This is a genomic window from Rhodovibrio sodomensis, assembly GCF_016583645.1.
Lineage (GTDB): Bacteria > Pseudomonadota > Alphaproteobacteria > Kiloniellales > Rhodovibrionaceae > Rhodovibrio > Rhodovibrio sodomensis.
Map to the genome: position 1 here is coordinate 1 of NZ_NRRL01000001.1, position 109,817 is coordinate 109,817.

General features: G+C 67.8%; 119 protein-coding genes (1 of these 119 running past the window's edge). 99 read left to right on the plus strand and 20 right to left on the minus strand.

Annotated features, from left to right (window positions below; genetic code table 11):
- The coding region (locus CKO28_RS00005; protein WP_274610873.1) for a Calx-beta domain-containing protein at positions 1–1,944 on the plus strand (1,944 nt) is incomplete at its 5' end.
- A 374-nt stretch (positions 1,945–2,318) separates the two neighbouring features.
- Here the strand turns inward: CKO28_RS00005 and CKO28_RS00010 are convergent.
- Entirely contained in the window at positions 2,319–2,828 is a 510-nt protein-coding gene (locus tag CKO28_RS00010; protein WP_200338400.1) for a Ros/MucR family transcriptional regulator, read from the minus strand.
- 444 nt (positions 2,829–3,272) lie between these two features.
- Between CKO28_RS00010 and CKO28_RS00015 the strand changes: the two genes are divergently transcribed.
- Positions 3,273–5,504 carry an ATP-dependent helicase gene (locus tag CKO28_RS00015; protein ID WP_200338402.1) on the plus strand — a complete coding sequence of 744 codons (2,232 nt, stop codon included), beginning with the start codon at positions 3,273–3,275 and terminating at the stop codon, positions 5,502–5,504.
- Between the two features lie 75 nt (positions 5,505–5,579).
- On the opposite strand, the gene CKO28_RS00020 is transcribed toward CKO28_RS00015, so the two are convergent.
- The 3 genes from CKO28_RS00020 to recA all read right to left on the minus strand — a co-directional run bounded on the left by CKO28_RS00020 (position 5,580) and on the right by recA (position 8,178).
- The gene (locus tag CKO28_RS00020) at positions 5,580–6,110 is read right to left on the minus strand and encodes a prepilin peptidase (protein ID WP_200338404.1); all 531 of its coding nucleotides are present in this window, start codon (positions 6,108–6,110) and stop codon (positions 5,580–5,582) included.
- A 92-nt stretch (positions 6,111–6,202) separates the two neighbouring features.
- Entirely contained in the window at positions 6,203–7,033 is an 831-nt protein-coding gene (locus tag CKO28_RS00025) for a sigma-70 family RNA polymerase sigma factor (RefSeq protein ID WP_200338815.1), read from the minus strand.
- A 68-nt stretch (positions 7,034–7,101) separates the two neighbouring features.
- Positions 7,102–8,178 (minus strand): recombinase RecA, encoded by a 1,077-nt coding sequence (gene recA, locus CKO28_RS00030; protein ID WP_200338816.1) that lies wholly within the window; start codon positions 8,176–8,178, stop codon positions 7,102–7,104.
- Positions 8,179–8,569: 391 nt separating this feature from the next.
- On the opposite strand from recA, the gene CKO28_RS00035 reads away from it, so the two are divergent.
- The 3 genes from CKO28_RS00035 (at position 8,570) to CKO28_RS00045 (ending at position 10,232) form a co-directional block, all read left to right on the plus strand.
- Positions 8,570–9,469, plus strand: a complete 900-nt coding sequence (locus tag CKO28_RS00035; protein WP_200338406.1) for a sigma-70 family RNA polymerase sigma factor — start codon at positions 8,570–8,572, stop codon at positions 9,467–9,469.
- 27 nt (positions 9,470–9,496) lie between these two features.
- The gene (locus CKO28_RS00040) at positions 9,497–9,892 is read left to right on the plus strand and encodes a hypothetical protein (protein WP_200338408.1); all 396 of its coding nucleotides are present in this window, start codon (positions 9,497–9,499) and stop codon (positions 9,890–9,892) included.
- 121 nt (positions 9,893–10,013) lie between these two features.
- Entirely contained in the window at positions 10,014–10,232 is a 219-nt protein-coding gene (locus CKO28_RS00045; RefSeq protein WP_200338410.1) for a hypothetical protein, read from the plus strand.
- Positions 10,233–10,514: 282 nt separating this feature from the next.
- Here CKO28_RS00045 and CKO28_RS00050 read toward each other — a convergent pair whose 3' ends face one another.
- Entirely contained in the window at positions 10,515–11,147 is a 633-nt protein-coding gene (locus tag CKO28_RS00050) for a DUF2939 domain-containing protein (RefSeq protein WP_200338412.1), read from the minus strand.
- Between the two features lie 307 nt (positions 11,148–11,454).
- Here CKO28_RS00050 and CKO28_RS00055 point away from each other — a divergent pair, with 307 nt between their 5' ends.
- The 17 genes from CKO28_RS00055 to CKO28_RS00135 all read left to right on the plus strand — a co-directional run bounded on the left by CKO28_RS00055 (position 11,455) and on the right by CKO28_RS00135 (position 33,370).
- Positions 11,455–12,501, plus strand: a complete 1,047-nt coding sequence (locus CKO28_RS00055; RefSeq protein ID WP_200338414.1) for a hypothetical protein — start codon at positions 11,455–11,457, stop codon at positions 12,499–12,501.
- Between the two features lie 221 nt (positions 12,502–12,722).
- A complete protein-coding gene (locus CKO28_RS00060; RefSeq protein WP_200338416.1) occupies positions 12,723–14,579 on the plus strand; it encodes a ParB/RepB/Spo0J family partition protein in 1,857 nt (618 codons plus the stop codon).
- A gap of 78 nt (positions 14,580–14,657) precedes the next feature.
- Entirely contained in the window at positions 14,658–14,939 is a 282-nt protein-coding gene (locus CKO28_RS00065; protein ID WP_200338418.1) for a hypothetical protein, read from the plus strand.
- A 26-nt stretch (positions 14,940–14,965) separates the two neighbouring features.
- Positions 14,966–15,373, plus strand: coding sequence for a hypothetical protein (locus CKO28_RS00070; protein ID WP_200338420.1), 408 nt, complete (start codon positions 14,966–14,968; stop codon positions 15,371–15,373).
- A 55-nt stretch (positions 15,374–15,428) separates the two neighbouring features.
- Positions 15,429–16,073, plus strand: a complete 645-nt coding sequence (locus CKO28_RS00075) for a hypothetical protein (RefSeq protein ID WP_200338421.1) — start codon at positions 15,429–15,431, stop codon at positions 16,071–16,073.
- Between the two features lie 88 nt (positions 16,074–16,161).
- The gene (locus CKO28_RS00080; protein WP_200338423.1) at positions 16,162–17,943 is read left to right on the plus strand and encodes a sensor histidine kinase; all 1,782 of its coding nucleotides are present in this window, start codon (positions 16,162–16,164) and stop codon (positions 17,941–17,943) included.
- 308 nt (positions 17,944–18,251) lie between these two features.
- A complete protein-coding gene (locus CKO28_RS00085; RefSeq protein WP_200338425.1) occupies positions 18,252–19,313 on the plus strand; it encodes a hypothetical protein in 1,062 nt (353 codons plus the stop codon).
- A gap of 315 nt (positions 19,314–19,628) precedes the next feature.
- Positions 19,629–19,898 (plus strand): hypothetical protein, encoded by a 270-nt coding sequence (locus CKO28_RS00090; RefSeq protein ID WP_200338427.1) that lies wholly within the window; start codon positions 19,629–19,631, stop codon positions 19,896–19,898.
- Positions 19,882–20,514 (plus strand): hypothetical protein, encoded by a 633-nt coding sequence (locus tag CKO28_RS00095; RefSeq protein WP_200338429.1) that lies wholly within the window; start codon positions 19,882–19,884, stop codon positions 20,512–20,514. Before CKO28_RS00090 ends, CKO28_RS00095 begins: the two co-directional genes overlap by 17 nt.
- 20 nt (positions 20,515–20,534) lie before the next feature.
- Entirely contained in the window at positions 20,535–21,104 is a 570-nt protein-coding gene (locus tag CKO28_RS00100) for a hypothetical protein (RefSeq protein ID WP_200338431.1), read from the plus strand.
- Between the two features lie 29 nt (positions 21,105–21,133).
- Positions 21,134–21,727 (plus strand): hypothetical protein, encoded by a 594-nt coding sequence (locus CKO28_RS00105; RefSeq protein WP_200338432.1) that lies wholly within the window; start codon positions 21,134–21,136, stop codon positions 21,725–21,727.
- Positions 21,728–21,757: 30 nt separating this feature from the next.
- Complete coding sequence (locus CKO28_RS00110; protein WP_200338434.1) at positions 21,758–22,174, plus strand: hypothetical protein; 417 nt, start codon at positions 21,758–21,760, stop codon at positions 22,172–22,174.
- A gap of 351 nt (positions 22,175–22,525) precedes the next feature.
- Entirely contained in the window at positions 22,526–23,941 is a 1,416-nt protein-coding gene (locus CKO28_RS00115) for a hypothetical protein (protein WP_200338436.1), read from the plus strand.
- A gap of 432 nt (positions 23,942–24,373) precedes the next feature.
- Positions 24,374–28,138 carry a strawberry notch-like NTP hydrolase domain-containing protein gene (locus CKO28_RS00120; RefSeq protein WP_200338438.1) on the plus strand — a complete coding sequence of 1,255 codons (3,765 nt, stop codon included), beginning with the start codon at positions 24,374–24,376 and terminating at the stop codon, positions 28,136–28,138.
- Between the two features lie 285 nt (positions 28,139–28,423).
- Positions 28,424–30,358: an AAA family ATPase gene (locus CKO28_RS00125; protein ID WP_200338440.1), complete on the plus strand. Its 1,935-nt coding sequence runs from the start codon at positions 28,424–28,426 to the stop codon at positions 30,356–30,358.
- A gap of 913 nt (positions 30,359–31,271) precedes the next feature.
- On the plus strand, positions 31,272–32,588 hold the full coding sequence (locus tag CKO28_RS00130; RefSeq protein WP_200338442.1) for a hypothetical protein: 1,317 nt from the start codon (positions 31,272–31,274) through the stop codon (positions 32,586–32,588).
- A gap of 203 nt (positions 32,589–32,791) precedes the next feature.
- Complete coding sequence (locus tag CKO28_RS00135; RefSeq protein WP_200338444.1) at positions 32,792–33,370, plus strand: AAA family ATPase; 579 nt, start codon at positions 32,792–32,794, stop codon at positions 33,368–33,370.
- Positions 33,371–33,373: 3 nt separating this feature from the next.
- Here CKO28_RS00135 and CKO28_RS00140 read toward each other — a convergent pair whose 3' ends face one another.
- On the minus strand, positions 33,374–33,610 hold the full coding sequence (locus CKO28_RS00140; protein WP_200338445.1) for a hypothetical protein: 237 nt from the start codon (positions 33,608–33,610) through the stop codon (positions 33,374–33,376).
- 197 nt (positions 33,611–33,807) lie between these two features.
- On the opposite strand from CKO28_RS00140, the gene CKO28_RS00145 reads away from it, so the two are divergent.
- The 20 genes from CKO28_RS00145 to CKO28_RS00240 all read left to right on the plus strand — a co-directional run bounded on the left by CKO28_RS00145 (position 33,808) and on the right by CKO28_RS00240 (position 48,053).
- Entirely contained in the window at positions 33,808–35,109 is a 1,302-nt protein-coding gene (locus CKO28_RS00145; RefSeq protein ID WP_200338447.1) for a sigma-70 family RNA polymerase sigma factor, read from the plus strand.
- A gap of 280 nt (positions 35,110–35,389) precedes the next feature.
- The gene (locus CKO28_RS00150) at positions 35,390–37,300 is read left to right on the plus strand and encodes a cobaltochelatase CobT-related protein (protein WP_200338449.1); all 1,911 of its coding nucleotides are present in this window, start codon (positions 35,390–35,392) and stop codon (positions 37,298–37,300) included.
- A 127-nt stretch (positions 37,301–37,427) separates the two neighbouring features.
- On the plus strand, positions 37,428–37,976 hold the full coding sequence (locus tag CKO28_RS00155; protein WP_200338451.1) for a hypothetical protein: 549 nt from the start codon (positions 37,428–37,430) through the stop codon (positions 37,974–37,976).
- Positions 37,977–38,032: 56 nt separating this feature from the next.
- Positions 38,033–38,596, plus strand: coding sequence for a hypothetical protein (locus tag CKO28_RS00160; protein ID WP_200338453.1), 564 nt, complete (start codon positions 38,033–38,035; stop codon positions 38,594–38,596).
- Between the two features lie 16 nt (positions 38,597–38,612).
- On the plus strand, positions 38,613–39,131 hold the full coding sequence (locus tag CKO28_RS00165; RefSeq protein WP_200338455.1) for a hypothetical protein: 519 nt from the start codon (positions 38,613–38,615) through the stop codon (positions 39,129–39,131).
- Positions 39,132–39,134: 3 nt separating this feature from the next.
- Positions 39,135–39,584 (plus strand): hypothetical protein, encoded by a 450-nt coding sequence (locus CKO28_RS00170; protein WP_200338457.1) that lies wholly within the window; start codon positions 39,135–39,137, stop codon positions 39,582–39,584.
- 103 nt (positions 39,585–39,687) lie between these two features.
- The gene (locus CKO28_RS00175; protein ID WP_200338459.1) at positions 39,688–40,683 is read left to right on the plus strand and encodes a queuosine salvage family protein; all 996 of its coding nucleotides are present in this window, start codon (positions 39,688–39,690) and stop codon (positions 40,681–40,683) included.
- A 19-nt stretch (positions 40,684–40,702) separates the two neighbouring features.
- Positions 40,703–41,026, plus strand: coding sequence for a hypothetical protein (locus CKO28_RS00180; RefSeq protein ID WP_200338461.1), 324 nt, complete (start codon positions 40,703–40,705; stop codon positions 41,024–41,026).
- A gap of 54 nt (positions 41,027–41,080) precedes the next feature.
- Positions 41,081–42,022, plus strand: a complete 942-nt coding sequence (locus tag CKO28_RS00185) for a hypothetical protein (protein WP_200338463.1) — start codon at positions 41,081–41,083, stop codon at positions 42,020–42,022.
- A gap of 50 nt (positions 42,023–42,072) precedes the next feature.
- Positions 42,073–42,267 carry a hypothetical protein gene (locus CKO28_RS00190; RefSeq protein ID WP_200338465.1) on the plus strand — a complete coding sequence of 65 codons (195 nt, stop codon included), beginning with the start codon at positions 42,073–42,075 and terminating at the stop codon, positions 42,265–42,267.
- A 31-nt stretch (positions 42,268–42,298) separates the two neighbouring features.
- The gene (locus CKO28_RS00195; RefSeq protein ID WP_200338467.1) at positions 42,299–42,877 is read left to right on the plus strand and encodes a class I SAM-dependent methyltransferase; all 579 of its coding nucleotides are present in this window, start codon (positions 42,299–42,301) and stop codon (positions 42,875–42,877) included.
- Positions 42,878–42,906: 29 nt separating this feature from the next.
- The gene (locus CKO28_RS00200; protein WP_200338469.1) at positions 42,907–43,350 is read left to right on the plus strand and encodes a hypothetical protein; all 444 of its coding nucleotides are present in this window, start codon (positions 42,907–42,909) and stop codon (positions 43,348–43,350) included.
- A gap of 43 nt (positions 43,351–43,393) precedes the next feature.
- Positions 43,394–43,885: a hypothetical protein gene (locus CKO28_RS00205; RefSeq protein ID WP_200338471.1), complete on the plus strand. Its 492-nt coding sequence runs from the start codon at positions 43,394–43,396 to the stop codon at positions 43,883–43,885.
- 37 nt (positions 43,886–43,922) lie between these two features.
- On the plus strand, positions 43,923–44,477 hold the full coding sequence (locus CKO28_RS00210; protein ID WP_200338473.1) for a hypothetical protein: 555 nt from the start codon (positions 43,923–43,925) through the stop codon (positions 44,475–44,477).
- Entirely contained in the window at positions 44,459–44,854 is a 396-nt protein-coding gene (locus CKO28_RS00215) for a hypothetical protein (protein WP_200338475.1), read from the plus strand. Before CKO28_RS00210 ends, CKO28_RS00215 begins: the two co-directional genes overlap by 19 nt.
- 27 nt (positions 44,855–44,881) lie before the next feature.
- Complete coding sequence (locus CKO28_RS00220) at positions 44,882–45,310, plus strand: hypothetical protein (RefSeq protein WP_200338477.1); 429 nt, start codon at positions 44,882–44,884, stop codon at positions 45,308–45,310.
- Between the two features lie 44 nt (positions 45,311–45,354).
- Positions 45,355–45,885 (plus strand): hypothetical protein, encoded by a 531-nt coding sequence (locus CKO28_RS00225; RefSeq protein ID WP_200338479.1) that lies wholly within the window; start codon positions 45,355–45,357, stop codon positions 45,883–45,885.
- 49 nt (positions 45,886–45,934) lie between these two features.
- Complete coding sequence (locus CKO28_RS00230; protein WP_200338481.1) at positions 45,935–46,591, plus strand: hypothetical protein; 657 nt, start codon at positions 45,935–45,937, stop codon at positions 46,589–46,591.
- 36 nt (positions 46,592–46,627) lie between these two features.
- On the plus strand, positions 46,628–47,398 hold the full coding sequence (locus tag CKO28_RS00235) for a DUF4344 domain-containing metallopeptidase (RefSeq protein ID WP_200338483.1): 771 nt from the start codon (positions 46,628–46,630) through the stop codon (positions 47,396–47,398).
- A 64-nt stretch (positions 47,399–47,462) separates the two neighbouring features.
- Entirely contained in the window at positions 47,463–48,053 is a 591-nt protein-coding gene (locus CKO28_RS00240) for a hypothetical protein (protein ID WP_200338485.1), read from the plus strand.
- A gap of 587 nt (positions 48,054–48,640) precedes the next feature.
- Here CKO28_RS00240 and CKO28_RS00245 read toward each other — a convergent pair.
- The gene (locus CKO28_RS00245; protein ID WP_200338487.1) at positions 48,641–49,594 is read right to left on the minus strand and encodes an IS1595 family transposase; all 954 of its coding nucleotides are present in this window, start codon (positions 49,592–49,594) and stop codon (positions 48,641–48,643) included.
- Positions 49,595–50,059: 465 nt separating this feature from the next.
- Between CKO28_RS00245 and CKO28_RS00250 the strand changes: the two genes are divergently transcribed.
- The 13 genes from CKO28_RS00250 (at position 50,060) to CKO28_RS00310 (ending at position 58,141) form a co-directional block, all read left to right on the plus strand.
- Positions 50,060–50,947 carry a thymidylate synthase gene (locus tag CKO28_RS00250; protein ID WP_200338489.1) on the plus strand — a complete coding sequence of 296 codons (888 nt, stop codon included), beginning with the start codon at positions 50,060–50,062 and terminating at the stop codon, positions 50,945–50,947.
- Positions 50,948–51,132: 185 nt separating this feature from the next.
- Positions 51,133–51,612: a dUTP diphosphatase gene (dut, locus tag CKO28_RS00255; protein WP_200338491.1), complete on the plus strand. Its 480-nt coding sequence runs from the start codon at positions 51,133–51,135 to the stop codon at positions 51,610–51,612.
- Between the two features lie 92 nt (positions 51,613–51,704).
- Positions 51,705–52,385: an HD domain-containing protein gene (locus CKO28_RS00260; protein ID WP_200338493.1), complete on the plus strand. Its 681-nt coding sequence runs from the start codon at positions 51,705–51,707 to the stop codon at positions 52,383–52,385.
- A 26-nt stretch (positions 52,386–52,411) separates the two neighbouring features.
- Positions 52,412–52,762, plus strand: coding sequence for a hypothetical protein (locus CKO28_RS00265; RefSeq protein ID WP_200338495.1), 351 nt, complete (start codon positions 52,412–52,414; stop codon positions 52,760–52,762).
- Positions 52,763–52,936: 174 nt separating this feature from the next.
- Positions 52,937–53,635 carry a DNA polymerase III subunit epsilon gene (gene dnaQ, locus CKO28_RS00270; protein ID WP_200338497.1) on the plus strand — a complete coding sequence of 233 codons (699 nt, stop codon included), beginning with the start codon at positions 52,937–52,939 and terminating at the stop codon, positions 53,633–53,635.
- Between the two features lie 80 nt (positions 53,636–53,715).
- The gene (locus CKO28_RS00275) at positions 53,716–54,432 is read left to right on the plus strand and encodes a hypothetical protein (protein WP_200338499.1); all 717 of its coding nucleotides are present in this window, start codon (positions 53,716–53,718) and stop codon (positions 54,430–54,432) included.
- Between the two features lie 44 nt (positions 54,433–54,476).
- Positions 54,477–55,220 carry a hypothetical protein gene (locus tag CKO28_RS00280; RefSeq protein WP_200338501.1) on the plus strand — a complete coding sequence of 248 codons (744 nt, stop codon included), beginning with the start codon at positions 54,477–54,479 and terminating at the stop codon, positions 55,218–55,220.
- A gap of 35 nt (positions 55,221–55,255) precedes the next feature.
- Positions 55,256–55,576, plus strand: coding sequence for a DUF5983 family protein (locus tag CKO28_RS00285; protein WP_200338503.1), 321 nt, complete (start codon positions 55,256–55,258; stop codon positions 55,574–55,576).
- Between the two features lie 5 nt (positions 55,577–55,581).
- Positions 55,582–55,902, plus strand: coding sequence for a DUF5983 family protein (locus tag CKO28_RS00290; RefSeq protein WP_200338506.1), 321 nt, complete (start codon positions 55,582–55,584; stop codon positions 55,900–55,902).
- Positions 55,903–56,131: 229 nt separating this feature from the next.
- Positions 56,132–56,563 carry a hypothetical protein gene (locus tag CKO28_RS00295; protein ID WP_200338508.1) on the plus strand — a complete coding sequence of 144 codons (432 nt, stop codon included), beginning with the start codon at positions 56,132–56,134 and terminating at the stop codon, positions 56,561–56,563.
- Positions 56,564–56,683: 120 nt separating this feature from the next.
- The gene (locus CKO28_RS00300; RefSeq protein ID WP_200338510.1) at positions 56,684–56,956 is read left to right on the plus strand and encodes a hypothetical protein; all 273 of its coding nucleotides are present in this window, start codon (positions 56,684–56,686) and stop codon (positions 56,954–56,956) included.
- Positions 56,957–57,029: 73 nt separating this feature from the next.
- Positions 57,030–57,692: a dTMP kinase gene (gene tmk / locus CKO28_RS00305; RefSeq protein WP_200338512.1), complete on the plus strand. Its 663-nt coding sequence runs from the start codon at positions 57,030–57,032 to the stop codon at positions 57,690–57,692.
- Positions 57,689–58,141 (plus strand): hypothetical protein, encoded by a 453-nt coding sequence (locus CKO28_RS00310; protein ID WP_200338514.1) that lies wholly within the window; start codon positions 57,689–57,691, stop codon positions 58,139–58,141. Before tmk ends, CKO28_RS00310 begins: the two co-directional genes overlap by 4 nt.
- Before the next feature lie 9 nt (positions 58,142–58,150).
- On the opposite strand, the gene CKO28_RS00315 is transcribed toward CKO28_RS00310, so the two are convergent.
- Together CKO28_RS00315 and CKO28_RS00320 are read right to left on the minus strand one after the other, a co-directional pair.
- Positions 58,151–59,482, minus strand: a complete 1,332-nt coding sequence (locus CKO28_RS00315) for a pentapeptide repeat-containing protein (RefSeq protein ID WP_200338516.1) — start codon at positions 59,480–59,482, stop codon at positions 58,151–58,153.
- Between the two features lie 175 nt (positions 59,483–59,657).
- The gene (locus tag CKO28_RS00320) at positions 59,658–60,842 is read right to left on the minus strand and encodes a hypothetical protein (RefSeq protein ID WP_200338518.1); all 1,185 of its coding nucleotides are present in this window, start codon (positions 60,840–60,842) and stop codon (positions 59,658–59,660) included.
- 326 nt (positions 60,843–61,168) lie between these two features.
- On the opposite strand from CKO28_RS00320, the gene CKO28_RS00325 reads away from it, so the two are divergent.
- Entirely contained in the window at positions 61,169–62,572 is a 1,404-nt protein-coding gene (locus CKO28_RS00325) for an exonuclease domain-containing protein (protein WP_200338520.1), read from the plus strand.
- 105 nt (positions 62,573–62,677) lie between these two features.
- On the opposite strand, the gene CKO28_RS00330 is transcribed toward CKO28_RS00325, so the two are convergent.
- A complete protein-coding gene (locus CKO28_RS00330; protein ID WP_200338522.1) occupies positions 62,678–64,081 on the minus strand; it encodes a MucR family transcriptional regulator in 1,404 nt (467 codons plus the stop codon).
- Between the two features lie 322 nt (positions 64,082–64,403).
- On the opposite strand from CKO28_RS00330, the gene CKO28_RS00335 reads away from it, so the two are divergent.
- The 3 genes from CKO28_RS00335 to CKO28_RS00345 are packed head-to-tail and all read left to right on the plus strand — an operon-like array spanning position 64,404 to position 67,707.
- Positions 64,404–65,036: a uracil-DNA glycosylase family protein gene (locus tag CKO28_RS00335; protein WP_200338524.1), complete on the plus strand. Its 633-nt coding sequence runs from the start codon at positions 64,404–64,406 to the stop codon at positions 65,034–65,036.
- Positions 65,037–65,056: 20 nt separating this feature from the next.
- The gene (locus tag CKO28_RS00340) at positions 65,057–65,365 is read left to right on the plus strand and encodes an ATP-dependent Clp protease adaptor ClpS (RefSeq protein WP_200338526.1); all 309 of its coding nucleotides are present in this window, start codon (positions 65,057–65,059) and stop codon (positions 65,363–65,365) included.
- 50 nt (positions 65,366–65,415) lie between these two features.
- Positions 65,416–67,707, plus strand: a complete 2,292-nt coding sequence (locus tag CKO28_RS00345) for an AAA family ATPase (RefSeq protein WP_200338528.1) — start codon at positions 65,416–65,418, stop codon at positions 67,705–67,707.
- Between the two features lie 107 nt (positions 67,708–67,814).
- Here the strand turns inward: CKO28_RS00345 and CKO28_RS00350 are convergent, their stop codons facing one another.
- The gene (locus tag CKO28_RS00350; RefSeq protein WP_200338529.1) at positions 67,815–68,846 is read right to left on the minus strand and encodes a GIY-YIG nuclease family protein; all 1,032 of its coding nucleotides are present in this window, start codon (positions 68,844–68,846) and stop codon (positions 67,815–67,817) included.
- Between the two features lie 403 nt (positions 68,847–69,249).
- Here CKO28_RS00350 and CKO28_RS00355 point away from each other — a divergent pair, with 403 nt between their 5' ends.
- Complete coding sequence (locus CKO28_RS00355; RefSeq protein ID WP_200338531.1) at positions 69,250–70,611, plus strand: glyoxalase superfamily protein; 1,362 nt, start codon at positions 69,250–69,252, stop codon at positions 70,609–70,611.
- A gap of 61 nt (positions 70,612–70,672) precedes the next feature.
- Here the strand turns inward: CKO28_RS00355 and CKO28_RS00360 are convergent, their stop codons facing one another.
- The 4 genes from CKO28_RS00360 to CKO28_RS00375 form a co-directional block, all read right to left on the minus strand.
- Positions 70,673–71,374, minus strand: a complete 702-nt coding sequence (locus CKO28_RS00360) for a hypothetical protein (RefSeq protein WP_200338533.1) — start codon at positions 71,372–71,374, stop codon at positions 70,673–70,675.
- Between the two features lie 607 nt (positions 71,375–71,981).
- Positions 71,982–73,451: a sodium:solute symporter family protein gene (locus CKO28_RS00365; protein WP_200338535.1), complete on the minus strand. Its 1,470-nt coding sequence runs from the start codon at positions 73,449–73,451 to the stop codon at positions 71,982–71,984.
- Between the two features lie 106 nt (positions 73,452–73,557).
- Positions 73,558–73,797 carry a hypothetical protein gene (locus CKO28_RS00370; protein WP_200338537.1) on the minus strand — a complete coding sequence of 80 codons (240 nt, stop codon included), beginning with the start codon at positions 73,795–73,797 and terminating at the stop codon, positions 73,558–73,560.
- 44 nt (positions 73,798–73,841) lie between these two features.
- Entirely contained in the window at positions 73,842–75,002 is a 1,161-nt protein-coding gene (locus CKO28_RS00375; protein ID WP_200338539.1) for a M20 aminoacylase family protein, read from the minus strand.
- A gap of 346 nt (positions 75,003–75,348) precedes the next feature.
- Here CKO28_RS00375 and CKO28_RS00380 point away from each other — a divergent pair, with 346 nt between their 5' ends.
- The 14 genes from CKO28_RS00380 (at position 75,349) to CKO28_RS00445 (ending at position 85,943) form a co-directional block, all read left to right on the plus strand.
- Positions 75,349–76,593, plus strand: a complete 1,245-nt coding sequence (locus CKO28_RS00380; protein ID WP_200338541.1) for a hypothetical protein — start codon at positions 75,349–75,351, stop codon at positions 76,591–76,593.
- Positions 76,594–76,698: 105 nt separating this feature from the next.
- Positions 76,699–77,010, plus strand: a complete 312-nt coding sequence (locus CKO28_RS00385; protein ID WP_200338543.1) for a hypothetical protein — start codon at positions 76,699–76,701, stop codon at positions 77,008–77,010.
- Entirely contained in the window at positions 77,007–77,468 is a 462-nt protein-coding gene (locus CKO28_RS00390) for a ParB N-terminal domain-containing protein (protein WP_200338545.1), read from the plus strand. The genes CKO28_RS00385 and CKO28_RS00390 overlap by 4 nt, the downstream gene beginning before the upstream one ends.
- 139 nt (positions 77,469–77,607) lie before the next feature.
- Entirely contained in the window at positions 77,608–77,853 is a 246-nt protein-coding gene (locus CKO28_RS00395) for a hypothetical protein (RefSeq protein ID WP_200338547.1), read from the plus strand.
- 454 nt (positions 77,854–78,307) lie between these two features.
- Complete coding sequence (locus CKO28_RS00400; RefSeq protein WP_200338548.1) at positions 78,308–79,210, plus strand: hypothetical protein; 903 nt, start codon at positions 78,308–78,310, stop codon at positions 79,208–79,210.
- A 62-nt stretch (positions 79,211–79,272) separates the two neighbouring features.
- Positions 79,273–79,755: a hypothetical protein gene (locus CKO28_RS00405; RefSeq protein ID WP_200338549.1), complete on the plus strand. Its 483-nt coding sequence runs from the start codon at positions 79,273–79,275 to the stop codon at positions 79,753–79,755.
- Entirely contained in the window at positions 79,752–79,964 is a 213-nt protein-coding gene (locus tag CKO28_RS00410) for a hypothetical protein (RefSeq protein WP_200338550.1), read from the plus strand. Before CKO28_RS00405 ends, CKO28_RS00410 begins: the two co-directional genes overlap by 4 nt.
- Before the next feature lie 48 nt (positions 79,965–80,012).
- Positions 80,013–80,723, plus strand: coding sequence for a deoxycytidylate deaminase (locus CKO28_RS00415; protein ID WP_200338551.1), 711 nt, complete (start codon positions 80,013–80,015; stop codon positions 80,721–80,723).
- Positions 80,724–81,372: 649 nt separating this feature from the next.
- Positions 81,373–82,530, plus strand: a complete 1,158-nt coding sequence (locus CKO28_RS00420; RefSeq protein WP_200338552.1) for a glyoxalase superfamily protein — start codon at positions 81,373–81,375, stop codon at positions 82,528–82,530.
- A gap of 106 nt (positions 82,531–82,636) precedes the next feature.
- Entirely contained in the window at positions 82,637–83,506 is an 870-nt protein-coding gene (locus CKO28_RS00425) for a hypothetical protein (protein ID WP_200338553.1), read from the plus strand.
- Between the two features lie 11 nt (positions 83,507–83,517).
- On the plus strand, positions 83,518–83,970 hold the full coding sequence (locus tag CKO28_RS00430) for a hypothetical protein (RefSeq protein WP_200338554.1): 453 nt from the start codon (positions 83,518–83,520) through the stop codon (positions 83,968–83,970).
- A 55-nt stretch (positions 83,971–84,025) separates the two neighbouring features.
- On the plus strand, positions 84,026–84,163 hold the full coding sequence (locus tag CKO28_RS00435) for a hypothetical protein (RefSeq protein WP_200338555.1): 138 nt from the start codon (positions 84,026–84,028) through the stop codon (positions 84,161–84,163).
- A 394-nt stretch (positions 84,164–84,557) separates the two neighbouring features.
- Positions 84,558–85,580: a hypothetical protein gene (locus tag CKO28_RS00440; protein WP_200338556.1), complete on the plus strand. Its 1,023-nt coding sequence runs from the start codon at positions 84,558–84,560 to the stop codon at positions 85,578–85,580.
- 108 nt (positions 85,581–85,688) lie between these two features.
- Entirely contained in the window at positions 85,689–85,943 is a 255-nt protein-coding gene (locus CKO28_RS00445) for a hypothetical protein (RefSeq protein ID WP_200338557.1), read from the plus strand.
- 30 nt (positions 85,944–85,973) lie between these two features.
- Here CKO28_RS00445 and CKO28_RS00450 read toward each other — a convergent pair whose 3' ends face one another.
- Positions 85,974–86,306: a hypothetical protein gene (locus CKO28_RS00450; protein ID WP_200338558.1), complete on the minus strand. Its 333-nt coding sequence runs from the start codon at positions 86,304–86,306 to the stop codon at positions 85,974–85,976.
- A 125-nt stretch (positions 86,307–86,431) separates the two neighbouring features.
- On the opposite strand from CKO28_RS00450, the gene CKO28_RS00455 reads away from it, so the two are divergent.
- From CKO28_RS00455 to CKO28_RS00485, 7 genes are all read left to right on the plus strand, one after another.
- Positions 86,432–86,905, plus strand: a complete 474-nt coding sequence (locus CKO28_RS00455) for a YunG family protein (RefSeq protein WP_200338559.1) — start codon at positions 86,432–86,434, stop codon at positions 86,903–86,905.
- Complete coding sequence (locus CKO28_RS00460; RefSeq protein ID WP_200338560.1) at positions 86,898–87,617, plus strand: hypothetical protein; 720 nt, start codon at positions 86,898–86,900, stop codon at positions 87,615–87,617. Before CKO28_RS00455 ends, CKO28_RS00460 begins: the two co-directional genes overlap by 8 nt.
- 25 nt (positions 87,618–87,642) lie before the next feature.
- A complete protein-coding gene (locus tag CKO28_RS00465; protein WP_200338561.1) occupies positions 87,643–88,257 on the plus strand; it encodes a DUF6927 domain-containing protein in 615 nt (204 codons plus the stop codon).
- Positions 88,258–88,280: 23 nt separating this feature from the next.
- A complete protein-coding gene (locus CKO28_RS00470) occupies positions 88,281–90,104 on the plus strand; it encodes a phosphoadenosine phosphosulfate reductase domain-containing protein (protein ID WP_200338562.1) in 1,824 nt (607 codons plus the stop codon).
- An 89-nt stretch (positions 90,105–90,193) separates the two neighbouring features.
- Complete coding sequence (locus tag CKO28_RS00475) at positions 90,194–90,967, plus strand: hypothetical protein (protein ID WP_200338563.1); 774 nt, start codon at positions 90,194–90,196, stop codon at positions 90,965–90,967.
- Positions 90,968–91,114: 147 nt separating this feature from the next.
- Positions 91,115–91,597 carry a PH domain-containing protein gene (locus CKO28_RS00480; protein ID WP_200338564.1) on the plus strand — a complete coding sequence of 161 codons (483 nt, stop codon included), beginning with the start codon at positions 91,115–91,117 and terminating at the stop codon, positions 91,595–91,597.
- A complete protein-coding gene (locus tag CKO28_RS00485; protein ID WP_200338565.1) occupies positions 91,594–91,914 on the plus strand; it encodes a hypothetical protein in 321 nt (106 codons plus the stop codon). Before CKO28_RS00480 ends, CKO28_RS00485 begins: the two co-directional genes overlap by 4 nt.
- On the opposite strand, the gene CKO28_RS00490 is transcribed toward CKO28_RS00485, so the two are convergent.
- Entirely contained in the window at positions 91,911–92,579 is a 669-nt protein-coding gene (locus tag CKO28_RS00490) for a GIY-YIG nuclease family protein (protein ID WP_200338566.1), read from the minus strand. The two genes, CKO28_RS00485 and CKO28_RS00490, sit on opposite strands and share 4 nt — an antisense overlap.
- A 233-nt stretch (positions 92,580–92,812) precedes the next feature.
- On the opposite strand from CKO28_RS00490, the gene CKO28_RS00495 reads away from it, so the two are divergent.
- Positions 92,813–93,175 (plus strand): hypothetical protein, encoded by a 363-nt coding sequence (locus CKO28_RS00495; RefSeq protein ID WP_200338567.1) that lies wholly within the window; start codon positions 92,813–92,815, stop codon positions 93,173–93,175.
- Positions 93,165–93,899 (plus strand): regulatory protein RecX, encoded by a 735-nt coding sequence (locus CKO28_RS00500; protein WP_200338568.1) that lies wholly within the window; start codon positions 93,165–93,167, stop codon positions 93,897–93,899. The genes CKO28_RS00495 and CKO28_RS00500 overlap by 11 nt, the downstream gene beginning before the upstream one ends.
- A 21-nt stretch (positions 93,900–93,920) precedes the next feature.
- On the opposite strand, the gene CKO28_RS00505 is transcribed toward CKO28_RS00500, so the two are convergent.
- Together CKO28_RS00505 and CKO28_RS00510 are read right to left on the minus strand one after the other, a co-directional pair.
- Positions 93,921–94,280 (minus strand): TapB family protein, encoded by a 360-nt coding sequence (locus CKO28_RS00505; RefSeq protein WP_437127601.1) that lies wholly within the window; start codon positions 94,278–94,280, stop codon positions 93,921–93,923.
- A 57-nt stretch (positions 94,281–94,337) separates the two neighbouring features.
- Positions 94,338–94,667: a hypothetical protein gene (locus tag CKO28_RS00510; RefSeq protein WP_200338570.1), complete on the minus strand. Its 330-nt coding sequence runs from the start codon at positions 94,665–94,667 to the stop codon at positions 94,338–94,340.
- Between the two features lie 640 nt (positions 94,668–95,307).
- On the opposite strand from CKO28_RS00510, the gene dgt reads away from it, so the two are divergent.
- From dgt to CKO28_RS00525, 3 genes are all read left to right on the plus strand, one after another.
- Entirely contained in the window at positions 95,308–96,633 is a 1,326-nt protein-coding gene (gene dgt, locus CKO28_RS00515; RefSeq protein WP_200338571.1) for a dGTP triphosphohydrolase, read from the plus strand.
- A gap of 226 nt (positions 96,634–96,859) precedes the next feature.
- A complete protein-coding gene (locus tag CKO28_RS00520) occupies positions 96,860–97,135 on the plus strand; it encodes a hypothetical protein (RefSeq protein ID WP_200338572.1) in 276 nt (91 codons plus the stop codon).
- A 127-nt stretch (positions 97,136–97,262) separates the two neighbouring features.
- A complete protein-coding gene (locus tag CKO28_RS00525; RefSeq protein ID WP_200338573.1) occupies positions 97,263–99,344 on the plus strand; it encodes a hypothetical protein in 2,082 nt (693 codons plus the stop codon).
- Positions 99,345–99,461: 117 nt separating this feature from the next.
- Here the strand turns inward: CKO28_RS00525 and CKO28_RS00530 are convergent, their stop codons facing one another.
- Positions 99,462–99,878, minus strand: coding sequence for a DUF1127 domain-containing protein (locus CKO28_RS00530; protein ID WP_200338574.1), 417 nt, complete (start codon positions 99,876–99,878; stop codon positions 99,462–99,464).
- A 308-nt stretch (positions 99,879–100,186) separates the two neighbouring features.
- Here CKO28_RS00530 and CKO28_RS28010 point away from each other — a divergent pair, with 308 nt between their 5' ends.
- The 13 genes from CKO28_RS28010 to CKO28_RS00590 form a co-directional block, all read left to right on the plus strand.
- A complete protein-coding gene (locus CKO28_RS28010; protein WP_207168715.1) occupies positions 100,187–100,357 on the plus strand; it encodes a hypothetical protein in 171 nt (56 codons plus the stop codon).
- 23 nt (positions 100,358–100,380) lie between these two features.
- Entirely contained in the window at positions 100,381–100,668 is a 288-nt protein-coding gene (locus CKO28_RS28015) for a GNAT family N-acetyltransferase (protein ID WP_338050042.1), read from the plus strand.
- A gap of 119 nt (positions 100,669–100,787) precedes the next feature.
- Entirely contained in the window at positions 100,788–101,105 is a 318-nt protein-coding gene (locus CKO28_RS00540) for a hypothetical protein (RefSeq protein ID WP_200338575.1), read from the plus strand.
- A 70-nt stretch (positions 101,106–101,175) separates the two neighbouring features.
- Complete coding sequence (locus tag CKO28_RS00545; protein ID WP_200338576.1) at positions 101,176–102,429, plus strand: AAA family ATPase; 1,254 nt, start codon at positions 101,176–101,178, stop codon at positions 102,427–102,429.
- A 63-nt stretch (positions 102,430–102,492) separates the two neighbouring features.
- Positions 102,493–102,708 carry a hypothetical protein gene (locus CKO28_RS00550; RefSeq protein WP_200338577.1) on the plus strand — a complete coding sequence of 72 codons (216 nt, stop codon included), beginning with the start codon at positions 102,493–102,495 and terminating at the stop codon, positions 102,706–102,708.
- 68 nt (positions 102,709–102,776) lie between these two features.
- Positions 102,777–103,094, plus strand: a complete 318-nt coding sequence (locus CKO28_RS00555) for a hypothetical protein (protein WP_200338578.1) — start codon at positions 102,777–102,779, stop codon at positions 103,092–103,094.
- Positions 103,095–103,170: 76 nt separating this feature from the next.
- Positions 103,171–104,085, plus strand: coding sequence for a hypothetical protein (locus CKO28_RS00560; RefSeq protein WP_200338579.1), 915 nt, complete (start codon positions 103,171–103,173; stop codon positions 104,083–104,085).
- Between the two features lie 152 nt (positions 104,086–104,237).
- Positions 104,238–104,723, plus strand: coding sequence for a hypothetical protein (locus tag CKO28_RS00565; RefSeq protein WP_200338580.1), 486 nt, complete (start codon positions 104,238–104,240; stop codon positions 104,721–104,723).
- 101 nt (positions 104,724–104,824) lie between these two features.
- A complete protein-coding gene (locus CKO28_RS00570; protein ID WP_200338581.1) occupies positions 104,825–107,140 on the plus strand; it encodes a S8 family peptidase in 2,316 nt (771 codons plus the stop codon).
- A 410-nt stretch (positions 107,141–107,550) separates the two neighbouring features.
- A complete protein-coding gene (locus CKO28_RS00575; RefSeq protein ID WP_200338582.1) occupies positions 107,551–108,456 on the plus strand; it encodes a hypothetical protein in 906 nt (301 codons plus the stop codon).
- Positions 108,443–108,685, plus strand: coding sequence for a hypothetical protein (locus CKO28_RS00580; RefSeq protein ID WP_200338583.1), 243 nt, complete (start codon positions 108,443–108,445; stop codon positions 108,683–108,685). Before CKO28_RS00575 ends, CKO28_RS00580 begins: the two co-directional genes overlap by 14 nt.
- A gap of 121 nt (positions 108,686–108,806) precedes the next feature.
- On the plus strand, positions 108,807–109,094 hold the full coding sequence (locus tag CKO28_RS00585) for a hypothetical protein (protein WP_200338584.1): 288 nt from the start codon (positions 108,807–108,809) through the stop codon (positions 109,092–109,094).
- Positions 109,091–109,817, plus strand: partial view of a hypothetical protein gene (locus tag CKO28_RS00590; RefSeq protein ID WP_200338585.1) — the 5' portion only. Its footprint extends 578 nt past the window's final position; 727 of the gene's 1,305 nt are visible here — the first part of the coding sequence; the start codon lies at positions 109,091–109,093; its stop codon lies off the right edge, out of view. Before CKO28_RS00585 ends, CKO28_RS00590 begins: the two co-directional genes overlap by 4 nt.

A 109,817-nucleotide genomic window follows, 5' to 3' on the forward strand; every position in this document is an offset into this window, starting at 1 on the left:
ACCGGCGACAGCATCCGCCACCTGTTCAACACAGTGGAGAACCAGGCGGTCGGCCCGGCGGGCGAGGTCGCCGAGAGCGGCAAGGCCCAGGTCCGGATCGCCGGCGCCACGGCCAGTGAGGACGCCGGCTCGGTCACGCTCGCGGTCACCCTCAACCGCGCCTCCGAGTACCGCCTCTCGGTCGGCTACCGCACCCAGGGGGTGAGCGGCGGCGACGCCGCCGCGGCCGGCAGCGACTACTCCGCGGCCAGCGGCACGCTGGTCTTCGCGCCCGGCGAGACCAGCCAGCAGATCACCGTGCCGGTGCTCGACGACAACACCTACGAGCGCGACGAGCGCTTCGCGGTCGAGCTGCACGCCGCCTCGAACTTCCTCGACATCGCCACCGGCGCCGCCGGCGTCACGATTACCGAGGACGATGCCCAGCCGACGCTGACCATGGCCGACGTCAACGCTGGCGAGACGGCGGCGACCGTCGGCTTCACGGCCGAGCTCGACCGCCCCTCCAAGTTCCAGATCGCCTTCGGCTACACCACCGCCGCGGGCTCGGCGGAAGCCGGCGCGGACTACACCAGCGCCAGCGGCACCGTGGCGATCGCCCCGGGTGACACGAGTGCGGGCATCTCGGTGCAGCTGTCGGACGACAGCTGGCACGAGGGCGACGAGACCTTCCACCTGGATCTCTCGGATGAGAGCGAGGTCGCCCTGGGCACCACGCGCGCGACCGCCACGCTGGCCGACGACGAGACCGCGCCGCTGCTGTCGGCCTCGAATGGCGGCGTCACCAACCCGGTCGGCGTCGAGGGCGACACGCTCACCTTCGTGGTCTCGATGACGCCGGCGAAAGAGGCGCCGGTCACCGTCAGCTACGCCACCCAGCAAGACACCGCCGACGGCGGCGACTACACCCCGGCCTCCGGCACCGCGACCTTCCAGCCGGGCGACACCGAGGTCTCGATCCCGGTGGTCACGACCGACGACAACCGCGACGAGCCGACCCAGGCGTTCCGCCTGCTGCTGTCCGGCGCCAGCGGCGCCGGCCTGGCCGACGCCAATGCGATCGGCACGATCCAGGACAACGACGCCACGCCGACGCTGACGGTGAACAACGCCAGTATCTCGGAGGGCGGCACGCTGTCCTTCCCGGTGAGCCTGAGCGGGGTGTCTGAGCGCAGTGTCTCGGTCGCCTTCGCGACCGCGCACGTCTCCACCGAGAACGGCGACTACGCCGGGCGCAGTTCGACGCTCACCTTCACGCCCGGCCAGACTTCCGGCGCGATCACGGTCGCGACCAGCGACGACAACACCTACGAGGGTAACGAGGCCCTGCGCCTGGACCTCTCCGGCGTGCAGCACGCCAGCCTGGCGCGGACCAGCGCCACCGGCACGATTCTGGAGGACGATCCCAAGCCGTCCTTCCGGGTGGAGAACGCGCCCAACCGCTACGAGAACCAGGGCGCGGCCTACTTCCCGGTCACCCTTAACCGGACAGCCGAGGCGAACGTCTGCGCCCGGCTCTCTACCCAGAACGGCAGTGCAGCCAACGGCAGCGACTACTATGGCCGGGACACCACGCTGTGCTTCTCGCCGGGCCAGACCTCGAAGACCTTCCAGGTGAACTTCCGCAACGACGGGAGCCACGAGGGTAATCAGTACTTCTACCTCAAGGCCACCAACCTGTCCGGCAACGCCACGATGGGGCGCAGCCGCGGATCCACCTACATCCTGAACGACGATCCCAACTATAGCTCGTGCGGTGCCACTACCGTGTACTGGGGTGGTTGGTGCAGAGATTACATTTCCGGCGGCAGCCATGGTTCAACGCGCACTGTTGTTGATCCTCTCCGGAACAGCCGTAAATCCGACTACTATGGCGGTGGCTCCTGCGTCTGCAACGACGGGAGCTGGTCCTGCGGTGGCGCCTGCAATCGGTGGATCGACTAGATGGGCAGAGTCGAGGAGGAGCGCAGTGGCGGTGGGTCCCGGGGAGTAGCCGTTGGCCGGCGGCTTTCGCCAGATGTCGGTGCCTCAGTCCCGTCGCTCCGTTTCTCCTCCCCGCTCATCGAAAGCAACGTACGGTTCTCCCGAATTGCGCTTTTACACGGCGCGCAACTAGATAGCTCCAATCTATAATCAACCCACCCAACATTCTATCGGGCTGGCGTCCATACTTCGGACCTGATCGATCAGAGAGGCTCTAGCACGGGCGCCGGGACGCTTTTCCGATCCAGCCAACCTCACGTGCCACGCATCGAACAGTTAGAGCCCCGCCCAGGAACTTTGGGCGGGGCTCCGGTCCAAAAAAAGGGGGGCAGCGATCAGGCGGCCTGCGCGGACTTCGACTTGGCAGCCTTGCGCTCCTGCGCGGCCGCCTTCTGGTTCTCGTTGATCTGAGCGAGCGGGCCGCGCTTGGCCAGACGCTGCCTGACCTTCGAGTAGTTCGGCGCGACCATCGGGTAGTCCTCCGAGAGACCCCACTTTTCGCGATACATCTTTGGCGTCAGGCCGTACACGCTCTCGATATGCCGCTTCAGCATCTTCAGCTTCTTGCCGTCCTCGAGGCAGACGATGTAGTCGTCCTGAACCGAGTCCGCGATCGGCACCGCCGGCTGCTGGCCACCCGCCGCCGCGACCGCGGCCGGCATCGCACCCACCTTCGGCTCGACCCGCGCCGCGGCCTGATCCATGTCCAGGCCCTCCGAGCAAACGTCCTTGAGCGCCTGCGCGACGTCCCGCGCCAGGCCTGGAATCTTGTCGGCGTCGAAGCTGTTCTTCTGCAGGAAGCCCGCCAGGACGTTGCTCGTCGCCATCATCAGCTTGTCGTTCATCGTGTTCTCCTGTCAGCTGGGGTCGAGCCCCCTTGATAACCCTACTCAGGGCCGGTGACTGTGCCATTTGGCACATCGCCTACCCAAGAAATGGGCCCCTTCTCCAAATTTGGCCGTGCTGAACCGAAAAAAGTTGCCTGTTGGCACATTTTTCGGTTCGCCGCGCCCGGGGCAGTGGGGTCTCCCCGGTCGCCGTCCCGTCGTTACAATCATGAATACCCCGTTCTTTACGGTCTTGGCAAGCGTGAAAACCGAAATGGGGACGCGCATCAGACGAGTCGTGAATACACATCCGTAGTGAAGACCTGACCGGATGGGTAGCGGCGGCGCCGGCCGGTGGGACCCGGAACCGGCCGACGCCGCCGCCACCCCAAGCGGAGTTTGGGAGAGGGCGGGCGCTCGCGCGCCAGATGAACAAGCGACAGCAAGAGAGAGACCAGGCCTATGACCGACCCGTTCGACACCGACGCCTTCGGCGACCCGTTCGGCGACGACTTCGGCGATCCCTTCGCCCTGGAGTCCGGGGCCGATTACGGCGACCCGTTCGCCCCGGCGGAGGCCGAGCGCGCCGCCCCCGCGATCGACATGGCGCAGCTGATGACCGGCCTGAACCCGCGCCAGCAGGAAGCGGTGGGGTCCACCGAGGGGCCGGTCCTGGTCGTCGCCGGTGCCGGCACCGGCAAGACCCGCGTGCTGACCACCCGGATCGCCTACATTCTGGCCCAGAAGCTGGCGCGGCCGGAGGAAGTGCTCGCCGTCACCTTCACCAACAAGGCCGCCGGCGAGATGCGGCATCGCCTCGGCGACATGGTCGGACCGGACGCCAAGCGCCTGCGCATGGGCTCGTTCCACAGCGTGTCGATGCAGATGCTGCGCTGCCACGCCGAGGCGGCCGGCCTGGCGAGCGGCGACTTCCAGATTCTCGACGAGGACGACCAGCGCACGCTGTTCACCGGCGTGGTCGAGCAGCTCGGCCACAAGCCGGGCAAGAGCAAGAAGGAGTGGACGCAGAAGATCAAGCGCCTGCACCAGCTCGTGGTCTCCTTCAAGGAGGAGGGCTGGACGCCCGAGGACGCGCGGCGGAAGTTCTCCGCGCGCACGCCCGACGACGCGCCGGCGCTGGACGCCTATCCGCTCTACAACGAGGCGCTGGTCAGCCGGAACGCCTGCGACTTCGCGGATCTGCTGCTGCACATGGTGCGTCTGTTCCGGGAACGTCCGGAGATCAAGGCGCGCTGGTCCGAGCAGTTCCGTTACGTGCTGGTCGACGAGGTGCAGGACACCAACCAGCTGCAATACGAGTGGCTCGAGCACCTCGCCCGCCGTCACGCCAACCTGTGCTGCGTCGGCGACCCGGACCAGGCGCTGTATCAGTGGCGCGGCGCGCGTCCTGACCTGCTGCTGAACTTCGCCGAGGACTGGCCCGGCACCCACACCGTGGTCCTGGAGCGCAACTACCGCAGCACGCAGCCGATCCTCGACGTCGCCAACCGCGTCGTCGCGATCAACCCGCGCCCGGCGCCGAAGACGCTGGAAAGCGGCAGTGCCGGCGACCCCGTGGAGTTCAACGAGTACGCCACCAGCTGGGACGAGGCGCAGCAGATGTCGGACGACATCGCCCAGCGCGTGCGCGGCGGTCAGGACCCGCGCGAGATCGCGATCCTGGTCCGCTCGCAGCGGGTCATGCTGCAGATCGAGAAGGCTCTGAACGCGCGCGGCGTCTCTTACCAGGTGGTCGGCGGACAGAAGTTCTTCGCCCGCGAGGAGATCCGCGACCTCAACGCCTACATCCGGCTCACCCACGATACCCGGGACTCGCTGGCGCTCCAGCGGATCGCCAACAAGCCGGTCCGCGGCCTTGGGCCCAAGGCGGTCGACCAGGTGATCGCGACCTTCGAGGCCGGTTACGGCGACCTCGTGGAGGCCCTGCGGGAGGTCGCGGCCAACGGCCGCCGGATCACCCAGTCCGCGGCCGACGGCATGAACCGCCTGGCCTGGCTCGTCGAGCAGGCGAACGCCAAGGCGCGCGAGGGGACGAATCCCGGCGAGCTGATGAGCTGGCTGATCGCGGAGACCGACTACGTCGCCTGGCGCCGTGCCTCGGGCGACGAGTCCTGGCGGGATCGTGCGGACAACCTGCGCGAGCTGGCGGCCGACGCCGGCGAGTACCGGTCGATCGGCAGCTACCTGCAGCAGGTCGCCATCATGTCCGCGGCGGATGCGAGCGACGACACCCGCACGGTACGCCTCTCGACCGTCCATGCCGCCAAGGGACTGGAGTTCGATACGGTGTACACCCCCGCACTCGAGAACGGCGTGCTGCCGAACGCGGCCTCGCTGCGCGAGCACTACGGGCCGGCGGAGGAGCGCCGGATCTGCCACGTCGCCTGGACCCGCGCCAAGCAGGAACTGATCGTCTCGTTCGCCCAGAGCCGTCTCGGCCAGGCGGCGGAACCGAGCCCGTTCCTGTTCGATGCCGGCCTGATGGACGCCGCACGCAAGGGTTCCGGCCCGCGCTCGGCGGTGATGCGCCAGAGCCAGGGGCGCCCGCAAACGCCCCGCCCGGTCAAACCCGGCAGCTACTACGACCAGGCGGCGCGCAGCGGCGATACCAGCCGTCAGTCCGGGATCGGGCTGCGCGGCTTCCACAAGCGCCCGAAGCGGACCGCCAGCTAGACGGGCGTACGACAAACGGCGGCCGGACCTGGAGGTCCGGCCGCCGTTTTCTTGTGATCCGGGCCGATTTCAGACCTAGCGGGCCAGATTGAACCACTCGACGGGCGTGGTCAGGACCACCGGTTCGCCGGTCAGGTTCAGGATCGCGATCGCCGTCAGCGCGAGCGCCATGCCCGGCCCCCAGGGGAACACGCGCGGGGCGCGCCGGCCGCGGCGCCAGCGGCGGATGGCGTAGCCCAGGAACAGGGCGTAGGACACCAGCACCGTGATGATCAGGTGCGCCAGGATGCCCTGCCAACCGATCCACATGCCGCAGGCAAAGCCGAACTTGACGTCGCCGAAGCCGATCCCGGCCGTGCGGCCGGCAAACAGGTTGAGCGCGAGGTAGAAGCCGCCGAGCGCGGCGCAGCCGATCAGGTAGTCGGTCCAGACGAAGCCGGTCGCCGGCTCGACCGTGGCCATCATCAGGCCCAGGATCAGCAGGACGCCGACCTCCCGGTCCGGAATCTGCAGGATCCTGAGATCGGTCGCGATCACCTCGCGCACGCAGACCAGCAGGTAGAGCAGCGCGGAGGACTGCAGGGCGATGACGGGAATGGAGAGCACGTGCGCGACCTTCGAACGGAGCTGGCCCGAGGATCGGGCGGCGGACTGCGCCTGGGCGACGCGCTCGCGGGGAGAGTTGGCAGTCAGGGTCCTCAGGCGTGCTGGGACAGCAGGTCCTGGGCCTCGAAACCGGCGCGGCTGATGCTGCGTTTGAGCTTGCCGAGCGCGCGCATCTCGATCTGACGGACCCGTTCGCTCGAGACCCCCAGTTCCTCGGCGATCGCACCCAGCATGAGTTTGGGCTCCTTCAGGTGCCGGCCCTCGATCACCAACCGCTCGCGCGGCTTTAGCTGGCCGAGGTGCTCACGCACCACGCTCAGCATCCGCTCGGCGGTCACGTCATCCATGATCTTGGCTTCGCCGGTGCTCGGATCCTCGATCAGGGAGGAGAGATCCGGCTCGCCCTCCTCGCCGCCCATCGACAGCGACATCGGCTGCAGGGCGCCGCGCATTTGCGCCAGGTCCACCGCGTCGACGTCGTGGATGTCGGCACAGGCCTCGAAATCCTCCTGGCTCATCCGCCCGGAGAGCTTGCGCAGCGCGCCGCGCTCGCGGCGCGACCGGCCGATGCGCACCGGGGTCAGGTTGTGCAGCATGAAGTCTTGAATATAGGTCAGGACCCAGAAAGCCGCGTAGGTGGCGAAGCGGTTGCCCTTCTCCGGCTCGAACCGCTCGGCGGCCTCGATCAGTCCGAGGTTCCCCTCGTTCACGAGGTCCTGGAACGCCACGTTGTTGCGGCAGTACTTGCGGGCGGTACCGATCACCAGCTTCTGGTGCGCGACGATCAGCCGCTCGCGGGCGTCGTAGTCACGGTCTTCCCGCCAGGCCCGCGCGAGCTCGTACTCCTCCTCACGGGTCAGCAAGGGGGTCGCGATCGCGGCAGCCCGGATGCGGGTGTCGTTCGATGCAACGGGATCGCTCACGTCTAGGTCCTTCCCTGCATGAAGGACTTGCGGGCGGGCGACCGGGGGCCGCCCGCCCGCAAGCCCGGTTACTCGGCCGCCGCCGCAGCAGGCTCGGCCGGCTTACTGTCCTTGCCGGCCTCGTCGGCCGCCGCGTCGCCGCCCAGGCCGTAGGCCGCCCGGACCCGGCGATCGATCTCCTCGCTGACGTCGGCGTTGAGCGCCAGGAACTCCGCGGTCTTGGCCTTGCCGTGACCGAGGCGGGTATTGCCGAAGGAATGCCAGGCACCCGCCTTCTGGATGATCCCGGCCTCGATCCCGAGGTCGATCAGCTCGCCCATGTAGGACACGCCCTCGCCGAAGATCAGATCGAACTCGGCCGTCTTGAACGGCGAATTCATCTTGTTCTTGGCAATCTTAACCTTCACACGGTTACCGATCACGTTCTCCCCGTCCTTCACCGAGCCGATCCGACGGATGTCGAAGCGCATCGAAGCGTAGAACTTGAGGGCGTTGCCGCCGGTCGTGGTCTCCGGAGAGCCGAACATGACGCCAATCTTCATCCGGATCTGATTCACCATGAGAAGCGAGGTGTTCGTGCTCTTCACGGCACCGGTGATCTTGCGCATCGCCTGGCTCATCAGGCGCGCCTGCAGGCCCGGCTGGTTGTCGCCCATGTCGCCCTCGAGCTCGGCACGCGGCACCAGCGCGGCGACCGAGTCGACGACCACCACATCGAAGCCCCCGGAGCGGATCAGCCGTTCGGTGATCTCGAGCGCCTGCTCGCCCGTGTCGGGCTGGGCGACGTAGAGCTCGTCGATGTTGCAGCCGAGCTTGCGGGCGTACTCCGGATCGAGCGCGTGCTCGGCATCGACGAAGGCACAGGTGCCGCCGGCCTTCTGGGCCTCCGCGACCACCTGCAGCATCAAGGTCGTCTTGCCAGAGCTCTCCGGGCCGTAGATCTCGCTGATCCGGCCGCGCGGCACGCCGCCAATGCCCGTCGCGATATCGACGCCCAGCGAGCCCGTCGAGATCGATGGCCAGCTGCCGCGCGAGCCGGTGCCGTCCATCTTCATGACCGCGCCCTTGCCGAACTCCTTCTCGATTCCCGCGAGCGCGTGCTCGATCGCCTTGCGCTTCTGCTCGCGCTGCTGATCGTCGCTCATGCCCGTGGTATCGACCTTACCGGCGAGCTTGCTCGGACGGCCCTTCTGATTGCTCATATCGCGTGTCCACTTCCCTGGTCATGGGGTCTACGGCGCACGCCGCGCCGAGATCATGGGAGGGAAGTGGGTTCGGTCGCCGGGCTTGGCCGGCGCGATTTTCGGGACCGCATGTGTCGCGACCGTAAAAGGGCCTTTGAGTAGGCTTATACGGTCGCGACCCTCGCGAATACGGTCCCAGGTACCTTTTTTGGGTCGTATGTTATTTTTTTCGGTTGCAAGCCGGTCAGGGGTAGCGTATACCTAGCATTATGTTCGGTCGGCGCCCACATGCGGGCCCTACCAGGTCATCCCCGCCGGCGCATAGCCGGCCCCGAATAGGAGGAACCCTGCGATGTCCGCCAAGACGGCCCGCGTCGCCCTTCGCCGCAAGAGAGTCGTGATGCTGAGCGCCGAGCAGGAGTACGAGCTGCTCCAGTCCTGGCTGCTCGACGGCGACTACGATGCCCGCGCCGAGCTGGTCCGCCAGTTCCGGCCGCTTGCCGCCCGGATCGCCGCCGGCGTCGCGGCCCAGTCCGGCGGCGATATGATCGACGACCTGCGTCAGGAAGCGATGACCGCCCTGATCGAGACGCTGGACAAGTACCGCCTGGAGAAGAAGACCCGCTTTGGTGTCTACGCCCGGATGCACATCGAGCACGCCTGCCGGCGCTACACGATGGACCAGGCCGGCCCGACCCGGGTGGCTACCAACCTGCAGGACAAGAAGCTCTTCTTCGGCTTCCGGAAGATGCGTGAGACGATCGAGCGCGAGAGCGGCGAGCCGCTGACTGACGAGGGCCGGGCGAAGATCGCTCGCGACCTCGGCGTCTCCCTCGACGCGATCAAGCGCATGGAGCCGCGGATTGCCCGCGCCGACCTCTCGGTCGAAAGCATCATGACGGGGCCCGACGACGACAGCGAGGCCGCCCCGCGCCACCACGACGCGCTGACCGACAAGGGGCCGAGCCCGGAGGAGATCTGCGCCGACCAGATCGACCAGTCGCGCATCCGCCAGGCACTGGGCGAGGCGCTCGCCGAGCTGGATCCGATCGCCTACCGGGTGGTCTACGACCGCCGGCTGGCGGAGACCAAGAAGAGCTACGCCGTGATCGGCGAGGAGCTCGGGCGGGAGATGCAAACGCCGAAAAGCCGCAAGCAGGTCCAGCAGATCGAGGCCGAGGCACTGGGCAAGCTCCGCGATCACCTGACCGAGATGGGCTTCGTCGGCGCCGACGTCGCCATGGTCTTTTGAGCCAGCCCAGGTCAGGGAGACCCGATCATGCTCCAAGCTCGCGCGATCCAGACCGAAGCGCCCGACACCCACGTTCTGCAGGGCGCCGTCACAGGCCTCAACTACCGGCTGCTGTCAAGCGAGACCGGCATCCGGCTGACCGCCTCGGGGCGCACTTGGCCCGCCCCGCTGCCCGATGCGGCCACCGCGCTTGCCATCATCGACGGCCTGGAGGCCGCCGCCGCGATCGAGGACGGCCCAGCCGCGGCGCTCTCCACCCAGCAGCTGGCGAACGCCCGGATAGCACTCAACGCGCGCCTGGCCGACTTTCGTCGTGGCGTCGCGGGTAAGGTTGAGGCCTGCCTCCTGATGGATCTTCGCCGGCGATGCGAGGGGGAGCTGCTTCGCCGCGGCGTGCCTGTCTTCGAGGGCACGGCGCACTGAGTCCCCGGCGCACGACGCGCGCCGGGTCTGGACACCACCTCCCCAGATACCGCCTTCCAAAAACCACAACCCCTGCCGGCCCGTGAGCCGGCCCCGAGGATCCCGGAGAGATCGCCCAGAGATGATAGACGCCGAGTTCACCGACTGGCGCAAGACTTTCGAGCAGTTGTGCGCCAGCGCCCAGATCCCCGTTCCCAGCGTGAGCGCAATGGAGCACATGTGGGATGACGGCCTCGAGCCGGAAGAGGCCGCGCAGGCCGGCCGGGTCGCTCTCTACGACCGGCGGATAACGCCGAAGACCGACGCCCGCAGCCTGAGCGGCTACCAGCCGGCCGACTAGCCGCGCGGATCATCCGGCAATCGCGCCGCACCGGGCGGGCCAGCGCAAGCTGCCCGCCCGCTTCGCATCCGCGCCCGGCACCCGGCGGAGCCCATGAAGGTGCTGTCTTGTGCAGCGCTCCGGATCGCCCCTCCCCGCATGACCCCTTTCAGAGCCGATCTGATCGGGGCGGCGCTCGCGCGGAGCATGGCCGAGATCGCCGCCGTCAAGCTGGTGATCGGCACCGGCGGCCTCGAGATGATCCGCCCGATACGGTGATCGTCAGCGGTGACTGCGCGCGGGTTACAGACGCAGCCTCTCGACCAGCTCCGCGCCCCACTCATTGAAGGTGATGCCCGTCAACTGCCAGGTGAAGTCCTGGAGCTCCATCCGAACAGTCGCTATCGCGCGGCCGTTGATCCCCGCCTGCGCGCAGTAACTGAACGGACCGCGGCAGAAGAAGCCCTCCTCCAGCTTCAACCGGTAGCCAGACAGGTCGTTCTGGGTCTCGATCCGCTTGATCTGCTGCACGAGGCCAGGCGCGGTCGGCTCGGAGTAGCCCCCGAAGAACCTGGTCACGAGCCCGTCGATCAGCAGCTGGGCCATGCCGGACTTCGGTCCATCTCCCAGGGCCATCTGGCGCTGGGCGTGCAGCGCGCGCTGCAGGGCCGGGTAGTCGATCCGGACCGATAATTCGGCGGCATCGTGGCGCTTCATCGCCTCCAGGGTGGCGTCGGCTGACGCCGCCGCCCACCAGCAGCAGCCACTGAACCCGACCAGGAAAACCCAGCCCAGCGCCGTCACGACCCGACCGCCGCCGATGCTGCGCGGGCGCCCGCCACCGGTTCCGCTGCGCTGCGAACCGGTGGCCGCGGTTTGCGCCTGCCCGCGATCGAGATGGTTCGCTACGCCCCCACTGCCCTCGTTTTCCGTCATTTCCGCCTCCAGGTTCACTAATGGCCTCCGGCGTCACAACGCCTTGAAAAGCACGTGGGGACGCAACCAGCGGGCCGGGAAGGCGGCCGAGCCGACCCGGTCTGGAGCTCGACCGGGTCGCCCCCACGGCCATCGCGCAGAGGGTCACCCCACCTCCTGAAAGCCCCGTTCAAAAATACCCGACCGGCCCCGAGGACGGGGCCGGGCCGGCAGGGTCGGCGCGCCCTGCCGCGGCCCGTCGCTGGAGAACCGAGCGACGGGCCGCGCGAGCGCGCGCTGGCAAGATAGACATCAAGGAGACTGCCCCGTGAAAACCGTTACCCAGGACCAGGCCCTGAGTGCCGTCCTCCGCCGCCTGAAAGCCAACCCGGATCTGATCAAGCGCTACGCCGACGACGCCGGCGAGCCCGCGCGCCAGGCCTGCTTCGACCCGCAGGCCTGGCAGCTTGCGAGCGCCAAGGGCTTCTACAGCAAGACCTTCCGCTTTCAGGTGCCGCAGTCCGGTGACCGCATCCAGGCCGAGGTCACGGTCGAGAACGGCAAGATCAAGACCACCCGGCTGATCGATGCGGTCATCGACCAGGAAAAGGCTGATGAGAAGGCGGCCCAGCAGGCCGCCCAACAGGCCGCTCAGCAGGCCGCTCAGCATGCCGCTCAGCAGAACGGCCCGCAGGGCGCGGGTGTTGCGACCCAGCTGCCAGGGACCGCGAACCTCGGTCCAGTACTCCTGCAGACCCTGACCGGCATCCGGCAGATCATGGCCTCCGGCGATCAGACCGCGATCCAGGCCCTGCAGGCCGCGATGCAGAACGCCCCGGCGCAAAGCCCGGCCACGGGCGCACCCGCCAATGCCGGCGCGCCCACGGCCGCGCCCCAGGCCCCGGTTCAGCGGCCCGCCGCTCAAGGATCCGCCATCGATCCGACGCAGAGCCCGAACGGGCCCGTGCAGGCGGGCCAGGTCCCGGGCGCGTCCGATCCCGCGGCCGCACAGAACGCCCACACCTTCGAGCTGCGCTTCTACGACCAGGACCCGAAGCTGGTCGCCCAGTGCATCGCCATGATGCAGGCGCAGAAGCCGGAGATCGTTGGATACGTCGACAACGGGCCCGCGAGCAAGACCGCGAGCCCGCTGAATCCGGCCGAGGCCGCCCTGGTGCGCTCGGTCGACCTGCTGTTCGACGACGCGGATGACCGGGATGCCATGCAGAACGACCAGGCGGGCATCCAGACCTACGAGAGCTACGCCAAGGGTGGCGTCTTCGCCAACCAGTCCGCGAGCTACTCCGCGATCACCCCGGGCAAGACGGCCTACGCCACGGGTCCGGGTGGGCTCGCGGTCGTGCCGGGTGCCTGACCGGTCCACCGCCGATCCGGCGACCCCACCCTTCCAGACAGAAACGCGCGCGAGACCGCGCTTGAACGCCGGCCAACAGCCGGCACTGGCCGCGCGGGACCGACGACGGCCAGTGCCGGCCTGCCGGCCGGCCATGGGTCTGGACCAAGTAACCGAGAAGAGATCCCCGCTAGATACCCGAGAGCGCGGCGCGGATTTCCCCTGTTGAGGAGACGTAAGAGATGACCAAGCAGATCCTGAGCGCAAGCATCCACCAGATGCCCCTGTCCGCCCTGAAGGCGTGGGACGCCAACCCGCGCATGAACATGGACGGCGACGAGACCCAGCAGATGAAGGCGAGCCTGCTCGCCAGCGGCCTACTGCAGAACTTCATCGCCGCCCCCTGCCCGTCGGGCGAGGGCCACGTCGTGATCGCCGGAGCGCGCAGGCTTGCGGCCGCGCAGGCGCTGATCGCCGACGGCGCGGTCTCGGCCGACTCGCTGGTCAACGTCGCGGTGCGCGATATCGACCTGAACGATCCCGAGGCGCTGAAGATCGCGCTCACCGAGAACACCGTCCGCTCGCAGATGGACGCGATCGACGAGTGCATCGCGATGGCCGAACTGGCGCAGCGCGGCGAGAACATCGAGTCCATCGCAGCCGCCTTCGGTCTGGGCACCCAGACCGTCAAGCAGCGCCTCGCGCTCGGCCGCCTGGTCCCGGAGGCCCAGGAGATGGTCCGCAACAAGACGCGCGACCTGGACTGGGCCAAGGGCATGTCGATGGCCGACCAGGCGACCCAGACCCGGATCGTCACCGACATCGCCGGGAACCCGAACGCTTGGAAGGACGGCAACACCATCCGCCGCTTCCTGACCCAGGACACCATCCCGGCCACCAACGCCCTGTTCGAGATGAGCGCCTACCAGGGCCGCGTGATCTACGACATGTTCGGCTCTGACCAACTCGCCGACCGCGACGAGTTCTGGGCGCTGCAGAACGAGCAGATCGACATCCTGAAGGCCGACCTGGAGGCGCAGGGCTACCAGGAGGTCTCGATCTCCCACCAGCCGGTCGATACCTGGCGCTTTCAGCGCACCGACAAGCCGGAGGACTCGATCGCGATCATCGAGGTCATGCCGAACGGCCGCGTGACCCAGCACACCGGACTCGTGAAGACCGACGACCTGCCCACGGTCGAGAACGCCCCGGAAGTCAGCGACGAGATCGAGACGGTCGAGATTGCCAGCGACGGCGTGCGCGTCACGCCCGCGATCGCGGAGTACGCGGCCGCCCACCGCACCGCGATGGTTCAGAACGCGATGGCCGGTTCGTTCCGCACCGCCCTCGAGGTGATGACCGCCGGCCTGATCGGGCACAGCGAGATCGCCGTGCGCGCGCACGACTACCGTTACCCGGGCTCGCCCGAGGTGCGCACGGCCAAGGTCTTCGACGAGGTCACGCAGCTGCGTGACGACGTCAACGAAGAGCTGCTGAGCGGCGGTGCCGTGGGCGCCGGGGCGGGCCGCGACCCGCAGATCATGGCCCTGGTGAAGAGCCTTCCGGACACCGACCTGCAGTCGCTGTTCACCCGCCTGACCGCGCTCAAGATCGGCCAGGCTCAGCCGAAGACGCTCGACGGCAACCCGGACAGCCTGATGAATGACCTCGGCACCGCGCTCGCGGTCGAGGTGCGGGCGCACTGGACGCCGGACGAGACCTTCTTCGCGCTGATGCAGCCAGCCGACATGCGCCGTCTGATCGCCGCCCTGCTGCCGCTCGACCGGCAGGCCGGTGTGGCGTCGGCTAAGAAAAAGGCCCTCGCCCGCATGCTCACTGACGCGTTCGCCGACGCGGCCGAGAACGACGGCAGCATGGCCGCCGCCGACGCCCAGCGCCTCAACACCTGGGTCCCGGGCGTGATGCGCTTCCCGGCCGTCGACGAGACGGTCGAGGGTGAGCAGGTCGAGGCCGACACCAGCGCGTTCGACGCCCTGTTCGGCGCGGATGGTAGCGACGCCGACCAAGACACGGGCCAAGACGCTGGCGAGGACGCGGACGCCGATGCGGGCAGCGAGGTGGCCGACGAGGCCGCCTAACGCGTCTTCCGGGTACGGGCGACGGGCCGGCTGATACCGGCCCGTCGCTACGCGCCAACCACCCGAAAAGGCACGCCCATGATCCACGGCACCGCACGCCAGCTCGTCCCGCTGCTGACGATGGCCCTCACGGCCGGGCTGCTCGCCAGCCTGTGGGGGCATCTCACCCGCGAGCCCTGGCGCAACATCGAGCAGATATTCGCCGGCGCCGGCCTTCTCTGGCTGTACCTTGGCCTGCTGGGTTTCGGGTTTCACCGCCGGCGCGACGGCACCTTCGACTGGCGACGCGTCACACCCTACGACCGCGCCGCCGCCAGCTGGCTACTCGGGCTGTTCGCCAGCTTCATCCAATCGATCTAGAGGCTAGCCCCTCAAGGACACGCGTCATGACACCAGATCCGACCAGCCTCTGGACGCTCGTCTTCGGAATCGCACTCGGGATCGCGCTGGGCGCACCGCTTGCCTACGTCGTGATCCAGCGCGTGCGCACCAATACCTACCGCTCCGCCCAGGGACATCGTGACGACACCGACATGCACGGAGCCCAGGACACGCCGACGGAGAACAAGCGCAAGTCAGGCCTGTACCTCTTCGTCGACTACCGTACCGGGGTTCACTACGTCGGCAATCCGACCGGCGGACTCACGCCCCGAATCTATCCGGACGGCTCGCTCGTCACGGAATCGAAGACCGGCGAGGCGCCCCATGTTGAAGGACCCAGGTCCGGACCGATTCCGGGGCTCTCCTCCGGCGGCGGAGCCGTCAACTTGCCCGGGGCAGACCGCCGGAACTGACGTCGCACCTGTCCGCCGCACCCCGATCCACCGACCCGACTGCCGGAACTCACAAATGTCGTTCAATACCGCTCACGGGCACGTCCCAGAACCGACCTTCTCGGCGCTCGCGCGCATCGCCTCGCGCGATCTCGAGATCAGCGAAATCGATCTCGACTCCCTGAATATCCTGACCAAGCGCGGCCTGGTCCTGGTCTACGACGAGCCCTGCTTCCGGGCCCGCTACGCGGCCCTCACCGAGGACGGCTGGCGTCGTCTGCGCGCGAAGAAACGTGCGCCCGCACGCGCCGGCTGGGAGCTGGACGTCCAGGTCGCCGAGCAGGTGCTCGGCAGTGAGACCAATATCGAGACCTGGAAGAAAGGCTTTGCGATCCGGGTTCGGCACGATCCTGCCATCGTCGGCGACCACCTCGCGCTTTTCGCGACCATCAAGACGGTCCCCGGGATCGGGTCTCCAGTCCTTTTCCATCCGAGTCGGGACGGCGCGCTTGCGCTCAAGCTGCTGGAGATCGTGGCCGAGCCATATGCCATCGTCTCGGTCGACCTCAGGCTCGCGGACCGTCCGACCGCTAAGATCCGCTTTGACGCGCCTGAAAAACAGGCGCGCGAGGTCGAGGCCACCGGCGACGACCTCCCGCACGCGATCTGCCGGGCCCTGATCGAGATGGCCCGTCAGGTCCGCCGGGAACAGCAGGCCTGAACCACTCGCCGCATGGCGACACCGAGTCGCATCTCGCAGTTTCGAATCCGATAACCGGTCAGCAAGAATTTCGAAGTATGTCTGGCGAATGCTCGCCGATCCTCACCTTCCGCTCGCCCGACAGGCCGCCTCGCGTGCCATCATCATGGCGGCCTCGGTGCTGGCGCTGGTGCTGATCGCGGGGCTCGCCCTCGTCTCCTGGCACACCTACCAGCAGGTCGAGGCGGATCTCAGCCAGGAACTCCAGACCGAAGCCGATCGTGTTGCGACCCACGCGGACCGCACGCTCGAAGCTGCCGAACTGGCCATGGAGATGCTGGCCACGCGCTTCAGCACGATGCCCTGGGACGCCCTGCATGCCTCCTTCGAGGTCGGACGCACGCTCAACGCCACCGCTGACCGACTGCCCCAGATCAGCCACCTCTGGCTAATCGACCAGAACGCTCTCTTGCAACGAGTCAGCGGCACGCCTGCCGCCCCGCGTATCGACCTGTTCGACCGCCCCTACTGGCGTGTTCACGGAATCGGTCAGCTCGGACATGCCTACATCAGCCGCCGCCTTCAAGACCGTTTGGAAGCACGCGAGATCAACGTGCTCAGCCTCCCGTTCACTGCCGGTGAGCACGAGTTCCGCGGGGTGATCGCGGCCGCGCTGACGCCGCGGTACTACGAGCCGCTGATCACCCCGGCGATGGATTGCGCTGGCTGCGAGATCGCGATCGTTCGTGCCGACGGCACCGTCCTTGTGGCAACCGACGGTGTCGCCATCCCGGACACGCCGGCGCCGGAATTGACATTCGAGATCGACCGGATCGCGGCCGCCGTCACCCCGGACCCGATCCTTGCTACCCTGCCCGACACCCGGTCGAACGAGGTGCTGTCGGCCAAGGCGGGTTCCAGCCGCTACGACTACGCCGTGGTGACGATGGCGCCGCGGGATCTGATCCTCGAGAGATCCTTCTCCCTCCTGGGGCTGGCACTGCTGCTCGGCCTCACCGCCCTCGCACTGATCGCCACCGGCGCATGGCTGCTGTCCCGGACGGCCGCGCGCCAGGAACAGGACGCCGAAGCCCTGCGCAGCACCGCAGAGCGGCTCGCCAGCGCCAAGGCTGACGCGGAGCTCAAGCAGCAAGCCGTTGCCGAGGCTAGCCGGGCCAAGTCCGACTTCCTGGCGATGATGAGTCACGAATTGCGCACGCCGCTCAACGCCATCCTCGGCTTCTCCGAGGTGATCGCAAGCCGTGCTTTCGGCCCCAACGCCTCCGAGCGTTACGCCGACTACGCCCGCGACATCCACGCCAGCGGGGAACACCTGCTTTCGCTGATCAACGATATCCTCGACCTCTCCAAGATCGAAGCCGGCCGCGTCGACCTGCGCCCGGAGCCGCTCGACATCGAGGCACTTCTCGCCAGCACCGTGAAGCTCGTGCGACAGCGCGGCGATTGTGGGCGCGTGCCGATCCGGATCAGTGCGGAGATCGAAACGGTCCTGCTCGACCGTCGGGCCATCAAGCAGGTGGCGCTCAACCTCCTCAGCAATGCCGCCAAATTCACCGACCGGGGCGAGATCGTCGTGCGCGCGACCCACGAAGCCAATCACTTCGTCCTGTCCGTGGCCGACACGGGGCCCGGTATGGATGCAGAGCAGGTCCGCCGGGCCCGGGAGCCCTTCTGCCAGGTGGACATGTCCCTGTCGCGCCGCCACGAAGGCACGGGGCTGGGTCTGCCGATCGTGGAGCGCCTGGTCTCCCTCCTGGGTGGTTCGGTCGAGATCGACAGCGCGCCCGGCCGCGGCACGACCGTACGCGTGCGGCTACCTGCTCCCGTCGTGTGCACAGCCCCTACTCCGGCCGTTCAGCAGGTTGCTTGAGCACACCGGTTCCGGCACCTCTGCTCGCTTCAAGATTTCCTCGTCTCAAGAACTGTGAGAGACCTCTCGCCCGAGCGCTCGTCACCCCGAGCGCTCGGGCGAGCGGTTCCGCACCGCTCGACACCGGACGTCCGTCGGCTCCGCCCGTCTCCACGGGAATGACCACGTCCGGCCTGCCTGACCCCAGAGACGTCTGACGCGCAGCCCTCCTTCATTTGCGCGCGACGGGTCAGCCACTCCGGAGCCGGGCCGGCACGCCCATGAGGCCGGCACATCCCGTCGCGCCAGACATGATGGAGACTTCTGCCATGCAGGTCCGCCTCTCGGATCGCAAGCTGAAGGCGCTCGCGAAGCGCCTCGAGCAAGACCTATCCCTGACCCCCAACCAGCGCCGCCGTACCCTGGACGCGTTGGCCCGCGGCTTCGGGCACGATAGCTACCCAGCCCTGCGTGCGGCGCTCGACACCCCGGCGCCGGCCGATCTCAGCACCGCCTCCGACCGCGATCTCGTGCAAGAGCTTGAGCGCCGCGGACACCTGGTCATCGACCGCGCGCCCGCCGACCTCGACGGCCTGATCGACGCAGACGCTCAGCCAGACTGGCTGGCGACCCGGCGCGGCCGGATCGCGTCCGATATCGAGGCAACCCTGCAGGGACTGGTTGACTTCTACGCCCGTCAGGACGGCGTCTGCCCGACACCGGTGCAGGCCGACCCGCAGGAGCCGCATCTGCAGGTGGAGTACGCCTTCTCGTTTGCCGGGGGTGACTATGACGGCGTCGGCGAGTTCAGGTACGTGCCCTTGAGCCTGATCCAACAGAAGCAGGGCAACGTCGAGATCGCCTTCACGGCCAAGACCGGGATCCCGCCTCAACACGTGGTCCACGTCGATCTCGACACCCACTACACAGCCTCGGGCGATCCGATCGCCGACACTGACGACGCCGAGGATGCAGCCGTGCTACGCCAACGGATCGCCCGCGCGGTGCACGACGGCCAACTCCGGGGCACAAATCCCGACTGGCAGGTCACGCTCGACGACCCCGAAGACCCCGACTTACGCGCCCTCGCGGCCGAGCGAATCGCCGAGGGCAAGGATCGCGACGACGAGTTCGGCGCCTGGCGGCTGGACTGCGACGCGCTTGATACCCACGCAAGCGATCCGGATGTGGTGCGCGAGGTGATCGCGGGCCTGATCCGTGAAGGCTACACCTCTGGGCACTATCCGCACTGGATACTGCACTGCACTCCAGACGACCCGGATGCGGACGACCGCGAGAGCCTGTTCGAGCACATCGCCTCGCTGATCGAACAAGGCTACACCAGCGGCTACCACCCCTTCTGGCGCATCGAATGCAGCCTGATCGCCTGAGTCCATAAGACGCGACCTAGAATGACCCGGGGCCGGCATCGGCCCCGGGTCTCGTCGTGGCTGGCCGTCCGGGAAGGCCGGATTACGGGATCGAGCCCATCTCCGCCTCAGACCGGACCAAGCCCGTTGCAAGCGGCCAGCCCGGCGTGACGTCCTTGCCTCGCCGTTAGAGCGTCTTTGCGGCCGCATTTACCTTGGCTCAACACACGCCGACCCTAATCTTGGGAAGAGATCGCCGATACGGGCCTCGCTGGCATCATCCAGGTAGCGCTGGACCCGTCTCACCCCCAATTCCCTTCCCGCAGGACCGAAGACATGAGCACTTCGACCCCCGTTTCCTTCAACCTCCGGGTCCCGGAGGACGGGCCCAGCATGCAGGAGATCCGTGCGGTGGCACGGCGCATGCGGCTGACGCCCGAGGAGTACATGAGCCGCTGCATCGTCGAACACACGATGCGGGTCCTCGAGACCCTCGACAGCGGCGAGTTGCAGGCGTGGGTGGACGCGGCGCAGGCGGACGGTCCGGTGGACGAGCGCATGGAGCCATCCTACGGGGAAGGAAGCCGGGATGTTCAAGAACCTTAAGACCCGCCTGACCGCGCTGGTCGCGGACGAGCCGATCAGCACCAAGCCGGTGATCTCGCACAAGCGCCGCCCGCAGGTCGGCGACACCGTGATGGCCTATGCGCCCGACAGCGACAGCCCGAACAAGCCCGGGATCATGGCCCGTCCGTGCATGGTTATCTGGTCCAAGACCGACGCCAGCGGCCAGCTGCACCTGCAGGTCGCCCCGGGCACGTTCCGCAACGTCGACAAGGCCGGACCGCGTGACATCGTCCTCTCCAGCAAGGACTCGCTCGACGCCACCGGCATGGACCGCCCGGTCCGCTTCCAGATGGACCGCACGGTGAGCTTCCCATGGGACGAGGCCCATATCGCCACCACCGCCGGCAAGCCGCCCGTCGCCGGGCGCATGCTCAACCGCGACTTCGAGCAGGCGCGCACGGTTTACGGCCGCGCATTGCGGGCCCAGGAAACCAAGCGCTCGCTGCGCGCGGTCAACTCCGGTCCCGGCATCCAGCAGCCCGATCAGGTCGCCTCGATCTCTCCGATGAAGCCGCCGCAGCGTCCCGAGACCCCGCAGCAGAGCAACATCCGCCAGGTCGCCCGCGAACGCCGCGCCGCCGGCGACGCCCGCTGAGACCGGGAGCGCCGCCAGCCATGCATGCGATCATCGACTATCGGCTGACGCCGCGCGCCGATGGACCGTCGATCCCCGAGATGGAGGCCCAGGCCAAGCGCCTGGGCCGCTCGCTCGATAGCCTGTCCGCGGCGGCGCTGATGCATGTCACCGAGCGAATCCTGCAGGAGGCCGCCGCGCTCGAGACGGACGAAAACGGTGTCGTGCTCGACACGGAGGACGCGGACTACACCACCGGAGACGCGATCGCCGACACCGTTGGCCAGCTCGACCCGGACACCACTCCGGTGATGCGCCGGCTCGACTTTGTCACCGACGAGGACGCCCCGTCGATGACTGACGTCGACGACATCGCCGCCGCCCTCGGGATCAGCCGGGACGCCTACCTCAGCGCGTGCACGCACAGCTATTTCGACCTGCAGCTCTACGCCCAGCAGGAGGCCGACTCCCTGATGACGGCCGCCGTCGACCAGCTACCGGACGACCTCGACGAGCGGGTCGAAGATCTGGCGGCGCTGGCACCGGACACCAACGAACTCCACGAGACGCCGGCCGCGCCAGCCGATCGCGCCGCGGCCCACGCGGCCTGAATGCCCCGTTGAGCCCGAGGACCTGAGACATGCCGCTTCCCGTACTCGCCGTCGCCGCCCCGGTCGCCAAAGCCGCCGCCAGCGTCGCCACCACGGCCGTCAAGGCAGTCGCCACGACGGCCACGCGTGCGGTTGGCACCGTCGCCCAGACCGCCGCGCGCGGCGCCGGGCAGCTCGCGCGCCAGAGCGGACAGCTGGTCGCCCGGACCGGCCGCAGCGTGGCCGACACCGCGGTCCGCAGCCAGCAGAACGTGTTCCAGCGCCTCGCCCAGCCGCCGAAGGTCGGCGACACCTTCGCGGTCTTCAAAAAGGGCGCGCAGGGCCGCGCCCCGGTTTCCGAGCCGATGACCGTGCTCGGTCGCCAGAAAGTGGCAACCCCGAACGGCCCCCGCCTCAAGCTGCAGATGGCCGCCAAGGACGGCAAGATCCACAACGTCATGTTCGACAGCAAGTCGATCGACGTGACCAAGGGTCAGGGCGGCTACCTCGGCCGGATGTCGGACAAGATGGTCGCCCAGGTCGCCAAACAGTTTCTCAAGGCGCGCGACCAGGAACAGGGCCAGAAGCGCAAGAAGTCCGGGGTCCGCGAGACATTTGAAAACCTTGCCGAAGCGACCATGTAAGCGGGTCACCGCCGACGAAAGTGCACTTCCATGCCCGACACCCGGCTTCGGCTGATGCTGAGGCTCCCGTCCGAGACGGATGGCGGCGCCCCTCTTCGGCGGCTACCCGAGCGGATCGGCCGACCCCTCGAGGACATTGTAGCCGCCGCGATGCTGGAGGCCGCCGAGTATGGCGCGCTCACCGACCTGGCGCGCGCCCGCGAGCAGATCGCCGCGGATCCGGGCGCCCCGACGGAGGTGCGCGTCGCCATCCCGGGCGACCAGGAGGTCGGCCTGGCCGACATCGACCGGCTGGCCCACGAGCTGGGTGTCGATCGCGCCGGCCTCGCCAGTATCGCCCTCACACTCTGGCTGGCGCGTAACGCCAGCGAAGATGCCGATCGTTACTGGGACGGTGTCCAGGCTCGTATCGAAGCCCTTCCCGGCGACTGGTCCGATTCTCTGTAGGCGGACCAGCCTCACGGTGCGGACGAACGCAACCGCGACATGGGAATTGCGCCGAGAGGCCTTCACACCTCGCAGCGAGTCAATATCCAAAACGCGGCTATCTATTATTTAACGCGATCTTAGCGACCTTCCGTCCGGAGTCACCTGAGTCCAGACCCGTGATGCGGCCACGCGCGCGTGTCCCAGGGGAAGAAATCCGGGCGCAAGGCCAATGGATCGACAATGACCCCGTGGTTCGACGTGGTTCCGACCCGCGTCGCCCCGCGATACCCCGATCACCACCCCGGACCCTTGAGGGTCGATCAATGGGCCTGCTGCCCGAAGCTAACCACTGACCAGGAGTTAGAGACGTTGCGTCCCCAGAAGTTTCTCACCGTATTCCTGCTTGCCTTGACCGCAGCCCACCTAATGCTCGGCACGGCTCGGGCAGAGAAGCTCTCTTGCGGCGATCCGATGAAGCAGATCGCCAACAACCTCGTGTGGCAGAACGCGAAAAAGGCGCCGACCCCTCAGATCGCCGCGGAGCTGATGGAGCTCGGCGACCAGCGCCACCCTGGCCACGCCTGGAAGGAGGTGCTTCCGCCCCGCCTCAAGCGGGCAGGGTCATGGCCCGGCGGGGGCTGGCCAAAATTCTGGACCTGGAACGCGACTGAGCTCGATCAGGCGCAAAGGCGGTTCATCATCTGCGGCGAGCGGCGACGCGAACAGGTCGAGGCATACAATGCACGCGGTGGCCGTCAGCTAGATGACAGCGAGTACCAGGATTATTTCCAGGCGGCGCAGGTCCTGGCAAAGCTTCACGCTGCCGCCCAGACGGCAACGCAGAACCGTGCCGATCTGAAAGACGAGGTGAGCGATCTGGTCGCCCAGGCCGAGCCCACCGTGGACTCCTTCGCGGCCCTGATCCGCCACTCGGTGCGGGTCCGGGATACGCGCGGCGTGGGCAAGCACTTCGCGGGCCAGCAAGTCGGCCGGCTTCTCAAGATGGCCGACGAGCAGTCCGATGTCCTGGCTGAGCGGGTGCGCGACGACATCGACGCGCTGCAGAGCTATGCGGCCCTGACGGCACTCCGTTCCGAAGGGGCCGATTTCGAGAAGGAGTACCGTCGCGCGCGCCGGATCTTCAGCGGCTGGTTCCCTTCAGACTTCGCACGCCCAGCGTCCCTGGCCTTCTCGACGGTTGAAGGCAGGAGCGGCACCCGCCGCCTGGCCCTCAACCTCGTTGAGCTGAATGCCGGCGATCTGTCCGACGCCACGCCCTACCAGGAAATGCAGGTCTACAGCCGGATCTACGAGCTCGATCTTGCGGACGTTTCAGGCGGCGACAAAGCCGTTCTGGCAACCTACCAGAGGGAGCTCGTCGATCGGTACTACGCCGCCAAAGACACGATCGCGGACGCGCGCTGCGGCGAGGCGACCGCACCGGGCCAACTCGACGAGTTGCGCGACGCCACCTTCAGGTTTGCCGACGGCGTCGCCACGCTGGAACGCTTCGTCTGCGTCCTTGCCGGCCGCGGGCTCGACGTCGCGTACAACCCGGACGCCCTCACGCTGACGCTCACGCCGGGCGAATACCCGCTCAACCTGAAGCAGAGCGAGATGAACCCGTTCGATGAGATCGTCCTGGGTCTCGAGATGCAGTCCACCAGTCGGGGCATGCAACTCGTGCCGGAAACCCTAGCGGTCGATGGCGATGACCGGGACATGAGCGACGCTGACTGGGCCCGGCTGAGCCGTCAGCTGGAGAAGATCACCTTTGACGCCTGACCCAGGTTCGCACATCTCTGCTCTCAGGGCGGTCCGGCAATCGGACCGCCCTTTTCTTTGCTGCCCGGATGCACGGCGGCACCAGCCGCCGAACCGCCCCTGTAGGGGCGGCGCAAGTACGACGGGAGGAGAGGGCCCCGAAGCGGGCTGCCCTCGACGCCATGCGGGCAGCCCGCCCACGGGGCGCTCCGTGACCAGAGGGTCTGAAGGGTCGAAAGTCGCACGCCGGCGACACCCGGTCCGACACCGGGATCGACCATCCGCCATCCGGCGGCCCCAACCTTCTTCAAGAGCGCCCGGGCTCACCGCAAGCGGTGCGCGCCGGCGCAACCCGGCCAGGACGGTTCGTGACCCCGCGCGGCGGGCGACCCCGAGGGGCCCGCCACGCCGGGTCACGGGAACTGTAAAAAAGAACGAGACGGAGAGACGAGGATGACCCAGCAGATCGCCGGACTTGCCGAGCTCCTGCGCCAGCAGCAGGCCCTGGATCCGCAGCAGCACGGCGAGGACGTGCGCGAGCAGGCCGTCGCCCTGATGCTGCAACGCGCCGGCGCGGCTCTGAAGCCGCAGGCCCGTTCCGGCCGCTCGGTGCTCGACGCGCTCGCCAAGCTCGAAGAGCTCGCGGGCCTGCGTCCGGAGAGCGTTCAGCGCCGCTGGCTCGGCCTGCGCGCGCTCGACCTCAAATCGGGCGAGCAGATCGGCGGCAACCAGGTCAGCGACCCGATCATCGCCGCGATGGCAGCGGCCGCCGGGGCTGTCGTGACCACCCAGGACGACGACCGCGTCTCCGGCGTGGTGGGTCAGATGGGCAAGCGCACGCCGGACACGCTGGCCGCACGGGCGCGGATCGTCTTCCCCGGCCGCGGCGGCGGCTTCCGGGTCGAGCAGGACGACAAGCTGCTGTTCGGCGAGCCAAGCCGCGGTGCGTCGGCGCAGGAAATCCTGCGTGCGATCGACCAGGTCGAGACCCGGCACGCCGCCGGGGCGCGCAAGAACGCGCGCGGCGCGCAGCCGATCACCTATACCCAGATGAGCCAGGAAGCGCTGATCAAGGAGCGCGAGGGCGACCAGCTGTTCAACAGCTATCGCACCACCCTTCGCTTCAACGGCGCCCAGGCGCACCCCTCGCCGCTGGTCGAGTCCACCGCGCTCGCGAGCGTCACCCGGCCCCAGGCCACCTATCAGCCGATCCTGCCGCCAGAAGTGATGACCAAGGGGTTGCTGTCCGACGTGCAGCTTGAGGAGGTCGTTTACGCCGGTCAGGCGCACCAGGAATACCTGGCGTCCGACCCGATGGACCCCGGCGGCACCCCGCCGCGCCAGGGCTATCTGTGCGGCGCGGGCACGGGTGTCGGCAAGGGCCGCGTGGCCGCCGGCATCACGCTCGACAACTGGTGCCAGGGGCGTCACCGCGCGGTCTGGGTCTCGGAAAACCGCAAGCTGCTGAGCTCGGCCAGCCGTGACTGGGTCGCCCTGGGCGGCAAGCACGGCGACCTGATCGACCTGGCGGAGACCCCGAAGGGCGCCCAGATCCCGGCGCGCAACGGCATCCTGTTCCTGAGCTACGCGCTGCTGCGCGAGCGCGTCGACCAGATCGTCGAGTGGCTGGGCCTGACCAGCGACTGCCCGATCTTCTTCGACGAGGCCCACAACGGCCGCTACGCCAGCGTCCCGGGCCAGCAGGGCTGGGGCTCGACCAAGAAGTCCAAGCAGGGCATGGCGATGCTGGAGCTGCAGCGCCAGCTGCCGAACGCCCGGGTCACCTATCTCTCGGCGACCTCGTCCTCGGACATCGCCACGCTCGGCTACGCCCCGCGTCTCGGCCTCTGGGGCCGCGGCACGGCGTTCGCCGAGTACGACTCGTTCGTCGAGCAGATGGCCGAGGGCGGCATTAACGCCATGGAGCTGGTCGCGCGCGACATGAAGGCGCTCGGGATCTACTCCGCCCCCAACCTGTCGTTCGAGGGCATCACCTACGAGCGCCTCGAGCACGTCCTCACCGCCCAGGAGCGTCAGGTCCAGGACGAGCTCTCGCGGGCCTGGTCCAAGGTCAACGTGAGCCTGCAGAAGGCGATCGCCACGGTCGGCCTGAACTCGGGCCAGACCACGGTCATGTCGAAGGACGCCGGCCGGGCAACCCGCTCGTTCCTGTTCCAGCAGTACGGCATGGCCAAGAGCCGCTTCTTCCAGGCCCTGCTGTCGTCGTTCAAGGCTCAGCCGGTGATCGAGGCGGCGCGCCAGGACCTGGCGAACGGCCACCAGGTGATCCTGCAGTTCACCAACACCTACGCGGCCAACGCCGAGCGGGCGATCGCCGAGAACACCAGCGGCGACATCGCCGACGTCGAGGCGACCCCGCGGGACATCCTGATCAGCTACATCGAGGAGCACTTCCCGGTCGTGAAGCACAAGGTCGTGCAGCACGGCTACGGCAAGAAGGCCAAGTTCGCGGTGCAGCAGGTCAAGGATGCCAACGGCAACCCGGTGATCTGCCCGAAGGCCGAGGCCGAGCGCGACCAGCTGATCCACCACATCCAGTCCCTCAGCATCCCCGAGGGGCCGATGGAGCAGATCCTGGAAGCCTTCGGCACCGACACGGTGGCCGAGGTCACCGGCCGGCGCCGCCGGCTGGCCCCCGGCCCCGACGGTCGCCGGATGCTCGAGGACCGGACCAGCTCGGCCGTCATGGAGGACGTCCGGATGTTCCAGGCCGGTCACAAGCCGGTGCTGATGTTCTCCTCCAGCGGCTCGGCCGGCGCGGACTACCACGCCGACAAGATCGTCGGTCCGGGAGCGCTGCGCCGCCACTACCTGGTGCAGCCCGGCTGGCGCGCCGACCAGGCGATCCAGTCGCTGGGCCGCTCCCACCGCTCGGGCCAGGCCCAGGCGCCGGTCTACATCCTGGTCACGACCGACCTCTGGACCGACCGCCGGATGCTCTCGACGGTCGCGGCCGGCATGCAGAAGCTGGGCGCGATCACCCGCGGCCAGCGGCACGCGGCCTCCCAGGAGCTGTTCTCGCAGGACGACAACCTGGAGAGCGATCTGGCCTCGGACGCCTGGATGCGGTTCCTGAAGGACCTGCAGGCCGGCAAGGTCTCGAACCTCTCGCTGGCCAGCTTCGAGCACGAGACCGGCATCATCGTCCGGAAGCTCGGCTCCAACCAGCTGGCCGACGAGACCCCGCCGCTGCGTCGCTTCCTGAACGCGATGAGCGGGATGACCTGCGACCGGCAGGCGATCTTCGGTAACGCCTTCAAGGCGACGCTCGACGAGGTCCGCCTGGAGGCGATCTCCCGGGGTAGCTACGACCGCGGCATCGAGGCCATCGAGCCCGCCAGCCTGATCAAGCTGGAGGACACGGTGATCTACCGCGATCCCGCGACCGGGGCGGCCACCCGGCTGCTGAAGATGCTCCGGGTCGACGAGGCCCAGCCGACGGCGTTCAAGGACGCCCAGACGCAGGCCAAGAATGGCGGCGGCTCGCGCTACGTGGTCAGCCAGCTGACCGGCCGGGTCGCCCTGATCGTCTTCCCGCGCATGTTGGGCCAGGCGACCAGCGACAGCGACCAGGTCAAGCTGGTCACGCCCCACGGCACCAAGACCCGCACCCGCGGCGAGGTGGTGAAGGAGCGGTGGCGTCCGCTCAACATCCACGAAGCCGAGGACCTGTGGCACGCCGAGCTGCAGACCGTGAGCGACGAGGAGGAGACGATCTTCTACGTCGCGACCGGCTGCCTGCTGCCGCTGTGGGACAAGCTGCCCAAGAAGAAGGTGAAGGTCTACCAGATGATCACCGACGAGGGTGAGCGCATCCTCGGCCGGACGCTGCCGGAATCCTGGGCCGACCGGGTCGTCGCCCGGGCCTCGGCGAGCAGCGGCGCCGGCATCGATCCGATGGAGGCCCTGGCCAAGCTGGAGGACGAGGAGTTCGTCCAGCTCGCCAACGGCTGGGTCGCCCAGGGCCGGGTCGACGTCAAGACCGGCCTGACCGGGATCGAGATCATCGTGATGGATGAGGACACCAATCGCTACAAGGCCGAGATGGAGCACGCGGGCGTGATCGTGCGCAAGAGCGTGCTGCGGCCGGGCGAGCTGGACTTCCACCTGCCGCACGATCGTCAGCTGCGCGAACAGGCGTGGCAGGCGATCACCCAGAGCCGGCCGGTGGTGGGCGTCACATCCTACAAGGGCTGATCCCACCTTCCCGCAAGAGGACGCCGGGGGCGGCCGCATGGCCGCGCCCGGTGCCCCTGCCGGACCTGCCCGAAAGCCAGCGCATCCAGTTCTACGCCCGTCGGGAGACGGCCGTGACAACCGGGGTGTGTCGTGCGCCGCGGGCGCACACGGCCGGCCCGAAGGCCGGCCAGGAACAAGCACAGGCCAGGGGCCAGCGCGCTGTCCGCCTCCAGGGAACTGGGAGGCGGACGACGCGCCGACCCGAGGCTGAAACCAAAAGACTGCGATGAGGAGATTGAGACGATGACCACCGCGACCGCGACGAAGATCGATGGCTCCGCCATCACCACGGCCGTAGTCTCCCAGACCTACAACATGCTGCTGCAGAACGGCATCAGCCACGACGACGCCGTGGCGAAGCTGCAGGAGGTCCTGACCGACGCCGGCTACAGCCAGGCGGGCTACACCGACCGGCTGATCGCCAGCCACATCGCCCGTCTGAAGAACGGCAAGGCGGCGACCACAACCAAGTACGACGCCAGCAAGCTGGCGCTGCAGGTCTACGCCGAGATCACCGGCGAGGCGCCGGCGGATGACAAGCAGGCCAAGTCGGCCGCACAGACCAGCGACGCACAAGACGCACAAGAGGAGGCCGCCGTGGCCGAGACCGAGACCATCACCCCCGCTGAGGCGGGCGTCGGATCCGCCGACAAGAGCGCCGACACCGGCGCGGCCACCCGCACGCAGGCGCCGGCCTTCCAGCCGAGCGGCCTTGCCGGCCTGTCCTTCGACGCCGCCAAGACCCGCTCGCTCGACGCCACCCTGAAGATCGCCACCAGCCAGCGCCTGCGCTCGGTGCAGCAGGTGTTCGACGCGATCACCGAGGCCGAGCAGACGGTCGATGCGCAAGAACAGGCGATCTCGGTCGCCAACAAGGCGCTTGCCCACCTGCAGGCCGGCGAGGTCGAGCAGTACGAGCAGATCGACCTGGGTCAGACCCCGAGCCTGAAGACCTCCGGCCTGAGCGAGCTCGAGGTCGACGAGGACTACGTCGAGATGATCGACATGGCCCTCGATAAGCTGACCCAAAACCAGGTCGACAGCTACCAGAACCTGATCAGTGCGCTGAAGGCGGCCGAGGCGGCGGTCGAGACCAACGCGCAGGCGCTGCGCGAGGTCCGTCGCGAGATCAAGGCGAACGCGCCGAAGCCGAAGGTCTCGGTGAACGCCGGCTCCACCGGATCCGGCATCCAGCAGGTGGATCAGGAACTCGACTGCGAGGTCGTGATGCGCAAGGCCTCGGACATCTTCTCGAACGCCTACGGCACCACCGCCCCGATCCTGGACTTCGAGGTGCCGACGCTGGAGTGGGCCGGCCAGCCGCACCCGGACGTGCCGGAGATCGACGCCACCTTCCGCTTCTTCGCGCCGATCCTGGCTGACGTCCTGCACTGCATCGTCGAGGGCGAGATCCCCTGGATCCACGGCGAGACCGGTTGCGGCAAGACCGTGTTCTACGAGCAGCTGGCCGCGCGCCTGGGCTTCCCGTGCATCCGCCTGAACTTCGACAGCCACCTGACCCGCACCGACGTGGTCGGCAAGACCGACCTGATTCCGGGCCCGAACGGCCAGTCGATGACCCGCTACATCGAGGGCATCCTGCCGATGGCGCTGAAGATGCCCTGCCTGCTGCTGTTCGACGAGTTCGACCTAGGCGACCCGGAGATCATGCCGATCTTCCAGCCGGTGCTGGAGGGTAAGGGCGTGCGGCTGATGGGCGACGGCGGCCGGCTGGTCAAGCAGCACCCCTACTGCTTCATCGGCATCACCGGCAACTCGATCGGTCTGGGCTGCGACAACCAGGTCTACCTGAACGTCCACGAGCAGTCCGGCGCGACCCGTGACCGTATCTCCAAGTACATGGAGATGCCCTACCTGCCGCCCGAGATCGAGCTCGAGGTGGTGATGGGCCGCGTGCCGCACGGCGACAAGGACTTCGCCGAGCGCGTGATCCAGCTCGCCAACGAGACGCGCAAGAGCTACCGCCTGAGCCAGATGAATCAGCTGGTCTCGACGCGTCACGTCCAGGGCGCGGTGAAGCGCCACGCGCACTTCGCCAGCATGTATCAGGACAGCGACGAGCTGGTCGCCTCCACGCTCGACGTCACGATCCTGAACTACATGGACGACACCTCGCGCGCGGTCGCCCGCGGCCTGGTCGACAACCTGTTCGCCTAGCAGCCGGCGCCTGCCCGTCGGCTGAGACGAGACGGCGCCGCCGGCCGACAACGCCGGCGGCGCCACTCCCCGGATCGGCCGCAGGCAACGGCCCAACAGCCAAGAATTCGCCCGCTGATCGCGGGCCCAGAGTTCCGGGCGCAGATGCGCCCGGTCGCGCGCGGTGCGCTTCACCGCATCCTCCAGTCTCCTCACCTCGACACGGGAGCCCGCGATCCTCGCGGGCTCCCGTCTTTTTGCGGCCTCCGCACCGCCGGGTCCGCTGGGCGGCCTTAACGCCTTGTCCTGACGGCCTTTTGCCACCCCCGCCCGGATTTCCGCCCCGACCTGGCAAATGCGTTCTGTCTCAATGGCTTGCGCAAATCTCCGCCGGCGCCGCGCGGACGTGCGCGGAGCGTTGTCGAATCATCAGAACCGGGTTTGCCAAAGCGCGTCCGGCGGGTGTTCCCCGATATCGGCAAATCGGATCCCGAGGACCCTCATGCGCGCATCTCTCTACCGATGACCCACGGCGACTGGCGCAGATTCCACCCAACGCCGATGCGGCTGCGCGATGACGTTACCTAGCGATCGCCCGACACCGACCATCCTTGAACAGGCGATCCCATTTTCAAGCTTGAGAGCCCGGCCCGTGACGACGAGGGCCGGGACGCTCCTCCGAGCGGCGACGCGACCCATCGCGAGCGTCGCCGCTCCGACGAGCGTTACCTGACGTTCGACAGGCCGCAGGCCCTGGCCGGCGCCGGTGGCAAACCGCCACCACGGTGAAGCCCTGCCCGACAACCGATCTCGAGACTGCTTCCCGCACGACCTCGCTCCCCCACAGGGCAACGAGCGCGCGGGGGCAATGGCGCCCGCTCCCGACACCCGGAAACCCGGCTCGTCGCCCGCTTACGTGGCAAGGAGACGATCCATGCGGATCATCATCACCGACACCCGCGCCAAGTCGATGGCGCGGATCATCGAGCGTGCCGTCCAGTCCAGCGGCAAGGACCGCTTCCGCTACAACCAGGCCCTCGACACGGTCGCCGAGTTGCTCGGCTACGCGGACCAGAACGCGCTCGCCGCCCAGCTCAAACCGGCCGGCCCGGATCCCAAAACCCTGGATACACAGGCGCTCGAGCGCGCGGCCGAGCGCCTGCAGCAGGAGATCGCGCCACTCGGGCGCGATTACCGCTACGCGCGCGATCACCTGGCCCTCCAGGATACCGCGGCCGAGCTGGAAGCGCGCATCGAACGCGCGGTGACGCAGGCAGCCGCGATCGGCCGCGAGGCCCGCAAGCGCCTGAAGCGGCGGCACTCTGACGCTACCGCCCGAGTCCTGGATCGTGCGCGCCGGCGCGCCGGGAGCGCGATCGCCACGGCCCCCGCGCCCTGGTGCCAGCGGGCCCACGAGGCGACCGGCGAAAACGGCCAAGCCGTAGCCCTGCCGCTGCCCAGCGTGCTTACCCCTCTGTTCGAGGAGATCGCGAGCCTCATCGCGCCAGCCCTGCCGGAGACATTGGAAGCTTCGGTCTGGACCGAGGCGGGAGAGACGCACGCGCCCGTGCGCCTGCAGCTGTTCCACGACGACGGGCACGAACCCCGCCAGCTGTTCATCACGCCGGTGCTCGACGGCACCCGGGTCGTCTACCGGGCCGAGCTCGACAGCCTGACCTCCGGCATGGATGGCGGCATCAACGTCGAGGAAACGCTCTACGAGGTGATCGACACCACCGACCGCCTGATCGATGCGATCGAGGCCTGCTGCACGCGCTACGCCGATGGTCTCTTCGCCAATGCGGAGCGCCAGAGCGAGGACCGCGCGCAGCTGACCCTCCAGCTGGAGGCGATCTCAGCACGCCTGACCGCGGCGGCTCCCACCGGCGGCCACATCCACATGGATGCCGAGCCGGACGACAGCGCGGATCAGTCGGGCTCGGTCGCCGACAGCGGCAGTGGCGACCAGCTCTGGCTGGTCAACGTCCGGCGGGTACTCCGCGAGGACGCCCAAGTCATGATCCGGGCCGACAGCCGCGGCGAGGCCGAGCGCGAGGGGCTCGAGTACGCGAGCGCGCTCTGCGAGACGCTGACCTGGGAGTGCTACGACGCCGATTACTGGCTCGACGGGGGATGCGACAGCGAGCGGCTCTGCACCACCTGCGGCGAGGAGACGGGCGACCCCGAGGCGACCTTCTGTTCGGGCGGCTGCGCCGGCGCGCACGCCTCCCTGGGTCGCGGGAACAGCTGAGGACAGGCCGACAGGAATCCGCCGGCGGGCGGTGTCGCGAAACCGCCCGCCGGCCCTCCTTTTTTGTGCCTTCGGAACTGAATTCAAGCCTCTCTGGACGCTAAAAATTACGCGTCAGGAGCACCCGGAGACACCCATCTCCTGATCCACGGCGACGCCGCCGCACGACCCGACGACCCGTTGCGCCCAGGAGACCCGATCCGATGACCCAGAACCCCGGCCCCCTCGTCATCAACGTCCTCGCCGGCCCCGGTGCCGGCAAGTCCACGCTGGCCTCCATGATCTTCGCCGCGCTGAAGCAGGCCGGTACTGGATGGACGGTCGAACTGGCCGCCGAGTTCGCCAAGGACCTGGTTTGGGAAGGCCGCGGTCAGGCCCTGCAGAACCAGCTGTACGTGCTGGGCGAGCAGTACCAGCGGATCCATCGGGTCGCCGGCCAGGCGCACATCGTGGTGACCGATAGCCCAGTTTTGTTTTCTGCAATCTACAAACCCGCCGAGTTCCCGGACGCGGTCACCGAGCTGGCGTTGTGGGCGCACTACCGTTTCCCCTCCCTCAACGTGTTCGTCGAGCGGCCGGGCGCGCCCTACGAGGCCGTCGGCCGGGTCCAGACCGAGGCGCAAGCGATCGAGGTCGACCGCAAGATCGAGAGCTTCATCGAAGCCCACCAGATTGCGCCGGTGTTCCGCGCGCGCCCTGAGATGGCCGACGCCCAGAAGATCGCCGACAAGGCGGTCAGCTGGGTTAGCAACCAGTATCGGGGGCCGCGCCGCGTCGCCTGAGCATCACGCGCCGCAGCCCAGCCGTTCCAGCAGGCGCGCCAGCCGCTCAGCATCGGCCTGATGGCGGAAATACACCCTGAGGCCGAGCATCGCCCAGTCGTGCCGCCGTCCGCGATGCCTGCGGATCAACCAGTCGACCACGCGATCCAGGTCGCGGCCCCAACCGCCCGGGCGCTCACCGAGCTCAACCGTGTAGGGGTGCGACCAGCGCATCCGCTGGTCGGCAGAAACGCGTGTCATCCTCTTTGTTCTATTTTCGTTCACGCTCGGGCACAAGCGCCCCAGCGTGATCGCGCGCCAGCGCGCGCATGAAAGAGGCGGTGTTCCACCGCCCGACCCCCGTCCAGCCGGGCGCCCTTCTGGTGAACCGAGAAGAGCGCCGGCGGACGAGGGTCTCGTCGCACGGTGCCAAACCGGAGACGACGAGGAGAGATGTGATGACCATTCAACTCGCGGATCACGATCCGCTCCACGAGCTGCGCACGGCCCATGCCGAAGGCGCCACCCTGATCGAAGGAGCCTGCCGCGCGCTCGTCAGCTACCAGCGCGCGCTCGCGCTCGCGATCGAGCACAGGCTCGACTTCCCGGATATCGAGATCGCGGACACCGCCTACGTGCTCGACTACGAAACCGATCTGCCGGCCCCGGACGCCGACGCGCCGGTGCAGCCAGTCGCGCCCGAGGCCGCGCCCGCGGCGAGCCCCGAGCAGGACAGGACGCCGGATACGCGTGCGTTCGACAGCCTGCCCGCCAGCATCCGCGACGAGGTCGCCCGGATCGCCGGCAAGAGCGCCGCACAGCTGAAGGCGGAGACCAGCGCCCTGACCGCCCGGCCACGCCTGACGTCGGCGCCGCGGCCCGGCCAGCGCAAGCGCCGGCGTCAGATGCTCACGCCAGAGCAGGAAGCCGAGCTGATCCGCTGCTGGCAGGACGACCGCGACGCGGACGCGCGCGCCGAGCTTCTGGATCGTTTCGAGCCGCTGATCAGGCGCATGGTCGAGGAATCTGGCGGCGCAAGCTGGGACTACAAGAAGGACCTGCTGCAGGAAGCCCGGCTCGCCCTGATCGAGAGCCTCGACAAGGTCGATCCGGCCGCCGGGCGGATCTCGGCCTTCTGCCGCAACGCCATCAAACACGCAATCCATCGTTTCATGATGGATCAGTCCGGCACGACGCGCGTGGGCACAAACCTCAGCGACAAGCGGGTCTACTTCAACTTCTCCCGCCTGCGCCGGCAGTGGGAGAGCCGCTTCCAGAAGGACCTGAACGACCAGGGCCGGCTCTGGATCGCTCACCAGCTGGGCGTTTCGGTGGAGACGGTGGCGCGGATGGAGCCGCGCCTGAAGCGCAACGACGTCCCGATCGACACGCTCGGCGAGGACCCGGCCGGCCACGTCGAAGGCGGCATCAACAGCCGAGGGGTGGACGCCCTGATCGAAGCGCTGACCGACCCCGCCGGCACACCCGAGAGCCAGCTCGGCGCGCAACAGGCCGAGCGCTTGCGCCTGGACATGTGCGGCCGCGCCATCGAGCAACTGCCGGAGATCACCCGGGATATCCTCAGGCTGCGCTTCGCCGAAGACGGCAAGGTCTCCTACGCCGAGATCGGCGCACGGCTCGCTGCAATGTCCGGCCGCCGAATGACCCGCAAGCAGGTCAGGAAGTACGAGGAAGAGGCGCTGAGCCTGGTCGCGGCCACGATCGCCAGAGCCGGTTACGAGGTTCGCGATCTTGCCTGAATCACGGCCGCTCAGCGGGCCGGCACCGGCCCCATTTCCGGTCGAGAAACCCGCGACCGCAGGGCCCGCGGGCCGGAAGGCAAGGCGGGAGAAAGACCGCGTCGGCAGGTCAGCTGCGGGCGTCCCCGAATTGACGAACGCCCGCGGCTGACGCTGCCCGCGCCGTGAACGGCACGTCAGTCAGGACGAACCAGAAGACAGTCGTCGGCGCGACGCGCCGACCGCCCGCGCCGGCACCAAGCCGACGGGCGCACCCAAAAAGAACCGAGAGGAGACCGCGATGCGCGGAGCCACCGCTGCCGCCCAGCAGGGCCAGACGAACCAGCCGGCCCAGACGCCGACCAACGTCATGGCCGGCGACCAGGGCATCCTGGCGCACGAGCTGATGGTCGAGATCATGGGGATCGTGCCGACCTTCGGGAACACCAAGATCAACGTCGGCTTCTACGGCGACGAGGCCTTCGCGTCGGATCAGCTGAACTACGTCAATATCCCGCAGCTGCCCCCGCAGCTGGTCGTCCCGACCCCGATCGCGATGGAACTGCGCGGCTTTGCCGCGCACGAGGCCTCGCACCTGATCTGGACCGACTGGGACTTCATGGAGAACGGCCGCACCGACGCGGAGAAGAAGGACGCCCTCCTCCATCACGTCTGGAACGCGATCGAGGACTACATGATCGAGAGGAACTTCCTCGAGATCTATCCAGGCGCACACAAGAACTTCACCGCGACCGAGATCCGCTGCTGCGCCAAGTACATGGAGCAATGGCGCCAGAAGCCGGACATCGCCAAGGACCTGCGTATCGTGGGCACGGTGGCGCTGACCTGGGCGCGGTCGATCTACTTCGGTCTGAAGACGCAGTCCTCGAAGGACTGCATGGACACCATGCCGGTCACGCTGCAACAGCGCGTCTGGACCTGGTTCAACCAGATCATCGACGTCGAGAGCAGCGAGGAGTGCTTCCAGCACGCCCGGCGGATCGCCGAGGAGATCCGCAAGGACCCGTTCGACCCGAACGATCCGCCGGCCGACCCGAACCACGACCCGCTCGCCAACCAGCAGCAGGGCCAGGGTGGCCAGAGCCAGGGCGGTATCGGCGGCAACGGGGCCGGCCAGCAGTCGCCGCAGGGTAACGCCGGCGGCGGCCTGTCGAACGGCGGCTCCGGCGGCGGGCAGCAGAACGGCCCCACCCCGATGGGTGTCGGCCACTCGCTCAACGACGCCTTCGACGACATGGGCGTGGAGAAGCAGAGCCACTACACCCAGTCCTACGCGATCACCTCGAACGCCGCGGAGGGGCCGGCCGCCGACGTGCTGGCCGATCCTCAGGGGACCCAGCGGGCGCAGGACGCCCAGGCGAAGATCGCCGACCAGGTCGGGATCACCAGCCGCACCCTGCGGCGCGCGCTGCGCACGATCTCCCGCGAACGCTGGCGCGGCGGGCGCAACGACGGCCTGCTCGACGGCGACCACCTGACCCAGGCGGTGATGGGTGCGCCGGATATCTACCGGAAGAAGCGCAAGGCCGAGAAGATCGACACCGCCGTCGAGGTGGTCGTGGACTGCTCGGACTCGATGCGCGGCCAGAAGCTCAAGGTCTGCCAGCAGCTCGGTCTGGTCCTGCATCAGGCGTTCGCCGGCACCCCGATCAAGTACGAGATGATCGGCTACACCTGCACCGACGACGAACAGAACCTACCGCAGTCAGCCCAGGTGCTGATCCAGGCGATGCAGGCGCGTGGCGAGGAGGCCGACGTCCGGGCGATCCCGGTCTACGTCTTCAAGGACTTCGAGGCGAACCACTCCGCCGCCCTGACCAGCCTCGGCAACATGACCGAGGTCCCGCGCGGCGGCACGCCCACGACCGACGCCATCTACGCCGCGCACAAGCGCCTGGCCAAGCGCCCGGAACGCCGTCACGTCATGTTCGTCCTGACCGACGGCGCCTCCGACGACAACCAAGCCTGCAAGCGCGCGGTCGAAGCCGTCGAGAAATGCGGCGTCACCGTGCTCGGCCTGGGCATCCAGTCCGACGCCGTGAAGGGCTGCTTCAAGAACTGGGCCAGCGTCTCCGACGCCAAGGACATCTCCGCGGCCGTGCTCGGCACGCTCGCCAAGGCGATCCTGGGCGACAAGCTCAAGAAGGGGATGCTGCCCAGCTACTCCGCCGCGCACCTGCACGACGTCTAGCGCGGCCGACGGCTCACGCGTTCCGCCGCCCCGGCCCGATCAGGGCACCGGGGCGGCGGTTCGCGCATCGCCGGAATGACAAAACAAGGAACCGGGCGCATGCGCCCGGCCACGAGGAGATCGAGCGATGTCCTGGACCACCGCGATCGCGGAATACCAGCTCAAGGTCGGCACGATCGACGGGAAGACCGCCGTTGTCGCCGACAACACGAAGTACCATAGCAGCGCGCCGTCGGAATTCCGCTACTTCTATACGATCCTCAAGAAGGGCGGCCTGGCCACGATCCAAAACTGCGATGGCGCCCCACCGGGTCTGGGCGAGGTGTCGCTCTCGACCAAGACCGGGACCCAGACGATCGTTGGCCTCAAGATTCTGGGGCTCCAGGAGACCGACGCCGACTTCCTCAAGCTGCTGGGCCAGGTCACGCCCAAGATGCAGGACGCCGGCGACCTGCGTCAGCACTTCCTATCGCGAATCGCGACCGCGATGGCCGCCGCCTATCCCAAGGCCGCGCCTGAGATCCAGGAGGACACGATCATCGTGCACTCCGACACGACGATCCCGCAGCAGAGCGGCACCGCCGCCGGCCGCCGCGCACTCGCCAGCGGCCAGAACGCCAAGTCCGCCGGCCCGCGCCGGCGCGGCAAGAAGGGCGCGAACAACATCTGGATCTGATCGCAGCGCGCCCGGCGCCGCCCGTCACGCCCCCACGTTTCCTGTCCGAGACCGCCATGACCGCCCCACAGCCGTTCGCCCGCTACACCGCGCACCACGCCTTCGATCTCGACGGCAACGCCTACCTGATCCTGCTGGATGCGCGGGCACCGTCCGACTACCAGGCGTTCGTCGGGCGCCTCATCTACCAGACCCGCCTGGAAGTGGCGCCCGCGCGCGGGACCGGCGCCACGCTCGAGGAGATCGAACTGGACGACGGCGAAACCCGGCTCGCCCCGACGCCGTTCGCCGCCGGCGAGCTGTTCAACTCCGGGCCGATCGCCGACGAGCTCCGCAAGGGACCCAGCATCACCTCGGCCGAAATGCTCGCGACGGCGGCTGGCAACGCGCTGAAGCGTGCCTTCAAGGCCCTGCCCAACGGCGGTGTCACGCAGCTCGACATCGACAAGTTCCGCAATGCGAGCGGCCGCATCCAGCTGATCTGCACCAGCCCGCAGGTCATGCCCGCCGCCGGCACGCCGAGCAAGACCTCCACCGCCGGTACGACCGCGAAGTCAGCGGCCCCAAAGGGCCGCCGGCGCAAGTCGGGCGGAACCGGGAACAACAACATCTGGCTCTGAGCAGGAGACCGGGGCGATGAACTGGACCTTGATCGCGAGCTACAGCCCCTACCAGGCGGCGCGGACCATCAACGGCACCATGCGCTTCTTCGTGATCCTGCACGACCCGCGGGCGCGCACGCCGGCTGCACGCGCCTACGTCATGGAGATCGACAGCTCATTCACGCTCGAAGCACTGCCGCTGGAGATCACGCCGGGCGGGCCCGGGCGCTGGACCAAGGTCGCCCTCGACCCGGATCCACAGCCGCACGTCCTCTCGGGCGCCTGGCTCGCCCCGATCCCCGACGTCCTGGACGACCCCTGCATGATCGAGGCAAGCCAGGGAATACTGAAGCCTCAGAGGGACGGCAGCATCACGCGTGCCGCGATGACCACGCTCGCCGCCGGGCCTCTCAGCGCACACGACACCCACTTCGACGCCCAAGCAGGCACCGATCGCCTGGATCTCTTCTCCCACGATCCGGCCGCGCGCCCGCGGGGCAGCCTGATGTGTCCCAGCCGGCGCGGCCGCAGCCCGAACCAGGTCTGGATCTAAGCGGTGAGCCCGAACCCGCTCCCAGCCGGCCAGTTCACGCTGCTGCACGCCGGCTACACGCGCCTCGGTCTCGCCGCGCGCGACAGCACGCGCATCCTGGCAAGCGACCCGCGCCAACGCGGAGACCCGATGGCCTGGCGTTGGGTCGGCGGGCAGGCCTACTGCGGCGAGCTCTACGTCGGTGACGCGCAGACGCACGCCGCCTACCGCTTCAAGCCCGCCTTGATCGGCGACCTCACCGAGATCGGCAAGCAGATCCTGTTCGCCCAGCAGCCCGACGACCAGTTGCTCGACCGGCTTCTCGCTACCCTGCCGGTGCCGAGAAGCGCCCAGCTGCGCTGGCAGAAGATGAACACACTCGAGATCCGGGTCATCTGCGACACCGGCCTGCCGGCAGCAGCGCGACCGCCCCGGCACACGCGCCCCCGCGGCGACTGGATCCTGCCCGCGTGAGCCGCGCGCCGGCCAACACCGCCGCGCGGCGCCCATGTTCCGGAAACCATCCTGCGCTAGACTGACGTCGCCCGGCCGCCGGCGGCACCTATTGGAGTTCACAATGACCGTCATTACCCAGTCCGCGAGCGACGCAAGGATCCAAGGGGCCGCGCTGCGCCTCGCGCACGCGCGTACGACGGAGAGCTTCGCCAACATCGCCCATGACATCGTCGAGGCCGGCGATCACACCGAAGTCGTCCCCGAGCGCCTGCTCGCGATCGGCAAGATGGTCGCCGACGGGGAGCCCGCCAGCTGGGCCTGGCTGCTGCCCGAACCGGACACCCACCTGCACGCCGCCGCGCTCGAGTTCGCCCTGTTCGCGGGGCCCAACGGCGGCTACTTCGACACCGCGCCCGACGGGTCGATCCGCCAGTGGGCCGAGGCCGGGAGCGGTGCCCGCGCGCTCTCGAGCTGGATCACGCGCCTGCGCGCGGCCGGCAAGCTGCCGGGCGTCCACATCACCGACCCGGCCGTGGCGCGCGCCGAGCTCAAGCCGGAACTGGCCGACCTGCCCTATCCCGACGCGCGCCTCGCGATCGCCATGCAGTTCGCCGAGCGCCAGCGTCTGGACGCACTCACTGAGCTGGTTCAGGCGACCCGAAGCCATACCGGCCAGCACATCTTCCGGCTCGATCACGCGGACCGCCTGGCTCGCATCTTCCCGGCTGCCTTCGGAGATGACCCGTTCCGGAAGAAGGCGATCCTGTTCTTCCTGTTCCTGCACGGGCACCTGCACCACAAGGGGAGCCCGGCCGTCTTCGACCTGCCGATCCCGAGCGACTACCAGATGCCGCGCATCCTGGCGTACCTGGGCGCTATCCGGGTCTCGGATACGCTGCGAACGATACTGACCGCGTCGGACCGGCTGCTCGACGTCACCAGCGCACCGGTCATCGAATACCGGGCGGCCGCGATCGTCTGCGCCGACCTGCTCCGCGCGGCCACCGGCCAGCCGACCAGCGTGATCGACAGCGCGCTGTTCATCCCGCTGCGCAAGGACCCGGCCTTCCAGGCGAACAGCCTGCCAGCGATGCGCTGCGACACCATGTGGTTCTAGAGAGCGCGGTCAAGCTGCTATGTACGATCTCACCCTGGACAAGACGCAAGCCGTGCTCGACGCCTACGCCGACTACCTCGATCCCACCTTCCGCGCCAGTGCCACCCGGCACGACCGCTTCCTCGCCGCGCCCGTGCCCGACGCGCCCGACGAGGTCCAGGTGATCTGGGAGCCGGCCCTCGATCTCGCCGAGCTGATCTCCGCCGGCCAGGCGCCCGTCGAGCAGATCCACGACCTCCTGGCAGCCGGACCACGGCTGATCCGGCTGCCCACCGGGACCGTCTGGAACAATGGAGCCTGCATCATCGAGCCGAGCGACCTTCCCGCCCTCGCGACCAAGTGAGTCTCGGCGCATTGCCCCGGCGTTCAGCTTGGAGCGCCTTGCCTGGAGAGCCCAATGACCGGCCACACGCCCCCATGCACCCTGGATGGCGCGACAGTCAGCCTGCTCACCCGAAACAACTGCTCCGGCGGTTCGCGCACGCTCTATTACGGCAGCCCCCAGGCGGCGCTGATCGCCGAGGTCAAGCGCGCCATCCAGGTCCCGCTGACCGAATTCTCCGCGCCTGAGGATCTGGTCCAGGCAGCGGCGATGCGCGCGCCCGACGCAACCCGGCCGGCGGCGCAGTTCGACCTGATGGCGATCTGGCGCGAGATGATCGCCGACGGCGCGTTCGAGAATGGCTCCTACACCCACACGCTCACACTGGCCGATGCGGCCGGACAGCCGCTCATTCAGCGGGCGCATCCCGCCGGGTCGCTGGTCGCAACCACCCTGCGCGACTGCCTGGCGGACCATCTCGCCGGCGGCGGCGACCTCGACGAGGCCCTGCGGGCCGAGCGGCGGATCGTCTTCTGGGACGGTGACGCCGAGGTCGAGGAGATCTCGGATGGCCCGAAATCCGCTTTCGAGATGGCCCGAGGCTGGCTCCGCACCGAGCGGGCCCTGAGCGAGGCGGCGCGAACCCACAAGGTCGACCGCGTGTGCCTGCATATCCTGCTCGAGGGCGTGCAACGCGCGCGCTCAGGCGAGCCGCCTCTGGTCGGCTTCTACGACCGCGCCGACAACCAGCCGCCCGAAGTGCTGGAGATGATCGATGCCGGCGAGGCCATCTGGGAAATCGCACCCGGAAAGCACGTCGCCGATCGTCTCTGTCGCGGAAAGACCGGCCGCCCGCGGAGGGCCGTCGGCCGGCTGACCGCGCTCGGCGCCGCGCGCTACGGGGCCGCCCTGCATCACGCGCTCGCGCAGGTCTCTGCCCAGGGCGACGCCCTTCCCGACCGCGATACCTACATCGCGCGCCTCAAGGCATCCGCGATCGAGACCGCGAAGGTCTGATCCGCGGTCGCCGCGGCCGCCTGCCCGATCGAGAAGCGAGGATACCCGTGATGGAAAGACCGCGAACCCCGCGCCGCGGGAACCGCCTGCCGATGGAGATCTTCCCGGACGAGGACGACTTCGACGACCGAACCTACGCCAAGGCGCTGCGCTGGGACGCCGTCTCAGCGATCGCCCTGGTGATCGGCGTGCCGGCCCTTCTCGGCTGGCTGAGCGGCGGCGGTTTCTCCGCCTTGCTGTCCTGATCCCCAATACCCCGACGGAGCCCGGACCCGCATGCGCTACAACGTGATCGATCCCGAAAGCTACTTCGAGGCGACCGCCTTCCTTGACATGGGCACGGTCCTCAGTGGCTTCGAGCGCAACCTCCCCGCGGGCGCGCGCGACCTGCTGGACGCCGGCTGCGGGTCCGGCCGGGACGCCCGCGTCCTGATCGACCGCGGCTACCGCGTGACCGCTTTCGACGCCCATCACGAGCTCTGCCGCCTGGCCAGCGAGCGTCTCGGCGTTCCGGCGATCTGCAAGACGTTCGAGCAGGTCGACTGGCACGAGCAGTTCGATGGCATCTGGGCCTGCGCCTCGCTGCTGCACCTAACCCCCGCGGCGCTCACCGATGCCGTGCACAGGCTAGCCCGCGCACTCAGGGTCCGCGGGGTGATCCAGATGTCCTTCAAGGAAGGCGATGGCCCGCGGATCGATCGTCTCGGCCGCTACATGCACGACCAGAGCTGGCTCAGCCTGAAGCACCTCTTGTGCGGATGCCCGGACCTGGAGCTCGTGCGCATCTTCAACACCGGCGACCGCATGCCCGGTCGGGACACGACCTGGATCAACGCCGTCGCCCGCCGCGTCTGACGCGGTCTCGACCCACAGGAGACCCGCCAATGCTCTCCGGAGTTATCGACCTGGTTGGCCAGTGCAGCCTCGACGACGTCGAGCAGACGCTCACCGAACAGTACGTTCAGCTGTGGCTCAGCTGGGCGGACATCCAGTCCGACGCGCTCAACACCGCGATCCATCGGATCGGTCAGGCCCACGCGGCGATTGCCCAGGCGATCGCCCTGGAAAGGGGCGATGACGACACGCTCACAACGCTGGACGGCTCCGACGCCGAAGCCGCCTTCCGCGAGGCCTGGATCTGGGCCTACATGAAAGGGCTGGGCGTCGACCGCGCGTACGCCGAGGAGTCCTACTGCCTCTATACCGTCGACTGGGCGCGTGCGCAGACCCGGGCGACGCTGATCGCAGCGGCCGGCGCACGCCTTGGGGCCGTCGATGCCACCCGAACACGCCAGACCTTTCGGGCGCTGCGAGCCGAAACGGCCTGAGCGACGCCATTTCCCGGGCAGACACAAGCCGCCGGAGCCCGCCATGTCCAAGCCTATCCCAGCGCCCGAGCGCGTGACAGCCGCGATCTTCTCGGTGAATTGGTGTCAGCCGCACGGGGGCGCCTGCCACCTGCTGCTGCGCGATGCGCACGCACCAGAGGCTCTGACCTGTCTGATCGCCCGCCTCGACCCGGGCGCCGATGCGCTGGACTTCAGGCCGGCCAGCCCACTCAACGACGCCGAGCTCTATCAGCTGCGCACGGCTGATGGCCGACGGATGTTCGCCAACGCCGACATCTTCGGCTCGCACGCGCCGGCGGAAGCCCTGCGCGCCCTCACCCCGGCCGTCGAGGAACCCGGCGCGCTCGACGCGATGGTCGCGCGCGGACTGCATCGGCGCTTTGCCAATCGTTACCCCGATCTCGCCCTGACCCCTGGCCGGGTTGATCAGCTGGTGATGCGCACGGCCTTCGCCGAACCCCGCCGTCCACGCGTACCCCGAGCCTTCGAGATCGTCGCCCATCACGCCGCCTGAGGCCTTCTTGCCCCGGGCATCGACCGAGGACCGCCCCATGTCCGACCGCCAGCGCCAGCTCGTGCGCGCCTACAACACCGCAAGCCGCACAACGCTCCGGCAGACGCTCGACCAACTCGCCGATACCGCCCGGCGGATGGATCACCTCGGCCTGCTGTCCTCCGATTGGCAGGCACGCGAGCTCGCCATGAAGATCGCGCTCACCCGCCCGATGCGGCTCTACGCCTTCATCGATCGCGTGGACGCGGACATGGTCACGGCGGATGCCAGCTGTGCCGAGCAGGTCGACGCGGGCGAGTTCGATCCGATAGCCCCCAACACTGAGTTCCTCGACCTCATCCTTCCGACCCTGCCGGTGGCGGAAGGGGAGACGATCGAGCTCCGGCTGGTACAGGGGCGCGAAGACGATAGCCGCCCACTCGTCACGCTGCGCCGCACGGCCGCCGGTTCCCACCCGGCCGTCAACGGGCGGATTGAACTGCTCCGGCTGGTCGACTGGAACTCGGTCGAGAGCCCGGAGGCCCAGGACGCGGAGGCTGAGGACGCGGAGACTGAGGACGCGGAGGAAACCCCATGCAACGCTACCGCGTGATCCTGGAGACGCGACCGGAGGTCGCCGCCGGCGATGCGGAAGAGGCCGTGATGCGCGCCCTGAAGCAGCCCTTCCGGGCCGCCGACAGCTGGCCGATCGCGATTTTTGCGCCCGACTTCCAGGAACTGCATGACGCCTTCGCCGCGACCGAGATGTCGAGCGATGTGGCGGATCGCTGGGAAGTCGCCGTCTGCTGCGAGGTCGAGGTCGACGCGCACCATCCAGCCGAGGCCGCGCTCGCGGCCCAGTCCCGGCTCGCTGAGCCCGGCGCGCCTGAGGCCCGCGAGCTATTCGCGCGGATGGCCCAGCCGGCCCGCAGCGCCCGCCAGCCCGTCTCGCTCACCCCGCCCGCGCGTGAACTCGAGCGCCTGTTCTGACCCCGTCACTCGATCGGAGCCCTGCCCGTGCCCACCCAGACGTCCGACGACCTGCCGCAGGGATGGGCCAACACAGGCCCGCCCAGCCCGGCGCGCACCCTCAAGCCAACCGACCGGATCACCTTCGCGGAGTTCTGGGCGTTCTACACCGCCGGCTGGCCCGGCCGGAACTGGTACATCGACGACATCTTCGAGTTCGAAGACGAGGCCGGCGCGCCCCTGCTGCGCCCCGATCAGGAAATGGCCCTGCAAGACTGCGGGATCATCGCCTGGCAGGGACCAGAGACCGAGATCCGACACGGCACCTTCTGGCCATTCGTCGACTTCTACGAGGCCTGGCTGCGCGCGAGCGGCCGGCTCAACCAGACGACCGTGGTCGTCCAGATCCCGGCCGACCGGCGCGCCGATCTGGACACCCGCGTCAGCGAGCTCGGCGGCCGAATCCTGACGGGCTGAAGCCCGGCGCGAGCCCCTTACGCCAAACACACCCGGAGATTGAGATGACCGGACGGGATCGGTTGATCGCGGCGGCCGGCGAGTTGCGTGCGTACCTGGTGCCGCACTGGGCCGCCTGGAAAAAGCAGCGCGGCTGTCAGGACGACCCCTGCCTGTCGCATGGCATGTGCCGTTTCTCTTCCGCCTTCCTGCTGCTGGCACTGTCGGCGCGCTGGCCGAGCGGCCGCTGGCGCGTCCACCAGGGCATGGCCGACTTCTGTCCGACCGATCCCGGGGTCATCGGGCGCGAGATGAGCCGCCCGGGCGGTATCCGCGACCCCCAAGGGCACTGGCACGATCACTGCTGGGTGGTCGGTCGGGTCGACGGGTCGTCGGTGATCGTCGACCTGACCGCGGACCAGTTCGGACACTCTCCGGTGATCGTCACCGGGGCCGATGACCCTCGATACCGCCGAAACTGGAAGGACGCGTTCACGAGGCGCCACCTCCGCGACGTCGAACATCGTGCGCGCGGCTGGTTCGAACGCTGCCCGGCACCGCCCGCCAACACCCGGGGCACTTGCGTATGCTCATGACGTGTGCAGGACTCTCGGTCAGCGGGGGTAATAACGGGGGTCATCTTCAATGCTTCGTCGAACAGCCGGTCGTCTTGCCGCGGCCGCAATTGCCATAGCGATTGGCTGCACACCTCTGGCCGGCCGCGCCGCCGGCAGCTTTATCAAGGTCGTCCTGCCCCAGGGCGTTCACGTCGAGCTGCCGCGAAACTTCCAGGTGATGAGCGACAACCGCCGAACAACGCTGGACGCCGCGGCAACCGCCACGGCCGATATCGTGAAGCCCGACGTCAATGCCCGCAGCCAGACACCGCTTTCCGCGCTGCTCTACGCCGATAACGGCACTCCGATCGCCAGCACGAACATCCGCTACTTCCCCGACGCCGAACTCACTCAGGGAACGGTCAAACGACAACGCGACCGTGTCGCGGAGGTCGTCGATCCCGGTCTGCGCAAGGGCATCAAGAAGGGTGTCTCCAGGATGGGCTTCGAGGTCACAGATTGGCAGGGCACGGAGGTACGCGATATCCATGGCCTAACCGCGCTCGTGACTCGCTATCAACGCGCGGATACGCAGACCGGCTCGCCCTTTCAGGTCCGGCTGATCCGCGTGTACGCTGCGTCCCGCACCTTCTTTCTCACCTTCAGCTATCGACTGGCCGAATGGATCCTGATGGAACCGATCGCAGAACGGGTGACGCGCAGCGTCCGACTGAATCGGAACTGAAACCACGCGATGAGAGGACGCAAAAAGGAGGGCTTTGTGAGCCGCCTGAACCGCAGCCTCGCCATCCTGATCGCCATCGCGATGCTGGTTGCCGTGTGGACGGCCGGGGGCGCGTCCGCGGAGTTGCGGGCGCCGGGGCCCCGCGACCCGCATCGCTACGCGGAGCTAACCTCGGAGCTAAACGAGAAGTTCGCCGAGCACTTCAACATGCACTTCGCGATCGACGAGACGGTCTTCATGACCTCGGGTCGGTGCGGCGAGCAGAACGCCTTCTACCAGGATCCCCCGGGGCCGCAGCGCAAGCCCACGATCATGATCTGCGCTGAGCTGGTCCACGACATCATGACCGAGTTCCGGTACGACGACCTGTCGCGCCGGCAGAAGAGCAAGGCCCTCGCCGGCAATGTCGCCTTCATCATCCTGCACGAGCTCGGCCACGCCCTGATCGACGTGCTGGATCTCCCGATCGTCGGCGAGCACGAGAACGCCGTCGATGAATTCGCCGCCCTGTTCCTCACCCAGCAATCCGACTTCGGTCTGCTGGTGGCGCGCTACTGGGCGACCCGCAACGACTTCGGAGACACCGGCCTCTTCAAGGGTCTGGGCGGTCCGTCCCGGTTCGCCGACGAGCACGACTTCGATCGCCAGCGCGCCGCTGACGTGCTCTGCTACAGCTACGGCTCGGCACCGCGCGAGCTCGCCTACCTCAAGCGGGAACTCGGGCGCAGCGCGACCCATTGCCCGCGCCGCTTCCGGGCAGCCGTGAAAAACTGGGACCGCCTGCTGCAGCCCTTCATGAAGGGGTGAGCACCACGAGCCGATCCGACGCACAGCCGCCGTCGGTGACGCTGAAGAACCGGAAGGTCGAGCATTGAAGCTTCTGGGCAGAATCGGCCTCCTCCTCGCCGCACTCTGGGGCCTCGCCCTGTTTTTCGGCGACATGACGACGACCGGAGACCCGGTGTACGAACTGGTCCGGGCACCAGAGTCGGAAGAGACGCCGCCATGGATGACGTCAGCCGTCTCTTTCTACCGCGTCAAAGATGAGACCGTCGTCGAGAAAGATGGGTTCGGCATAGAACGGTTCGATAAATGCACCGTTTATGACGAAACGAATTGGAAATGCACGTATGACGACGGTTCCGGTTCGTTTGGCATGGACGACGGCGATTTCTGGCGGAAACCCGAATGGCACGACTTCCGCGAAGTGTCACGATACGAGTACGTGATTATGAAGAAGGCTCATCCCGTTAAATCAGGTTGCTCAATATCTAGCGGTTCGGCCGCAAGGGGCCGAGCTTTACAACGATCCCTGGCCCGTCGATCAGGGCCTGCAGATCGCGGAAGAGTCTGTCGGCCAAATCTCGGTCCGAACCGGCTGTGCCGCGATCGGGCTGATCTATTTTCGGGAAAAAGGTTCGCGTCGCAGGCAGAAAAGCAATGCGCCGAAGGTCTATCGTGAACGCTTTGTTCTGACCAAGCTGCCGGGCCTTGGCCTCGGAAATGGCATAGACACCTGGCGGTCGCGCCCGGCCTTCCGGCCAGGGTTGAGATGTCGTGTACCCCAAAACGACTGCGGTACGTCCGCCGCTTGGCATTGTGCCAAACACAGACCGATGTGCGGACTCGGCCCAGGGGCATCGGGTGCTTCATCGTACGGGAAATTGCATATAACGAAGTCACCGGGCCGATATGGGCCCGGTGTGTCTGGGGGTGGCGCCATTAACGCCCGAGGAGTTTATCGATCACATACTTACGGCGCTCGAAGCTCTCATCCGACTCGCCGGGCTCTCGGGCTAGTTCGTACTGTTCGATGTCATCCGGCGCGGAGACATGAATAACCGTACGGCCCTGCTCAGCGCCGCTCTGCGGAGCGGGGCGATGAGGCGTCGCACTGGTAAAATTTGCACGCATGACGTTTCTGCTCATGGGTCATGGGTATCACATATTGGAGGGCAGCGCCATTAAGGATTGGTGTGCAATGCCTTGCCCCTGGCTTGTATATGGGGGTGATGCCCGCCTCTGGGAAGGTTCAATCCAAGGGTGTTGTCAAGCTCCAATGATTAGCTTGTACGGCGCGGGCTGGCTCACGCCGACGATGTCGAGCAGAGTGTCGAGAGAGCTCTTACGCAGGCGCCTTCGGTTCCAGCGGAACACGAATTCATCGAGATACGCCTGCAGGTGCTTCGGCCGCAGGCCGTGGTAGACGCCGAGCGCCCACCGTTTCAGCTGGGCGAAGACCCGGTGGATCCAGGACAGCACGATGTGCGCCGCCATAGATCCGATGACGATCGGTCTGTGGCCATGGTCCTGGAGTTCGCGGTAGGCGGGCAGACCGTCGCTGACGACCAAGCTGTTCGGCTCAATCGTGCTGCCGATGAACCGGTGCAAGGTCGGGCGATTGTAGTTCGGGATCGTTGCAAGGCGGATGCGCCCCGGCATGGTCGTCGGCAGGCCGTGTCGCTCGATGTCGCGGATTTCCACGGCGCCGACCAGCAGCATCTTGCCGAGAGCGCTGCGGCCCTGGCCGCCAGGGACCGGATAGGTATTGCGGCGGAACGGCAGTGACGCCTCGTCGACGTCCACGGTGCCGGTGAGCGGATCGCGATCCGGGTTCACCATTGCCCGCCGGATCTTCTGCAGCAGCAGCCAGGCATCCTTGTACGAGTTCAGTCCGACGGCCGGCCAGAGCTGCATGGCCGAAATGCCGTTGGAGTGGGTGACCACCAGGTGTGCGGCCAGAAACCACTTGCGCAGCGGGATCTTGCTCCGGTACATCACCGTGCCAGCGGTGACCGAGGTCTGCTTGTCGCACGCCTTGCATTGCCAGGTGTGCCGCTTACTCCGCAGGCGCCAGCCTTCGCCATCGCAATGCGGGCACACGAAACCGTCCGGCCACCGGTGCGTCGCCAGCGCGTGTGCGCAGGCGTCGTCGTCCGGGAACCGGGCGTTGAAATCAGTGAGCGCGGTCGGTCGGCTCTCTTTGTTCCAGCGGGCGGCCATAGCCCGCTACATTCGAGGCGCTGCCGGTCTCAGGTCAAGCCTTTTCGGCACAACATGTAGCCGCACCTGAGCCAACGGGATGAGCCGTTTATGAAGTGTAAATGGTGGTCTTTAGAGGGTGTTCTTGAGGGCGTCATAGGCTGCTATGCCGCCCCCTTTGTCGTGTAGCCGCGCCTCGCCGCTATTCTCGACCCCAACCTCGGCTCGGCGATGCACCGCCGCACACCGGGCTGTGTTTGTCGCCTTCGTAACTCATTAAACGAGCTTAAGTAGCAGGAAGGCCACCCAAGAGGCCCGTCCGGACGCGGGACGCCGTGTTCCAGGCGCGCCCCGCGCCCGGACGGGCATTTTTGTTTGATCGCGCAAATGAGAAGGCGCGCGGCGATCCCGTGACCCCGACGCATCCAAGAAGCGCCGAACCCATCTCCGCCAATGCACAACACACCCGCATCAAGGAGCCACTCGATGGACTTTGAGACCCAGTACCTGAACCTGCTGCGCGAGATCCGTGACAACGGCGTCGACAAGGGCGACCGCACCGGTGTGGGCTGCCGCTCGCTCTGGCTGCGCACGATCCGCCACGACCTCGCGAACGGCTTCCCGCTGCTGACCACCAAGCGCGTCTTCACCAAGGGCGTGCTCGCTGAGCTGCTCTGGTTCCTGACCGGCGACACCAACATCCAGCCGCTGGTCCAGCAGGGCGTCTCGATCTGGACCGACTGGCCGCTCGCCCGCTACAACAAGACGACCGGCTCTGAGGTCAGCAAGCAGATGTTCGAGCAGTGGATCGCCGAGGACGACCGCTTCGCCAAGAGCTGGGGCGACCTCGGCCCGGTCTACGGCAAGCAGTGGGTCGCCTGGGAAGGCATGGACGGCGAGAAGCACAACCAGATCCAGAGCGTCGTCGACACCCTGAAGACCGACCCGAACTCGCGCCGGATCCTGTTCTCCGGCTGGAACGTCCCAGACCTGCCGGACATGGCGCTGGTCCCCTGCCACGTCCTATACCAGTTCTCGACCATCGGCGGCCGGCTGAACGCAGCGCTCTACCAGCGCTCCTGCGACACCCTGCTGGGTGTGCCGTTCAACATCGCCTCGCTCGCCTTCCTGACCCACATGATCGCGCATCAGACCGGCTACGAGCCGGGCGAGATCGTCTGGGTCGGGGCGGACGTGCACCTCTACTCCAACCACTGGGAGCAGGTCGAGGAACAGCTGAGCCGCGAGCCGCGCCCGCTTCCCAAGCTGAGCTTCGCCCGAAAGCCGGACAGCATCTTCGGCTACACCCGCGAGGACTTCTTGATCGAGGGCTACGCGCCGCACGAGGCCATCAAGGCCAAGGTCGCGGTCTAACCCGCCGCATCTCCGTCCGGCCGCAACGGCCGGCCCCACACGCGCGAACCGAAACCAGACGAAAACGGCGCCTGTCCCAAGACAGGCGCCGTTTTTCGCTCCCATCTCCCATTCGCGTGCAGATAAACGGTCCTCACCGTGATCAGAACGCTCGCAAGGACCGTTGTTTCGAAGGAGATGCCGGGATGATCGACGTCCAGGTCAAGATACTCAATCCCAAGGTCCGTGACTGGGGCCTTCCCGCCTACGGCAGCGACATGGCTGCCGGCCTCGACCTCTATGCCGCGATCGACGCGCCGGAGACGGTCGCCCCGCAGGCTCCGGCCGTGCTCATCCCGACCGGGATCGCCGCCTACATCGGCGACCCCGGCTACGTCGCGATGATCTATCCGCGCAGCGGCCTCGGCCACAAGAAAGGCCTGGTTCTGGGTAACGGTACCGGCGTGATCGACGCCGACTACCAGGGACAGATCTTCGTCTCCGCCTGGAACCGCAACCCGACGGGTGAGCCGATCACCGTGCAGCCGGGCGACCGCATCGCCCAGCTCGTGATCCTGCCGGTCAAGCGCGCCACCCTGCGGTTGGTGACGGACTTCGAGACCGAAAGCGTGCGCGGTGCCGGTGGGTTCGGCTCAAGCGGCGTGGGTACGCCGACGGCCGCCTGATCCACCATCCCGCATTTCTCAGATCGGCCGACGGCCGCGTGGCCCCTTGCCCGGGCCGCGCGGCCCGCGCCCGCATTCCCGGAGACCCCCCCATGAGCGTGACAGCCGCGCCCGATGCCGTGCGCAGCATCGCAGCACAGATCGAGGCCACCCTGCCAGCGATCGAGGCCCGCATCACCCGCGAGCTCGCCGCCCCCGATCCCGACACGGTGTTTCAGCGAACCTACTCGGGCGGCCGCTACTTCGCCCGCGCACCGCGGATGTGCGACGTCGACCTGCTCGACATCGCACATCACCTGAGCATGCAGACCCGCTTCGCCGGCGCGACCCGCGTCTACTACTCGGTCGCCGAGCACTCGGTGCACCTGTCGCGGATCGTCCCGGCGGCCTACGCGCTGCACGCACTGCTGCACGACGGCCCGGAGTTCTGCCTGACCGACCTGCCGCGTCCGGTCAAGCTTGATAACCCCGCCTACGCGCGGCTGGAGGCGCTCAACGCCGAGGTCGTGCTCGGCCGCTTCGCCCTGCCCGCAGAGATGCCCGCGCCGGTCGCCCGGCTGGATCACGCGATGAACCTGGCCGAGGACCGGGCGCTGTTCCGCGCACCGATCTGCACCCGCGAGGTCATTCCCGCGGAGATCACCCAGATCCCGGAAATCGCGATTCAGGGCTGGGACTGGCGCACCGCGCGTGACGCGTTCCTGGCGCGCTTCGAGGAGATCACCGGCTTGTCGCCGGCCGACTTCCGCGGCCGGTCCGAGCGGGTCGTGTGAATCCCGACGCATAGAGGAGCCCCGCCATGCCGCGTTACAACCCCACCTGCCTCCCGGAGAGTGACCGCCTGCTGGACGACATGCTGCAGGCCTCCCTGGATCCCGAAAGCGATGCCCCGATCGGCCTGCGGATGTGGCTGCAGGCGCAGATCGAGGCCGGCCTGATGGCCAACCTCGATCCCAGTGGCGCCCTGACGGTCGTCAACATCCTGCCGGGCGGCGACCGCTGCCGGACCCTGGATGAGCTCGCGCCCCTGATCCGCGAGGAGCAGGGCCGGCTCGCCGCGGGCGGGCAGCAGGCCGCAGAGGTCCTTGGCCGTTGGCACGAGCACCTGCTGGCACAGCAAGCCGCCGATCACCGGCGCTTTGCCGCCTGAAAGCGCGCTGCTCCCCAGCGGAAAGCCAGCGGCCCCACCTTCGGGTCAGTGGGGCGCTGGATGAAGTCTTACCGGACAGCACGGCTGGGCGGCTGGGTCGCGGGCGTTTCCTGACGCACCCCAGCTGCCGACAGCCGTCGGCCCCGATCGAGAGTCGAAGAAAGCGAGAACGAGATGCGCGAGATCATCTGGGATACGGAGACCACCGGAACCAATCCCAACCATGACCAGATCATCGAGATCGGCATGGTCGAGATGGTGGATGACGTCTTGACCGGCGAGCAGCTGCATCTCTACATCCGCCCAACCGTGGAGATCCACGAGGAGGCGCAACGGGTCCACGGCATAACGATGGACCGGCTGCGCGACGAGAAGCCGTTTGACCAGCACGTCGACCGGATCCTCGCGTTCATCGGCGACGCGCCCCTGGTCGCGCACAACGCGCGCTTCGACATGGGCTTCCTGAACGCCGAGATCCGCAGGCTGATCGAGAAGTTCGGGCGCACCGACCTGTCGCCGATCCCGGACGAGCGCGCGATCGACACGCTGGAGCTCGCCCGCAAGCGCTTCCCCGGCGCGAAGCTCGGCCTCGACGCCCTCTGCTCCAAGTTCAAGATCGACAACGCTCACCGGAAGCTGCACGGCGCACTGCTGGACTCCGAGCTGCTCGCCGAGGTCTACATCGAGCTCAAGGGCGGCCGTCAACGCGCGCTCGACCTCGCGGTCGAGGAAGAGACGCGCTCGGCCACGCGCAACTGGGCCGCGCGCCCCGACCGCACGCCCCGCGTGCACCGCGCCAGCGCGGAGGAAATCGCCGCGCATCAGGCCTTCATCGACAAGAAGATCCCAAATTCCGTGTGGAACAACGCCTGACGCGGTCGTCCGCGCCCGCACAGCCCACACGCGGCCGCGGAGACAAGCGCGCCGCACCACGCGACCAAGGATCATCTGCCGTGAGCCAGTCCACCGCCCTGCCCGCCGCACTCGGCCTCGCCGCCCTGTACACGCCCGCCAACGACACGCCGGACCACGGGGAGGCGAGCCCAGCGCCACCGCCCGCCGGGCTCGTCACCCTGGACGCCCTCTCGGGCCCGGGCCCGATCCCACAAGCCGGTACGCCGGATGATGTGGTCGGCATGCCGGCGCCGGCAGAGGACATTAGCCGGGACTGGCTGATCGGCCAGCTGCTCGAGTTCGTCGACGGCTGCGTGCCCACCTTGATCCAGCACGGCGAGAGCGATCTCGCCAGCCAGGGCAAGGACCTGCTCGCCCGGCAGGTGCTGGATGACGCACGCAACCTCACCTGCGGTCTCGAGGACCTGGATGACTCGGTGTTCATGGAGGAGGCCGAGGATGGCCCGCCCAACACCGGAGATCCGCTGCTGGACGCCGCGATGAGCTTCGGGCGCGCCGAAGAGGCCGTCCGCGCCATGCAGGTGGTCGGCCTGGAGCCGAGCGCCAGCCAGATCGAGACGCTCGCCCAGTCCCGCCAGGCATTGATCCAGGTGGCCGCCGCCGCAGCAGCCGGCGAGCAGGGCGATCAGCCGGAGGCCGCCGCCCCGGCGGCCGACGAAACCGGTGCGCGCCCGACATCGGCGGACGAGACTGCTCAGGCCACCGTCGATGTCGCCGCCGCGACCCTGCGTGAAGACAGCAACGACCCTGCCTGAGCGCCGGCCCGGCGGTCTCGGCCAGGGGCCACCCGGAACGACCGATGACCGCTTCCCTCGCGCCGGTACGGGTAAATCTCTCCGGAGATCCACCCGGGAACGGCCACCACGGCGATGCCGATACCGGACAGGACCTGCTGCCGGCCGCCGCGTCGATGTTCGTCGACAGCTGGCTGCAGGCAGAATGGGACCGGGTTCCGCCCCGCTACGGCCAGCGCGGCCTCGCACGCATGGCGGAGCTGGGCGTCTCCTTCCGGGCGATCACGCTCTGCGGCACCCCGCGTCCGGCCCGTGTCGTCACCGAGGGGAGGCTGTTCCATTTCGCCGAGCTCGAGGGCGAAGGCGAGCGGATGCTGATCCAGCCGGTCTACGCGAGCGTGACTCCCTCGCTCTGGGTCGAGCCTCTGCAGCCGGCCGCGCTGATCGACCTGATCGCCTACCGCACCGACGCCCCGGATGACCTCTACACGCGGTGCGGGGAGAGCGGTCTCGTGCTGGGCATGAGCGAGATCCACGATGCCCAGCTGTTCGAGCGACCGCTCCCGGTCTTCCGGACGCCGCTCAGCTGGCTCGCCGCCGAGGGCGACGGCATCTGCGTGCTCGACTGGCGCTGGGCCGCCGGCATGCTCACCGGCGTCCCGCATCTGGTCGGCGAAGACCCCGAGCACGATGCGGAGATCATCGCCCATCTCACGACCCCGCCACCGAGCCGGCCCAGGGTCGGCCCCGTGAGGCCGGGCGAGGACGCTCCTGAGACCATGGCGCCGGCCGCGCCAGAGACGGACTGACGCCGCGATCACCCACCAGACCGGGATGCCGATACATGCCCATCGTTCGCACCCTCGACCTCTCAACCTCGCACGTGAAGTCGAGCGACCTCGCTCTGCTGGAATCCCACATCAGGCCGCCTGGCGGCGGCGAACGTGGGCCCGTCGCCGTCGACACGCGCGGCGAATACGGTTTCTGGATCAACGTCCCGACCGAGGACGCTCTCGCCGACACGGCCCAGGAGCTCCGTAAGGCCGGCTACTCTGATGCCTTCACCGACCTGCTCGCGAACGCGCGGGCACGCGGCTGCGAGGCGCTGTGCCTGGACTGCGACGCCGACGAGGAGGCCGGCCTCCCCACCTTCGAACACGGGTAAGCACCATGCCGATCGTCCGCGCCCTTGAGCTCTCCTCGTCCCACGTCGAGCAGGGCGACATGCAGGGGCTGATCCGCCACCTGAAGAAGCCCGACACCTGCCCGTTCATCCTGGACTCCCGCGGCCCGGTCGACGATCCCTACGGCGTTTTCCTCAAGCTGCCCGATCCGGCCGATCTGATGGAGCACATCCGGGCCGCGCGACGGCAGGGCTTCTCGCTGGCGTTCTGTAACGTCGTGGAGGCGGCATCCGCCCGAGGCTGCGCCTTCCTGATCCTCGACGGCGACGCCGACGTCGATCCGAGCCTGCCGACCCATCGCTGGTGACGGGTGCCCATGCCCAGACGCAGGCCTGCGTGGAACGACGGTGCCACCGCCCGATCATCGACGCCTTCCGGCGAGAACGAACACGGCAACTGGGATAAGCACGGCGGGTCACTTGCCGCGCGGCACCCGATCGTAAGCGGGGCCCGCGCGTCAGCCCCGCCTCCTCTCTCGCAGGGATAAGACCACCCTTTCAATCACAGGAGCCGGCGACCCCGCCGGCCATGGGAGCATGCACGACATCGTCCTCAACTGGTCGCGCGACGCCGACGGCGTCGCGCGGGCCGTCAACGCCGCGGGAAGCGAGTACGCGATCCGTCCGGGTCGCGGCGAGCTCGGCACCACCTACCTCGTCGAGGCCAATGGCGAAATCGCGCGCACGGCGCTCAGCCGCGAGGCGGCGTTGCAGGAGGTCCGCCGCCTGAACGCGCTCGAACTCGCGCTGACGAGCGACGCCCGCGCCCTCACCTGCCGGCAGATCTACGACGCCCGCACGGCCGCGGCGGCGGAACACCAGCGCCTCAGCCGGACCTGCGAAACGCACGGCGTGCCAAGCGACCTCGACCCGATCGCCGCCACGCTGCGGCGCCTGGAGCGCCTCCTCGCCGAGCTCGGCGCGAGCTTCCGGGGCAAGGCCTACGCCGCGCCCGCGCTACCGGCCTGATCGCCGGCCGCGACAACTCCGGCTTAAACATTCGACGGCCATCTTCCTGATGCGGTCCCATCTTCTCATTGGGACTCCGGTAGCTGGGACTCCGGGCCCGCAGTGCATCAGGAACAGGCCATGCCTTTCATCCAGACGACCGACTACAGCGTCCAGGACGGCGGTACCGTCGTTCAGATCCAGCCCGACGGCCGCCTGCTCTGGCTCACCCCCGACATGGGCGTGATCCTCGAGCGCAGCGTCGAGCAGGCGCCCGTACGCCGCGACACGATCACCCTGACCGGCGCGGCCTGGCCGAACGATCGTCCGCTGTCCGCGGAAGAGATCGACCAGGCAAAGACCGAGATCGCTGCCGCCTACGAGATCTGGAAGACCGACGTCACCTTCCGCTGATCGCTGGGTCGCCCAGGCGGCCACGTCGACCGATCCCCTATCCACCTGCATCTACCGCGCGGGAGCGCCCAGCATGTCTCAAAACGGCCTATTCCTGGTATTCGAAGGCGGTGACGGCTCCGGCAAGAGCAGTCAGCGCGACATCCTCGTTGAGCGCCTGAAGGCGCGCGGTCTGGACGTGGTCCCGACCCGCGAGCCCGGCGGCACACCGTTCGCGGAGGAAATCCGCGACCTGCTGCTGCGCGGCTCGATGGACAAGATGCACCCCAAGACCGGCCTCGGCCTGTTCGCCGCGGCGCGTGCCGAGCACCTGGAGACGCTGGTGTATCCGCACCTGGCGGCTGGGCGGATCGTGATCTCGGACCGCTTCGTCGACAGCACGTTCGCCTACCAAGGCAGTGGCGAGGGTTGCTCGATGGAGACCATCGCGGCCCTCCACCGCGAGCTGTGCGACGACGCCCAGGCGGACCTCACCATCCTGCTGGATGGCCCGGTACGCACCCTGCTGGAGCGGGCCCTGGGCCGGATCGCCGACACCGGCTCGCTCGAGGACCGCTTCGAGAGCGCGGACATCGCTTTCCACGAGCGCAAGGCGCAGTGCTACCGCGACCGCGCCGCCGCGGCCCCGGAGCGCTACCTGGTGGTCGATGCGTTGCAATCCATCGAGGCGATCGCCGATCAGATCGAGGCCGCCGTCCTGCGCCTGATCGAGAACCGGCGCATCGCCGCGGCATGAGCGCCCCGGCGCCCCGGGAGGCGGCAGACGCCGCCCGGCCGCTGCCGCCACAAGACGTGATCGAGCGCTACCTGAGCCAGGACTGTCACTTCCTGGCGCACGCGATCGCGACCCTGACCGGCGCCGAGCTGGGCGCCGTCGTCGCCGAACCGGAGCCTGCCGGCGATCGGCCGCGCGATCTGCGTCATCTGGTCGTGCTCGCCGGCCCGCCGGACTCCCCGATGGATCAGGTGCTGGACATCCTCGGGATGGCGCCGGCGGCCGAGCTACTCGACACGGACAGCTTGCCGGACGCCCGGATCGTCGCCCTGAACGCGGCGGAACTCAACTGGATCGACCAGCTGGTCGCGCGCGACCCGGCGCGCGCGGAAATGGCGGCCGTACACCGGGACGCCTGGCTTGCCGAGGAGATCTCCCTGCTTCGCGAGCGATTGAGCGAGCGCACCTAGACCCGTCGCTCAGGCAGTCAGGCGATCGACCTCGGCGCCCGGACCCGAGAAGACCGCGCCTTCCGTCGACGCATCTTCCAGCAGAGCGTCTTCGAGATCCGCTCCCTGAAGGTAGCTGCCGTCGAGGATCGCACCACGCAGATCCGCACCCGCCATCCTGGCCCCACGCAGATCACAGCCCGACAGGTCCGCGCCATCGAGCTTCGCGCGCTCGAGATTTGCGGGATAGGTCCGTCTGGTCGAACCGACGTTGTCGATCACCCCTAAACGGGCGCCTCGCAGCCTCGCGCCACTCAGGGTCGCGCGCTGAAGGTTCGCCCCCTCGAGATGCGCCCTTTCGAGATGGGCGAAGGAAAGATCCGCCGCGAATAGATCGCAGGCCGACATCTTGGCGTCGTTGAAGGTCCCGTGCCGAAGAATTGCGCGGCGGAACACCGCCGTGGCCAGGTTCGCGCCGGTCATGTCGACCCCGCTCAGATCCTGATCGCCGAAGTTGGCGCGGCGTCCCTCCGCCGAAGAAGACATCACCCATAGGGCGTGCTGCGTTCGGATCTCTGGCAGCTTGGCCAGCAGGTTAGCGCTCTGCCGAACCTTGGTGGCATAAGCCAGCTCGGGGCGCTGCAGCATGGCCGGCGGCATCACCGCGCCGCGCACGTCCGCTTCCATGAAGTCGGCGCCGTCGATCGCGGCGTCCGTGAGATTGGCGCCGGTCAGCGTCGCGCCGCGGAGCTTCGCCCCGGCAAGATTGGCGCCTGAGACGTTCGCCCCGACGAGGACCGCGTTCTGCAGATCGGCGTTGCTGAAGTCGACGCCGGACAGGTTCGCATCCGTGAAGTCGGCCTGGACGACGACCCCATCGGACAGGATCGCCCCTGAGAGGTCCGCGCGCTGGGCAATGATCAGCGTCAGGTCAAGACCGGCCTGGTTTCGACTGATGAATTGCATGTCGCCTTGTCGATCCACGCGCCCGAGCGTCGCCTGCCGGATGTCCGCGCCGGCAAGCCGAGCATCATTCAGCTGAGCCCCGCGAAGCGACGCCCCGCGGAGATCAGCCCCGCGCAGGTCGCAGAAGTTCATCGAGGCTGAACGAAGGTCGCAACCGAACAATACTGTCCGCCTGAGCACACAACCTTCTAGATTGCCCAGATGAAGAACCGACCCGGTTAGCTCTGCTTCTGTAAGGTCACGCCCGCGGAGATCAAACCCCTGTAGATCGTAAAAAACGGCGTGTAAACGCTGGCCATTGAGGCTCTTTTTTAGCCATCGCTCATGCCGGTCCAGCAGATCGTCGCACTCCTGTTGGTTGATTGATATCCACTCATTCCCCTCCATGTCCGTCATCGAGCGACCTCCGCAACGCTAGCCGGTTCCGATTACCGGGTCGACGCTAGCCGCCTCGACGTTAAAGTACGGTTATGGAATTACCTATTTCTGTCTATGAGATCGGTCGTCACGACACGTAAAGAGCAGGGCCCGAAGGTCCCCGCCCTTTGCCACCCGTCAACACGGTGGCCGCCTACGACGACGGCGCCCCCTCCAGCTCACGGGTCAGGCGATCGAACTCGCGCTGCAGCTCCAGGTTCTCGAACGGACGCAGGTCGGGCAGATCGAGCTTCATGATCGCCTCGAAGCTCTCGTCGGAAGAGCGCAGCATGTTGATTAGGTCGCTGGCCAGCTGGGCGGTCCGGTAGGTGTTGCGCGCCACGTCGACCCGGTTGTTCAGGCGGCTCAGCGCCTCGCGGATGGAATCGCGCTGCTCGATCAGGCGATCGCGGTAGATCGCCGCGGTACGCAGCGTCAGGTCCTGCGACTTGACGTTGTTCTCCAGCACCTTGCGCAGGCCCGGGTCACGCTCCCGGCGCAGCATCTCGCGCGCCTCCGCCTGCACCGTGCGCGTCTCCTGGGTGATCGTGCGCAGCTTCGCGAGGTAGGTCGAGTTGACCTTGTGCACGAACTCCTCGTGCATGAACGCGGCAACCTCGAGCATGACCGTGTGGATTCCGTAGTAGCGCTTGGCCACTTCCAGGCTCTCCCCGGTGTTCACCGTGGAGCGCTGCAGCTGGGTGTTGATGTCCTTCAGGTTCTCGACCATCGCCAGGATCTCGACGATGTCCTCCGCCGTCGCCATCGACAGCAGGCCCTCGACCTGAGCATCGGAGAGCGTGACACCGAGCCCGCGCAACCCTTCTGCGAAGGCCCCCTTCACCTCAGCCGCCTCGGTCTTGAGCTCGGCGATCTCCTCCTTCTCCGAGGCGATGTGCTCGCGGTAGGTGTCCTTGGTCGGCCGGACGATCTCGGTGAAGCGCTCCATTAGGGCGCTCATGGTGCCCTCGGCCGGCTCGGGCGCGCTCGCCATCTTGAAACGGTAGTCGTCGATCCGGTTGCGCGCCGCCCGGATCTGCTCGCGGATCGTTTCCAGGCGGGCGCGCTCATCCACCACCTCTGAGGTCGACAGGATGTCGGCAGCTTCCGCCATCAGCGCGTCGAGCCGGCGCTGGCGTGCCTCGCTCGCGCTGGCCTCCGCGGCGAAGTCCTCTTCCGAGCGATGCTCGACGAGGTCGCTCACCGAGCCCTCCGCCTCGGACCAGACCTGGGAGTTCTCGAGCGTGTCGGAAGCAGCCGCCGGGGCGGCAGCCAGGCCGAGGCCCAGCCCGAGCCCGAGGGTGGCGGCGACCAGCGTGGCGCTCAGCAGGTTCTTCATCACGTGCGCTCCATGATTTCGCGAGGGCGGCGTTCCAGCAAAGGCGGAGATCGTCAGCCGGCGCGTGGCACGCGCGGCGACCGCCGCCGATACGTCCTTATGGGGAATAGTGGTGTCGTTCTTGATAAATGGTTCACGAATTTCCGCCGGCGCCGCCAAAGCGTACCCTAAAGACCCACCTCCGGTCGGAAAGTGACAGCTGTCACCCGCCGCGCGCCTGGCGGGCGCGGCGCGCAGTCCAGGACCGTCCATCATCGCCCCTGATCGTCCATCAAGGGCGCGATGACTGGCCGGCCCGGCCTGAAATGCGATAAAAGGGACTGGACATGACCGAGCGCAAGTACGCGATCTACGACAGCGAGACCAGCGGGCCGCGGCCGCGCTACGATCAGATCTTCCAGCTGGCCGGCATCCTGACGGATGACAGCTTCGCGCAGGTCGATCAGCTCAACATCCGCGCGCGCCGGCTGCCCTACGTGCTGCCTGGCCCGAAAGCGCTCGAGGTCACCAACATCGACCCCTACTCGCTGGACTCCCCGGAGCACTACAGCCCGTACGAGTTCGCGGTGGAGGTGCACGAGACCTTCCAGCGATGGGCGCCTGCGGTCTTTCTCGGCTACAACTCGATCGACTTCGACGAGGAGATCGTCCGGCAGATGTTCTGGAGCAACCTGCTCCACCCCTACATCACCAACACCAAGGGCTCCATGCGCGCGGATCTGCTGATCATGATGCGCGCCTACAGCGCCTGCCAGCCGGGCGCGTTCGTGATCCCGAAGAACGACGAGGGCAAGGACAGCTTCCGCCTGGAGCACATCGCCCCTGCCAACGGCTTCGAGAACATGCAGGCCCACGACGCGCTGGGCGACATCTACGCCACCGCCTTCATGGCCAAGGTCTGCCAGCAGGCCAGCCCCGAGCTCTGGGAGCACCTGCTGAAGCTCTGCCAGCCGCGCGGATGCGACGAGATCCTGAGCGCGCCCACCTGCAAGCTCGTCACCCACTTCGGCGTGTCCGAGACGCACCTGGTGACCCGGCTGGCGTCCAACCCGACCAACCCAAAGCAGGTCTGCGTGTTCGATCTCTCGGTCGATCCCACGCCCTACCTCAACCTATCCGCGCGCCAGATCGCGGAGCGGATGAGGACCGACTTCCGCATCCTGCGGACGGTCAAGACCAACAGCCAGCCGGTGCTTTTCCACGAGGGCGACAAGCTGGCCCCGGAGGTCACCGCGGAGGTCACGTCCGGCGAGTCGAACGCGCGTCTCATGGCGATCAACGATCACCCGACCTTCAAGATCCGCGTTGCCGAGGCGCTCAGCATCCGGGCGAGCGAATTCGAGGCGGCCCCGCACCTCGAGGCCAAGATCTACGACGGCTTCCCGTCGCGCGATGACGAACGGCTGATGCGCGAGTTCCACGAGGCGGCGAGCTGGCCGCAGCGCAAGGACATCGTTGCCCGGCTGCAGGATTCCCGGATGAAGCAGCTGGGCGTGCGCATCCTGATGAGCGAGGCCCCGCAGGTCTTCGACCCGGCCTACCGCGACAAGGTCAAGCGCGGGATGCTCGAAAACCGACTGATGCCGCCAGCCGAGGCCGACCTGCCGTGGGAGACCTTCGCTTCGGCGCGGGCCGGGCTGGCCCAGGTCGACGACCCGGAACTCCGGGCCCGCATCGAGACCTGGCTCGACGAGCAGGAAGCGGCGGCTCAGGCCGTTCTGGCCGCCTGAGCCGTCTCAATCCCGGGCAGAAGACCGCGCTGACACCGAAACCGGGCAGGGTGCTGAGAGGCCGGCGCGCCTTTCAGCCTCATCTTGCCCGCTGTCTGGGCAGGTCTAAGCGCTCGCGGCCTTCTTGCCACCGCCCTTGGCACCACCGGACTTGCTGCCGCCCGCCTTGCCGGTCGACTTGCCGGCCGCTTTGGTGCCGCCGGACTTCGTTGCGGCGGCCTTCGCGCCCTTGGTGCCGGATGCACCCTTGGTGGCTCCGGTCCCGCTCGCCTTCCCATCGGCGGACTTGGTCTTGGTCTCCGTGGCTGCGGATTTTCCCGCATTGGCGGCGGTTTTCGTGCCGGTTGCCTTCGTGCCCGTGGCCTTCGTCCCCGTGGCCTTCTGGGCGGTTGTCTTGGTTCCGGAAGCCGCCGCGTTGTCTGCACTCGACCCGCCGCTCTTCGCGGTCCCGCCTTTCGACGTCCCGCCCTTCGTCGCCGATCCACCCGCGGCCTTGCCGCCGGAAGCCTTGCCGCCTGTGCCCTTGCTGGCTGCCGCCTGGCCCTTCGACGCCTGCGCGCCGCCCCCGGACTTGGCCTCCGTGGTCGTGCCGCCGCCCGACTTGGCGCCCTGCGACTTGGCCCCCTGCGACTTGCTGCCGGCAGACTTGCTGGCCCCGGTCTTGGCCGTGGCGGCCTGGCCGCTCCCAGACTTCGCCGAACCCGACTTCGCAGAACCAGACTTCGTGCCGCCGGATTTCGCCTCGGAGGACTTGGCCGTGGTCGCGGCCTTGGCGCCGCCGGTCTTGGCTGAGGCCGACTGGCTGGACTTAGCGGTCGCCCCGGATCCGGCCTGCTTACCGCCCCCGCCGGCGGCCGCCGCCTGACCTGCGGCCGCCTGCTGTGCGAGCCGACGCGCCTGACTCTGTTTGCCGCCGCGGCTGGCCACCTCGGTTGTCTGGAAGCCGACGTCCTGCGCGATCCGCTTACGCAGACGCGAGTAGCTGGGCGCCACCATCGGATAGTCCTCCGGCAGATCCCACTTCTCACGGTACTGCGCGGGGGTCATGCCGAACACCGCGTCGAGGTGCCGCCTCAGCATCTTGAGCTTTTTACCGTCCTCAAGACAGATGAGGTAGTCCTCCTGGATCGACTCCTTGGGATCAACCGCCGGGTCATAGGGCGGGCGCTGCGGCCCCTTGGTGCCGGGCTGCAGCATCCAGCCGGTCTCCGGCGAGGCGGTGCGCGCGGTCATCGGCGGCCGGGCCGGCGCCGCAACTGCCGCTCCGGCTTGCGCGGCCGGCTGGCTGACCTCCTGTGTTTGGGTCGCGGCCGTGGCCGCATCGTCCAGTCGGCGCGCCTGCTGCTCGGTCTCGATCAGCGCATCGGTGGTGTCGCGGATCGCCTTGGGCAACTCCTTGAGGTCGATCTTGCCGTGCCTGAGCTGGTCCTGCACGAGCTCCAGGACGCGCTCGGTCAGCCAATGCGCGGGGCTCTGGCCACTGCTCTTGTTCGCCTTCGTATTCGCCATTTCCTGCCTTGCTCCTCACGCGTCTCTGATCGCTGCATTACCCTTGCGGCCGCGCACGGCAACGCTCGGGACGGCGCCGTGGACGCGGTCGTTCAACGGACGTCGCCTGGATAATCGGACAAAACGGCCCGTTCGGCAAGCGGGACACAGTCATAATACACCTTTGTGAAATGATTTGCCTCTTGGATAGTGTATTTCCGATCGAAGCTACCTATTTGTGGGCGCGAGAACCGGCAGGGCGCTGCACAATCGACGCGCCAGGACCGGTTTACGAACCCATTTTCAAACCAGCACCCACCCTCGAAAACGGCGAGCCCAGACCATGACGATGACCCTTCCCGGTATGACCCCGACCGATTTTCCGCCGGGTGCGATCGGTGGCCCGGTCGAGGCGCAACTGCCGGACGGGGCCTTCTCGGGCCTGGCGCTGATCGCCGAGGCACCGGGACGCGATGAGGTGATCGGCGGCCGTCCGCTGGTCGGCGACGCGGGCCGGCGGTTCGACCGTGCGCTCGAGGCGGCCGGCGTGGATCGCGGCACCTGCCTGGTCGCCAACCCGTTCCGCTACCGCCCGGAGAAGAACCGCATCGGCTGCTTCTTCGCGACCCGCCGCCGGGCTGCAAATGATGGCCTCGACATCAACACCGACTTCTGGCCGGCGCCCGCGGGCTACGTCATCCATCCGCACGATGCGGACGTCCGGCACCTCTGGGACCTGCTCCGCCAATACAAGCCCGCCGCGATCGTCGCGCTCGGTAATACCGCGCTCTGGGCCCTCACCGGCCGGGCGGGCGGCGTCACCAAGCTGGCCGGCGCGTGGCAACCGACAGAGGTCTGCCAGGGGCAGGTCATGGTTACCTACCACCCCTCCTTCATCGGCCGGAAACACGACCCGGCGCTCGAGGCGGCCTGGACGGACCACATCCGCCAGGCCTGGCACCTCGCCCGCGGCTGAATTTCACAGAGGATCCAGCAATGACCCAGGACGTCCAGACCCCGGTCCGCCGGCCGATCGAGAAGACCCGGCCCAAGCGGCCCCAGCGCTACGTGGTCGTCATGCTGAACGACGACTTCACGCCCGCCGAGTTCGTCATCGATCTGCTGCAGCGCGTCTTCCAGAAGGATCGCGAGGAAGCGATCGCGACAACCTTCTCCATTCACAACAGCGGCCGCGCGCCGGTCGGTCTCTACCCGCACGAGATCGCTGAGACCAAGACCGCGCAGGTCCATCGCGCCGCCCAGCAGAACGGCTACCCGCTTCGCTGCGAAATCTCCCCCGAGTAGCGGCCCGGGCAACGGATTTTCAACGAACCATCCATAGGATGCACTTACACATGAGCCTGAACCAAGAAGCCAGCCAGACCGTCCAGCAAGCCGAGCGCCTCGCGATCGACAAGGATCACGAGACGATCACGCTCGAACACCTGCTCCTGGCCCTGCTGACGACGCAGAGTGCGCGCGAGCTGATCGAGCTTGCCGGCGCCGACGTCGAGCAGATGTCCGACGAAGTCATGGACTACCTCGACCGCGAGCTTCCGGTCAGCCAGGTCACCGTCGAATCGCGCATGGTCATGCCCTCCGAGCCCTACCAGCGAGTGATGGAGTACGCGAACATGGCCGTCGAGGGACTCGGCCTGCAGGAGATCGATCCCTGCTCGCTCCTGCTGGCCCTGTTCCACGAGAAGCAGTCGCACGCCGTCTACATCCTGCAGAACCACGACCTCAGCCAGCAGACGCTGCTCGCCGGCTTCCAGAAGATGCGTGCGCGCAACGGCGTCGCCCGTCAGGTGGTCTCCTCCCGTGGCCAGACAACGGCCCCGGCCGGCGGTGAGCCGGAGGACGACACTAAGGCGACCGGCTCGGCGCTGGAGAGCTACTGCATCGATCTCTCGCGCCGTGCGGCGGAGGGCCGGATCGACCCGGCGATCGGCCGCGAGGTCGAGATCGCCCGGGCGCTCAGGATCCTGTCGCGGCGGACCAAGAACAACCCGGTCCTGGTCGGCGACCCCGGCGTCGGCAAGACCGCGATCGCCGAGGGTCTGGCGCTCAAGCTGGCGGGCGACACGCAGGTCTACGCCCTCGACCTGACCGCGATGCTGGCGGGCACGCGCTTCCGCGGCGACTTCGAGAGCCGCATGAAGAGCGTGATCACCGAGATCTCGCAGCAGCCCAACGCGATCCTGTTCATCGACGAGATCCACACCCTGATCGGCGCCGGATCGGCCAACCACGGATCGCTCGACGCCGCTAACATCCTGAAGCCGGCGCTCGCCCGCGGGGAGCTGCGCTGCCTGGGGGCAACCACGCACACCGAGTACCGGAAGTACTTCGAGAAGGACGCGGCGATGTCGCGGCGCTTCCAGCCGGTGTCGGTCGACGAGCCGAGCGAGGAGGACGCGTTGGCGATCCTGCGCGGCCTGGAGAGCCGCTATGCGGGCCACCACAAGGTGAGCTATAGCCCGCAGGCCCTCGAGGCGGCCGTGAAGCTGTCGGCCAAGCACATCCGCCAGCGCCGCCTGCCCGACAAGGCGATCGACCTGATCGACGAGGCCGGCGCCCGCGCGCGCCTGGCCGGCGAGACTGAGATCGACAAGGCCGACATCGAGGCGCTGGTCTCCGAGGTCGCCCGGATCGAGACGGCGAGCACCAGCTCCGACGAGCGCAACCGCCTGGAGCAGCTCCCGGCCCGGCTGAGCGAGGCCGTGTTCGACCAGGTCCCGGCGATCACGACGGTCACCGACGCGGTGCACACCGCCCGTGCCGGCCTGCGCGACCACGAGAAGCCGATCGGCAGCTACCTGTTCGCCGGCCCGACCGGCGTGGGCAAGACCGAGCTGGCGCGCCAGCTGGCGCTCAGCCTCGAGATCCCGCTGGTCCGCTTCGACATGAGCGAGTACATGGAGGCCCACTCGGTGAGCCGGCTGATCGGCGCGCCGCCGGGCTACATCGGCTATGACAACGGCGGCCTGCTGACCACGGCCGTCTCGGAGAAGCCCGACTGCCTGCTGCTGCTCGACGAGATCGAGAAGGCTCACCCGAGCCTGTTCAACGCCCTGCTGCAGGTCATGGACTACGGCACGCTGACGGACGGCACCGGACGGGTCGTCGACTTCCGGAACGTGATGTTGATCATGACCACCAACGCCGGTGTGGTCGCCCAGGACACCGCCCCGATGGGCCTGGTCCCGCGCGATCCGCAGGCCGAGGCGGAGGAGGCCGCGGACCGCGAGCTGGAAGCTCTGTTCTCACCCGAGTTTCGCAACCGGCTCGACGAGATCGTCCGGTTCGGGCCGATCACGCGGGCGACCACCGAGCGCATCGTCGACAAGCTGATCGCGGGCCTGGAGAGCCAGCTGTCGGATCGCGAGATCCGGCTGACCGCGAGCGACGCGGCGCGCACCCGCCTGGCCGATCTCGGCTACGACAGCGCCAAGGGCGCCCGTCCGCTCGGCCGGGTCTTCGAGCGCCAGGTCAAGCGTCCGCTATCGAAGTTGCTGCTGTTCGGTGATCTGCCAGCCGGCAGCCTGGTCGAAATCCGGGTCGAAGGCGACGAGATCGTCGTCCAGCCGGAGGCGGTCAGGACACCCGCCGCGAAGACCCGCCAGGACGAGGCGGTGCCGGCCTGAGCCGCCACACCCTCGCCGCCAAAACCAAGTGAGCAACGACGCCCGGGAGCCCGCGCTCCCGGGCGTATCGTTGTGCGGGAGCGCTCCAAACACCCCGAGGCGCCCGGTCACGCCGCGGTTTCGAGCAACCTGCGGCGTGCCGCCTGTGCCGCCTCCGCACCCCGATCCATGGCATTCTGGGCCGTCTTCGGATCGATCCAGAACCACTCGCTACCGCCGGCGGCGCGCTTTTCGCCCGGTAGCTGTTCCAGCGCAATCGTCTCGGCGAACGGCGCGATCGGAGCGTCGCGCGTGCCCAGCAATCGCAGTGGAAAAGGATTCCCAGTCTGCAGGTCGCTCAGACGCTGGTTCGGATCCGAGCCGGTTGTGTATCCGATCTTGATCCACCCTGGCAGGCCGTCCGCATAGGCGGCGTAGAGCTGGCCATCGTGCTTGCCGTCGCGCACGACCGTATAGGAAACGTCCGCCTCATCCAGAAACCGCATCAGCTTGCCGGCGATGTCCCGACCGCGGTCACGTTCCGAGCCCTGCCGCGCGAGCCGGCGTTCACGCGCAGCCCACCGATCGTCAAGGTGCCAGGGGCCGAGATCCTCGCCCTCGACCACCGCATTGAAGTACCGCGCGACTTTCGGGTTTGCCATGCTGAACTCGGTGCGCAACGTGCTCAAGCTCCGGTGGGCGCTCGCCAGCATCCGGGTATTGATGTTGACGCCGTCGAGCGCGAAGCGCGTCCAGGCTCTGCGCAGCGGGTAGGCCATGAGGTGGGTGATCGCGGGCTGCGCGCCTCTCGAGCCCTCATCCTTCTCCTCGAATAGCCAGGACATTCCGTCCGGATCGAGCTCGGCCCACCAGAGATCGCCTTCGCTATAGGTGACCACTCGGCCACCCATGGTCTCGTGGAAACGGATCACCGCATTGCGGTAAGTGGTCACCGTCTTACGGTCGGGAGATTGGCCGCCATGCAGACCGGTAAGGATCCGGGTGATCTCGTCGCGAAGCGCCTCGTCCTCTCCGTCGAGGTAGCGCTGGTAGGCATCCGGGGGCCGGTGCTTGAACACGACCCTGTTGGCCAGCGCGTGGCCGAAGCACGCGTTGCCAGAGCCCATGAGCACGCGGAACACCGGCGTCTCAAGCGCCATGAATCGCCCCTCGCTACGATCGTCTGCCTACTTTCTGCCCGCGTCGCGCCGTGGCACGGCCCGTCCCCAGCGGGCAACCCCGGGGCGATCGATCATGTCGCCAGGACCAAAACCGAATCAACAACCCCAGATCCGGATCAGACCCTTCCTCCAAGCGGCGTTTCTCGATGAACGCCGCTTGGACGAACGGTCCTCGCAAGAGACGCGTTCAAGGCGCGCGGGCGCCCGCCGGCGCCGCCCCGCGGGATCGCGGGGTACGGCAAAGCCCGCACCCGGAGTGACGTCCCGAGAGAGTCATCCGTCCCAGAACCCGGACGGCCGGCCCTGTCGGGGTAATGGCGCCGCCCTGACGTATCCCGCACCTGCGGGAGCCCGCCGTCCGATGTGATGGGAGTTTAGCTGGATGAACATCCAGATCGATCTGCCGCGCCTGAAGGAGATGGCACGGACGCTTCAGCACGCCGTTGCGGAGACGCCAAAGCAGCGGTTCCGCTACACGCAAGCCCTGGACGCGCTCGCCCGAGCGCTTGGCTGGGCGGACTACAACACGGCCGAGGCCAAGCTTCAGGAAGCCGCCTCGGGCCCGATCGAGACGACGGCGAGCGCAGGCAGCGCGCCCGCCGGCAAGGTCTACCTGCTCAAGGCCACGCACGACTACACCACCGACACGGTCGTCTGCACCACCTACGACGCCGTCCTGACCCAGATCCAGCAGCTCTTGTTCGAACTGGATACGGCGACGTCCGAGCAGGAGGTGGCCGAGCAGCTCACAGAAGATGGCAGCCTGGAGATCGACGACACCACGATCGAGCTCGAACAGGTCCAGGTGGTCGGCGCCAGCGCTCCAGACCTCTCGGTCTCAGCCGAGCGCATGGTCGCGCGCATGGAGAGCCTGCTTCGCACAGAAGGTCTCGATGAGCGACTTTCTCCCTACGATGCCGAGCTTACGGTCAACGCGTACGCACAGCTTGCCCGCGACGTCGTTGCCCGGCACCCTGACCGCGCTGAACTGCTGCAGTGGCTGATCGACCACCGCTCGCCCGCGCCCTGGAAGCTCGTGGAGCACCGCACCCACGAGGATCAGCCGGAAAGCCTGCAGATCCGAGACGCCGAGAACGGCCTCATCGAAGACCTCGGCACCCAACCGTCCAATGAGGCCCTGGCGCACGCCGCCAGCCTGATCGAGGCGGTTCGCGGTCTGCGCGACCAGCGCGCCAGCGATCTGCCCGCCGGCACCACCGAGGTGATCAACGCCTTCCGCAAAGCGGGCGGTACGGCCGAAACCCTGTTTCGGGTGCTGAACTCGAATCATGACGTCGATGCCGCGAACGATGCATCGACCGAGCTCGAGATCGACGGAATCGACTGTGCGTTCGCGTGCCTGGTCGAGCAGATGGGGGTGATCGCTTCGATCGACTTCCTGCTCAAGACGCTGGCGACCCTCGACCACCGATCGCTCGATCGGGTCCAGCTGGCCCAGCCCGCGATCGACCTCATGATCCGGCAAGCCGTCGCCCAGCTTGGTGACGAGGACCGGCTGACCGAGGCTCTCGACGATCTCGTTTACGACCAGGTCAGCGAGATGGCCGCGAACGCGGCCAATTCGGTCGAGGATGACGCTGCTGCCGACGAGGCCGTCGAGCGGACCTGGCAGCTCGCCTCCTCGGTCAACAACCAGGGCCCGTCCGGCCAGCTCGCCTTCCTGGTCGAGCACTGGGGGCTGAACGAGGTTCAGCGCGCCCTCTCCGAGGCCACCGGCGCCTAAGGCGCCCTTCGCACGAAACGCCCCGGCCGGCCGGCCGGGGCGTTTTTGCTTGGCTCAGGGATCAGGCCTGCGCGGCGTCCCCAGCGCGCGCTGTGGCGGTTGTGAATTCCCGCGCCGGCGGGCGCACCTCCACGATCCGCGTACTCCCCTCGACCGCCAGCATGCGGAAGCATGCCCAGGCCTTGAGTACGCCGCCCGCGGCCAGCTTCTCGCCGAGCACCCGTGAGCCTGCGATGTAACGCTCCCGGTGATCCCGCCATTCCGCCGATCCGGGACGCACGCCCAGAGAGCGGAGCTTGCCTTTCGGGGCGTCGTTGCTGTCCCAGGTGACCACGTCGCTGGCCTCGACCCAGACCTCGCGCCCGCCCGAGCCGTGCATCATCAGGTCCGGCTCAGCCGGCGCGTCTGGACCCGCGACCCCGCTGGTCGTTGGATGAGCGCAGATCACCGTGAGATCGGGATCGGCCGTTCCGAACCAGCGCGCGGCGTCCTCGAGACGGACGAGCGTGGCGGTCATGTTGACCACCTCCGTCGGGTTCTGGTCGCGCACGCGCGCGTTCAGAAGTGCTGGGCGGGAGTCACCGCGCAGATCCACGCGACCGTGCTTAAGCGCCAGCCCGAGCGCATCGGCCTCGCTCTCCAGAAGCCGCGTATAGAGCGCTCTCAAGCGCGCCTCCAGAAAACGCCGTGCCTCGCCCAGCTGGTCGGCGAGCACGCAGGGCGCGACCGGCTCGGCAACCGCCTCGATCAGATGACGGGCCATCAGACGGCGCCATCCGCGTCCGACTTGACGACCTGTCGGCGCGCGCCCGCAAGTACCGTGTACCGTGCACACATCTCGCGGAAGCGGCGGGCGGCGTTCCGCCCGCCCGGGGTGTCAAGCAACCGCGCCTGGACGTCCATCATCCTAAGCGGGCTGCGGCAAGCGCAGACCACCACCCACGCCTGGGTCGTCTCGCGGCTGCGATACGCCCCGTCGCTTAAAAGCCTGTCGCCTTCGCGAAAACGCGTCGCCAGCAAATCAGCCGATACCATCTCACGCTCACCCGTTCTGGAGATCCGACATCGTCAGTTTGGCCCGTCAGCCGCGGATGTTGAGCTTGGACCGCATTTCTCTGGCGTGATCGGACAGAAACCTAGCCCTCGCCGCGCGACACCTAGTGGACTTCCCCGGCCTTCGGCACATCGTCGGAAGCCAGCTTACCGAAGTTGTCCGGAGGGCCCGCATAGAGAAAGCTGTAGGTGAACACTCCAATAACGCCCAGGGCGAACAGGCCGGCACCAACCATAGCGCCTAACCATGGAAATGGCCCCGGCGGCACCGTCGGTGCGGCCGGGGCCTGTCATGGCGAGATTTTTGCCCGGCACGGCTACGCGCGGACGAAGCTCTTGGCCTGGTCTGGATAACGGGCGCCACCCAGGCCGAGGCTGAGCGGGACGAACACGATCAGGTTCGCCACCAGCCCGAGGATGCCGGGATCGATCCCGAGCGGGGTGTCGCCACCCTGGACGACCTGGAACCAGAAGTTGACGACGACACCGGCGATCAGGCCAGCGATCGCGCCCTCCCGGCGCGCCTTCTGCCAGAACAGCGCTCCGTAGACGGACGGCGCGAACTGGACGATCGACCCATAGGCGCCGAGCAGCAGCTGCACGATGCCCTGCGCACCGAACACCGCCAAGTAATAGGCGGCCGCGCCGACCACGACGACCCCGGCCCGCATGATCCAGAGCAGGGTCTGGTCGCTGATGTCGGGCTTCAGGGGCTGCACCACGTCGCGGCCCAGCGAGACCGAGGCGCCGTGGGTGATCGCGTCGGAACTCGACATCGCCGCGGCGAGCGCGCCCGCGCCGATGATCCCGTAGACGAGTCCGGAGACGCCGAGCTCGTTGGTGATCATGTAGGGCAGGATCTGGTCCGCGCTATCGACCGCATCCGACCCCACAACGCCGATCGCGGAGAAGCCGATGAACAGCACCGGGATCAGGAAGATGGCGAAGATCGGATAGGCGATCACCGTCTTCTTGATCGTGCGCTCGCGCGCGACGTAGCTCTTGGTGAAGAGGTGCGGCCACATCACGAAGCCGATCACCGAAACCAGGATCGCCGTCGAGTAGGCGGTCGCCGACATCGGCGAGTTCTCCTGGCCGATCACTAGGAAGTCCGGCTTCTGCTGGGCGATGTCGGCGAACATCGCGCCCGGTCCGCCGTGGAGCGAGAAGACCAGGGTCAGGCCCACGATCCAGGCGATGATGAACATCATCGCGCCCTGCAGAACGTCGGACCAGGCAGCACCCCGGACACCCGAGGTCATGACGTAAATGCAGACGATGCCATAGGCGATCAGGGCACCGGCCCAGTAGGGGATCGCGCCGTCGGTCATGACGTTGAAGACGTAACTCATCCCCTTGAGCTGCAGGGTCAGGTACTGGATGAAGGCGAGCACCGCGACCACGCCCACGATCACGCACAGCGCGGTGGATTGATAGCGGTCCTTCAGCAGGTCGCCCATCGTGAAGTAGTTTCGCTCGGCGCCCAGGCGGGCCACCTTCGGACCGATCAGATACCAGGGCAGCAGGCCCATCGCCGTATAGGCGAGGATGTAAAAGGCGGCCGCGCCCTTGGAATAGGCCCAGCCCGGGCCGCCTAGGAAGGCGAACGCCGAGAAGATCGTGCCGCCCATCAGGAACCACATCACAATGGTCCCGAAGTTGCGGTCGCCCACGGCGTACTCCGAGACCGAGAAGCGGTTGTGTCCGCGCCCGGCCGCCAGCCCCAGCGCGAACGCGAACACCAGATAGATGCCCATCATCAGGAGCGCCGCGATCCAGTCCGTCATGCCGATCTCCCATGATCCATTGCTGACGGCGAAAAAACGTTCCGCGACAGGGCGCTAACAGCCGTCCTGCACGCGAACACGGCCGATGTGACCATGCAGGCCGATGTTAGGATGCCCGGTCGGAGACGCCGGCGAACTCGTAGCGGTAGAACGCGATCAGGCCGACGAACTCCACCAGGATCCAGAAGACCACCCAGGCCATCGAGAACGGCAGGCCCAGGATCATCGGCTCGACCGCATTCGCGACCCCGTACAGCGGGAACGTGACGAGCGCGAGCATGACAATCGTGAAGACCGTGAACGCGCGCGTCGGCGTGGCCCGCGCCTTCTGCTCCGTGCCTGTCATAGCAATGCCCTCCTTGGACGGCACTCTGAGTCGGGGGCCGGCCGTCAGGCCGGCATCAGATGTTCGACGAGCCGGGTCCAGTAGCGCACGCCGGTCGTCAGGATCTCGTCGTTGAAGTCATAGGTCGGGCTGTGCAGGTTCGCCCCGCCGGTGCTCGGCCCGTTGCCGAGCCAGACGTAGGCGCCTGGCCGCTCCTCGAGCATGAACGCGAAGTCCTCGGCACCCATCGCCGGGGCGCGGTCGCGCTCGACCTCGAGCCCCACGCCCTCGGCGACCCGCGCGCAAGTCTCGCTCTCCTGGGAGGTGTTCACGGTGACCGGATAGTCGCGGCTGTAGCGCACCTCGGCCGACACGCCATGCGACCGGGCGTACCCGTCGATCAGCTCCTTCAGCCGCGCTTCCGCCTGCTCGCGGACCTGCGGGTCGAGCGCCCGCACCGTGCCCTTCAGGGCTGCGGTCACCGGGATCAGGTTGTAGGCATCTCCGGCATGGAACTGGGTCACCGTGATCACCAGAGAATCGCTCGGGGCGATCTCTCGACTGACCAGCGACTGCAGACCGCTGACCATGGCCGCGCCCGCCAGGATGGGGTCACGCCCCTGGTGCGGCATCGCCGCGTGCGCGCCGGCACCGGTCAGATCGATATCAAAGGTGTCCATCGAGGCCATCATCGGCCCCGCGCGGACCGCCAGCCGCCCGACCGCCATCCCAGGCCAGTTGTGCAGGCCATAGACAGCGTCGACCGGGCAGGAGGCGAACAGCCCGTCATCGATCATCGCCCGGCCGCCCGCGTTGCCGTTCTCCTCGGCCGGCTGAAAGATCACGTAGACCGTGCCGGAGAAGTCCCTGGTTTCCGCCAGGGCTTGCGCGGCGCCCAGCAGCATCGTCGTGTGGCCATCATGCCCGCAGGCATGCATCCGACCGGCATTCCCCGACGCATAGGGCAGCCCGGTCTGCTCCTCGATCGGAAGGGCATCCATGTCCGCGCGCAGACCGATCGCCCGGTTGCCGCCACCCCTGCCCTCGATCTTGCCGACCACACCGGTCCGGCCAAGGCCGGTGACGACCTCGATGCCCATGTCCCGGAGCCGATCGGCGACGAAATGGCTGGTGCGCTCCTCTTCAAACGCGAGTTCGGGATGGCGGTGCAGGTCGCGCCGCCAGCTCACCAGCTGATCCTTCAACGCGTCGATGTCGAACGCCATTCGACCGCTCTCCCTGCCACCTGTCGACACCGTCAGCTTATCCGGAGTTGTTCGTGACGCCACCACTTGCGAGCCAAAGGGTCAATACCGCACACCAAAATTACGTTGAAGTTCAGGGACAGAACGGCTGGCTGCGACCCACATTCGCTATGAGGGCCGGCAGCCAGCCCACCGATCCCAGCCCGCGTGAGACACGCGGGTACGGTCAATCTGCCAGTGAAGACGCCTGATCATCCAACGGTTCGTCGCTCCTCGCGCCGGTCTCGTGGGTGAGGCAACTGGGATCCCCTCGCTCCTCAGCATCCCCGCTGGACCCGCGCGAGCGCAGTGAAGGACCACTTCAGAGATGACTCAGCTTCGCATCGATAAGCCCGCGGTCACCGAGATGGCGCGGCGCCTGAGCCAGCACCTGTCCAGCGTGCAGCAGGTCACCCTGCAGCACACTCACGCCATGGACGCCCTGGCCGCGACTTTCGGCTACCGTAACCGCCAGACGATGCGCGCCGAGATCAAGAGCGCGCAGGCGTCCGCCCCGGCGCTTGCATCCGCCGCGGAGATGTTCGCGGTCACCGACGTCATCGTCCACACCCTGTCCGTCCTCCACCGTCACGGCGAGGACATTTCGGTGCACGCTACCGAAGAGGACGCGAAGAACGCGCTGTTCGCGTTCGTCCAGGATTGGTGGAGCGAGGCCGTCGAGGGCAACGAGGAGGCGCTGTCCGAGATGGTGCCCGCTGCCATGGCGCGCCTGGCGGACGGTGATGAGCTCCAAGCCTCCCACCTTGAGCGGGACGAGGCGATCTGGCTGTATTTCGAGATGATCGAGGATGAGAGCTACGGCATCACCCGGCACGTGATGCCGCTGGCGGACCCGCTCTACCGCAAGGTGCCTGAGCCCGACAGCGGACCGCAAAAGACGGCACGGCGCATGCCGACAGGTGCCCAGGTCTCCGGACCCTGGAACCTGCGGGACCGGGCCGCGGCGATCGAGCAGGGCTACGCCCTCGATGCTGACGAACTCGGACGGTATTGCGTTATCGCGCTCGATGCGCCGGACGTCGGCGATGTCCGCCACGAGGGCGAGGGCCCGGCCGCTGCCGCGAGCCGCCCCATCCGCATCGCCGACATCCGGTGGGACACGGACGGCCAAGACCCGGCGGCGCTTGGCCTCCCCGGCGACCTCGTGATCGACGCTGCCGCCGAGCGCATCGAGGACCCGGACGCCGAGATCGCGGACTGGCTTTCGGATCGCTATGGCTGGTGTGTCGAGTCGTTCACCCACGCGCTGGCGGATGCCGACGACGCGAACGCGACCCGACGCGACGCGCAGGCGCTCGAGCACGTTCGTGAGATCGCCAGCGTGGGCGACGCCACGGCGATCCGGGCGCTGCGTCTCCTCGGCAAGCCGGAAGGTAGCGAGGCCGGCAGCGAGCCCGTGGTGCTCTACGAATGCGACGATTGTGGCCACGCCGCGCCGCGCGAAGCCATGAAGTCCACCCGCAGCCCCAATCAGCGCATGGAGGCTGGCGACACCTTCACCGATCGCGAGTGCCATCGCTGCGGCGCGCTCGCTTTCCCGGTCGCCAGCTGATCGTAATCCGGTCCGCACCGACCCGCGCCCGCCGGGCACGTCCCGGCGGGCGCACCCACTTTCGAGACACGTGCCGACCTCAACGCCAGGCCCAGGAGTGCCCGCATGCACAACTCCCCGTCCGCCGACGCCACCCTTCATGAGACACGCGCGAAGGAAGCCGCACTCGATCTGGGCAAGGCCCTGCGGCTGATGTCGTACCGGAACATCGACACCATCGTCGCCGACTTCGCGATGTACCAGGCCGACCGTCTGATCCAGACCCACAGATACGCGGAATCCGACCGCCCTTCGCTCGAGCGGAGCCTGCGGCTGCATGCCCAGCAAGGTCTTGCTGCCCCCGTGCCATCACTCGATCCCAGGGATCGCGCATCTGAGCTCTGCCAGAGCAGCCACCAGCTCCTCGCGGCAGAATGACGGGCTGCGAACGCAGTCCGGCCGCCACGACAGAGGTTCAGCTGCCGGAATGGTGGCACGCCGGAACGCCGTTGGACGCGGCATCGCTTGCGGACAGGGACGTCTTCGAGTTCCTCGAGGATGATGAGTTCGACTATCCTTATCGGCTCTGTCGCGTTCCAGCTGCGTGTTTCACGGCCGTGGCCAACGCCGACCCCCGGGACTTCATGGACGGGATGCTCCCGCCCCGGGAAAGCGTGGACTACCCGGAGGAGATCGCACGCTTCACCGACCTCCGGGCGTGGTTTGACACAGAGGGTATCGAGACCGCGCTCGCTCATCGCCCCGTGATCGCCCTGTTGCATAACGATCGGCTGAAGGTGTTGGACGGGTTCCACCGCCTTTATCTGCTGATCCACGAATACGGTATCGGCGAGATCACCACCGCGGTCGGCCTTGGCCCTCCAATGGAGGCCTGAACCAGAACGCCGCGGAATCAGCCAAACAAGCGAGGCAGCGACCCGGACGCCCGCATGCCAAGGCGTTTGCCGTAAATGTGGAAAACGCACCACATGTCTCAGGAGGCGGGGCTGATGCTGAACCGAGGAGGGTGGCTACATGACCGGCACACGCGACGGCGGCGTTGATGTTTGCATCCAGGGATGGGTGCCGGGACTGAACAAAGTGAAATTGACGAAGACGCTCCGCGACGGCGGCATTGGCCTCAATGAAGCGTCTCAGCTCACTTGCGATGTCTTGAAGGGACGCGAAGTACGAGCGCGCCTCAAGCAGTTCGACAGCCCATCAGCAGCGCGCGCTGCCCTCGAATGGATTGGTGTCGAGCGCGTTTGGTGGCCGAGCTAATCCCGCAATCCGCACCTCTGCGGGGCCGACTGACCCGCCTATCCGAAAAAAACGACAGCCGCCGGTGATTTTTCCGGCGGCTGTCTTCTGTTCATGCCCTTGTTTTCTGCGGCTTCTAACCGCTTAGAGGCTGTGTTTCCACACATAGGGCAAACGCCTTGGCCCGCATGCGTCCGGGTCGTTTTCGTGTTGCCCACGCGTCTCTGCCTGGACCTCCCGCTCATTGCACGACGGGAAGTCCAGGCAGACACGCCGGACCCATTTCCCGGATATGGGCCGACGGCAAGCCAACCGACCCCACGCGCAGCCGCGCGCACGGTGAATCCGTCATCGAATCGAACTTCTCTTCCCTGACCGTGACCCAGCTCCGCCTGGCTCGTCGGGAGGTAACGGGGTCGTCCTGCCCGCATGCACGATCGTCGTGCAGCCACGCGGATGTGCTGGAGACACAGTCATGCCGATCACCTTCGACAAGCCGAAGGCCACCCAGACCGCCCGCAACCTGAGCGCGCACCTCAAGGACGCGCACGGCCTCCAGTTGGGCCATCAGCAGGCGATGACGGCGCTCGCCGCCGCGCTCGGCTTCAACTCGCTGCACGAGTTTAGCCAGCTCATGAAGACGGCGCCCTCGGCCGGCCAGGCGCCAACGGACGCGCGCCCTCAGGCCCCGGCACCAGGCCTGTCCTCGCTCTGCGAGGAAGCGATCGTCACCGATCTTCGCGCGCGGGGGTCCTGCGTCTGCGCGATCAACGCCGACGATGCCGCCGAGATGGTGGCCGACGACGCCGCCCAGGTTCCAAGCGAGACCAGGCAGGACTGGTTCGACCGGAACCGCTCGGTCCTCGAGGAGGCGCTCTACGACAAGGCGCGGGAATTGCTGGGGATGTACCACGACGAGGACGGTTGCCCGCTGGACCACGCCGACCCGGAGCCGACCAACACGGATCCGGCCGACGATCTCCCGGACAACCAGATCGCAAACGCCGACTACGGCAAGGAGAAGTCGTGGTTCGACCATCAGCTGGCGTCGATGGCGATCGACCAGTGCACGCACCGCGACATCCTCCTCGAAAAGCGCGGCGACAGCTGGGTCTGGTACATGCCGGCGTCGAAAAACCCGCAAAAGCAGGCGCCCAGCCGCTCCTACCCGAGCGAGGGCGAGGCCGCCCTGGCCGCCTGCGCGGCTTTCGGGATCGATCCGACCATCCACTGCGTCCTCAACCACTACCACTGCGAGGACTGTGACAAGGACTGGGAGGGCTCCTGGTTCTGTGGCGTCGACGAGGAGTGTCCGTCCTGCAGCTGCGACTGCGAGCCGGCAGAGAGCCACAGCCTGGTGATCCAGGAAGACAACTAGACCAACGCGCCGGGGGAGGTGCCACCACCTCCCCCTAGCGTGACTGAAGCGAAGGGACCAAGATGACCCGAAGCATTCCCGTTTCCGGCCTCTCGAACGCGATCCAGCTGGGCCGCGACGTCGAGCCTTCGCGAATGGTACCCGCGCGTGACTTTCCCGGCCTGCTGATCGACACCCGCCCGCCGGGCTGGGATTGGAAGCCGGTCCGGATCGTCGATCGCGCACGCGAGATCGCCGAGCGCCGCCGCGACCCGCTCGAAACCCTGAGCCTGTGCGAGCGCGCCCTTCTGCAGAAGATGGCTGCGGGCTTTCGGGTCGATGCAGACCGGTTCGGCAACGAGACCTACGCCTCCGAGACAAGCGGCGCAGTCGACCGCAAGGGGTTGATGGTCGGGAGACCCGCCCCCGGCGCCGCGACCCGGCTGCGCCTTCTCGGCTACATCAACACCCGGTCGAACGGCCAGGCGTGGACCCACACCCTCAACCAAGCCGGACACGCTGCCGCCAGCCGGCTGCGCGCCCTTATGGAGACGCACGACGCATGACCACGCCAACGGTGACTGCCAAACCCGCGATCGCCACGCCGGAGAGCGACGCCAAACTCCGTGCGGAGTACCAGGAGAAGGGCTACAAGGCGGGCCAGGACGGGGTGCCGCGCGACCAGGGCCCCGAGGGCGGCCTGATCGGCAGGTGGTGGCTGGAGGGCTGGGACAGCCAGTTCCCGCCGTCCAGCACGCCCCTTCGTCCGCTCTAGGCGCACACGCCAGAACACCGCTCAGCTCACCGATGCGAGGACTCCGACATGTCGGAAACGATCGACCACGACCTCGAACTGCTGCAAGCGCTCGGCATTCTCTGCGAGAACGAGGGGCTGGAGGTCTTCGACACCCGGCTGGCCGAGATGGTCGCCGCGCGCCGCGGCGCTGAAATGTCGAACTGGGATCACCGCGGCATGTCGGAGGCGGTCCAGAAGACCGCCTACTCCAAGGACCCCCGGCGCAAGGTCGGCGCCTACATCTCCGGTGCCCGCAACAAGCCGATCGCCTGGGGCTACAACGGGCTGCCGCGCGGCATCGACGACAGTCCGAGCCGCCTTCAGGTCCGCAGCGCCAAGCTGAAGCTGATGGCGCACGCCGAGCGCAACGCGCTCGACAACGCCGAGCAGCCGGTCGTCGGCGCCACGCTCTACTGCACCCAGATCCCCTGCGCCGAGTGCGCCAAGAGCATCGTCCAGCGCGGGATCAGCCGGGTGGTCTGCCCGGAACCCGACCAGCAGGTGAGCGAGTACTGGCGCCAGGACGCCGCGATCTCGATGATCCAGTTCGCCGAGGCCGGCGTGACCCTCGAATGGTACGAGGGCCCGGCACTCGACCTGCTCGCCCTGCGCCGGCGGCTGTACCTGATGGGCGCGGACGCGCCAAGCCTGGAGCAGATCGCCGGCGGACTGATGCAGCTCGACGAAGAGACGTTCAAGCGCACGCTCTATCAGCTCACCGACACACCCCCTTTCTGATCCAGCCATACCCCTCGCGTCCGGGCCGAGTTGCCGCGCCGGCGATGACACCCGATCATCGCCGGCGCGCCAGCCCCACCTCTCTCCGCGCAGCTTCGTCCTGACACCAACCGGAGGCCCGCAATTCGCCTGATGTCACCAGCACATGCCCGGGTGATGAACCAGCTGGTTCGGCTCGCTTACCGTGACAACCGTCTGGTGGACGCAGCCCTGAAGCACTGCGCGCGCCGACGGGACCGCGGAGCTCCAGGAGGTGATGGATTTCATCAAACGTCATCGCGTTCCGCCGATCCCAACGCCCAAGCCCGCAGGGCCGGCGCATTCGACCGTCTAGACTTTCGACACTGTCGGGAAAAATTTACGGTCCTTCCATCCGACGGCGCCCCTCCTTCCAGAGGGCGCCGTCCGATGGGCGGATCCCCGCCTGAGAGAGAGGTGCAGGACCTCGTCCGGTCCCAGGGCCCATCGGCCCCACGGCAAATTCCTGCCTGCAAGACCATGACTGCACCGCTCGTTCTTCATCGTCCAAGACGCGACGGGAATGACGGGCGGGACAACGGGACCCCTCCCGCCTGAAAAGACCGCCGGCGCGCTTGAACGCGCCGCGTGCGCCCGATCGCGTCGTCAGACGCATGAAGGACCCTTTTGCATGCATCTCAAGATCGACGACACCCGCGCCAAGTCGATGGCCCGCCAGCTCAAGACGTTCCTCAAGGCCGGCGGCGGCAAGTTCGCGCACGTCAACGCCCTGGAAGCGACCGCGCAGATGCTGGGCTTCCGGAACCACAACGCCATGCTCGCCGCGCTGGAAGGAACCCGCGCACCGGTGATCAAGCAGATCGGCCAGCAGCCGCTCGCGCCTGGCAAGTGGACGCTTCTGTCCTACGGTCTGATCGACGTCCACACCGGCGAATACGAGGACGAGATCGGCCAAGTCGAGATCGACCTCGCACGCACCCTCTCCGATCCCGACCTGCGCGCGGCGATCGCCGCGGCCCAGCAGGGCGACGGCCGGATCTCGCCGCGCCTACTGCAGTGTCAGCCGGAGATCGACGCCCTGCTCGCCGGCCTTCCGCTCGCGGACGACGCGGACATCGACTCAGCCGCCTGGCTGGACGTCGGGGATTGGGCCGAGGAGCTGGACCAGCTGATGGACGCGCTCCTGGAACTGGATCCGGAGCGCGAGGTCAACGGGCTCGCGCTGATCGACGACAGCCAGGCGCACACGCTGATCGAGAAGATGGGCGCGCAACAGCAGTCAGATCCGATCGACGGCGATGGCCGCGTCGTCGTCAACCCGGTCCCGTCGCGCGATCCCGACGACGCGATGCGCGGTCGCCCCGACTGGGAATACCGTGTGGTCGTCCATCGCGACGGCGCTTGGCGCGACATGGCCGGGCTCGAGAGTCTCGGCGAAGCCCTCGACGTCGCCGCGGCTTTCGCGGGCCAGCCGGCCGCCCGCCAGCCGGACGCACCGGCGCGCGACCCGGACACGCACCTGCCCGTGCGCTTCGAATTGCACGAGACCCCGCGTTTCCGCGACCAGCAGGAGCAGGCGATCGGCTCGGTGCTGATCAACGGCCGCCCGCACCACATCACCCTGACCCGGGTCGCCGACCAGCTGCCCGAGGATGCCGATCCCGACGACCCGGACGCGGACCTGGCCGAGCGGCAGCAGCCCACCGACAGCCGGTTCGACTACCGGCTCGAGGCCCTGCAGGCGTTCGAAAACACCGACGACGCCTTCAGGCCGATCGAGCACGATACCGGCGAGTACCTGTGCGTGATCACGCCCTACTGCCGCTAAGCCTTCGCGCTCAGGGCCGGCGTCGCAATCGTGCGACGCCGGCCTTTTCTCCGCGGGCGGCACCACTTTCTACTCAGAAACCAAGACGCCCGGAGGTGCCGCCATCATGCAAACGCCCGTCCGCCCCTACCCGATCGGCATCGTCGATGGCCCGGGCCTGCTCGAAAACGAGGGCGCCCGCGAAGCCGCGGCCGATGTCCGTAACCTGATCTGCGCTTCCAACGCCTCCGCCCGCGCCACCGGCGCAACGCGGCCGGACCAGCTCGCGGCCAACCTCGCCCACAACCTCGATGGCTGGGCCGAGGACCTCTACATCGCCGCCGAGAGCTGCGAGCGCCTTGCGCGCCTGGGTCACCTGACCGCCCTCCTCGCCGACTGCGGTCGCGTGCCCGGCATCGTCCTGGCCAGCATGCTCAAGGAGCAGCTCGCAGACCGTCTGCCCTACCTAGACCGCGTGGTCGAGCACGAGCGCGTTATCGCCGAGGAGGTCAGGCAAGCAATCCAGACGGTGCTGAACGCGCTCGCGCGCGACCGCCTCGAAGCCGGTACCCCGATGGACGCCAACGAACGGCGCGCCATGACCCTTGTTGGCGGCATCGTCGCCTCCAAGCCGGCGGCCTGGCGGCGAATCGCGCGCACGATCACAGCGAACGGTCGCCCGGATCTGCTGCCGAGTGTGCCGCGCATGGACTTCTGGCCGGCGCCGTTGCCCGACCCGGCCGCGCTGGGCGCGTTCCTGAACGACGACATCTGCCTTAGCGCCGCGCGCCCGCGTGTTCCCGAAGAAGCCGCGATCGCTTTCCAGGCGGCCGCCAGGACCCTGATCGACCAGGGCCTCAGCGTGCCGATGAAGTTGCGCGCCCTGACCCGGGAGAGCGTCCGCAAGGACCCGCATCCAGATCACGACTCGCCCGTACGCCAAGCGGCGCTCGACGCGCTTGAGGCGGACCTGCCCGAAACCCCCGCAGCAGCCTGAAAGGAGCCTTCATGGGCTGGTTTTCCCCGACCACCTTCGGCGGCGACCCGCCGCTCGATCTCCTGGCTGCGATCCAGGACGATATCGCCTACGCCAGACCCTTCATCCCGGTTCCGGATCGGCTGGACCGCGACAGCCAGTCCTACATCTGCGCGCACGCCGCCGACATTGATCGCTTCGCTCTCCAGGTCGCCGACAGCACCAAGAACGCCGACACGGCCCTGATGCCCGAAGTCGCCTGCGTGATCCTGATGGGCGCAGGCGCTCCAGTCTCCGATGCGCTCAAGGCGCGTCTGAGCGAGGCGCTCCAGGTCGACCCGCACGCGCTCGCCGGCGAACCGAACCGCCAGCGCTATCTGATGCGGCTGCGCACCGCGCTGGACAGCTACCAGCCGGGCCAGCCGACGCCGATCCCGCAGATCAACCTGATGGACCGCATCGTCGATCTGACAGCGGGGAGCTAACCACCCGCCCCACCACCATCTTCACAGACACAACCCCTGTCTTGAGGAGGCGCGGATGCAGAACCATCCCCTGACGCACGCCACCCCCGGGTTCACGTCGCCGATCCTGCCGATCATCCGGCTGACCGGCACGCGATCTCCCCGGCGCCTCCGGGCCCTCCTCGCGCTCCCAGACCGCTGGCACAGCAGCTGAGCTGACACAACCTGATCGCGCGGCCCTCTGACCGTGCTGCCGTGACATGACACGGATCCGTCCGGCTCCTCGCCGGACCCACAAGAAAGGCCCCGGGCTCACCGCCCGGGGCCTTTTCGCATGTCGGCCAGACCAGGCCGGCCTCCTTGTTTTCTCGGGCCAAGGAGGCCGCCCCGGCCAGGCCGGACCCACCTTGGTGACAGGGCCAGCGGACAGCCCACCGACCCCCGGCGCCAGCGCCGACGGTAAATCCGCTCTCTTCGACGATCGATTATCATCTCGGTTCCGAACGCCAGCGCGCTGGTCCGGTACCGGGAGGTCACGGGGTCGCCTGCCCGGATTTCGCGCTTCTGCGCGAGACCAGACGCGCCTTGGACAAGGAGCCACCTGTCCCATGACGACCATCCATCTCGACAAGCCCAAGGCCACCCAGATGGCCCGCAACCTCGCGAGCCACCTGGCCGAGGCGCACAGCCTCAAGCTGAGCCACGCCCAGTCGCTCACGGCCCTCGCCCGCACCCTGGGCTACAACGAAGTCCAGGTGATGAACCGGGATCTCAAGCTCATCGACACCGACCAGAGCGGCGTGCCCGACGTCACCGCGCTCGGCGACACGCGAGCACCCGCTCGCCTCGACGGCTACGCCCTGGTGATCCTGGAGACGCCGTGGGGCGACGATCAGACCCTGCTGCGCTGCGAGGACGCGTTCTCCTGGCTCGCGTCCTTCTGCCTGGAGCGCTGGGAGCGGGAGGACATCGCCCGTGAGTCCGGCGTCGACGACCCGACCACCCTGTCCGACATGGGGGTCGTCCAGACCTTCTTCGATCACGCGAGCAGCGAGTTCGACTATCAGGTCATCGACATCGACCTCTCGACCACGACCGTGCCAACTGACCGTGTCTCCCAGAACCCAATCGAACTCCGCCAGCTGGCGCCGGGCAAGCGCCGCCCCCAGCAGACCGGCTGGGCGGTGCGTTGCGGCCAGATCGTGCGCGAGGGCGACCGCTTCGCGTCGGACGCCGAGGCGCGTGCGTACGTCGAGCGCCTGGCCGAACGGCATGAGCCCTTTGCGGCGCAGGTGATCGCACGCCTGGAGGACGCACGGCCGTTTCGCTACGTCATGACGGGCTCCTGCGCAGACGGCGACGCCTATACCCTGTGGCAGCACCACTTCAGCGCCCAGCACCCGCCCTCGATGCTGCGCTGGGTCTGGGACAGGGTCGAGGAGCGACTGGTGATTGCCCAGGTTGTTGACGATGATGGCGGCGCGCAACCACTCACCGAAGCCGCGCACGCTGACCTCGAGGAGAGCCTCGCCGGCGCCAACGCGGACGCACTCGAAGCACCGGAGAACTGGTCGCTCAACGTCGATGACACGATGCCGCCGTGGGCCGTCAAGGCCATGCGCGAGAGCTGAGCCCACCCAGGGGCTGAGGGCGCGTCACAAGCCTGAGACGTGCTCCAAACGGCGGCGACCTGTCACACTGGTCGCCGCCACCCTCCTCGCTGATCAGATAGGGCCCCTATGACCCAACCCTCCACGCGTCATCTCAAGGTCCAGGAAAACGGCGCCGACACACCCGAACACGCCACCGATGGGATCAACGGCGAGCTGCCGCTCGTGGAAATCCAGACCGAGCAGGGCCGGTTCACCGTGCGCACCAACCGTGACGGCAGCGTCGCGATCACCTTCCGCGGCGTCAGCATGGACCGCGACCGTCTGGCCGTGATGCCCGAAAGCAGCAAGTCGATCCGGCTGGCCGCGACCGACGACTACTGACGGGCCGGCCTTAGGCGCGACCGGCCTGGCTCATTGTCCGCTGTCCGAGTCCTGGACGTAGCGGACGCCGCCGGTCGAGAGCTCGTAGAGCGTCTCGCTGTAGGGCAGTCGCGCGATGATCTCCGCCTGGCCCGCGACCCGGCCGAGCACGGCGGCACGGCACAGAATGTTCACGCGATCCTGGTTGCGCGCGCACCAGGCATCCGCGCTGTCGATGAAATTGACCGAGCTGAGGCGGGTGATGATCACCGTGCGCCCCTCGGGCACCGCCCCGATCGGCTGCACCACGAAGATCGAGCAGGTCGCGTAAAACGGCCCGCCAGCGACCGCGAACAGCACCGCCAGCACGACAGCGATCCGCACACGCTTTCTCCCTGATCGACAGCGCCCCCGGGCACCGACCCTACGCGCGATCAAACATCGGAGAAACCCCGGCGACCGCGGGTGAACCCAATTTCCTCAAGAATCGACCGACATAGAGGCGCTCAATGCACACCCTGCCGACGTCGGCCAGGCTCGCCCTCCTGGAGCGAAGCCTGCTGCCTCGGGCCTGGTTCGCCGCCAGCTCGAACGATCCTGACAACTGGACGCCGCTCAACCCCGCATGGGGCCAGTGCGCCGTGACCGCGCTGGTGGTCCAAGACATCTGCGGCGGCCGCCTGCTGCGCTGCGTCGCCACGCTGCCGGGACACCGTCACCAGACAACCCACCTCGGGCACTACAAGAACCTGATCGACGGCCGCGAGGTCGACCTGACCCGCCGCCAGTTCCCGCCCGGCACGCGCTTTTCCTACGCCGAGCCCAAGCGGGGCGGCCACGCGAGCACGCGCGCCTACCTGCTCAGCAACCCCGAAACCGCGCGGCGCTACCGCAAGCTTCGGGAGGCGCTCACCGTCCTCGCGCCCACGCTCATCGCGCCGGGCGACGCCCCCGCCACCAGACAAGAAGCCATCCATGACTGACGTGATCCACCTGATCTTTCCCGGCGAACTGATCGACGCGGCGAGTGCTGTACTGACCGGCACCGGCGATCCGGACACCGGACGACTGCCGCTGGAGACCAGGGCGAGCAACGCGGAGGTCGAGGTTCACGGCAAGATCTCCCCGATCCGGCACGGTCATGTCGAGCAGCAGGTCATCGTGAAACCCGCCGCGGGTGGCGACGGCCGTACACTGGGCTGCAAGACGGTCAGCCTGAAGGCGCCCCTCGCCACCAGCCCGATCGGCGAGATCACAACCACCGGGGTTGGCGGTAAGCCGCTCCAGGTCCTGATCTGCAGCGATCATGTCACCCTGGAGGTTCCTGGCGGGCAGGCCGACGACATCCAGGCCATCCTGGACGGCGACCGCGCGGCCGACGAAAAAGCCGGCGCCTGCCTCTATAGCTACACCGCCGACTTCGGCGGTGGCTATCAGGCCGACATTAACGTCGTCGCCGGCGGCGACGGCGAGCTGCCCTACATCGACGCCAGCCTGTTCCTGAACGGCAGCGAGCTCGACACCCTCGAGCCGGACGAAGTTCTGCTGGGAGAACACTCCTTCTGCCACGACGACCTCACCTTCGCCGTCACCCTGATCCGCGGCCGCGACAAGACGCCGGTCGTGCGTCCGACGCAGCAAGCCAAGCCGGCACGCCCGCGCCCGCGCAAGAGCGGTAGCGCCGTCTGGATCTAGGTCTCGAACCACCCGGGAGCAGTTCATGGGCTGGATCGCAACGTCCAAGCCGCGGGACATCGCGGCCCACTTCAAGGAGCGGATGCAGAGCGCGCAGCCAGGGCGCGTCACCTACCGAGTGCTCGATCTGGCACTGCTCGACCACGCTACCGAGGGCTACGTCGCGATCGAGGAAACCGACCAACGGACCGGACACGTCCGGGTGGGCGCGGTGATTCTGCAGATCCGCCACATCCCCAACGCCGCCGACGGACTGACCTTCGCCTACAAGCAGGTCTCCGAATCCGCCGGACCGCAGCAGACACGCTGCCCGGAGCGGATCCTGGACCGGCTGAGCCCGACCGACAGCGCGGACGCCATGGCGTGGCGCGCGGCCTGCCGGGAGCGGCACGCGGCCCGTGCGGCCGCCCGTAAGATCGGATGGGGCGACATCATCGCTTTCGACGCGCCGATCGAACTCGCCGACGGACGGCGCTACGCGCGTTTCGCCCTGCTCGCCAAGAGCCGGTTCTTCGCCATCGAGCCGACCGGCGTCATCGGCCCTTGTGTTGTTCTCTCCCGGTGGCGCGAGCGAGGCGACTGGAAGAAGGACGGTCACACCGACCTGCCCGTGCGCCCGCGGCTCCGCCGGCGCAGGTAGGCGCCTGGACCAGGGAGGTCCGTATGGACGTCGAGACCCTTTTCGAGACCAGCGTCGAGGCGGTCGAGCGGCTTTTCGCCGACGGCGAACTGGTCGCCGTCGCCTACTCCGGCGGCAAGGATTCCACTGCCGTCCTGATCGCGGCGGTCGAGGCGCTCCGGCGTCATGTCGCGCGTGGCGGCAGCCCCCTGCCGCTTGCGGTCCTGCACAACGATACCGGGATCGAGAACCCGGAAGTCCGCCGCCACGCCCGCGACCAGCTCAACCAGCTGGAGACCTACGCGCTGGAGAGCGAGATCCCGGTCGATATCCGGGTATCGGGCCCGTCGCTCGCCGACAGCTTCGCGGTCAAGGTCGTTGGCGGGCTCGCCCTGCCGACCTTCGCTAACGCGGCATCCCGGCGCTGCTCGATGGACTGGAAAGTCAAGCCCGGCACCCGCATGGCCCGCGCCCTGATCCCGGAGCACAAGACCCGCTGCCAGGAGGCGCTCGCCTCCGACGACGGGGTGACGCGAACCGAGGCCCAGGACCGGCTGACCCGGCTCGAGCGTCTCGAGATGCCGGTGTTGCTGGTCGGGACCCGCTTCGCCGAATCAGCCGGCCGATCCCAGCGCATGACCGCCCGGGGCGAGAGCGCGATCGAAATCGCCGAGATCCGGGACGACGAGGACCGCCTGCTGAACCGGACCCTGGCGCCGATCTGCCACTGGTCCGAGAGCGATGTCTGGGAGCTTCTGGCGCTCGCCGGACAGCGGGATGACGCCCTGTTCCCGGCCTGGCGTCACGATTTCGACGGCACGGTCGCGCTCTACCGGGACAGCGGCGGCGGGGAGTGCGTGATCACCCAGATCTGCAAGGACAAGCCGCGCGCGGCTTGCGGGGCGCGCCACGGCTGCGCCATGTGCGTGGTCACCGGCCAGGACGACAAGTCCCTGAGCGCGCTCGCCGAGAGTCCCCGCTACGCCTATCTGCGCGATGTCCTGGCGCTGCGCACCTGGATCGCACGCAGCCAGTTCGACTGGACCACACGGTGCTTCATGCCACGAAAGGTCGAGAACGACCGGATGGCGCTCGCCCCCGGCGGCTACTCGGCCGAGGTCTGTGCCTTCCTGCTGCGCGCCCTCGCCACGCTCGATCTGCGCGAGTCCGAGCGCGCGGCGCGTTTCCGCGCACAAAGCGAGAGCGGCCAGGAGCCCGAGGAAGCACGCCTGATCCGCCAGCACGAGGGCGGCGAAGGGCTCGGCCTCTCGGACGCCTATTTCGCCCGCAAGCAGCCGCTGTTCCGCTTCCTGGGTCCGGCCGAACTGATCGCGATCGACTTCAACTGGGCTCTCTACGGCCTGTTCCTGCAGCCGTTCCACGCGCTCAAGCTCTACAGCGCGGTGATCGACGGCGGCGAGAGCGTCGACCTCGATCAGGGGCGCCGGACCCCGCGCGGCGCGCTTCCAGAACTCGGAACGATCGATCTTTCCGGCCTGGGATCGGAACGCGCGTCCGGCATTGAGCTGGACGCCGGCCGGAGCGATCCCAGGCCGCTGTTCAGTGACCCGCCGTTCCAGGAAGCGGATTTCTGCAAGGTCGACGTCGCCCGCGCCAAGCGCGTGATCGCTGCGGCCGGCGACCCGTTGAGTTCGATCTCGGTCGAGCACGCCCGCAGCCGGACCCCAGAGACGGCCGTGCGCTTCTACCTGGCGAACCGGATTGTCCGGCCCGCCAAGGGTCAGCTGACCTGGATCGATGGACGCATGCAGCTGACCCAGAAACTGCTCGCCCGCGGGCTCTGGAAGGGCATGCCGACCGAGGCCCTGCTTGGCCGCGCCGGCGCGGCCGCGCGCAGGGCGGCGTGAGCGCGGCCTCCCGGGCCGGGCGCGCCGCCCTTTCGAGCCGCCGCCCAGGTGCGCTATAGCCCCTGCCGTCACCCACTCGAAGGACGGCCATGCCCAAGTTGATCAAACCCGGTCCGGACGACCACAAGCGCTGGGCGATCCAGGGTCTGCGCGTTCTGCAACTCGCCTGGCCGTCGTGGCTCGTGCTGGTGATCGCCCTCTACGGCGGCGCGTCGATGCTCTATCGCATCCTTCAGCCGCTCGGCCTGCCGGCCATGCTGGCAGCCGAAGCCGTCATCATCCTGGTCTCCGGCCCGAACATGGCCCTTGTCGCGACCGCGCTGGCCCAGCGCGTGAGCAGTGGGGCGCGGGGGCTGAACCTGCCCACACAGATCGCGCCGCTCACGGTGCTGCAGGGCAACGTGCCCTACTTCCTGATGCTGCCGGCGCTCTGGATCTCGCTCATGGTCGTGCTGCACCAGGCGGGCGTGACGGTGATCGAGGAGATCGCCTACCGGCCGCTTCTGGCGCTCGGGCTGAGTGCCTTTACGGCCTCGCTGCTGCCCCCGCAGGACAGCTACCGGATGGCACGCGCTCAGTACTTCGGCGCGGACGGCGGCCCCAAGCCGGATGTCGACACGTTCGATCTCCTGATCCTTCTGGAGAGCCGGGCGCGGCTTCTGGGCATCTACACGGCCCTGCCCATTCTGGCCTACACGGCGGCCGTACTCGCCTGGCAGCCGCTGGCGATCCTCTGCGCACCGGTTCTCTTCTGGATCGCGGCCACCTGCTACATCACGGTCGTCAACCTCTACGGCGGCACGCCGCGGGTGCAGCGCGCCGAGGCACCCTACACGCTGGATACCGTGCCTGAGGGATCCTGACCCGCCGGGTCAGGCTGCCGGAGACGCATACCAAGAGAGCCCCGGACAACCGACCTCGTGTGCGCGACGACCTTGCTGGTTGCACCCGCATCCGCGCCTGGCATTATTCTCCCCGCCCAGCAACGACAAGCGAAGAAGCCCCAACTCATGGCAGCAGAGTCTCCGGAGCAAGCACTCTACGCAGCCAATCCGGCGATGGTGAGAAACCATCCCTTATGGTTCACCGCGCTGGTGCTGATGCTGCTCTCTCCCGCCGCGATCCCGTTTCTTTATTTCTACCGCAGCCCGGAGCTGCAGCAGGCGGCGCCCTTCACCCTGGGTGCGGCCGCGCTCTCGATCCTGATCCTGCTGTACTGGTGGGTCGCCTGCAAAACCCTGAACGTCCGTCTGGATGAGAGCTCCACCCGTGTCGTCCGGGGCATCCTGTCGAAGACCGAGACCTTCATCCGCCACGAACGCGTACGGACGGTCGAGGTCTATCAGAGCCTGTTCGACCGGATCTTCGGCACCGGCCGCGTCACCTTCTGGACCGCGGGCGACCAGCCGGAGATCGTGATCAACGGGATGCCGCAACCCCGACGCATCCAGGAGATCGTGAACAGCAAGACGGCCCAGGGTGATCCGGGATGAGCCGGGATCCGAACCGCAATGCCGACGAGCGCCGCACGGCGGCCGTGATCGTCGGAGCGCTGCTGCTTGTCGGTGCCATCGCCATCGGTACGGCCGCCCTGCTTCTGCCCGAGGCGATCGGCGCGATGCAGGCCACCTTCGCGCCCGGCATGGGCCTGAAGACGGCAACCCTGATCGGGTTCGGCGTGACGGTCTGCGTCCTGGTGGTTTTCGCCGTGGCGGCGGGCGACGGTCTGATCGGCGAGCTGCCCGTGATGCTGGGCGGCTTTTTCGTCTTCTGGGTGCTGATCACCCTGATGCTGGCCTGGGCCCTCTAGGTCCCGGTCTCCGAACTGGCCTGCCGACGTTCCGGCCACGGCGGCGGACGGTCGCCGTGCTGGACCTGGTAGAACAGGTTCCAGACCCTGTAGCCGTCCTCTGTGCGCCAGCGGTTCTTGCGCCGGGTTCCATGCAGTTCACGGTAGATGTCGTTCAAATAGCGGCCGTGCTGTCCCTCGAAGTAGACACGCCGGCGGTCCTCGACGTAGGCCGAGCGGCCACTGTCGATCTCGATCAGCCGGTCCCCGGGCCGAAGGCCCATGGCGAAGAAGTCCATGCTGGACCGCCGGCCACCTGGGCGCGCGGCCGCATCGATCAGCTCGATGGGGAACTCCGCGCTGTCCGCGAGGAGTTGCGGGGTCATGTCCTCCAGGCTGTCCGGCTCCAATGCCGCCCGGGCGCGTTCGGGGTCCAGCCAGAACCACTCGCGCCGCGCGGCGACCTGCTGTCCACCGAACTCCTGGTGCAAGCGCCGTTCCGTTGCCCATGCGTCCGATACGCGGGCGGCGAACTCCACGTTGAACGGCAGCGGCACGCCGGTGGTGAAGAGCTCGGAGACCCGCTGGCGCAGGCGTCCGGTTCCGGTGCGCCCGATCTTGATCAAACCCGGCATCGCCTGGTTGGACAGGATGTAGACGATCCCGTCTTGTGTATCGCTCCTCATCTCGACCCTCGCCAGCAGCCCCACCGGCCGATAACGGCAATCTCCGGGTCCTAGCCAAGCCGGTCAAGAACCGGATAGCCGAGCGATCCCGCAGCGGCCGATGATGGAAGCGCCGCGGGATCGGTCCGGTTCAGCCCGCAAGCCCGATTACCCGAGACGACCCCACTTCCCTCTCCAGCGTAGCGCCCGCGTGGCTCCCTCGACTGTGAGGCCGGACAGTGCCCGATATCGCCATGATCATCCCCCTCCTGGGCGCGTTCGCCATGCTCAGCGTCCTGCTGTGTGGCTGTGCAACACCGGTCAGCCCTTTTCACGGCATGCTGACCGGATTGATCTGGCTGACAGTCCTGATCGGCGTACCCGCCGCGCTCGTGTGGCTGCACCAAATCCTGCAGCCGACCCTCCCGGTGACCCTCGCCGGCGGCCTGCTCACGATGGTCAGCGCCGCCGCCTTCGCGACACGGGTCACGCACAAGCTGATCGTCGATGGAAACCGCTCGGCCCTGGCCGTGTTAGATTGCAAGCCGGCCAACGCGCCCCGAAGGAGACCGCGCAGCGCATCCCGCGGACGCAAGGAGGCACTTCATGTCGGATAACACTCCGGCCGACCCCACGCCGGAATGGCTCGCCCGCCAGCAAGCAGAGATCGACGACCGACCGCGCGGCCTCTCGACGGACGACGGCGAGGGCGACGACGCGCGAACGGCGAAACGCAGTCGTAAGCCGCGCGGACCCAAGCCGGTCACCGCTGAGCGCATCCACAACAAGGCGCTCTGGTACCTGGAGCGCTGGGCGACCAGCCGGGCCAACCTCAAGCGCTCGCTGATGACCTGGGCGTACAAGAGCGTGCAGGCACACAGCAGTTCGCTCGACGAGGCTGAACGGCTGATCGATGCCGAGCTCGACCGTCTTGAAGAGGTCCATCTGCTCGACGACAAGGCCTACGCCGAGGGACGCGCGGCCAGCCTGCATCGCGCCGGTCAGTCGACGCGCATGATCCAGATGAAGCTGCGCGAGAAGGGCCTGTCCGACGAGCTCGTCGGCCACGCCCTCGCGGCCCTGCAGGACGAGACCCCGGGTGACCCCGAGCGCGCGGCCGCGCTGACGCTCGCGCGAAAGCGCCGGCTCGGCCCCTGGCAGAACGATCCCGAGAAGCGGGCGGCGCGGCGGGACAAGGATCTGGCGGCACTCGCCCGCGCCGGGTTCAGCTTCGACCTAGCGCTCGAAATCGTCGACGCCGAGACGGTCGAGGCGCTCGAGCAGGACAGCTTTCCGGATCCCGATCCCCCGGTCGCCCTGCTGGACGACCCGGACGCCTAGGCAAGTGCTGACAGCCGGGCGTTAGGCCTCGCCCGCCGGCGTGTAATCAACCAGCTCGAACCCCGGGTTTCCAGCCTCGATGGTCGAGCGCAGGCGCTTCCGCTTCACCGGCACCCCTAGCTCAGGCGCATACCAGATCCGGGACGACGCCTTGAACGGAGGACCGATCAGGGCCTTCTGCTCGAAGTGGATGTGGTAGGCGTCAAACGTCCCGGCCGGCACGGTCACCTGCTCACGCGCCATGACCGCCGCCTCGAGGACATAGGTGTAGTCGGTTTTCTCCTCTGTCACCTGCATCGACGCGGTGCGCCCAACCTGCAGTGGCCAGCCCCCGACAGCTGTCCTTCTTCGATCTCCAGATTCCGGCCCTGCAGGTTCCACATCGGGAAGAACCCGCTTACCAGCGTGACCGACCGATCCCCAGTCCGGAAGGTCAGGTCACGCCCGTCGACCGCCGCCCGCCTGCGCCAGCTGCTCCTCGCCGGCCATGGCACCGATCAGCCCCTGGGCCATCTCCTGACCGACCTTGAACGGGTCCTGATCCATGGACGTGGTCGGCTTTTCCTCTTTGGCGGCCATGATCTGGTCGATCTGATCGAGGCCACGGTTCCACTTCTCGATCTGGCCTTCCGGAGCGAGCAGGAAGCCCAGCAGGACGCCCGCGATCACGAATCCAACCGTCGCCTTCTTCGCCTCCCGGGCCTGCGGGCTGGTCACCCCCATCACCTCGGCAGCCTTGCTGAACCGCAGCAATCGCAGGAATTCCATCTTTCCTGCCCCCTCACAAAACGTCCGGCCGCCGCAACGGCCGAAGCCCCACTTTTCAACAGTCAGCCCGGGCCGGCGCGACATCCCCTGGACGCGCCGGCCCGGTCCGACGTCTAACGCGTAACCCGGTTACCGGAAAAGGGGTTGAGATCCGTCCCGCGACCGCCGACCCGACACACCTGACACATGGGAACAAGCCACCATGCGCGCTTCGACGGTCTTCTTGTTTGTATTTACGGTCGCCGTGCTCGGGTATGCGGCCGCGTTCATCGACACGCACGTCGACCGTCTCGAGTACGCAAAGCTCGACGCCTGGCGGGACTCGCCCGAGGGCGAGCGCCAGCTGCGCTGCCGCTTGCGGCCGCTGACGAACTCGGTGGCCCCCGATGGGCCTGCAGCGGCCGGCCTGTCCGGCGGCCGAGCTCGCGCGCCTGGATGCGCTCCAGGCAGCGCGCACGGACGTCACGCTGGCCGATCTCCTGACGACGCCCTGAGGTGGCCCGCGTGAGCGGCTGGTGCGTGAGCGGCCGGCGCGTGCCGGCCAGCACATCGGGTGAAGGACGACCCCAGTTTCCGCTCAAGGGTGGCTCGCCGCCCGGCGAGAGCCACCCAGAGCTTCAAAACAAGGGGAATGTGAGAGATGGACTGGGGCAAACTGCTGAACAGTCAGCGTCTCATGAAGGACGACATCGGGGATTTCGACCCCCATCGCTCGCCCTTCGAGGTCGACGCCGACAGGGTGATCTTCGCCAGCGACTTCCGGCGCCTGCAAGACAAGACGCAGGTCCACGGCGCGACCGGAAACGACTACGTCCGCAACCGCCTGACCCACTCGCTCGAGGTCAGCCGTGTCGGTCGATCGCTCGGCACCATCGTCGCCGCGCGCCTGGCCGAACACCCGGATTTCGTCATGCCGGACGGGTCGCCGATCTCCGCGCGCGACGCCGGTCACGTCGTCGCCGCCGCGAGCCTGGCCCACGACTTCGGGACGCCGCCGTTCGCGCACACGGGCGAGGACGTGATCAGCGACTTCTTCGCGCGCCACCCCCTCGGCAGCGCGCTGATCGCCGACCTCAGCCCGCGGATGCAGGCCGAACTGACCCGTTTCGAGGGCAACGCCCAGGGCTTCAGGGTTCTGGCGCGACTGCAGGGCTGGCGCGAGAACGGCGGGCTGCAGCTCACGCTGGCCAGCCTCGCCGCACATTCGAAATACCCCTACCCGGCCGACTGCGATCCGCAGTACGCCCTGAAGCCGAACAAGTACGGGTACTTCGAGAGCGAGGCCGAGCTGTTCGAGCAGGTCGCTCACGCTACCGGCATGGTCCAGCTGACCCAGGGCGCCTGGGCGCGTCATCCACTGGCGCACCTCGTCGAGGCGGCGGACGACATCTGCTACCGGATCGTCGACGTCGAGGACGCGGCGGTGCTGGGCGTCCTGTCGTTCGAGGAAGCCGAGGGCCTGCTGGCCCCGGTCGCCGGTCCGCTGAATGGCGAGTATGGGCGCATTCCGGAGCCAACCCGCAAGCTGACCTACCTGCGCTCCAAGGCGATCAGCCGGCTGATCGAGGACACCGCGGACGCCTACTTCTCGAACATCTGCGACATCCTCGACGGCGAACACCCGGGCGATCTTGTCCTGCAGAGCCCGGTGCGCGATCAGCTCAAGCACATCGAGCGGGTCAGCCGGACCAAGATCTACGCCAACCGCAAGCGCGCGCAGAGCGACCTCGCCGCCTGCCGGATCCTGGAGACGATCCTGGAGGCCTACTGCGACGCCTTCTACGAGCGCGAGACCTCGAACTCCGGCCGCCTGTCCGCGCGCTCCAAGATGGTGCTACGCGCCTTCCCGGGCGCGGAGCGCCTTCCGGTGCGCGACCGCGCAGGCTGGCTGCGCGGCGTCCTCGATTACGTCAGCGGCATGTGCGACGGCTTCGCGGCCGAGACGGCCAAGGTCCTCGCCCCCTGATACCGGATCCCCCCCCTGACCGGGTCTTCCACCCCCGATCCATCGGACCCGGTCCACTTCCGCCCCCGACCCGGCACGCCGGGTCGGGGGCTTCTTTTTGTGGCCAGTTCCAGCCCGGCACAAGTCGGTGCAAGAAAAAGAAAAAGCTCAAAATCGACCGATCCCGAGGTGCGGCCAGCAGCGGCCACTTCCAACTCTCTTTTCGCAAGGATCGAAGGAGAGTAACATGCACGCGAACCGCTGCCTGACACCCCCGGGCGGACAGGTCCCGGCACCGAGCACGATGCATCGGGCCCGGCGCGCTTACCGACCCGTGCACACCAGCCGCAATCCCTCCTGGCCACTCGGCGCCGAGGTGATCGACGCGGAGTTTCGGGAGGTCTCCCGCGAGGAGGAGCCGGTCTCCGGCCGCCGCATGCTGGCGATCGCCGGCGGGACCTTCCTCGCGACCTTCCTGTCTCTGGTCGGTACAGCGCATCTCTACCAGCACCTGATCGGCTGACCACTTCGGTCCTTCCGGCATCAGGTTCGGTCCAGGATCCTTCGTCTGCTCCCATTTACGATAGCGGGAACCGTATTTCCCCCTATCTCCATGGAGAGAAACCTCTTCGCGACGAAGGACCCGAGCCATGCTGCGTAAGGCAACCGCGCTGTTTCTGACCGGCCTGTTCCTGCTGCCGCCCGCGCCGATCGCGGTGGCGCAGCAGCGCGATATGACGGCGACCCAGTACGACTACAAGAACGCCCCGGACTACAAACATCGCGAGCAAAAGTACGGCGGCACGTCGCACAGGGTCGAGATCCGTCCGGGCCCGGGTGCGCCGAAGAACAGTGCGCGTGCGGTCCTTGCCTGCGAGACCCGTAAAGTGACTCGAACGGACCCCACGACCCAGCAACAGATCACCAGTATCATCGGCGACTGGAAGGTCCAAAGCGTCTCCGGGAACTGCCTGGATCGGCAGAAAGTCTACTCCGAGCAAAACAACGCTGGCGAGGTTAACAGCCGCTCAATCCAAGCCATCCCGCTGCGTGCGGATGACGTGCGGATCGAGCAGTATCCCTGCCAGGTAAACGGCGACGGGATACACTGCTTGCAAGGGGATATCAAGCCGTCCAGCTACTTCGGATACAACGACGGACAATACGCGCTATCCGCAGGCCAGTCCGGCTTCCTGGATACCGGCGACGCCCGCATCGAGGTTCAGCGCGACACCGTTCACAACACTGAGATGATGATCCCCAACCCGGACGGACAGCCGCGCAACATGTCGCTGCCCCCCGGGCAGCGCTACCGTGGAGCCCAGGACAGCTACCTGGCCTTCCAGGGTACCCTGCAGGGCCTGCAACCCGATCCGAACCGCACCGGCATCGAGAAGCTCGAGGGCGCCTGCCCTCCGGCCAAGATCACGCTGTGCTCGAAGGCGTTCGCGAGCGCCCCGAACATGCAGCCGGACGGCACCATCAGCAGGCCCAAGAGCCCGAAGGACTACTGCGAGTTCCAGACCTCTGCGGGCGACATCAACTGGAACATCCTGGGGGGCAGCAAGATCCGGATCGGTGCGATCGGCAACAACTACTGGTGCGGCACCTGCCAGACCCAGAACCGGACGATCCGCTTCTGGCTCAGCGACAACACGGATATCGCGAAATTCCGGATGCAGAACGTCGGCTACGACGACTACATGTCGATCAAGGTGAATGGCCATCGCGTGATGAGCGGGCCGCGCGGCGGCGATCCAACGGTCGATCGCGGCCTTCTTCAGTCATGTCGACGAAACAAGGAGACCGGCAGGATCTGCTCCCTGACCATGCAGACGGCCGTGTTTGACGGCCCGGCGATCATTCCCGAGCCGAAGTGCAGCGAGCCGAAATATGTCTGCCGGCGCATCGACAAGAAGAGGGTGTGCAGCTGGGAGCAACAATGCACACAGGCCCCGAGCCCCAACTACATCGGTCCGTGTGAGCTCAACACGTCCTGGAAGCACAACGTCGACCGGGACATCAAGCCATACCTCAAGGTCGGCGAGAACGTGATCCAGATGCGGGTGATCGTCTCGGGCTGCGGCGAGGGCTGGTTCCACCTGCGCGCCACCGGCAGCGACAACAAGCTGTTCTGCAAGGCCTCGCCCAAGCCGATCGACCGCTCCTGTACCGGCGGCATCGTCCGGCCGTGGTCGGAGTCCGGCAACCAGTGCACGGCGGAGATGCCCGACGCACCGCACAACGCGATGGTGACGGTCAGCGATCCCAATGAGTTCGACGGTGTGAACCCGGACACCTACGGGTCGGCCACCTTCCAGTGCTTCAACGGCCGCTACACCGCAGTCAGCGGCAGCTGCCGCACCCAGCGCGCCACGTGCGATGCCGACACCGTCACCTGGCGCGGCAGCAACGGCGACTACTGCACGGCCGAGGCGCCGGAGGGAGACGTGTTCGACTCCGTGACGCTGCAGGACGGCAACAATGGGGCCGCGACGTTTTTCTGTGAGGACAACACCTGGAAGCTGGACAGCGGGACCTGCGACCGCCAGCAAAACGCCTGCCCCGCGACGTCGGTGACCTGGGGCGGCGATGACTGCTCGGGCTCGCTGCCGAGCGCGAGCAACGGCAGCTCGCGATCGGTTATCGATGGCGCCGGCATCGCCACCTACAGCTGCTCCAACGGTAGCTGGTCGCTGCAGGGCGGCACCTGCCCGGCTGAAGAGGGATAGCCGAACGAGACGCCCTAAACTCCACCACCAGGCAACCTCAAAAGGGCCGCCAGCTCGTGCTGGCGGCCCTCTCCTTTAAGCGCTATCCGCGAGATCCAGATCCAGCTAACGGACCCGTCAGGCGGCGGTGCGGCGTGCCAGCGGCACCTTCGGCACACCCGCATCGTTTGCGGCCCGCCGGACGGTGCCCGTGGTCACGGCCCCTGGCACGGCCACGTCCTCGCCCAGCCGGGCCAACTCCGCCCGCTCGCGCCAGCCGAACCGCGGCATCTGCCGCAGCGCCGCGCGCCGCGCGATTGCGGGAATATCCAGACGGCTGACGCCGATGTCCCGAAGGCTCCGGTCGTCCAGCAGCTCCATCTCTTGGCAGGTACGAACATAAGCCGCATGCCGGCGCAGCGGCGCCACCAACGGCGAAAGTTGCGCGCCCAGCCAGGCACCAGCGCGCGCGAACGCCTTGGCGCGCTCATGCCGCGCGATCCGCTCTATCGCCCGCATATCGATCTGATCCACAACGCCCGTCTTGTCGGTCATGATGCACTCCTGTCACAACACGCCGGGGTCGGCCCGGTACCGATTAGCTTCTGCCCCGGAAGTGGTTTCGATCCGGTGACTGGACGCACGCGTTATGGCAGTGCAGCAATGCGGTAGGCGCATGTACTGCGACCGAATAACGCGGCTTTACCGACCGTAAAGGTGTCATGAAGAACCATTCATAACAGGGGCATCCGGGGCGGCGGCGCCGGTCGTTGAGCGCGCGCCACCACCGCCCCGGAGCCCCCATGTTCAGACTGGTTGCTGCGTTGAAGCAAGCTGCTCTCGACCCCGCCAGGAAGACCGTCGTGCCCCGAATCACCCGACTGACCGCCAACCACCGAAACGCCATACGCGCCCATCTGCTGCGCCTGGACGGTCGGGGCAGGTTCCGCCGCTTCACAACCCCCATGCCGGACCGCGCGATCACGCGCTACGTCGACGAACTGGACCTCGACACCGGACTCTTCTGGGGCTGAAAGTCGATGGCGAGATACGCGGCCTGGCGGAACTGATCTGCTTCCCGGCCGGCGGCGCCAGCCCGGACGCCGAGGCGGCCTTCACGGTCGAACCCGCCTGGCAGGGACTGGGCCACGGACGTGCGCTGATGGAGGCCGCGCTGCGCGATGCGGCCCGACGCGAGGTCGCGCAGATCGTCCTCCACATCCAGCCTCAGAACCTACCGATGCGCCGGATCGCCGAGCGGCACAGCTTCCGGATCATGCTCGATTCGGGTGAGATCCTGGCGACCCGCCAGGTCATCCCAGACGACCAGCCGCTGGCGGCCTAGCGCGTACCTTCCCGGGGCGGACCTGGGCGGGGCGGCAGAGAACGCCAAGCCGGACCGCCATCGAGGGCGACCCGAACCCATTTCCCGGTAGCCAACGCCCGCCCCGCCGGAGGTCTCGCATGCCCGCCCTCACCGCCTGGTTCGGCCGCCTGCTCCGCGGCAAGCTCAGCATGGAGACCGCGTTCTGGAACTGGACGGTGGGCGGCGGTTTTCTGCTGGCGTGTGCAAACTTCTTTCTGCTGTCCTCCGGTCTCGGTCAGAGCGCGATCGCGGGTGTCGCGCTCGGGACCTTGACCGCAGTGCATGTCGTGATCTCCGTGGTATCGGTATGGTCCAGCCGGGCGCGACACTGGACCCTGACCTGGAGCGCGCGTCTGATCGTGACGGTCGCCCTGTGCACTGTCCTCGCGCCGATCCTGGCGCGCCTCACCGCCTGACTCGCATCAATATCCGCCAAGCCTGCGACCCATCCTGAGCGGCTGCGCGGCCGGCGAACGGGAGTTTTCCATGATCGATCTTCATAAACTGCTGGCCGGCCGCAACGGCCTGCGGGTGGTCGCGGACGTCCACGGCAACCTGGCCGCGCTCCAACCGGTCGTGGACGACGCCCGGCAGAAGAACCTGGCGCTGCTGTGCCTGGGCGACCTGGTCGACCGCGGCCCGGATTCACCGGGCGTCCTGCGTCTTTGGCGCGAGCTTATGGCCGAGGGCATCGCCACCTATCTGCCTGGCAACCACTGCCACAAGTTCATGCGCTGGCAGCGCGGCAACCAGGTCCAGATGACCGGCGGCCTCGCCGTGACGGTCGCGCAGCTCGAGCAGGCCCAGGACGGTGCGGATCTGGCCCGCTGGTACGCCGAGACCACCGCCGCCCAGCCGATGTGGGTCCTGGCGGGATCATACGTGTTCGTCCACGCGAGCTTCGATCTGCGGATGCTCACGCTCGAGCCGCCGAGCGCGGACGAGCCGTGCGGCGTGCCGCGCCAGCTGCGCGATCAGGCCCTATTTGGTGAGCGCACCAACACGCTGGACACCAATGGCTACCGCAAGCGCGGTTATCGCTGGATCGATCAGGTACCCCGCGGCCTGACGGTCGTGATCGGTCACGACGTGGTCTCGACCGAGGCTCCGGTGACCCGGACCGGCCAGCTAGGCGGCCGGGTAATCAACCTCGACACCGGCGCGGATCGCGGCGGCCCGCTCGGCACCCTCGACCTGAGCACGGACGAGGTGCTGGCGAGCCGGGACTACCTGGAACTGGATCCGGCGCCCCCGGCGCCGCTGCTCACCATCCTGGTCGGACCATCCGGCGCGGGTAAGTCGACCTGGGCCGCCCGCAATGCCCCGGCCGACAGCGTGGTCTCCTCCGACGCGATTCGCGCCGAGTTGTACGGCGACTTCCGCGAACAGGGGGACCGGGACGAGGTTATGCGGGAGCTGATCACCCGCGCCCGCAACCGCCTGGTCCAGGGCCTACCGGTGACGCTCGACGCCACCCACCTGAGCCGCAAGGACCGCCTGTCCTCCGCCGCGCTTGTGCCGCCCCACCACCCGGTGCGCTACGTCCTGATCGACCGGCCCCTCGAAGAGAAGCTGCAGGACGCCGGCTGGCGCGCCGAGGTCGTCCTGGGCGAGAACGGCGAGACGCTCGTCGAGGTGCATCACGCGCGCGCCAGCAGCGCCCTCGGATACGCAGAGCAGGGTGACGGCCTGCCCAACGTCGAGGTAATCGACGCCCGCCGCCTGACGCAGCCAGCCTGAGCGTTCGCCGGGCGCCCAGATTGGGGGCCCGGCGGTCCTAACACGCTTACCTCGGAGGCTGACATGTCGCAGACGACCCGCAACCGCCTCATTCTGATCGGCCCCCTCGGCGACCGCCGCGCTTACCTCAGCGTCCCATGGGAGGAGGTGATCCGGCGGTATCAGCAGGAGCAGGTCTGCTTCGAAGGCGACCGGCCGGCTATACCGGCCGACCATGAAGTCCGCGAGTTCGAGTTCACGGATACCTTCAGCGCCTACGACGCCTGGCCGGTACGCTGAGCGCTCGCGCCCGCGAGCCGCTCCATCCTGATGAAACCCCACCTCGTAGCCTCGCAGGACCGCCCGTCATGAAGCCCCGCAAGCGCGCCGTCGCCGCCTACCACACCTTCAACTTCGGCCAGGACCGTGCCTGCCCCTGCGGCGAGCGCCTGATCGCGGATTGCCGCGGCCTGCAGGGAGACGCGCCACGATCCGGCCATTGCGCGTTCGATCTGGCACCGCTGCGCGCCCGCGCCGAACTCGCCGCCGACCGCTACCTGGGTCGCGCCGCGGCCGTTGCCCGACGGCGCGCGAAACCGAGCGCGCTCCCGTACGCACTGCTCGCGGCCAGCATCGTCGCCGCCATGGCCGGGTCGGCCTATATCGTCGCGAATTTGATGAATTAGCGTACTCGCGCGGCCACGACCGTAAAACGCGACCCACTTCCCGTGTGACAACGCTCACGTCATCCGGGAGAGGGCCGTGACCACCGCCACGTTTCCAACCCGGGTCCGCGTTCGGACCCGATCCGACATGCTCCGCCTGCGTCTCTGGGCCTGGTGGCATGGCTACAAGCTGAAGCCGGCCGTGAAGGGGCAGGCCAAGCCCCAGGCGCCTGACCGCGCGCGGCACGTGATCCGGGGCTGGACCCCCGCCCGGATCGAAGCGGCGGGATTGCTTTTTGGGACCGGGAACGTCATGCCCTGGTCGGAGGATCTCGCCTACCAACTGTGCCGTTCGCTCTCGCTCGGGCCGTCCAGTAAGCTCGTTGATCTGTCCGCGGGGCCGGCCGGCTCGGCGGCCCGTCTGGCGAATCAGGCGGAGATCGAGCCGATGGCGGCGACCTTTTCCGCGAGCCTCGCCGACGTAGCGGCGAAGTACTATGGCACCGCCGCACCCCGGCTGGTTCGCCCAAAGCAACCGGAGGGAGTACTTCAGCGGGGCCGGGCGTTAGCCTGGCGGGAAGCTCTGCACACGACGAGCGCGAAGGCGCAGATGCTGATGGCGGCGCGGAGCCTGCTGGTGCCGGGGTGCCCCTTCTCGTTCATGGAGTTCGTCTGCACGAAACCGGCTAGCGACACCGCGATCAAGGCCTGGAAGGCGATCGAGCCTGACTTCGTTCCCGAGCCGATCGAGAAATTCACGGATGCCTTCCGCGGCACCGGCCTCGATCAGAAGAACATAGACGACGTCACAGATCTCTACCTACGCGAGGTGCCGCCGATCCTGCAGGCTTCGAGGCGGCACCTGGAAGACATGGGTGCCGCCACGTCCCGTGCGGTCTCCGAGGCCCTCGCCGCCGAGGCGGCGCTGGCCCAGGCCCGGATCGATGCGCTGGAGAGCGGTGCTGTGAAGCTGATCCAATTCATAGGCGTCGGCAAGCACGTGAACGGCTAGCCGACAGACCCTGATACCGGCTGCCGCCGGCCCCGCCCCGACAGCGTGCGGGCGGGCCCCGCGGCCACCCGAATACTCAATTCAACAGGCGGTCCGTCTTCCGACAGGCCGCCTGTTCTGCGTTTCCCATCTCCACACACGGAACAACCGATATGACCTGGTGGTGCACGTCCGTCGTCGGCGGCAAGTCTGCCCTGCGTGTTCTGGCTGAGCTCGAGGACCTGCTCGAGGTGCCACGCGCCAGCCTCTACCCCTTCACCAAGATCGACCCCGCGGTGCGAACCCGCGCCGCGGCCAACTTCGTCGACCGCCTCGACGAGATTGAGCGGCTGATCAAAGCGCACAGCACCCGCGAGGGCGGCGAGACGATCCCGATCCAGGTGGTCGCCGCGGCCGCGATGGCGGTCGGCGCGCGGATGCCGCACTTCTTCCGGCTGCGTGCGATGGCGGCGGCCAACAACGATGACTGGGCCCGGCGCAATCAGGAGCGCCGGCGCGACATGGACGCCCTGGCGCAGCTGATCGGCCGTTTCGACGGCCGCCATCGGATGCCGCTGGAGGAGGACCCGCTGCTCGCGGCCATGCTCAGCGCACGACTCAAGAAACTGCCGGAGCCAAGTATTTCCGCGACCGAGTGACCGAAATCACCGACCGATCCCATTTCCTGAGTATCGTTAACTAAGAACGATTACCGCGCTTTTCCTTAGGCGGGACGCCAACTCAAGAAGGAAACGACCCGATGTCTCGTACCCCCCGGTCCCTCCTCGTCGCGCTGCTCAGCACCACCGCGCTGACGCTGGCCGCCTGTGGCGGCGGCGGTGGCGGTGCCGGCTCCCAGACCTCGAACAACCAGCCGGTCACCGGCTCCACGCCGTCACCGAGCGATCCCTTGTCCGCACCGTTCTCTAAACCGACCACGCCGGCCCACTTCGAGACGTCCGAGTACGACCGCGCCCAGGCCTTCGATCAGATCAACGCCTCGCACGCCTACGCCGCCGGTCTGACCGGCGAGGGCGTGCTGGCCGCAGTCATCGATACCGGCCTGGACAGCTCGCACACGGAGTTCACCGGCGCGATCACGGAAGACATTCACGGACGCGGCGCTAACACATACGGCGACCTGCACGGTCATGAGGTGATGGGTTTGCTGGGTGCCCGGAAAAACGACAGCGAGATCCATGGCGTGGCCTACGACGCCGACCTGCTGTCGATCCGCGCCGACGATCCCGGATCGTGCGGCGGCAGCGGATGTCAGTACCAGCAGGCCGATCTCGCGACCGCGACCGACCTCGCCAAGACTTACAACCCGCGCGTCATCAACTACTCGATGGGCGGTGATGACGGCTCCGGCACGCTCGACGCAAGCTTTCGCACCGCGCTCGTGAACGCCGCACAGCCCTCCGTCGACGGCGACGGCAACCCGAACGGTAGCGTGCTGGTTTTCGCCGCCGGCAACGAGAGCTACGCGACGCCAAGCGACCTGGCTCACTTCGCCGCCGACGCCGACGCCCAGGGGCGCGGCATCATCGTCGGCGCGGTCGACTCGAGCAACGCGATCGCCAGCTTCTCCAACCGCGCCGGCCCCGGCGACACGCAGAACTGGTTCATCGTCGCGCCCGGCGAAGACGTCGTCACCACGACCGCCGCACCGAACACCCTCGCGGTCGTTGACGGCACCTCCTTCGCCGCTCCGCAGGTCGCCGGTGCCGCCGCGATCCTGGCGCAGAGCTTCCCCTACCTGCGCGGCGACGAGATCGTACAGATCCTCCTCGATACCGCGCAAGACCTGGGTACGGCGGGTGTCGACGCGACCTACGGCCACGGCCTACTCGACCTCGAGGCCGCGATGAACCCCAGCGGCACGCCGCTGGTGCCGGCCGGCAGCTCGGTGAACGACGGCGGGGCCAAGCTGGCCGCCTCGGCCCTGTCGCCGTCGAGCGCCTTCGGTAAGGCCCTGCAGCAGGCCAACGCGCTCAAGCAGGCCGCGTTCATCGACAAGTACGGCCGCGCCTTCCAGGTCGACCTGACGGCCGGCATCGGCGCCGGTCAGGCAGCCCCGATGAACTTCGCCCACATCATCCCGGGCTTCGGCCCGAACCGGGTCAGCGCCGGCGACCGGGTCGGCGAGGGCTGGATGCACTTCTCCGAGCGCACCGGCTTCACCACCCGCTCCGAGCTCAGCCAGGGTCACATCCCAGGCCAGGAGCAGGGCGGGCAGTCCTTCGCCTTCAACCAGTCCTACGAGGACCTCAACTTCTCGTTCGGTCACGGCGTATCGCTGCAGAGCCTGCGCGGCGGCCCGGACGCCGCCGAGGAACTCGGCATGGGCACCGATCTCGCCTCGCCTTACCTCGGCTTCGCCACCGGCGAGGACGTGATGGCGACCATCTACGACCGCGGTCACGGCCTGTTCGCCGGGTTCGCCACCAGCGAGGGTGGCCACGACGGCACCGCGCAGGTCGGCACGATCGGCTACACCTTCCAGGACGGCACTCGCCTGACGCTGGATAGCGGCAGCCTGATCGAGGGCGAGTCCCTGCTCGGCTCCTACGGCCAGGGCGCCTTCGACTTCGGCACCGAGGGCCAGTCCCGCTTCATGGGCCTGCGCCTGGACATGCCGATGAGCCGCAACTGGCTGGTCTCGGCGAGCTACCACCGCGGCGTGACCGAGGCGGACAACACCGGCCACGGCCTGTGGCGGGGCACCACCGCGATCCAGAGCGAGGCCTTCGGCGTCGCGGTCGCCGGCCGCGAGGTCTTCCGCGAGGGCGACAGCCTGGGCTTCGGCATCAGCCGGCCGCTCAAGATCGTCAGCGGTGCGGCCAACGTGAGCGTGCCGGTCGGTCGCGGCGCCGACGGCGAGATCATCCGCGAGGACCATCAGATCGGCCTCAGCCCCGACGGCAACCAGGTCGACCTCGAGGTCTCCTACGCCACCCCGCTGAGCGAGAACAGCTCGCTGCGGATGGGGCTGATGGGCCGCCTGCAGCCGGGCCACGACCGCGACGCCGCCCCGGAGGCCGGTGCGGCCGTCTCCTACCAGATCACCTGGTAAGACCCGCTCATGCCCCGACCGGATGCGGCCCGCTGCCAGGCGCAGCGGGCCGTTTTCGTCTTCAGACCAGACGTCACCACCCGTCCGGCCCGCCCCTTCTTCGATGAGGGCGCGCCGGACAGCCGGCTCGCTCGGCACGATCCCACTTCCCAATCACAACCGCGTCCCTTCCCCACAGCCGCGCGCGGCGGCTGTGGCGAGTGGATGCCTTCCGCTCAGATCAAGGGTCCAGGGCGCCCGCCGGTCCCGGCCGTGCCACACGCACGGCTCAGGCAAAAGCCCGTCACGACTGCCGATGAGCCTTCGTCCTTTTCCGAACGGAACCGGAGCGAGGCCGCCGCGCAAGGGGACCAGCCAGCTCCTCGGGAGCCAGACGACCTCGCTCGACCCGGACGGAAGGACACAGTCCCATGATGGTTCAACTGACCCACGCGCGCGTCAAGGAGATGGCGCGCAGCCTGCGCACGCAGCTCGGCCGCCAGGCCCCGAGCTACGCCAAGACCCTCGATATGATCGCCCGGATGCACGGCTACGCGGGCTACGCCGCGCTCAAGCCCGCGCTCGCCGCCTGCGACAACCAGATGCCCTGGCGCGTCTACACCGTGCTGTTCCAGGACGGCGATAGCGTCCGGACGCTGAGCCCGATCTGGGCGCCGGGTGTGCGCAACGCCGAGGAGGAGGCCCGCCGCCGCCTGGGCGACTCTGGCGACCTGCCGCTGATCAGCGTCCTTTACGGCGCGACCATCACTCCGCCCGAGAACCCGAGCGTCGACGATCAGATCCTCTGGACCGTGATTCTGCAGACCGAAGACCGCTATCGGCCCCGTCAAACGCTAATCGTCCCCGCGGTTGGCGTGGGCGCTGCGTTGCGCCGCGCAATCAACAGCCGGCGCCATGACACGGGCGAGCTCTACCGCCCGGACAAGCAGCGTACGCCGGAGCAGATCACGCCGATCGCGGTCCTGCCCGGCCACCTGGCGCCGGCCGACGAGACCCAGGTGCCGTTCTTCACCAAGCCACGCCTGCTGATCGAGATGGAGGGCGGCATCATCCAGTTCATGGCGGCCGATCAGGACATCATGATCATGCGGGTCGACCGCGATGTCCTGCAGGACTTCTCCTGTGCTGCTGGCGAGGAGGAAGCCGAGATCGAGGACGCCATCCCGCACTGGGACGGTCCCGACGAGATCGCCACCCCGCTGCGTGTCCACGATCTCGCCGAACGGCACCAGCGGGCCTTCCGGACCCAGTTGCGCGACCTCTGCGGCCTCGATGCACCGGACGCCACCGAGGAAGAAGCCGATGCCAGCGCGTGACCGGCGTGCCGCAACAGTCAATCCGGAACCGGGGGAGATCGCCGAGGACCTCGAGGTGATCCTGCAGAAGAGTGCACCCGGCGACACCGCGTGGCATCTGCGCGGCTACATCCAGATGCTGCGCGGCGAGGCCAGCCGGATCCCGGCACGCGACGTCGCCGCCTTCTTCGAGAAGCAGGCACATCGCCCGAGCCTTCACCGCGCCTCCGGACATCCGGTGCGCGCCTGATCGACCCCAAGCGAACGGGCGGCCCAGCCGGGCCGCCCGCTTTGTTCTCGTCCGTGCCCGCGGCACGCCGGCGCGCCCGCTACCAACTCCACGGTAACGGTCCCGAAACGGATGGTGCGCCATGGATTACCAGCTGCTACGAAACGACCAGGGCGCGTGGTGCCTGGTCATCGACCGTATTTCCGATCAGCCGCCGGGCGCAGCGGCCCTGACCCTCGACGGCAGGGGCTTCGCGCTGCGTCGCGACGGGACCGCCTACCCTATGCCGCCGATGGGCGAACAGACCCTCGCCAACCTTGTCCGCGACCTCGGGCCAGCCGACAGCACGATCCTCGTCGTCGAGATGTTGGATCAGGGCGTCCAGCACACCTATGAGGCGGACCTGCGACTCGCGGGGGCGCGCCGATGAGCAGCGCACGCGACCGCTTCGCCAGCTTCTTCCAGACCTCAAGGATCGAGGCGCACGCCCCCGAGGGTGGCGACCGCACGCGGCGCGCGACGCGCCTCGCCGCGGTGCTGGCCGCCGGGCTCACGGCCGCAGCCTGCAGCAGCGCGCCCGAGATGGGCACCGGCCCCAAGATCGGCGCCGCGCCCGCCGCGGTCGAACAGACAACCCTCGGTCATAGCTCCGAGCCCGGCACGCTGGACGCGCTCGCTCGCGTCGCGCAGGCCGCCGGCGGCGGCACGGTCGCCTACGTCGATCTCTCCCGCATGGATAGCGGCGCCCAGGCCAAGCGGTCGATCATCGACAATGCGCACGGACCGGACGGACACATCGCTCAGCAATTCGCCACCTCGGTGTTCGATAACGCGCTGAAGGAGACCAGGCCCGAATACACCAGCGTCAGTTTCAAGCTGACCAACGGCACGACCTACTGCCTCGGGGTCGCAACCCAGGTCGATCGCATGACCCCAGGCCACCTGCTCTCTCACGGCCATTCGCCCGACCGGGTTCCCGAGACGCGCATCCAGCTCAAGAGCCCCGACGCACTCGCGTTCTTCACCCAGGCGCACGAGGTCGCCGGCCACTGCGGCTACACCGCGCCGAGCTTCTCGGACGCGCCGAACTGGAGGCAGCATGCCGAGGTCGTCGCCGACTCTGTCGCCGCGGCGCTGCTGGCCCGGCGCGACG

What these genes read in the sequence shown, in the direction of transcription:
- CKO28_RS00080 (WP_200338423.1), top strand. Translation starts at nt 16,162, where the DNA reads ATGCTCGCCGATCCTCACCTTCCGCTCGCCCGACAGGCCGCCTCGCGT.
- CKO28_RS00520 (WP_200338572.1), top strand. Translation starts at nt 96,860, where the DNA reads ATGCACGCGAACCGCTGCCTGACACCCCCGGGCGGACAGGTCCCGGCA.
- tmk (WP_200338512.1), top strand. Translation starts at nt 57,030, where the DNA reads ATGTCTCAAAACGGCCTATTCCTGGTATTCGAAGGCGGTGACGGCTCC.
- CKO28_RS00395 (WP_200338547.1), top strand. Translation starts at nt 77,608, where the DNA reads ATGACCGGCACACGCGACGGCGGCGTTGATGTTTGCATCCAGGGATGG.
- CKO28_RS00370 (WP_200338537.1), bottom strand. Translation starts at nt 73,797, where the DNA reads ATGACAGGCACGGAGCAGAAGGCGCGGGCCACGCCGACGCGCGCGTTC.
- CKO28_RS00085 (WP_200338425.1), top strand. Translation starts at nt 18,252, where the DNA reads ATGCAGGTCCGCCTCTCGGATCGCAAGCTGAAGGCGCTCGCGAAGCGC.
- CKO28_RS00035 (WP_200338406.1), top strand. Translation starts at nt 8,570, where the DNA reads ATGTCCGCCAAGACGGCCCGCGTCGCCCTTCGCCGCAAGAGAGTCGTG.
- CKO28_RS00475 (WP_200338563.1), top strand. Translation starts at nt 90,194, where the DNA reads ATGCCCAAGTTGATCAAACCCGGTCCGGACGACCACAAGCGCTGGGCG.
- CKO28_RS00315 (WP_200338516.1), bottom strand. Translation starts at nt 59,482, where the DNA reads ATGACGGACATGGAGGGGAATGAGTGGATATCAATCAACCAACAGGAG.
- CKO28_RS00010 (WP_200338400.1), bottom strand. Translation starts at nt 2,828, where the DNA reads ATGAACGACAAGCTGATGATGGCGACGAGCAACGTCCTGGCGGGCTTC.
- CKO28_RS00040 (WP_200338408.1), top strand. Translation starts at nt 9,497, where the DNA reads ATGCTCCAAGCTCGCGCGATCCAGACCGAAGCGCCCGACACCCACGTT.
- CKO28_RS00495 (WP_200338567.1), top strand. Translation starts at nt 92,813, where the DNA reads ATGATCATCCCCCTCCTGGGCGCGTTCGCCATGCTCAGCGTCCTGCTG.
- CKO28_RS00380 (WP_200338541.1), top strand. Translation starts at nt 75,349, where the DNA reads ATGACTCAGCTTCGCATCGATAAGCCCGCGGTCACCGAGATGGCGCGG.
- CKO28_RS00565 (WP_200338580.1), top strand. Translation starts at nt 104,238, where the DNA reads ATGACCTGGTGGTGCACGTCCGTCGTCGGCGGCAAGTCTGCCCTGCGT.
- CKO28_RS00205 (WP_200338471.1), top strand. Translation starts at nt 43,394, where the DNA reads ATGTCCAAGCCTATCCCAGCGCCCGAGCGCGTGACAGCCGCGATCTTC.
- CKO28_RS00430 (WP_200338554.1), top strand. Translation starts at nt 83,518, where the DNA reads ATGGGCTGGTTTTCCCCGACCACCTTCGGCGGCGACCCGCCGCTCGAT.
- CKO28_RS00015 (WP_200338402.1), top strand. Translation starts at nt 3,273, where the DNA reads ATGACCGACCCGTTCGACACCGACGCCTTCGGCGACCCGTTCGGCGAC.
- CKO28_RS00140 (WP_200338445.1), bottom strand. Translation starts at nt 33,610, where the DNA reads ATGACACGCGTTTCTGCCGACCAGCGGATGCGCTGGTCGCACCCCTAC.
- CKO28_RS00160 (WP_200338453.1), top strand. Translation starts at nt 38,033, where the DNA reads ATGACCGCCCCACAGCCGTTCGCCCGCTACACCGCGCACCACGCCTTC.
- CKO28_RS00390 (WP_200338545.1), top strand. Translation starts at nt 77,007, where the DNA reads ATGACGGGCTGCGAACGCAGTCCGGCCGCCACGACAGAGGTTCAGCTG.
- CKO28_RS00465 (WP_200338561.1), top strand. Translation starts at nt 87,643, where the DNA reads ATGGGCTGGATCGCAACGTCCAAGCCGCGGGACATCGCGGCCCACTTC.
- CKO28_RS00375 (WP_200338539.1), bottom strand. Translation starts at nt 75,002, where the DNA reads ATGGCGTTCGACATCGACGCGTTGAAGGATCAGCTGGTGAGCTGGCGG.
- CKO28_RS00065 (WP_200338418.1), top strand. Translation starts at nt 14,658, where the DNA reads ATGATCCACGGCACCGCACGCCAGCTCGTCCCGCTGCTGACGATGGCC.
- dnaQ (WP_200338497.1), top strand. Translation starts at nt 52,937, where the DNA reads ATGCGCGAGATCATCTGGGATACGGAGACCACCGGAACCAATCCCAAC.
- CKO28_RS00490 (WP_200338566.1), bottom strand. Translation starts at nt 92,579, where the DNA reads ATGAGGAGCGATACACAAGACGGGATCGTCTACATCCTGTCCAACCAG.
- CKO28_RS00290 (WP_200338506.1), top strand. Translation starts at nt 55,582, where the DNA reads ATGCCGATCGTCCGCGCCCTTGAGCTCTCCTCGTCCCACGTCGAGCAG.
- CKO28_RS00320 (WP_200338518.1), bottom strand. Translation starts at nt 60,842, where the DNA reads ATGAAGAACCTGCTGAGCGCCACGCTGGTCGCCGCCACCCTCGGGCTC.
- CKO28_RS00295 (WP_200338508.1), top strand. Translation starts at nt 56,132, where the DNA reads ATGCACGACATCGTCCTCAACTGGTCGCGCGACGCCGACGGCGTCGCG.
- CKO28_RS00310 (WP_200338514.1), top strand. Translation starts at nt 57,689, where the DNA reads ATGAGCGCCCCGGCGCCCCGGGAGGCGGCAGACGCCGCCCGGCCGCTG.
- CKO28_RS00440 (WP_200338556.1), top strand. Translation starts at nt 84,558, where the DNA reads ATGACGACCATCCATCTCGACAAGCCCAAGGCCACCCAGATGGCCCGC.
- CKO28_RS00110 (WP_200338434.1), top strand. Translation starts at nt 21,758, where the DNA reads ATGCCCGACACCCGGCTTCGGCTGATGCTGAGGCTCCCGTCCGAGACG.
- CKO28_RS00300 (WP_200338510.1), top strand. Translation starts at nt 56,684, where the DNA reads ATGCCTTTCATCCAGACGACCGACTACAGCGTCCAGGACGGCGGTACC.
- CKO28_RS00200 (WP_200338469.1), top strand. Translation starts at nt 42,907, where the DNA reads ATGCTCTCCGGAGTTATCGACCTGGTTGGCCAGTGCAGCCTCGACGAC.
- CKO28_RS00425 (WP_200338553.1), top strand. Translation starts at nt 82,637, where the DNA reads ATGCAAACGCCCGTCCGCCCCTACCCGATCGGCATCGTCGATGGCCCG.
- CKO28_RS00075 (WP_200338421.1), top strand. Translation starts at nt 15,429, where the DNA reads ATGTCGTTCAATACCGCTCACGGGCACGTCCCAGAACCGACCTTCTCG.
- CKO28_RS00410 (WP_200338550.1), top strand. Translation starts at nt 79,752, where the DNA reads ATGACCACGCCAACGGTGACTGCCAAACCCGCGATCGCCACGCCGGAG.
- CKO28_RS00210 (WP_200338473.1), top strand. Translation starts at nt 43,923, where the DNA reads ATGTCCGACCGCCAGCGCCAGCTCGTGCGCGCCTACAACACCGCAAGC.
- CKO28_RS00225 (WP_200338479.1), top strand. Translation starts at nt 45,355, where the DNA reads ATGACCGGACGGGATCGGTTGATCGCGGCGGCCGGCGAGTTGCGTGCG.
- CKO28_RS00330 (WP_200338522.1), bottom strand. Translation starts at nt 64,081, where the DNA reads ATGGCGAATACGAAGGCGAACAAGAGCAGTGGCCAGAGCCCCGCGCAT.
- CKO28_RS00530 (WP_200338574.1), bottom strand. Translation starts at nt 99,878, where the DNA reads ATGACCGACAAGACGGGCGTTGTGGATCAGATCGATATGCGGGCGATA.
- CKO28_RS00435 (WP_200338555.1), top strand. Translation starts at nt 84,026, where the DNA reads ATGCAGAACCATCCCCTGACGCACGCCACCCCCGGGTTCACGTCGCCG.
- CKO28_RS00155 (WP_200338451.1), top strand. Translation starts at nt 37,428, where the DNA reads ATGTCCTGGACCACCGCGATCGCGGAATACCAGCTCAAGGTCGGCACG.
- CKO28_RS00280 (WP_200338501.1), top strand. Translation starts at nt 54,477, where the DNA reads ATGACCGCTTCCCTCGCGCCGGTACGGGTAAATCTCTCCGGAGATCCA.
- CKO28_RS00265 (WP_200338495.1), top strand. Translation starts at nt 52,412, where the DNA reads ATGCCGCGTTACAACCCCACCTGCCTCCCGGAGAGTGACCGCCTGCTG.
- CKO28_RS00060 (WP_200338416.1), top strand. Translation starts at nt 12,723, where the DNA reads ATGACCAAGCAGATCCTGAGCGCAAGCATCCACCAGATGCCCCTGTCC.
- CKO28_RS00340 (WP_200338526.1), top strand. Translation starts at nt 65,057, where the DNA reads ATGACCCAGGACGTCCAGACCCCGGTCCGCCGGCCGATCGAGAAGACC.
- CKO28_RS00420 (WP_200338552.1), top strand. Translation starts at nt 81,373, where the DNA reads ATGCATCTCAAGATCGACGACACCCGCGCCAAGTCGATGGCCCGCCAG.
- CKO28_RS00125 (WP_200338440.1), top strand. Translation starts at nt 28,424, where the DNA reads ATGACCACCGCGACCGCGACGAAGATCGATGGCTCCGCCATCACCACG.
- CKO28_RS00455 (WP_200338559.1), top strand. Translation starts at nt 86,432, where the DNA reads ATGCACACCCTGCCGACGTCGGCCAGGCTCGCCCTCCTGGAGCGAAGC.
- recA (WP_200338816.1), bottom strand. Translation starts at nt 8,178, where the DNA reads ATGAGCGACGATCAGCAGCGCGAGCAGAAGCGCAAGGCGATCGAGCAC.
- CKO28_RS00325 (WP_200338520.1), top strand. Translation starts at nt 61,169, where the DNA reads ATGACCGAGCGCAAGTACGCGATCTACGACAGCGAGACCAGCGGGCCG.
- CKO28_RS00130 (WP_200338442.1), top strand. Translation starts at nt 31,272, where the DNA reads ATGCGGATCATCATCACCGACACCCGCGCCAAGTCGATGGCGCGGATC.
- CKO28_RS00145 (WP_200338447.1), top strand. Translation starts at nt 33,808, where the DNA reads ATGACCATTCAACTCGCGGATCACGATCCGCTCCACGAGCTGCGCACG.
- CKO28_RS00575 (WP_200338582.1), top strand. Translation starts at nt 107,551, where the DNA reads ATGATGGTTCAACTGACCCACGCGCGCGTCAAGGAGATGGCGCGCAGC.
- CKO28_RS00100 (WP_200338431.1), top strand. Translation starts at nt 20,535, where the DNA reads ATGCATGCGATCATCGACTATCGGCTGACGCCGCGCGCCGATGGACCG.
- CKO28_RS00540 (WP_200338575.1), top strand. Translation starts at nt 100,788, where the DNA reads ATGCCCGCCCTCACCGCCTGGTTCGGCCGCCTGCTCCGCGGCAAGCTC.
- CKO28_RS00070 (WP_200338420.1), top strand. Translation starts at nt 14,966, where the DNA reads ATGACACCAGATCCGACCAGCCTCTGGACGCTCGTCTTCGGAATCGCA.
- CKO28_RS00360 (WP_200338533.1), bottom strand. Translation starts at nt 71,374, where the DNA reads ATGGCCCGTCATCTGATCGAGGCGGTTGCCGAGCCGGTCGCGCCCTGC.
- CKO28_RS00585 (WP_200338584.1), top strand. Translation starts at nt 108,807, where the DNA reads ATGGATTACCAGCTGCTACGAAACGACCAGGGCGCGTGGTGCCTGGTC.
- dut (WP_200338491.1), top strand. Translation starts at nt 51,133, where the DNA reads ATGATCGACGTCCAGGTCAAGATACTCAATCCCAAGGTCCGTGACTGG.
- CKO28_RS00405 (WP_200338549.1), top strand. Translation starts at nt 79,273, where the DNA reads ATGACCCGAAGCATTCCCGTTTCCGGCCTCTCGAACGCGATCCAGCTG.
- CKO28_RS00215 (WP_200338475.1), top strand. Translation starts at nt 44,459, where the DNA reads ATGCAACGCTACCGCGTGATCCTGGAGACGCGACCGGAGGTCGCCGCC.
- CKO28_RS00105 (WP_200338432.1), top strand. Translation starts at nt 21,134, where the DNA reads ATGCCGCTTCCCGTACTCGCCGTCGCCGCCCCGGTCGCCAAAGCCGCC.
- CKO28_RS00485 (WP_200338565.1), top strand. Translation starts at nt 91,594, where the DNA reads ATGAGCCGGGATCCGAACCGCAATGCCGACGAGCGCCGCACGGCGGCC.
- CKO28_RS00400 (WP_200338548.1), top strand. Translation starts at nt 78,308, where the DNA reads ATGCCGATCACCTTCGACAAGCCGAAGGCCACCCAGACCGCCCGCAAC.
- CKO28_RS00045 (WP_200338410.1), top strand. Translation starts at nt 10,014, where the DNA reads ATGATAGACGCCGAGTTCACCGACTGGCGCAAGACTTTCGAGCAGTTG.
- CKO28_RS00095 (WP_200338429.1), top strand. Translation starts at nt 19,882, where the DNA reads ATGTTCAAGAACCTTAAGACCCGCCTGACCGCGCTGGTCGCGGACGAG.
- CKO28_RS00195 (WP_200338467.1), top strand. Translation starts at nt 42,299, where the DNA reads ATGCGCTACAACGTGATCGATCCCGAAAGCTACTTCGAGGCGACCGCC.
- CKO28_RS00580 (WP_200338583.1), top strand. Translation starts at nt 108,443, where the DNA reads ATGCCAGCGCGTGACCGGCGTGCCGCAACAGTCAATCCGGAACCGGGG.
- CKO28_RS00135 (WP_200338444.1), top strand. Translation starts at nt 32,792, where the DNA reads ATGACCCAGAACCCCGGCCCCCTCGTCATCAACGTCCTCGCCGGCCCC.
- CKO28_RS00525 (WP_200338573.1), top strand. Translation starts at nt 97,263, where the DNA reads ATGCTGCGTAAGGCAACCGCGCTGTTTCTGACCGGCCTGTTCCTGCTG.
- CKO28_RS00365 (WP_200338535.1), bottom strand. Translation starts at nt 73,451, where the DNA reads ATGACGGACTGGATCGCGGCGCTCCTGATGATGGGCATCTATCTGGTG.
- CKO28_RS00570 (WP_200338581.1), top strand. Translation starts at nt 104,825, where the DNA reads ATGTCTCGTACCCCCCGGTCCCTCCTCGTCGCGCTGCTCAGCACCACC.
- CKO28_RS00165 (WP_200338455.1), top strand. Translation starts at nt 38,613, where the DNA reads ATGAACTGGACCTTGATCGCGAGCTACAGCCCCTACCAGGCGGCGCGG.
- CKO28_RS00335 (WP_200338524.1), top strand. Translation starts at nt 64,404, where the DNA reads ATGACGATGACCCTTCCCGGTATGACCCCGACCGATTTTCCGCCGGGT.
- CKO28_RS00180 (WP_200338461.1), top strand. Translation starts at nt 40,703, where the DNA reads ATGTACGATCTCACCCTGGACAAGACGCAAGCCGTGCTCGACGCCTAC.
- dgt (WP_200338571.1), top strand. Translation starts at nt 95,308, where the DNA reads ATGGACTGGGGCAAACTGCTGAACAGTCAGCGTCTCATGAAGGACGAC.
- CKO28_RS00345 (WP_200338528.1), top strand. Translation starts at nt 65,416, where the DNA reads ATGAGCCTGAACCAAGAAGCCAGCCAGACCGTCCAGCAAGCCGAGCGC.
- CKO28_RS00545 (WP_200338576.1), top strand. Translation starts at nt 101,176, where the DNA reads ATGATCGATCTTCATAAACTGCTGGCCGGCCGCAACGGCCTGCGGGTG.
- CKO28_RS00185 (WP_200338463.1), top strand. Translation starts at nt 41,081, where the DNA reads ATGACCGGCCACACGCCCCCATGCACCCTGGATGGCGCGACAGTCAGC.
- CKO28_RS00555 (WP_200338578.1), top strand. Translation starts at nt 102,777, where the DNA reads ATGAAGCCCCGCAAGCGCGCCGTCGCCGCCTACCACACCTTCAACTTC.
- CKO28_RS00355 (WP_200338531.1), top strand. Translation starts at nt 69,250, where the DNA reads ATGAACATCCAGATCGATCTGCCGCGCCTGAAGGAGATGGCACGGACG.
- CKO28_RS00500 (WP_200338568.1), top strand. Translation starts at nt 93,165, where the DNA reads ATGTCGGATAACACTCCGGCCGACCCCACGCCGGAATGGCTCGCCCGC.
- CKO28_RS00285 (WP_200338503.1), top strand. Translation starts at nt 55,256, where the DNA reads ATGCCCATCGTTCGCACCCTCGACCTCTCAACCTCGCACGTGAAGTCG.
- CKO28_RS00050 (WP_200338412.1), bottom strand. Translation starts at nt 11,147, where the DNA reads ATGACGGAAAACGAGGGCAGTGGGGGCGTAGCGAACCATCTCGATCGC.
- CKO28_RS00550 (WP_200338577.1), top strand. Translation starts at nt 102,493, where the DNA reads ATGTCGCAGACGACCCGCAACCGCCTCATTCTGATCGGCCCCCTCGGC.
- CKO28_RS00190 (WP_200338465.1), top strand. Translation starts at nt 42,073, where the DNA reads ATGGAAAGACCGCGAACCCCGCGCCGCGGGAACCGCCTGCCGATGGAG.
- CKO28_RS00470 (WP_200338562.1), top strand. Translation starts at nt 88,281, where the DNA reads ATGGACGTCGAGACCCTTTTCGAGACCAGCGTCGAGGCGGTCGAGCGG.
- CKO28_RS00415 (WP_200338551.1), top strand. Translation starts at nt 80,013, where the DNA reads ATGTCGGAAACGATCGACCACGACCTCGAACTGCTGCAAGCGCTCGGC.
- CKO28_RS00350 (WP_200338529.1), bottom strand. Translation starts at nt 68,846, where the DNA reads ATGGCGCTTGAGACGCCGGTGTTCCGCGTGCTCATGGGCTCTGGCAAC.
- CKO28_RS00385 (WP_200338543.1), top strand. Translation starts at nt 76,699, where the DNA reads ATGCACAACTCCCCGTCCGCCGACGCCACCCTTCATGAGACACGCGCG.
- CKO28_RS00460 (WP_200338560.1), top strand. Translation starts at nt 86,898, where the DNA reads ATGACTGACGTGATCCACCTGATCTTTCCCGGCGAACTGATCGACGCG.
- CKO28_RS00445 (WP_200338557.1), top strand. Translation starts at nt 85,689, where the DNA reads ATGACCCAACCCTCCACGCGTCATCTCAAGGTCCAGGAAAACGGCGCC.
- CKO28_RS00510 (WP_200338570.1), bottom strand. Translation starts at nt 94,667, where the DNA reads ATGGAATTCCTGCGATTGCTGCGGTTCAGCAAGGCTGCCGAGGTGATG.
- CKO28_RS00150 (WP_200338449.1), top strand. Translation starts at nt 35,390, where the DNA reads ATGCGCGGAGCCACCGCTGCCGCCCAGCAGGGCCAGACGAACCAGCCG.
- CKO28_RS00480 (WP_200338564.1), top strand. Translation starts at nt 91,115, where the DNA reads ATGGCAGCAGAGTCTCCGGAGCAAGCACTCTACGCAGCCAATCCGGCG.
- CKO28_RS00120 (WP_200338438.1), top strand. Translation starts at nt 24,374, where the DNA reads ATGACCCAGCAGATCGCCGGACTTGCCGAGCTCCTGCGCCAGCAGCAG.
- CKO28_RS00230 (WP_200338481.1), top strand. Translation starts at nt 45,935, where the DNA reads ATGCTTCGTCGAACAGCCGGTCGTCTTGCCGCGGCCGCAATTGCCATA.
- CKO28_RS00175 (WP_200338459.1), top strand. Translation starts at nt 39,688, where the DNA reads ATGACCGTCATTACCCAGTCCGCGAGCGACGCAAGGATCCAAGGGGCC.
- CKO28_RS00245 (WP_200338487.1), bottom strand. Translation starts at nt 49,594, where the DNA reads ATGGCCGCCCGCTGGAACAAAGAGAGCCGACCGACCGCGCTCACTGAT.
- CKO28_RS00260 (WP_200338493.1), top strand. Translation starts at nt 51,705, where the DNA reads ATGAGCGTGACAGCCGCGCCCGATGCCGTGCGCAGCATCGCAGCACAG.
- CKO28_RS00090 (WP_200338427.1), top strand. Translation starts at nt 19,629, where the DNA reads ATGAGCACTTCGACCCCCGTTTCCTTCAACCTCCGGGTCCCGGAGGAC.
- CKO28_RS00250 (WP_200338489.1), top strand. Translation starts at nt 50,060, where the DNA reads ATGGACTTTGAGACCCAGTACCTGAACCTGCTGCGCGAGATCCGTGAC.